The 115,343-nt window shown below is 46.3% G+C and carries 112 protein-coding genes and 2 pseudogenes (1 of these 114 running past the window's edge); 61 read left to right on the top strand and 53 right to left on the bottom strand.

The features are described from left to right. Positions 1-33 precede the first annotated feature (33 nt). The 17 genes from G8759_RS15190 (at position 34) to G8759_RS15110 (ending at position 21,872) form a co-directional block, all read left to right on the top strand. Complete coding sequence (locus G8759_RS15190; RefSeq protein ID WP_167209338.1) at positions 34-621, top strand: NAD(P)H-dependent oxidoreductase; 588 nt, start codon at positions 34-36, stop codon at positions 619-621. Positions 622-681: 60 nt separating this feature from the next. Further along, the gene (locus G8759_RS15185) at positions 682-906 is read left to right on the top strand and encodes a 2TM domain-containing protein (RefSeq protein ID WP_167209337.1); all 225 of its coding nucleotides are present in this window, start codon (positions 682-684) and stop codon (positions 904-906) included. Between the two features lie 11 nt (positions 907-917). Beyond that, positions 918-1,487 (top strand): cupin domain-containing protein, encoded by a 570-nt coding sequence (locus tag G8759_RS15180; protein WP_167209335.1) that lies wholly within the window; start codon positions 918-920, stop codon positions 1,485-1,487. A gap of 18 nt (positions 1,488-1,505) precedes the next feature. Next, entirely contained in the window at positions 1,506-2,075 is a 570-nt protein-coding gene (locus tag G8759_RS15175) for a carboxymuconolactone decarboxylase family protein (RefSeq protein ID WP_167209333.1), read from the top strand. A gap of 341 nt (positions 2,076-2,416) precedes the next feature. After that, on the top strand, positions 2,417-3,244 hold the full coding sequence (locus G8759_RS15170; RefSeq protein ID WP_167209330.1) for an alpha/beta fold hydrolase: 828 nt from the start codon (positions 2,417-2,419) through the stop codon (positions 3,242-3,244). 65 nt (positions 3,245-3,309) lie between these two features. Then, positions 3,310-4,734 (top strand): antibiotic biosynthesis monooxygenase, encoded by a 1,425-nt coding sequence (locus tag G8759_RS15165; RefSeq protein ID WP_167209328.1) that lies wholly within the window; start codon positions 3,310-3,312, stop codon positions 4,732-4,734. A gap of 55 nt (positions 4,735-4,789) precedes the next feature. Continuing rightward, positions 4,790-5,617 carry a DJ-1/PfpI/YhbO family deglycase/protease gene (locus tag G8759_RS15160; protein WP_167209326.1) on the top strand — a complete coding sequence of 276 codons (828 nt, stop codon included), beginning with the start codon at positions 4,790-4,792 and terminating at the stop codon, positions 5,615-5,617. Positions 5,618-5,681: 64 nt separating this feature from the next. Continuing rightward, a complete protein-coding gene (locus tag G8759_RS15155; protein WP_197933138.1) occupies positions 5,682-6,827 on the top strand; it encodes an alkene reductase in 1,146 nt (381 codons plus the stop codon). Next, positions 6,824-7,009, top strand: a complete 186-nt coding sequence (locus tag G8759_RS15150) for a hypothetical protein (protein ID WP_167209324.1) — start codon at positions 6,824-6,826, stop codon at positions 7,007-7,009. Before G8759_RS15155 ends, G8759_RS15150 begins: the two co-directional genes overlap by 4 nt. A gap of 34 nt (positions 7,010-7,043) precedes the next feature. Beyond that, positions 7,044-7,433 (top strand): TlpA family protein disulfide reductase, encoded by a 390-nt coding sequence (locus G8759_RS15145; RefSeq protein WP_167209322.1) that lies wholly within the window; start codon positions 7,044-7,046, stop codon positions 7,431-7,433. Between the two features lie 237 nt (positions 7,434-7,670). Next, positions 7,671-8,309 (top strand): NAD(P)H-binding protein, encoded by a 639-nt coding sequence (locus G8759_RS15140; protein WP_167209320.1) that lies wholly within the window; start codon positions 7,671-7,673, stop codon positions 8,307-8,309. Between the two features lie 194 nt (positions 8,310-8,503). Beyond that, complete coding sequence (locus tag G8759_RS15135; RefSeq protein ID WP_167209318.1) at positions 8,504-10,801, top strand: histidine kinase dimerization/phosphoacceptor domain -containing protein; 2,298 nt, start codon at positions 8,504-8,506, stop codon at positions 10,799-10,801. Between the two features lie 711 nt (positions 10,802-11,512). Continuing rightward, a complete protein-coding gene (locus G8759_RS15130) occupies positions 11,513-13,234 on the top strand; it encodes a purple acid phosphatase family protein (RefSeq protein WP_232074263.1) in 1,722 nt (573 codons plus the stop codon). Between the two features lie 264 nt (positions 13,235-13,498). Continuing rightward, positions 13,499-14,515: a bestrophin family protein gene (locus tag G8759_RS15125; RefSeq protein ID WP_167209316.1), complete on the top strand. Its 1,017-nt coding sequence runs from the start codon at positions 13,499-13,501 to the stop codon at positions 14,513-14,515. 614 nt (positions 14,516-15,129) lie between these two features. Next, positions 15,130-18,174, top strand: a complete 3,045-nt coding sequence (locus G8759_RS15120) for a SusC/RagA family TonB-linked outer membrane protein (RefSeq protein ID WP_167209314.1) — start codon at positions 15,130-15,132, stop codon at positions 18,172-18,174. A 12-nt stretch (positions 18,175-18,186) separates the two neighbouring features. Continuing rightward, positions 18,187-19,536 (top strand): RagB/SusD family nutrient uptake outer membrane protein, encoded by a 1,350-nt coding sequence (locus G8759_RS15115; RefSeq protein WP_167209312.1) that lies wholly within the window; start codon positions 18,187-18,189, stop codon positions 19,534-19,536. Positions 19,537-19,664: 128 nt separating this feature from the next. Beyond that, positions 19,665-21,872 carry a tetratricopeptide repeat-containing sensor histidine kinase gene (locus G8759_RS15110; protein ID WP_167209310.1) on the top strand — a complete coding sequence of 736 codons (2,208 nt, stop codon included), beginning with the start codon at positions 19,665-19,667 and terminating at the stop codon, positions 21,870-21,872. Between the two features lie 169 nt (positions 21,873-22,041). Here the strand turns inward: G8759_RS15110 and G8759_RS15105 are convergent, their stop codons facing one another. The 21 genes from G8759_RS15105 to G8759_RS15005 all read right to left on the bottom strand — a co-directional run bounded on the left by G8759_RS15105 (position 22,042) and on the right by G8759_RS15005 (position 38,961). Further along, the gene (locus G8759_RS15105) at positions 22,042-22,485 is read right to left on the bottom strand and encodes a DMT family transporter (protein ID WP_167209308.1); all 444 of its coding nucleotides are present in this window, start codon (positions 22,483-22,485) and stop codon (positions 22,042-22,044) included. Continuing rightward, positions 22,485-23,327, bottom strand: coding sequence for an SDR family oxidoreductase (locus G8759_RS15100; RefSeq protein WP_167209306.1), 843 nt, complete (start codon positions 23,325-23,327; stop codon positions 22,485-22,487). The genes G8759_RS15105 and G8759_RS15100 overlap by 1 nt, the downstream gene beginning before the upstream one ends. Positions 23,328-23,464: 137 nt before the next feature. Further along, positions 23,465-24,481 carry a hypothetical protein gene (locus G8759_RS15095; RefSeq protein WP_167209303.1) on the bottom strand — a complete coding sequence of 339 codons (1,017 nt, stop codon included), beginning with the start codon at positions 24,479-24,481 and terminating at the stop codon, positions 23,465-23,467. Positions 24,482-24,718: 237 nt separating this feature from the next. Further along, positions 24,719-25,168, bottom strand: coding sequence for a Crp/Fnr family transcriptional regulator (locus G8759_RS15090; RefSeq protein ID WP_167209301.1), 450 nt, complete (start codon positions 25,166-25,168; stop codon positions 24,719-24,721). 77 nt (positions 25,169-25,245) lie between these two features. After that, positions 25,246-25,773, bottom strand: a complete 528-nt coding sequence (locus G8759_RS15085; RefSeq protein ID WP_167209299.1) for a hypothetical protein — start codon at positions 25,771-25,773, stop codon at positions 25,246-25,248. Between the two features lie 20 nt (positions 25,774-25,793). Further along, positions 25,794-26,654, bottom strand: a complete 861-nt coding sequence (locus tag G8759_RS15080) for an enoyl-CoA hydratase/isomerase family protein (RefSeq protein ID WP_167209297.1) — start codon at positions 26,652-26,654, stop codon at positions 25,794-25,796. Continuing rightward, on the bottom strand, positions 26,651-27,322 hold the full coding sequence (locus G8759_RS15075) for an isochorismatase family cysteine hydrolase (RefSeq protein WP_167209295.1): 672 nt from the start codon (positions 27,320-27,322) through the stop codon (positions 26,651-26,653). The genes G8759_RS15080 and G8759_RS15075 overlap by 4 nt, the downstream gene beginning before the upstream one ends. Before the next feature lie 179 nt (positions 27,323-27,501). After that, positions 27,502-28,827, bottom strand: a complete 1,326-nt coding sequence (locus G8759_RS15070) for an epoxide hydrolase family protein (protein ID WP_167209293.1) — start codon at positions 28,825-28,827, stop codon at positions 27,502-27,504. Positions 28,828-28,965: 138 nt separating this feature from the next. Next, positions 28,966-29,709: a hypothetical protein gene (locus G8759_RS15065; RefSeq protein WP_167209291.1), complete on the bottom strand. Its 744-nt coding sequence runs from the start codon at positions 29,707-29,709 to the stop codon at positions 28,966-28,968. A 147-nt stretch (positions 29,710-29,856) separates the two neighbouring features. Beyond that, positions 29,857-29,994: a hypothetical protein gene (locus tag G8759_RS15060; protein ID WP_167209289.1), complete on the bottom strand. Its 138-nt coding sequence runs from the start codon at positions 29,992-29,994 to the stop codon at positions 29,857-29,859. A gap of 59 nt (positions 29,995-30,053) precedes the next feature. Further along, positions 30,054-30,332 (bottom strand): DsbA family protein, encoded by a 279-nt coding sequence (locus tag G8759_RS15055; RefSeq protein ID WP_167209287.1) that lies wholly within the window; start codon positions 30,330-30,332, stop codon positions 30,054-30,056. A gap of 56 nt (positions 30,333-30,388) precedes the next feature. After that, complete coding sequence (locus G8759_RS15050) at positions 30,389-30,862, bottom strand: nuclear transport factor 2 family protein (RefSeq protein ID WP_167209284.1); 474 nt, start codon at positions 30,860-30,862, stop codon at positions 30,389-30,391. Positions 30,863-30,907: 45 nt separating this feature from the next. Next, positions 30,908-31,882, bottom strand: a complete 975-nt coding sequence (locus G8759_RS15045; protein WP_167209282.1) for an adenylate/guanylate cyclase domain-containing protein — start codon at positions 31,880-31,882, stop codon at positions 30,908-30,910. A 180-nt stretch (positions 31,883-32,062) separates the two neighbouring features. Next, a complete protein-coding gene (locus tag G8759_RS15040) occupies positions 32,063-33,211 on the bottom strand; it encodes a hypothetical protein (protein WP_167209280.1) in 1,149 nt (382 codons plus the stop codon). 226 nt (positions 33,212-33,437) lie between these two features. After that, complete coding sequence (locus tag G8759_RS15035) at positions 33,438-33,818, bottom strand: nuclear transport factor 2 family protein (RefSeq protein ID WP_167209278.1); 381 nt, start codon at positions 33,816-33,818, stop codon at positions 33,438-33,440. A gap of 71 nt (positions 33,819-33,889) precedes the next feature. Beyond that, positions 33,890-34,624, bottom strand: coding sequence for an SDR family NAD(P)-dependent oxidoreductase (locus tag G8759_RS15030; protein ID WP_167209276.1), 735 nt, complete (start codon positions 34,622-34,624; stop codon positions 33,890-33,892). Between the two features lie 12 nt (positions 34,625-34,636). Beyond that, on the bottom strand, positions 34,637-34,855 hold the full coding sequence (locus tag G8759_RS15025) for a tautomerase family protein (RefSeq protein ID WP_167209274.1): 219 nt from the start codon (positions 34,853-34,855) through the stop codon (positions 34,637-34,639). Between the two features lie 11 nt (positions 34,856-34,866). Next, complete coding sequence (locus G8759_RS15020) at positions 34,867-35,418, bottom strand: YceI family protein (RefSeq protein WP_167209272.1); 552 nt, start codon at positions 35,416-35,418, stop codon at positions 34,867-34,869. Positions 35,419-35,687: 269 nt separating this feature from the next. Next, complete coding sequence (locus G8759_RS15015) at positions 35,688-36,815, bottom strand: redoxin domain-containing protein (protein WP_167209270.1); 1,128 nt, start codon at positions 36,813-36,815, stop codon at positions 35,688-35,690. Between the two features lie 34 nt (positions 36,816-36,849). Continuing rightward, entirely contained in the window at positions 36,850-37,602 is a 753-nt protein-coding gene (locus G8759_RS15010) for an alpha/beta hydrolase (protein WP_167209267.1), read from the bottom strand. A gap of 66 nt (positions 37,603-37,668) precedes the next feature. Next, positions 37,669-38,961: an epoxide hydrolase family protein gene (locus G8759_RS15005; RefSeq protein WP_167209265.1), complete on the bottom strand. Its 1,293-nt coding sequence runs from the start codon at positions 38,959-38,961 to the stop codon at positions 37,669-37,671. 783 nt (positions 38,962-39,744) lie between these two features. On the opposite strand from G8759_RS15005, the gene G8759_RS15000 reads away from it, so the two are divergent. From G8759_RS15000 to G8759_RS14990, 3 genes are all read left to right on the top strand, one after another. Further along, positions 39,745-40,320 carry an RNA polymerase sigma factor gene (locus tag G8759_RS15000; protein ID WP_167209263.1) on the top strand — a complete coding sequence of 192 codons (576 nt, stop codon included), beginning with the start codon at positions 39,745-39,747 and terminating at the stop codon, positions 40,318-40,320. 118 nt (positions 40,321-40,438) lie between these two features. Continuing rightward, positions 40,439-42,028 carry a Na+/H+ antiporter gene (locus G8759_RS14995; protein WP_167209262.1) on the top strand — a complete coding sequence of 530 codons (1,590 nt, stop codon included), beginning with the start codon at positions 40,439-40,441 and terminating at the stop codon, positions 42,026-42,028. Between the two features lie 190 nt (positions 42,029-42,218). Continuing rightward, a complete protein-coding gene (locus tag G8759_RS14990; protein ID WP_167209260.1) occupies positions 42,219-44,204 on the top strand; it encodes a sigma 54-interacting transcriptional regulator in 1,986 nt (661 codons plus the stop codon). A gap of 314 nt (positions 44,205-44,518) precedes the next feature. Here G8759_RS14990 and G8759_RS14985 read toward each other — a convergent pair whose 3' ends face one another. The 4 genes from G8759_RS14985 to G8759_RS14970 form a co-directional block, all read right to left on the bottom strand. Further along, positions 44,519-45,103 (bottom strand): DUF4136 domain-containing protein, encoded by a 585-nt coding sequence (locus G8759_RS14985; RefSeq protein ID WP_167209258.1) that lies wholly within the window; start codon positions 45,101-45,103, stop codon positions 44,519-44,521. Positions 45,104-45,340: 237 nt separating this feature from the next. Then, positions 45,341-45,850, bottom strand: coding sequence for an RNA polymerase sigma factor (locus tag G8759_RS14980; RefSeq protein ID WP_167209256.1), 510 nt, complete (start codon positions 45,848-45,850; stop codon positions 45,341-45,343). 140 nt (positions 45,851-45,990) lie between these two features. Beyond that, positions 45,991-46,599 (bottom strand): porin family protein, encoded by a 609-nt coding sequence (locus G8759_RS14975; protein ID WP_167209254.1) that lies wholly within the window; start codon positions 46,597-46,599, stop codon positions 45,991-45,993. An 897-nt stretch (positions 46,600-47,496) separates the two neighbouring features. Further along, complete coding sequence (locus G8759_RS14970) at positions 47,497-50,055, bottom strand: tetratricopeptide repeat-containing sensor histidine kinase (RefSeq protein WP_167209252.1); 2,559 nt, start codon at positions 50,053-50,055, stop codon at positions 47,497-47,499. 909 nt (positions 50,056-50,964) lie between these two features. On the opposite strand from G8759_RS14970, the gene G8759_RS14965 reads away from it, so the two are divergent. The 16 genes from G8759_RS14965 (at position 50,965) to G8759_RS14895 (ending at position 72,922) form a co-directional block, all read left to right on the top strand. Next, positions 50,965-52,035 (top strand): alpha/beta fold hydrolase, encoded by a 1,071-nt coding sequence (locus G8759_RS14965; RefSeq protein WP_232074262.1) that lies wholly within the window; start codon positions 50,965-50,967, stop codon positions 52,033-52,035. A gap of 316 nt (positions 52,036-52,351) precedes the next feature. Beyond that, the gene (locus G8759_RS14960) at positions 52,352-52,819 is read left to right on the top strand and encodes a YybH family protein (protein WP_167209250.1); all 468 of its coding nucleotides are present in this window, start codon (positions 52,352-52,354) and stop codon (positions 52,817-52,819) included. Positions 52,820-53,013: 194 nt separating this feature from the next. Then, positions 53,014-53,139, top strand: coding sequence for a hypothetical protein (locus G8759_RS36180; protein ID WP_262890666.1), 126 nt, complete (start codon positions 53,014-53,016; stop codon positions 53,137-53,139). 1,106 nt (positions 53,140-54,245) lie between these two features. Next, complete coding sequence (locus G8759_RS14955) at positions 54,246-54,917, top strand: YceI family protein (protein ID WP_167209248.1); 672 nt, start codon at positions 54,246-54,248, stop codon at positions 54,915-54,917. A 167-nt stretch (positions 54,918-55,084) separates the two neighbouring features. Then, positions 55,085-55,972: a dienelactone hydrolase family protein gene (locus tag G8759_RS14950; protein WP_167209246.1), complete on the top strand. Its 888-nt coding sequence runs from the start codon at positions 55,085-55,087 to the stop codon at positions 55,970-55,972. A gap of 463 nt (positions 55,973-56,435) precedes the next feature. After that, positions 56,436-57,062 (top strand): hypothetical protein, encoded by a 627-nt coding sequence (locus G8759_RS14945; RefSeq protein ID WP_167209244.1) that lies wholly within the window; start codon positions 56,436-56,438, stop codon positions 57,060-57,062. Further along, on the top strand, positions 57,059-57,361 hold the full coding sequence (locus G8759_RS14940; RefSeq protein WP_167209242.1) for a winged helix-turn-helix domain-containing protein: 303 nt from the start codon (positions 57,059-57,061) through the stop codon (positions 57,359-57,361). The genes G8759_RS14945 and G8759_RS14940 overlap by 4 nt, the downstream gene beginning before the upstream one ends. Positions 57,362-57,625: 264 nt before the next feature. Then, a complete protein-coding gene (locus tag G8759_RS14935) occupies positions 57,626-57,964 on the top strand; it encodes a potassium transporter KefB (RefSeq protein ID WP_167209240.1) in 339 nt (112 codons plus the stop codon). Positions 57,965-58,017: 53 nt separating this feature from the next. Beyond that, the gene (locus G8759_RS14930) at positions 58,018-59,262 is read left to right on the top strand and encodes a hypothetical protein (protein ID WP_167218992.1); all 1,245 of its coding nucleotides are present in this window, start codon (positions 58,018-58,020) and stop codon (positions 59,260-59,262) included. Then, positions 59,259-60,728 carry a serine hydrolase domain-containing protein gene (locus tag G8759_RS14925; protein WP_167209238.1) on the top strand — a complete coding sequence of 490 codons (1,470 nt, stop codon included), beginning with the start codon at positions 59,259-59,261 and terminating at the stop codon, positions 60,726-60,728. Before G8759_RS14930 ends, G8759_RS14925 begins: the two co-directional genes overlap by 4 nt. A gap of 6 nt (positions 60,729-60,734) precedes the next feature. Then, on the top strand, positions 60,735-61,289 hold the full coding sequence (locus G8759_RS14920) for a hypothetical protein (RefSeq protein WP_167209236.1): 555 nt from the start codon (positions 60,735-60,737) through the stop codon (positions 61,287-61,289). A gap of 61 nt (positions 61,290-61,350) precedes the next feature. After that, positions 61,351-62,328 (top strand): ABC transporter ATP-binding protein, encoded by a 978-nt coding sequence (locus G8759_RS14915; RefSeq protein WP_167209234.1) that lies wholly within the window; start codon positions 61,351-61,353, stop codon positions 62,326-62,328. A 1-nt stretch (position 62,329) separates the two neighbouring features. Continuing rightward, complete coding sequence (locus tag G8759_RS14910; RefSeq protein WP_167209232.1) at positions 62,330-65,926, top strand: ABC transporter permease/M1 family aminopeptidase; 3,597 nt, start codon at positions 62,330-62,332, stop codon at positions 65,924-65,926. A gap of 404 nt (positions 65,927-66,330) precedes the next feature. Next, a complete protein-coding gene (locus tag G8759_RS14905) occupies positions 66,331-67,689 on the top strand; it encodes a hypothetical protein (protein ID WP_167209230.1) in 1,359 nt (452 codons plus the stop codon). Between the two features lie 574 nt (positions 67,690-68,263). Next, positions 68,264-71,323, top strand: coding sequence for a SusC/RagA family TonB-linked outer membrane protein (locus G8759_RS14900; RefSeq protein ID WP_197933137.1), 3,060 nt, complete (start codon positions 68,264-68,266; stop codon positions 71,321-71,323). Positions 71,324-71,332: 9 nt separating this feature from the next. Then, positions 71,333-72,922, top strand: a complete 1,590-nt coding sequence (locus G8759_RS14895) for a RagB/SusD family nutrient uptake outer membrane protein (RefSeq protein ID WP_197933136.1) — start codon at positions 71,333-71,335, stop codon at positions 72,920-72,922. A 337-nt stretch (positions 72,923-73,259) separates the two neighbouring features. Here G8759_RS14895 and G8759_RS14890 read toward each other — a convergent pair whose 3' ends face one another. Beyond that, a complete protein-coding gene (locus tag G8759_RS14890; protein WP_167209228.1) occupies positions 73,260-73,865 on the bottom strand; it encodes a TetR/AcrR family transcriptional regulator in 606 nt (201 codons plus the stop codon). A gap of 56 nt (positions 73,866-73,921) precedes the next feature. On the opposite strand from G8759_RS14890, the gene G8759_RS14885 reads away from it, so the two are divergent. The 7 genes from G8759_RS14885 (at position 73,922) to G8759_RS14855 (ending at position 79,217) form a co-directional block, all read left to right on the top strand. Continuing rightward, positions 73,922-74,473 carry a cupin domain-containing protein gene (locus G8759_RS14885; RefSeq protein WP_167209226.1) on the top strand — a complete coding sequence of 184 codons (552 nt, stop codon included), beginning with the start codon at positions 73,922-73,924 and terminating at the stop codon, positions 74,471-74,473. 184 nt (positions 74,474-74,657) lie between these two features. Further along, positions 74,658-75,041, top strand: a complete 384-nt coding sequence (locus G8759_RS14880; RefSeq protein WP_167209224.1) for a hypothetical protein — start codon at positions 74,658-74,660, stop codon at positions 75,039-75,041. 107 nt (positions 75,042-75,148) lie between these two features. Then, positions 75,149-76,372: a di-heme oxidoredictase family protein gene (locus G8759_RS14875; RefSeq protein ID WP_167209222.1), complete on the top strand. Its 1,224-nt coding sequence runs from the start codon at positions 75,149-75,151 to the stop codon at positions 76,370-76,372. Between the two features lie 21 nt (positions 76,373-76,393). Continuing rightward, complete coding sequence (locus G8759_RS14870) at positions 76,394-76,858, top strand: QcrA and Rieske domain-containing protein (RefSeq protein ID WP_167209220.1); 465 nt, start codon at positions 76,394-76,396, stop codon at positions 76,856-76,858. 2 nt (positions 76,859-76,860) lie between these two features. Next, a complete protein-coding gene (locus tag G8759_RS14865) occupies positions 76,861-78,111 on the top strand; it encodes a hypothetical protein (protein ID WP_232074261.1) in 1,251 nt (416 codons plus the stop codon). A 45-nt stretch (positions 78,112-78,156) separates the two neighbouring features. Further along, positions 78,157-78,816, top strand: coding sequence for a hypothetical protein (locus G8759_RS14860; protein WP_167209218.1), 660 nt, complete (start codon positions 78,157-78,159; stop codon positions 78,814-78,816). A 38-nt stretch (positions 78,817-78,854) separates the two neighbouring features. Continuing rightward, positions 78,855-79,217: a hypothetical protein gene (locus tag G8759_RS14855; RefSeq protein ID WP_167209216.1), complete on the top strand. Its 363-nt coding sequence runs from the start codon at positions 78,855-78,857 to the stop codon at positions 79,215-79,217. A gap of 191 nt (positions 79,218-79,408) precedes the next feature. On the opposite strand, the gene G8759_RS14850 is transcribed toward G8759_RS14855, so the two are convergent. The 5 genes from G8759_RS14850 to G8759_RS14830 all read right to left on the bottom strand — a co-directional run bounded on the left by G8759_RS14850 (position 79,409) and on the right by G8759_RS14830 (position 82,787). Continuing rightward, the gene (locus tag G8759_RS14850; protein ID WP_167209213.1) at positions 79,409-79,912 is read right to left on the bottom strand and encodes an SRPBCC family protein; all 504 of its coding nucleotides are present in this window, start codon (positions 79,910-79,912) and stop codon (positions 79,409-79,411) included. Continuing rightward, complete coding sequence (locus G8759_RS14845; RefSeq protein ID WP_167218984.1) at positions 79,909-80,229, bottom strand: ArsR/SmtB family transcription factor; 321 nt, start codon at positions 80,227-80,229, stop codon at positions 79,909-79,911. Before G8759_RS14845 ends, G8759_RS14850 begins: the two co-directional genes overlap by 4 nt. A 457-nt stretch (positions 80,230-80,686) precedes the next feature. Continuing rightward, entirely contained in the window at positions 80,687-81,049 is a 363-nt protein-coding gene (locus G8759_RS14840; RefSeq protein WP_167209211.1) for a hypothetical protein, read from the bottom strand. 96 nt (positions 81,050-81,145) lie between these two features. Continuing rightward, positions 81,146-81,286, bottom strand: coding sequence for a helix-turn-helix transcriptional regulator (locus G8759_RS36410; RefSeq protein ID WP_167209209.1), 141 nt, complete (start codon positions 81,284-81,286; stop codon positions 81,146-81,148). Positions 81,287-81,881: 595 nt separating this feature from the next. Beyond that, positions 81,882-82,787: a LysR family transcriptional regulator gene (locus G8759_RS14830; RefSeq protein ID WP_167209207.1), complete on the bottom strand. Its 906-nt coding sequence runs from the start codon at positions 82,785-82,787 to the stop codon at positions 81,882-81,884. A gap of 102 nt (positions 82,788-82,889) precedes the next feature. On the opposite strand from G8759_RS14830, the gene G8759_RS14825 reads away from it, so the two are divergent. The 3 genes from G8759_RS14825 (at position 82,890) to G8759_RS14815 (ending at position 85,192) form a co-directional block, all read left to right on the top strand. Beyond that, positions 82,890-83,312 (top strand): hypothetical protein, encoded by a 423-nt coding sequence (locus tag G8759_RS14825; RefSeq protein WP_167209205.1) that lies wholly within the window; start codon positions 82,890-82,892, stop codon positions 83,310-83,312. Between the two features lie 21 nt (positions 83,313-83,333). Further along, entirely contained in the window at positions 83,334-84,377 is a 1,044-nt protein-coding gene (locus tag G8759_RS14820; RefSeq protein WP_167209203.1) for an EamA family transporter, read from the top strand. A 233-nt stretch (positions 84,378-84,610) separates the two neighbouring features. Further along, on the top strand, positions 84,611-85,192 hold the full coding sequence (locus G8759_RS14815; RefSeq protein WP_167209201.1) for a hypothetical protein: 582 nt from the start codon (positions 84,611-84,613) through the stop codon (positions 85,190-85,192). Positions 85,193-85,308: 116 nt separating this feature from the next. Here the strand turns inward: G8759_RS14815 and G8759_RS14810 are convergent, their stop codons facing one another. From G8759_RS14810 to G8759_RS14770, 9 genes are all read right to left on the bottom strand, one after another. Next, positions 85,309-85,479, bottom strand: coding sequence for an IS1 family transposase (locus G8759_RS14810; protein WP_394353327.1), 171 nt, complete (start codon positions 85,477-85,479; stop codon positions 85,309-85,311). Positions 85,480-85,681: 202 nt separating this feature from the next. Continuing rightward, a complete protein-coding gene (locus G8759_RS14805) occupies positions 85,682-85,954 on the bottom strand; it encodes an integrase core domain-containing protein (RefSeq protein WP_232073991.1) in 273 nt (90 codons plus the stop codon). Beyond that, complete coding sequence (locus tag G8759_RS36405) at positions 85,869-86,219, bottom strand: DDE-type integrase/transposase/recombinase (RefSeq protein WP_394353269.1); 351 nt, start codon at positions 86,217-86,219, stop codon at positions 85,869-85,871. Before G8759_RS36405 ends, G8759_RS14805 begins: the two co-directional genes overlap by 86 nt. Continuing rightward, positions 86,152-86,619, bottom strand: a complete 468-nt coding sequence (locus tag G8759_RS14795; protein WP_167209195.1) for an IS3 family transposase — start codon at positions 86,617-86,619, stop codon at positions 86,152-86,154. The genes G8759_RS36405 and G8759_RS14795 overlap by 68 nt, the downstream gene beginning before the upstream one ends. A 51-nt stretch (positions 86,620-86,670) precedes the next feature. After that, positions 86,671-86,922, bottom strand: coding sequence for a transposase (locus G8759_RS35905; RefSeq protein ID WP_232074308.1), 252 nt, complete (start codon positions 86,920-86,922; stop codon positions 86,671-86,673). A 230-nt stretch (positions 86,923-87,152) separates the two neighbouring features. Next, complete coding sequence (locus G8759_RS14785; protein WP_167209193.1) at positions 87,153-87,500, bottom strand: hypothetical protein; 348 nt, start codon at positions 87,498-87,500, stop codon at positions 87,153-87,155. A 249-nt stretch (positions 87,501-87,749) separates the two neighbouring features. Next, complete coding sequence (locus tag G8759_RS14780; protein WP_167209191.1) at positions 87,750-89,264, bottom strand: WG repeat-containing protein; 1,515 nt, start codon at positions 89,262-89,264, stop codon at positions 87,750-87,752. A gap of 942 nt (positions 89,265-90,206) precedes the next feature. Further along, positions 90,207-91,730, bottom strand: a complete 1,524-nt coding sequence (locus tag G8759_RS14775; RefSeq protein ID WP_167209189.1) for a sensor histidine kinase — start codon at positions 91,728-91,730, stop codon at positions 90,207-90,209. A 347-nt stretch (positions 91,731-92,077) separates the two neighbouring features. Then, positions 92,078-92,542 carry a DUF5990 family protein gene (locus G8759_RS14770; RefSeq protein WP_232074260.1) on the bottom strand — a complete coding sequence of 155 codons (465 nt, stop codon included), beginning with the start codon at positions 92,540-92,542 and terminating at the stop codon, positions 92,078-92,080. Positions 92,543-93,070: 528 nt separating this feature from the next. Here G8759_RS14770 and G8759_RS14765 point away from each other — a divergent pair. The 6 genes from G8759_RS14765 to G8759_RS14740 all read left to right on the top strand — a co-directional run bounded on the left by G8759_RS14765 (position 93,071) and on the right by G8759_RS14740 (position 100,320). Beyond that, positions 93,071-93,886, top strand: a complete 816-nt coding sequence (locus G8759_RS14765; protein ID WP_167209187.1) for an alpha/beta fold hydrolase — start codon at positions 93,071-93,073, stop codon at positions 93,884-93,886. Between the two features lie 241 nt (positions 93,887-94,127). Beyond that, positions 94,128-94,880, top strand: coding sequence for a DUF1835 domain-containing protein (locus G8759_RS14760; RefSeq protein ID WP_167209185.1), 753 nt, complete (start codon positions 94,128-94,130; stop codon positions 94,878-94,880). A 525-nt stretch (positions 94,881-95,405) separates the two neighbouring features. Then, positions 95,406-95,972 carry a hypothetical protein gene (locus tag G8759_RS14755; RefSeq protein ID WP_167209183.1) on the top strand — a complete coding sequence of 189 codons (567 nt, stop codon included), beginning with the start codon at positions 95,406-95,408 and terminating at the stop codon, positions 95,970-95,972. Positions 95,973-97,503: 1,531 nt separating this feature from the next. Beyond that, a complete protein-coding gene (locus G8759_RS14750) occupies positions 97,504-98,322 on the top strand; it encodes a DUF5694 domain-containing protein (protein WP_167209181.1) in 819 nt (272 codons plus the stop codon). Positions 98,323-99,040: 718 nt separating this feature from the next. Further along, complete coding sequence (locus tag G8759_RS14745; protein ID WP_167209179.1) at positions 99,041-99,685, top strand: hypothetical protein; 645 nt, start codon at positions 99,041-99,043, stop codon at positions 99,683-99,685. A gap of 425 nt (positions 99,686-100,110) precedes the next feature. Further along, positions 100,111-100,320, top strand: coding sequence for a hypothetical protein (locus G8759_RS14740; RefSeq protein WP_167209177.1), 210 nt, complete (start codon positions 100,111-100,113; stop codon positions 100,318-100,320). Positions 100,321-100,478: 158 nt separating this feature from the next. Here G8759_RS14740 and G8759_RS14735 read toward each other — a convergent pair whose 3' ends face one another. From G8759_RS14735 to G8759_RS14725, 3 genes are all read right to left on the bottom strand, one after another. Beyond that, positions 100,479-100,709, bottom strand: coding sequence for a hypothetical protein (locus tag G8759_RS14735; protein ID WP_167209175.1), 231 nt, complete (start codon positions 100,707-100,709; stop codon positions 100,479-100,481). A gap of 85 nt (positions 100,710-100,794) precedes the next feature. Then, entirely contained in the window at positions 100,795-102,084 is a 1,290-nt protein-coding gene (locus G8759_RS14730) for a Y-family DNA polymerase (RefSeq protein WP_167209173.1), read from the bottom strand. Beyond that, a complete protein-coding gene (locus G8759_RS14725; protein ID WP_167209171.1) occupies positions 102,041-102,562 on the bottom strand; it encodes a LexA family protein in 522 nt (173 codons plus the stop codon). Before G8759_RS14725 ends, G8759_RS14730 begins: the two co-directional genes overlap by 44 nt. A gap of 177 nt (positions 102,563-102,739) precedes the next feature. Here G8759_RS14725 and G8759_RS14720 point away from each other — a divergent pair, with 177 nt between their 5' ends. The 3 genes from G8759_RS14720 (at position 102,740) to G8759_RS14710 (ending at position 104,303) form a co-directional block, all read left to right on the top strand. Continuing rightward, the gene (locus G8759_RS14720; RefSeq protein ID WP_167204109.1) at positions 102,740-102,955 is read left to right on the top strand and encodes a hypothetical protein; all 216 of its coding nucleotides are present in this window, start codon (positions 102,740-102,742) and stop codon (positions 102,953-102,955) included. Positions 102,956-103,684: 729 nt separating this feature from the next. Next, a complete protein-coding gene (locus tag G8759_RS14715; protein ID WP_167209169.1) occupies positions 103,685-103,972 on the top strand; it encodes a hypothetical protein in 288 nt (95 codons plus the stop codon). Then, positions 103,926-104,303, top strand: a complete 378-nt coding sequence (locus G8759_RS14710) for a hypothetical protein (RefSeq protein ID WP_167209167.1) — start codon at positions 103,926-103,928, stop codon at positions 104,301-104,303. The genes G8759_RS14715 and G8759_RS14710 overlap by 47 nt, the downstream gene beginning before the upstream one ends. Before the next feature lie 767 nt (positions 104,304-105,070). On the opposite strand, the gene G8759_RS14705 is transcribed toward G8759_RS14710, so the two are convergent. Then, entirely contained in the window at positions 105,071-105,550 is a 480-nt protein-coding gene (locus G8759_RS14705) for a hypothetical protein (RefSeq protein ID WP_167209165.1), read from the bottom strand. Positions 105,551-105,922: 372 nt separating this feature from the next. On the opposite strand from G8759_RS14705, the gene G8759_RS14700 reads away from it, so the two are divergent. Further along, positions 105,923-106,606: a hypothetical protein gene (locus G8759_RS14700; protein ID WP_167209163.1), complete on the top strand. Its 684-nt coding sequence runs from the start codon at positions 105,923-105,925 to the stop codon at positions 106,604-106,606. A gap of 590 nt (positions 106,607-107,196) precedes the next feature. On the opposite strand, the gene G8759_RS14695 is transcribed toward G8759_RS14700, so the two are convergent. Beyond that, on the bottom strand, positions 107,197-107,370 hold the full coding sequence (locus G8759_RS14695; RefSeq protein WP_167209162.1) for a hypothetical protein: 174 nt from the start codon (positions 107,368-107,370) through the stop codon (positions 107,197-107,199). Positions 107,371-107,450: 80 nt separating this feature from the next. After that, complete coding sequence (locus G8759_RS14690) at positions 107,451-107,609, bottom strand: hypothetical protein (protein ID WP_167209160.1); 159 nt, start codon at positions 107,607-107,609, stop codon at positions 107,451-107,453. A 272-nt stretch (positions 107,610-107,881) separates the two neighbouring features. Here G8759_RS14690 and G8759_RS14685 point away from each other — a divergent pair, with 272 nt between their 5' ends. After that, positions 107,882-108,424, top strand: coding sequence for an RNA polymerase sigma factor (locus G8759_RS14685; RefSeq protein WP_167209158.1), 543 nt, complete (start codon positions 107,882-107,884; stop codon positions 108,422-108,424). A 59-nt stretch (positions 108,425-108,483) separates the two neighbouring features. Here the strand turns inward: G8759_RS14685 and G8759_RS14680 are convergent, their stop codons facing one another. After that, positions 108,484-108,735, bottom strand: a complete 252-nt coding sequence (locus G8759_RS14680) for a helix-turn-helix domain-containing protein (RefSeq protein ID WP_167209155.1) — start codon at positions 108,733-108,735, stop codon at positions 108,484-108,486. Between the two features lie 4 nt (positions 108,736-108,739). Then, entirely contained in the window at positions 108,740-109,411 is a 672-nt protein-coding gene (locus G8759_RS14675; protein ID WP_167209153.1) for a DUF2975 domain-containing protein, read from the bottom strand. 422 nt (positions 109,412-109,833) lie between these two features. On the opposite strand from G8759_RS14675, the gene G8759_RS14670 reads away from it, so the two are divergent. After that, positions 109,834-110,841: an IS110 family RNA-guided transposase gene (locus G8759_RS14670; RefSeq protein WP_167209047.1), complete on the top strand. Its 1,008-nt coding sequence runs from the start codon at positions 109,834-109,836 to the stop codon at positions 110,839-110,841. Here G8759_RS14670 and G8759_RS14665 read toward each other — a convergent pair. Further along, a pseudogene (locus G8759_RS14665) lies at positions 110,827-111,015 on the bottom strand (IS3 family transposase); the annotation flags it as partial. The gene G8759_RS14670 and the pseudogene G8759_RS14665 sit on opposite strands and share 15 nt — an antisense overlap. A 261-nt stretch (positions 111,016-111,276) precedes the next feature. Between G8759_RS14665 and G8759_RS35900 the strand changes: the two are divergent. Next, entirely contained in the window at positions 111,277-111,978 is a 702-nt protein-coding gene (locus tag G8759_RS35900) for an IS110 family transposase (RefSeq protein ID WP_232074259.1), read from the top strand. Continuing rightward, positions 111,920-112,303, top strand: a complete 384-nt coding sequence (locus G8759_RS35895) for an IS110 family transposase (protein ID WP_232074258.1) — start codon at positions 111,920-111,922, stop codon at positions 112,301-112,303. The genes G8759_RS35900 and G8759_RS35895 overlap by 59 nt, the downstream gene beginning before the upstream one ends. Positions 112,304-112,323: 20 nt before the next feature. On the opposite strand, the pseudogene G8759_RS14655 reads toward G8759_RS35895, so the two are convergent. Both G8759_RS14655 and G8759_RS14650 read right to left on the bottom strand, forming a co-directional pair. Further along, a pseudogene (locus G8759_RS14655) lies at positions 112,324-112,446 on the bottom strand (transposase); the annotation flags it as partial. 46 nt (positions 112,447-112,492) lie between these two features. Then, positions 112,493-113,524 (bottom strand): IS110 family RNA-guided transposase, encoded by a 1,032-nt coding sequence (locus tag G8759_RS14650; RefSeq protein WP_167209149.1) that lies wholly within the window; start codon positions 113,522-113,524, stop codon positions 112,493-112,495. A gap of 456 nt (positions 113,525-113,980) precedes the next feature. Here G8759_RS14650 and G8759_RS14645 point away from each other — a divergent pair, with 456 nt between their 5' ends. Further along, complete coding sequence (locus G8759_RS14645) at positions 113,981-114,430, top strand: chloride channel protein (RefSeq protein WP_167209147.1); 450 nt, start codon at positions 113,981-113,983, stop codon at positions 114,428-114,430. Positions 114,431-114,509: 79 nt separating this feature from the next. Here G8759_RS14645 and G8759_RS14640 read toward each other — a convergent pair whose 3' ends face one another. Together G8759_RS14640 and G8759_RS14635 are read right to left on the bottom strand one after the other, a co-directional pair. Further along, positions 114,510-114,944 carry an ester cyclase gene (locus G8759_RS14640; RefSeq protein ID WP_167209145.1) on the bottom strand — a complete coding sequence of 145 codons (435 nt, stop codon included), beginning with the start codon at positions 114,942-114,944 and terminating at the stop codon, positions 114,510-114,512. Between the two features lie 77 nt (positions 114,945-115,021). Continuing rightward, positions 115,022-115,343 carry the 3' portion of a Crp/Fnr family transcriptional regulator gene (locus G8759_RS14635; RefSeq protein ID WP_167209143.1) on the bottom strand. Its footprint extends 242 nt past the window's final position, so only the last 322 of its 564 coding nucleotides appear in the window; its start codon lies off the right edge, out of view; its stop codon occupies positions 115,022-115,024.

The following is a 115,343-nucleotide window of genomic DNA, read 5'->3' as shown; positions in this document are numbered from 1 at the left end:
AACTTTGCAGCATCAAAATAACTATGAACGACAATGGCAAGGAACATCGTACTTATCCTGGGACATCCATCGGAAAACTCCTTTTGCAAAGCACTGCTGGAGGCCTACCAAAACGGGGCGGAACGTGCTGGAGCCAACTGCCGGATCATTATAATATCCAAGTTAAATTTTGACGTAAACCTTACGGACGGATATAGAACCGGAGAAGCTAAGCAGCTTGAAGACGATTTGCTTACAGCGCAGCAACTGATCAAATGGGCCGATCACGTCGTAATGGCTTACCCGAACTGGTGGGGTTTTATGCCGGCCGTTACGAAAGGTTTTATTGACCGAATTTTCCTGCCCGGCTTCGCCTTTAAACATCATTCCGGTAAACTATTTCCAGAGAAGCTATTGCGCGGAAAGAGCATACGACTTCTGGTCACGATGGATACGCCCAAATGGTGGTTTTACCTGATATATCGGGCATCGCAATACCAGATTCTAAAAGACATCGTGTTCGGATATGTGGGCTTTGATCCCATTCGGTTTTCTACGTTTGGATTCATGCGGAAATCGACCGAAAAGCAGCGGACTAATTGGCTAAGCCAGGTAGAAAAATTAGGCCAGCAGTTCAAATAATTCCAGTAAGGCTGGCTACCCCGCCTACAGATGTAGCAACACTCAATCAATACAACTACCATGACTCATCAAGCTAAATGGGGCACAGTTGCCCCTGTCAACCCAAAAAAGGGTTTCAGGATTCACTTGCTTGTTTTTCTACTGGCAACGCCAGCTATCTGGCTCATCTGGTATCTCACCGACAGCACTTACCCATGGCCTATATGGTCTACCCTCGCCTGGGCAATTGGTGTATTGTTCCATTACCTCGGTGTATTTGTCTTCAAAAAATCAATAAACAGATAAAAGGCAGAATTATGAATCAGCAATCAAAACCATTCCGGCGCATCGTGACTGGCCATGATACGGATGGGAAAGCAATCATTGTGTCTGACGCACCGCCTGTCCGTTCGCAACTGGTGGGCGGCCCCGGTGGCCCTACCTTCTTTGAAGTATGGCATACACTGGAAACCCCGGCCTTAATTCACTATCAGCCCGATGAGACGGATGAGCGTGGTTTAGTACTGCCTCCGCCGACGAATGGCACCCGCATACGGGTAATTGAATTTCCGCCGGAAGGGGAAGAAATTCGAAAGCTTACCGGAGCCGATGCAGCCGCCAAATTCAAGTCGATGGGCGACGAGAAGGCTTTCACCTCGCAGGAGGGCGCCCCTCACCCCCTGATGCACCGAACCCAAACTGTCGATTATGGAATCGTACTGGAGGGTGAGATAACCCTGATTCTGGACCGGGCAGAGACGATCATTCAGCCGGGAGACATTGTTATCCAAAGTGGGACAAACCATGCCTGGGCTAATAGGTCAGACAAGATATGCCGCATGGCCTTTGTGCTGATCGACGGCCAGTTTACCAACGACATTCGTTAACAATTAACAATTCAGATCATGCGTCTTCAACCCTTACCCCCCGATATACTTAGCCCTGAGCTTCGGTATGTACACGATGAAATTGCCAATCTGATTGGCAACAGTCAGAGCCAGGTAACCATGCTCGATGCTCAAGGGGCATTACTGGGGCCTTTTCCGCCTATGTTGCATTACCCGCAGTTTGGCGTACCGGCCCTGAGCTTTATCCGAACCCTGGATCAGCACGCAACGCTTGACAAAACTTTGCGTGAAGTCGCTATCCTAACCGTAGGAAGTGTCTTTGGGGCCCGCTTCATTCTCTATGCTCATGAGATCATGGCCGAAGCTTTTGGCCTGTCTGCCAACATTGTCGCATCCCTGGCTGCCGGCGTCTGTTCCACTGGTTTAAACGAGCAGGAAACCATTGCGTATATAGTATCCCGTTCGCTGGTTTCGGGTCATATTGTTTCCGAATCAACCTACAAGCAGGCCGTACATCTGCTTGGACAGGATGGGGTAGCAGAGCTCTTCTTTCTTGTCGGCAGCTATAGTCTGATCGCCATGGTCCTGAATGGATTCGATATGCCCGCACCGGAAACGAATCAATGAGCCGCCCCCTAAAGCATTTCAGTCAAGTAAGCATAGTATTGCTCAATTCATAAGCACGGGTTAATCATGAAAGAGCATCCTTTCAAATTCTTTTAACGACTACTACCCGTTTCTGTCAGAAAATAATCCGCTGGTGTTTTTTGACACAAATGTGTCAGGTAGACCTTCCGATTAGCGGCCACCTTTGCATTGTCAGATCAACACAAACAGGTTGAATGAATTGACAAAAAACAATGATAAGCCGGCCACCATAGGCAATTGTCAACACACTGCCTAAACCGAGTTTACCATGAATTTTAAGTAAAAATCAAAGACAACCAATTAAAATAAAATCAAAGAAAATGAAAACTACAGTTTCGTTGCTGTTATCAACAGCTGTTGCCCTTTCGGCATTAGCTTCATGCGCTAAAAAGGATGAAGTCCCTGCCGCCACTTCACAGACTTATGTGCTGGTTCACGGCGCATGGCAAGCTCCCTATGTATGGAATGCCGTCCGTTCCGACCTGATTAAGAAAGGAAACCAGGTCGTTGTAGTCGAGTTGCCCGGCCATGGTACTGACACGACCCCGTTGCATACCTTAACATTGGATGTATACCGAGATAAGGTTATTGAGGCAATGTCGAAAGTGAATGGCAATGTTATTCTTGTTGGACACAGCATGGGTGGAATGGTGATCACCAATGTGGCCGAGAAAGTGCCCGCCAAAATCAGCAAGCTGGTTTACATCGGTGCGTTTCTTCCGGCGTCCGGGCAATCGCTCGAAGAGTTATCCATGCTTGACCCTGGTTCTAAATTAGGTCCCTCGTTGTTGCTTTCAGCCGATCGGCTGGCACTTGATGTGAAAAAAGATAACCTGACCAATCTCTTTATAAACGATGGCACACAAGCGGATAAAGATCTGGTACTTAGTAACTATCGTCCTGAACCCTCCATCCCCTTTAGTAATAAGGTTACGCTAACAAAGGAGAACTTCGGTGCCGTAGAAAAGGTATATATCAAGACCCTTCAGGACATCGTGATTTCTCCAGGCTTTCAGGATCGAATGATTGCTGGAGCAGGCATCAAAACCGTATACACGGTCAACACGAGCCACTCTCCCTTTCTGGCTCAGCCGCAGGCAGTCTCCGAACTGTTGTTTAAGATTGGACAAGAACTGACGATTAAGTAAAACTGTAAGTATGACCAACCACAAGATTGGTTGGTCATACTTACGATAAATCAACATTTGACGTCATGGCAACGCAACTATCGGTCATATCGAGAAGCATCGTGACCGTCTTTACCGCATCACTCTTACTATGTACACTGAGCGTAAAGGGCGAACACGTACTTAAAATGAAGAAGAAAGTTTTGTTCGTGGTAACAAGTCACGATCAAAAAGGGAATACGGGAGAACCTACCGGGTTCTATCTATCGGAAGTTTCGCACCCGTGGAATGAATTAGTAAAAGCTGGGTACGAAATTGATTTTGTAAGTCCTAAAGGTGGAAAAGCACCCATCACCGGGTTTGACCTGAACGATCCTGTCAATCGAAAATTTTGGGAAGATAATACTTATCGATACAAGATTGAACACACGCTGAAGCCTTCCGATGTTGGCACCAATGACTACGTTGCTATTCATTATGCGGGTGGATTAGGTTGCATGTGGGATTTTGCCGACAATATCGAATTGGCTTCGATTGCTGCCCGTATTTATGAAACAGGTGGCGTTGTGAGTGCGGTATGTCATGGACCGGCCGGGTTGTTGCCGATCAAATTGTCCAACGGCAACTACCTGATTGATGGCAAAAAAATCAATGCCTTCACCAATGAGGAAGAGGAAGCTATAAAAATGGAAAAGGTAGTTCCGTTTTTACTGGAATCGACCCTGATTAAGCGAGGTGTCATTTTTGAAAAATCAGGCGTGGCGCAAGTACACGTAGTAACGGATCAACGGGTAGTAACCGGGCAAAATCCTCAATCTGCGAAAGCGGTTGGAGAAGCAGTTGTAGATCTGTTAAGAGCTGAGGAAACCGTGGCAGTCATGACCCGATACGAGGTAAAAAAGAGCCACCGGAAATTGTTTCGTAAAGTGATTCGCAGGTATGTGAAACGGGCGAGGGCAAATGAATCAAATATCATGGCAGAGGCCTATCGGGAACAGGAAAATTCATCCGTATTGTGGGTTATGGAAAGATGGAGCAGCAAAAGCGGCTTAAACCTGATGAGGGCCGGTGCCAGGTACAAACTAATCCAATTCCTTTCAGAAAAAAAGCTGACTCAGCCTGCAAAAGAAATCGTCATCCAAGACCTGGAGCCTGTCTCGAAAAATGACTGGCGACGGAGTCCAGAAAAGCAGGATAAGCCAATCACGATTATGCTGTTTGTGGATAGCAAACCGGGAACAGAAGCTGCTTTCAAAGCCGTGTACCATACGGCCATGCCGCAATTCCGTGGAGAGCCGGGAGTCATCAATTACCAGCTTTCACAGGTGGCAGATGCTCAATCGCAGTTCGTTACCTATGAAAAATTCAGAAATGAAGCGGCCTTTCAGTACCATCTGAATTTTCCTCCAATTCAGCCTGTAATCGATTATTTGACTACCAGCATCAAAAAACAACCGTTTCAAACCGGCCTTCACCGACTTATCGAGTTTGCACCGGTGAAACGGAACTAACAATTCACCCGATCGTGAATCGTCAACTTTATAAACACCATAAAACAACACAAAAATGAGAATTATCAATCAAATCATCCTGGCTGGTATGGTAAGTATACTTACGGTCGTTCATGCAGCAGCCCAGCTTTACGTTAAACCGGCCAACACCAACGATCATGAGCTTTCGGTATTGAACCAATTGTCTTCCCGGTCAGCAGTGGTCAATATGCCGGTGTCGCAGCTATTGAATGCCCCTGGCAATGAGGCACTCCGGGCATTCTTTTTTACGCCCATCCGGGATACCGCCGTATTGAAAGGTAAACGGATCGCCGTGATTGCAGCCGACGGTTTTGAAGAAATAGAATTATTAGGTCCGGTGTGGTATTTCAAAAAACTAGGTGCCAGTATAGACATTGTTGCGCCGAAATACAATCCTGGGCCGGAGCGATATGGGTTGGTTTACCCGGAAATTGCTAAAACTCATATCATGTCCATCCAGTATTTGCAACCCGTAGGTTGGGTGAAATTCGACCGCACCGCCGATCAGGTGAAGGTGAGTGATTACGATGCCGTTTTCATTCCCGGTGGTGCCTGGAACCCTGATAACCTGCGTAATGATAAAGATGTAATCAAATTTATTAAGGACTTCAACAAATCCGGGAAACTGATTGCTGCTATTTGCCATGCACCTGTTGTGTTGGCGTCTGCCGATATTCTCAAAGGCAAAAAGCTAACCGGATACTGGAATATTCAGGTTGATCTGAAGAATGCCGGAGGTACTGTCCTGGAAGAACCGGTTGTAACGGACGGAAATCTGATCACCAGCCGTCACCCGATTGATGTAGCCGATTTTTCAAGAGCCGTGGAAAACTGGCTGGTGAAAAATAATCTGCGGAATTAACGCTAAAAATAGAGTACCCCAGATGAGGGTAATCAATTGAAGAAAGATTTTCACAAGTATAACGATGATGAAGAACCTATTTGAACCAGCAAACGTAGGTTTGCTGGAACTCAAAAATCGCATTGCCATGGCCCCCATGACAAGAGCCAGGAATGCGGACGGAATTCCAAACGATCAAAATGCACTATATTATGCACAACGGTCAGGTGCAGGATTGATTATAACCGAAGGAACGGCCATTTCTGATACGGCAAAAGGTGTACTGTACATACCGGGCCTGTACACATCAGCGCAGGTAGAAGGTTGGAAAAAGGTCACAAAGGCAGTACACGAACGAGGCAGTAAGCTATTTGCGCAACTCTGGCATGTTGGCCGGGTGTCCCACACGTCTAACCAACCCGGCGGCATTGCGCCGGTTGGCCCCTCCGGCATCCAGGCTGCCAATACATGGGCATGGGGGTATGATGTGGAAGGTAAAGAGAGTTTCGTGCCCGCTTCCAAACCAAGGGCACTTAGTCCCACCGAGGTAAAACACGTGATAAACGACTTTGCCAATGCCGCTAAAAATGCCCTTGCAGCCGGGTTCGACGGCGTAGAGCTGCATGGTGCCAACGGCTATCTGATCGAACAATTTTTAAATCCATTTGTCAACAACCGCTCCGATGAATATGGCGGGAGTATCGAGAATCGCTGTCGGTTTTTACTGGAGATTACTGATGCCTGTATTGAAGCCGTTGGCCGCGAAAAAGTCGGGGTAAGGCTTACTCCATATGGTGGTCTGGGAGATCTGCCGCATTACGACGAAATTGAAGGCACGTATCACTACCTGGCCGGAGAATTAGCCAAACGAAGGGTTGTTTACATACACCTCATGGATCAACAGTCGAAAGGTAGTCATGCCTTGCCGGAAGGGTTTATTGAACGGTTCCGTTCATGGTACGATGGGGTGATCATTCTGGCTGGCAGCATGAACCGGGAAAAAGCTGAACGGCTGATCAACGCCGGAACGATCGATATTGCCGCGTTTGGCGAGCCTTTTATTGCCAATCCTGACTTAGTCGAGCGACTACAAAACAACTGGGAACTAACCCCTCCTAACCGTGACCTGCACTATGGATTAAGCCTGCATGGCTACACCGATTGGTCGGCGTATAAAAATCAGCGTCTATCCAGGGAAGTATTCAAGTTCAATGAAGTTCTGGTATCATGAACGATCAGACAAGCGTATATACTGATTTTAAACAGATCTATCCGCTCTCCATCAAATTTTGGATTGTCATCCTGTTAATTTACCTACCCTATAATCAGGTGATGGCGCAGGTATCCCCGTCAGGTAAACCAGTCAGCTATCCTCTTCCCGGTGGAAAGGTGCTTCCACCGGGAAGAGGATAGCTGACTGGAGATAGCCTGGGGGAGAGAATGAATAATGTTCCGGCATAGTGTCGAGGACGATGCGAATGGAATCATTTATCTGGTGCAGTTGACAGACGAGATGAAGCAACAACTTGAAACACAGAATGAGCAACGCAGGCAGGCGTTTGAGTCTATGCGAAATAAACCAGCGCCTGATTTTAGACTAACCGATTTGCATGGAAACCGCTTGTCATTACGAGCGCTTCGTGGTAAACTAGTTGTGCTCAATTTCTGGTTCACGTCCTGCGCCCCCTGCATCCAGGAAAAGCCGGAGCTGAACAAGCTGAAGAGGGCGTACCATCCCAATGATGTGGTTTTTCTGGCTCTGACATTTAACAATGGCGATCAGGTCCGCACTTTTCTGAAAACTCACCTTCGATTATACCCTACTACCAGGTTCTAACGAAGTTGACCAGAACTATCCTATTAGCTCATGGCCCACCAGTGTGGTGATTGACCGGGATGGTCGTATAAAATTCATCACGCAATCGAGCCCGAAGATCCGGGAAGAATTAGGGGTCGCTATTGACGTTTTACTGTAGGGAAAGCTACCGGCATTCTTCGATTGAAACGGTGAGCAACCAACCGATTCCATTGATTTATTATTATTGCATACCGTTCGGCTAAAATTGAAGAAAACATGAAAGCGCTGGTTATTGGAGCGACTGGAGCGACTGGAAAAGACCTTGTGACAGCCCTGGTACAGGATCCATATTATACGGAAGTGGTGACGTTTGTGCGTCGTCGCACCGGAATAACTCATCCCAGGGTGTTCGAAATCGTAACTGACTTTAACAAGTTGGAAGAGGTTTCTGAATTCATCAAAGGTGATGTTTTGTTTTCCTGTCTGGGAACTACCCTGAAAGCGGCAGGCTCCAAGGAAAATCAATGGTGTATTGACTATGAAATTCCTGCAAAATTCGCTGAAATAGCCAAAAGCAATGGGATTTCCAGCGTCGTTTTGCTGTCTGCCTATGGTGCTTCTGTTACGAGCAATGTATTCTATTCTAAACTAAAGGGCCAGTTGGAAGAGAACATTGGCCGTCATGCCTTTGAGCAGTACATCATTTTCAGGCCTGGGCTTTTACTACGGAAGGATACAGACCGCTTGGGAGAACGTATAAGTGCAGGGGTCTTAAAAATCCTGAATGAGATGACCTTGCTTAAGAAATTTCAGCCCTTGCCCACGTCGACGCTTGCAGCAAAACTGGCAAAGGCACCCAGAATTCTCCCGGCGGGAACGCACAAGGTCGAGTTAGACAAAATCTTTAGGTTTTGAAGCGGTTCATTAAACTTCCATATTTCCATTGAAACTGAATCGTTTTTTGTCATGGTACGGACCTTGCGAATAAATAAAAATCAGAATACCAATTGACTTTAGAGACTTAATTGGCTTATTTTTAAGGTAATACAACTTTCTATAAAGCAGTCCTGATTAGAATTGCTTTACTGAGTGTAAATCCTCTTAAGCCAATGAAACGATCGCTCATATTTCTAATTATTACAGGACTTTTGCTGTTTAATTACGCTCATGCCCAATCAGAAGAGGAGATTAAGCGGTTAAAGAATATAAAGCGGTTAAAGGAGCAACTCCCGTTTATTCCACCTGACACCAATCGGGCCAACCTGTTGCTGGAGCTGGCTAAAAGCTACATCGAAAATCCAGGCAAACAGGTGGTGAGCGACCTGGACACCGGAATCAGGCTGATTCGGCAAGGGTACACTATTAGTCGGCATCTTCACTATCTAAAGGGGCAAGGTAATGCGTACTTTATTGGCGCTCAGGCACACCGAAAGAAGGGAGATACAAAGCTTGGCCGAGCGTTTGGCCAAACGGCGGTAAACATTTTTGCCCGTATCCCGGCTGTTTACGATCAGGCACGCGCTTACATGGAAATATCCAGAACCTATTCCATTAGCCCGGAGGATTTACCGTTTCGGATTCAGAATCATGAAAAAGCCCTACTCATTTTTCGGCAGCTAGGCAAGAAAGAGCTTGAAGCAGCAACCTTAAAAGAATTAGGTGAATTCCACGAATTACTTAATCTCAGGACAAAGGCGTTAGCCTATCTCAAACTGTCATTGGCAATCTACCAGTCCATTGGCTATAAAGATATAGAATGGGTTTATTGCTTGCTTGGACAGGTTAGTTCAAAATTAGGTGATTTCAAAAGTGGAGTCTATTATGGATTATTAGCGCTAAAAACGGCTGAAAGCCTAAAAGATACCACCATGCAGTTGTGCACGATCTATAACCAGTTGGGCATTACGTATTACATGGCGAAAGATTCGAAAGCAGCCGCCAACTGTTTTAAAAATGCACTACGAATAGCCCAGCAATACAATGACATTGCCACCATTAAGCTACTTACGGCAAACCTGACCTCTACCAGCCATGATTATGTTCAAAATATACGTTTATTAAAATCACTGGAAAAGCCCTCTTCTCCACTTGATATAGAGTTACAATTTTTAATCTATACTCGATTGGCCAATAACTACCACAAGCTACGCCAATTTAAATTGGCTCAAATGTATTGTTATCGATTTGAAAAATTAAGACAGGAATTAAGGAACGACGATAAACTGAGATATGCTAACCACTATTTCATCATTGTATTGTTTTATATTGACACGCAGCAATACCGTAAAGCCTACCCGTTGCTGGTTGATTTAACCGAAGCAGGTAAACGTAATCATTTTAAGTCATTTCAACTTAAACTGCATCAAACCTGGTTTAAGTTTGATTCTGCGAGGAGTAATTATCGTTCCGCTATTGCCCATTATCAGCGATACACTCTACTAAGCGATTCGATGCTTAATGAAACAAAAAATAATGAAATAACCAGGTTACAAGTTGAATTTGAAACCAGTCAAAAGGAACAGCAACTACAGCTCAAGGAGAAAAACATTCAATTACTCACCAACCGAAACCTGGTACAACAAGCCACATTAGAACGCAATGCCCTTCAGCGTAACAGCATAATGTGTGGAGCAATTATGTTACTACTATTGCTAGGCTTGACCTACAACCGCTACCGACTCAAGCAACGCTCTAACCAGCAACTGGAAGCCAAGCAGTTCCTCATCGATCAGAAAAATCAGGCGCTTCAATGGGTAGTGGACGAAAAGGATGACCTGCTGGAAGAAAAAGAGCAATTACTCGAAGAGCGGGAGTGGATGCTAAAAGAGATCCATCACCGGGTCAAGAATAATCTGCAGGTCATCTCCAGTATGCTCCATTCCCAGGTGGAATTTCTCCACGATCCTACCGCCCTGGCCACACTCCGCGAGAGCCAGAACCGGGTACAGGTAATGGCCCTGATCCACCAGAAACTCTACCAATCCGACAATCTGGCCAGGATCGGGATGCGGGATTACATTCACCAGATTGTCGATTATCTCCTCGAATCCTTTGACCGTAAACCAACAGTGAGGTCAGTCTGCGACATTGCCGATGTGGCTTTTGATGTGTCGCTGGCCACGCCCCTGGGCCTGATTATCAACGAAGCTGTGACCAACTCGTTAAAGTATGCGTTTCCCAAAAACGGCAAAGGCATGGTTGCCGTGTCTTTGGTGGCTCTTGACCATCAGAGATTCCGGTTGACGATGTGCGATGACGGGATGGGCTTGCCAGCCGACTTTGACATCGAGTGCAGCAACACCTTGGGCTTGACGATGATCCGGGGCTTGAGCCGACAGATTGGGGGAGTATTGACCATAAGTCAGACAAAGGGGGTTGACATTAATCTGGACTTGACCCTACCCTGATAACGCTCCGATATTTTCGGAATGATACCGTTCTATTATTTTTGGTTCTCTTTCTACGGCTTGGGATTAATACTGAGTCCTTTAGCGAGTATATGTAAGCTTTCCTGGCTACGCTGGATTGCGGACCTATCAACAACTTCTTCTGCTCCTGAAAAAGAAGTAAAATCAGGTGCAGATTTACAGCACCTTTGAGCGAACGAAGTAAACGTTCTGCCATCGGATTTCCTTCGCTCCGGCGACCTCTTTGGAATCTTCCGACTTAATCATACTGATCGTGGCATTGGTCCGAGGTAAGCGTTGTACATATTTCGTCCCAGATATGCCGTGATTTTCCTCAAATTTGGAAGTCTGGACTCGTTCGGTGCGATAGGTCTCGACCACTTTCCATTTTAAGATTCGAGTGGTCTATTTCCTACACCCTCCTAAGTATTCAAGTTAGGTTTTCATACTGGTTTAGCAGCTACTAATTCCAGTAATAGATAGTCAATTTTTAACCAAAATTGACTATCTATTACTGGAAAAGGCACCATCCTTTTCATCATATGGCCTGTGCGACCGGAGTACTCTCGCTTCGTAACTCGATGATACCAGGCCGGAGCTTTGCACCATCGAGTTACGAAAAATTAATAAGCCGCCCATAGCCTTTGCTTGGCGACTGGGCGTACTAGTAAGGAACGATAAATTTCTGAGTCTCTTCAACTAGCTGTCTATATGAAAATTTCTGGCTCTTTTCTTTTCCTGCTACTCCTCCTAACCTTAACAGGTTCGACTACGCATGGCCGACAAGCCAAGTCTGGTATCAAAGCAGTGATGGATGGCGTTGTCACCCGTTTGTATAAAACCTACCAACCCCAACAACTCGATACCATTCAACAGAATTTTGTACTGTCCGTACTGACCAATCAGGAGAAAAAGATATTGGCAACCCAATACTGGACGTTTCGAGCAAATGTTCCAGTTGTCGTTTCGCTGATGCGTGATCAGGCACAGAAAGTCCTTCCGTTCTGGCTCAAAGATAGTGGATTTAGTAAGACAGACCTGGTTGTCAAAAATGAAGAATACACGTATGAAGTATGGCAAAAGACGTTTGATGCGGGTGTGGTATCGCTAGGAATTAATGGCTTTGATAAACATCGTCCCGTCTATTTCATTAGTGTCAAGCCGCGGCACATCGGTGATGCTTTACACATTACGCCAATTTACCCGGCTCATCAAACCTTTACCAAGTTTCAGCCGGGTGCTTATACCTACCACGACTGGAGCGATTTAACACTCAACGAAGTACCCGAATCCTTACGGGGTCAGACCTTGTTTCAGACGATCCGGGGCAGAGCCCGGGAAGCCCACTTAGTCGGTGCTTTCCGCCGAACCAAATTTCCGGCAACTATCCATCCCGATCAGCTCCTGCTCACCTGGAGTGGGAACCCCGCCACCACTCAGGACATTCAATGGCGAACAGCAGCATCCGTACCGGATGGAGTTGTCAAATACTGGCTGAAGGGCAGCGCAGACACGTTGGTTAAAGCGGCCGTTTGTTATACAATGGAAGATCGGCTGCTGGAAAATGATCGATACGTACATCGGTTTACAGCCCAGTTAACGGGACTAAAACCCGGCCAAACTTATGACTATAAGGTAGGTTCAACCAAAAGCCGTTGGTCTTCCGTGGCCTCCTTCCAAACGCAATCCAACACCAGCGAAGGTTTTTCGTTTATCTGGTTCGGCGACACGCACAAATCGCCCGTTTGGGGGACGCTTGCCCAACAAACACTTACCCGGCATCCTAACATCGCTTTTTACTCGATAGCCGGCGATTTAGTCAGTACAGGGTTGCATCGCGATGAATGGGACGAATTATGGCAGTATTCGGGAACTATTTTCCAGAGCAAACCACTCTTGCCTATTCCTGGTAACCATGACAGTCAGGATGGTCTTGGTGCCTGGATGTATCAGCAAATGTTCAGTTTACCCCACAATGGACCCAGGCACGCTGAGGTGCCTGATGAACGAACCTATGCCTTTACCTATAAAAATGCCTTGTTTCTCTTCATCGATGCGACTGCCCCAATTGACGCACAAACCAGGTGGATTGGGCAGCAACTCGCTCGATCGAAAGCCGACTGGAAGTTTATGTTTTTCCATTTTCCGCCTTACACGTTTGAAGAAGATTACACCGATATTCGGAAAGCCTGGGGACCACTGATCGATCGATACCACGTGGATATGGTCATGAGTGGTCACGTGCATTATTATATGCGCTCCAAGCCCACCTATAACGGAAAAAGTGTGGCCAGTTCTGCCCAGGGCACGATTTATACCATCTCCATCGGCATACCCAGCGAGCATTCGATTTGGCCTGATGAAGCCTGTGCTGCCCTCCGTTACAAAAGCGGTCCCTTTTATCAACTAATAGACATTCAGGAAAAAAACTGATGTATACGGTTTATGATAAAGACGGACAAATAAAAGACGAATTGGTCCTGACGAAATAAGCAAAGAGCGGCTCTGCTTAACTGGGATGGTTTTTAGACGGAAGGCTTTATGGTCGAAGCAATCTTTACTGTGCCCATTTCCCATTTGATTGTCAGGTTAGCAACATCTAACTTGTCATATCCGATTGAACGCACCCTGCGGGTGGCTTCACAATTGGGTTACAAACCAGCTTAATTTTTCCTCAATAACTGACTAGTCAGCAAAATGTACATAAAACACTACTTTAATTTTAATATCATCTACTTTATCAGCTGGAGGCTGGTACTCTGGTCGCTCTTTACGGGCCTTATTGCCCTGATCTCGTACGAATATCTGGATTGGAAATGGGTAGCCGTTCCCTGGTTGCCTGTTTCGCTCATTGGTACTGCAGTTGCATTTTATGTAGGATTTAAGAACAATCAGTCTTATGATCGCAGTTGGGAAGCCCGGAAAATATGGGGTGGCATCACCAATAGTAGCCGCTCTTTTGGGGCATCCTGTCGAGCTTTCATTACGCTGGAGCATGCTTCGGAAACGATTACCCAAAACGAAGTGAACGACGAAGTGAAGACGTTGATTTACCGTCATTTAGCCTGGCTCTTTGCCTTAAAACACGCCATGCGACAACGTACCGTTTGGGAGCATCAGCAGATAGATAGTATTCGGCAGCGTAACTATTTCAGTAAACGCATTAATTTTTTCTCCTTTGATGAGGAAGCAGCCAGTTGTCTCAGCAGTGAGGAGATGACCTGGATAACTACCAAACAAAACAAGGCGACCCAACTGCTTGATCGGCAATCTCAGCATTTGACGACCCTTAAACAGCGGGGCTTACTGACTGATTTTCGGCACATTGCACTACAGAATATTATCAACGAACTCTATACCGAACAAGGCCGAAGTGAACGGATAAAAAACTCACCTTTACCCCGTCAATACGCTACTTCAAGCGCCATCTTTATTCTGATTTTCACATTTCTGCTCCCATTTGGGATGCTGAAGGAGTTTGAAGCGAATGGCCCGGACCTGATCTGGTTACTGCTCCCTTTTAACCTGGTGGTCTCGTGGGTGTTTTCATTAATGGAATACACGGGTGATTATAGTGAAAATCCTTTTGAAGGACTGATAAACGACGTACCGATACAAAGCATAGTCCGTACAATAGAAATTGATCTGAAAGATATGCTGGGCGAATCGGATCTGCCAGAACGAATTAAACCAGTAGAAAATGTATTGTTTTAAAAAGGAACTGAGTGCTAACTGGTTACAGAATCTACAATAAGTCTGTACACACCTCGGCTTCTTAACCCTATGTAAAGAGCGATACACCCGTCACAATGCGTAGCATTCGAACATCAGTCAGTGAACCATAATTGAACTGGCAAATGAGAATTACAGGACCGGTCAAGACCTTATCGAGGAGTACAATCTACTATTCTAAAAAGAACATATGTCGCAATAAATCCTCATAATGAATAACTTACGATTTGGTCAACTCAAAAAAATGCCTTACTTTTCAAACTCTATCCTTGTGCAATTCATACCGCTGAATTCCTTAGAATATGGTTAATATTATGAATTATAAGTAAAAAAGTACTTTGCTTTTTGAGATTTCAGAAAACTTTATTCGACTATGAAAGACTTTCTCCTTTCTCAAAAAGGCATTTTCACCCAGAAGGTACATAATTCCATCCGCCCTAATACTATTGGTCTATCAACGATCTGCAATCGCATTATCGCTGATACTGTGTACTGCTTCATCCAGTCCAAGCCTAAACAATTCAACAGTACCACTTATTGGAGTTCCCTAGGTTGTTGCAGAAACAACTTTTACATCTACCTAACTCGGTCGTACTATGAGGCTTACGTTTACTATTCATCTATTTATCTCTCTGTTATCCGTCAAACTACTGGCTCAGGATCAGCTAATTAAAGGGAATGTTTTGACTCAGGAAGATAACCAGCCTCTGGCCGGAGTCAACGTTGTTCTGAAGGGTTCAGGTAAAGGTGTCGTAACCGATGCCAATGGGCATTTTTCGCTGACTGCAAGCCCAGGCTATGATACGCTACTGGTAACTATGCTCGGTAGACGACCTAGTGCAGTTGCCGTCGGAAATCGTACTACGATGACCATATACATGGTCTTGGCTACCACGTTTCTGGACGAAGCGATTGTCATCGGCTATGGCAGTCAGGCCAGGCGTGAACTCACGGGGTCTTTCTCTTCCATAACATCCCAACAGTTTAGTGACATTCCCATGCTTAGCCCCGACCAGGCACTTCAGGGAAGAGCGGCAGGGGTACTGGTTACGCAGAGCTCGGGAACACCCGCTACCAGTCTCAAAGTGCGAATCCGGGGCACTAACTCACTCAACGCCAATGCAGAGCCGCTCTACGTAGTAGATGGTATGCCCGTCAATACAGGTGACTTTTCAGGTTTCTATCTGGGTGGGCAGTCGCTGAACGCCCTGAGTGACCTGAACCCCGCAGACATTGCCTCGATTCAAATCCTGAAAGATGCTGCGGCTGCGGCTATCTACGGTTCACGCGCATCCAATGGCGTGGTGCTGATTACAACCAAACGAGGCAAAAGTGGACCTGCCACTTTAGACATCAAGGCCTATGAAGGGGTTCAAAAAGTACCAAAGCTGCTGGATATGCTTACAGGGCCTGAGCAGGAAGTTTTATTGAATGAACAACGAACCAACGTGGGTCTCCCACCCATTTATCCTGATCCGGCCAGTGCCACCACGACCAACTGGCAACGGGAGGTGTTCCGCACAGCCCCCATCCGGGAGTATACCCTGTCGGCCTCAGGAGGGAATCAGCAGACCCGTTTTTTTCTGTCGGGTACGTACTTTCGCCAGCAGGGAATTGTCCTGGGCTCCGACTACCGACGTGGGAGCGTTCGTCTGAATCTGGATCACCAGTTCAGCCCTAAACTACAGTTCGGCACCAGCCTGACGCTGAGCCGTGCCCTGAACAACCGCATCAACGGGGATAATTTTATCAATGGGGTACTCGGCTCTGCGCTTTTTTTGGGTAGTCATGTTCCGGTCCGCAATACAAATGGCTCTTACGCACTGGACCCGTTCGGGTCGGTGGCTAATCCGGTTGCCGAAGGAACCGAAACCCAATTCGATTCCCGCACGAATCGGGTAGTAGGAACGGCATTTGCGGAGTATCGTTTCAGCCCGGCTCTCCAGTGGCGGACGAATATAGGGGTTGACAACCTGGTGCTAAAAGAAGATGTATTCTATCCCACCACCACTTTGAATGGCTCACGGGCTAACGGGTCCGGGCGGTCAGATTACCGACAGAATTTCAACTGGTTACTGGAAAGCACATTGACCTATTCAATCGTCATACGCCAGCGTCATAGCCTTACAGCTCTGGTTGGAGCGGGTTGGCAGACTTCTGCTTTTGAAACACTGACGGCTTCGGCGACAAATTTTCCGGGCAATTCGATCACCCGCCTGACAGCCGGTTCGGTGAAAACGGGGGCTTCCTCAGATGGTGCCACCTGGGCACTTACTTCTTTTTTCTCCCGGTTGCAATACGCCTTTCGGGAGAAGCTGCTGATCTCGGCCACTCTGCGGGCAGATGGCTCTTCGCGCTTTAATCAAGACCGGCAATACGGTGTTTTTCCGGTCGGTTCAATTGGCTGGGTCCTCTATGACGGAAAAGGGCAACCGAACGCCCTGCTTAGCTTTTTGAAAGTAAGGGCCAGTTATGGCCTGACGGGTAATGCCAACATGGGGACCCTTACGAATCAAGCGCCTGCTTTGGGACTATTTGGCGTTGGCCGTAGTTACCTGCAACAAACCAGCCTGGTGCCACTGCAACTGGCCAATCCGACCCTGAGCTGGGAGAAGACTCGTGAGCTGAATCTGGGAGTAGACTTAGCCCTGATTGCCAATCGGCTGAGTCTGTCGGCCAATTACTTTATCCGTCGAACCAACGATCTGTTACAGGCTCGTCAGTTGCCCTTAACATCCGGCTTTTCTCAAATCAACGAAAACATTGGGTCCTTACAAAACCGGGGTGTGGAGCTGGAGGTCAGCTTCGTCAATCGGCCACAAAGCCAGTGGCAGTGGCAGACCAGTTTCAACCTCTCCTCTATTAGCAATACCGTTACGAAGCTTTACGGAGGGACACCTTTCTCGGTGGGCTATGCCAACTGGGTGCAGGAGGGCCAACCCGTCGGGGCTTTTTATGGCTCTCAGGTAGCCCGTATTTTTCAGACGCAGGCAGAAATTGATGCATTGAACCAGGCAAGCCAGGCCATATACGGATCTACTGCCTTCTACCAGTCAGCGAATACCCGGCCGGGTGATATTCAGTTTAAAGACCTCAACGGCGACGGCCGCATTACGTCGGCGGATCAAACTGTTCTTGGGTCCGCTCAACCGTCTTTTTTTGGTGGACTGGCCAACAAACTGACCTATCGAGGACTTGACATTTCTCTGTTTTTTCAGTTTACCTACGGTAATGACATCTATAACTACACTCGTTCGGTGGGTGAAAGTATGGGCAGTCAGTATGGGCAATGGACCAGTGTCCGCGACCGCTGGACTCCCGAACGACCCAGCACGAGTATGCCCCGAGCCGCTCAGGGCAATCCCAACAATAACACCCGCATTTCGGATCGATTCATTGAGGACGGTTCGTTTTTGCGGATCAAGAATCTCTCCGTTGGTTACACATTACGCATGAGTCAACTCAGGAAAGCCAGGCTTCGCTTGTATGGCACCGCACAGAATTTACTCACCTTTACCCGCTACACCGGCTATGATCCCGAGGTGAATACCCTGACTGACCAAAGTCTGGTAGCAGGCAGCGACTTTTTTGTCATACCGCAAGCCCGTACGTTACTGGTAGGCATTCAACTGGGCTTTTAATCAAAAAACCGTATGAGAACTCATTTGATAATCCGATACATAGCATTGCTGAGCGTCTGGGTTGCTTTAGGCGCTTGTAAAACATTCCTGGATCAGCCACCGCAGTCGGCCGTATCGACTGAGGAAGCCATCGCTGATCCGGCTGGAGCCCGGGCGGCCATGATGGGCCTATATGCCAGTCTGGCCTCGGGTTACGGTCAAACCTATACGGTTTATCCCGACTTGCTGGCCGACAATCTGGCCCACAACGGTAGCTTAAGTGACCTGAATGAATTCAAAAACCACGCTATCTTAGCTGCTAACGGTTCAATTGGTAGTTTATGGCAGTCCTTCTATCAGGGTATTAATCAGGCCAATAACCTCCTGGATCAAGTTCCCTTAATCGCAGATCCTGCTTTCACGGACCAGAAACAGCTAATCGCCGAGGCTAAGTTTGCCCGAGCACTCCTGTATTTTCAACTGGTTCGCTACTGGGGTGACGTTCCATTGATAACCTCACCCACCCGAACGGCCGATAATCTGCTGGTTAGCCGTACGCCCGCAGATCAAGTATACGCCCGCATCCAGACCGACCTGAGCGAGGCCACGCCTGACCTGCCCCAGGTGGCAGTGGGCCGGGCGACTCAGGCATCCGCCCAGACGCTGAGTGCACGCGTAGCGCTACAACGGCAGGATTACGCTACGGCAGCCACCTTGAGTGGAGCCATCATCCAGCGAAAACTGTTTTCGCTGGTAACTGACTACCGGCTGTTGTTTGCGACCAGGAACACGGCAGAATCCATTTGGGAACTTCAGTACAACTCGACCAGCACGAATGGATTAGCCTTTTGGTTTTTTTCGACAGCCCTGGGTGGCCGCAATGAAGTAGGACCACGAGGGGTCGGTTCTAGCCTGGAAGCGGCTTACGAACCGGGTGACCGACGAAAAGAAGCGTCCATTTCGCCGGGTGGTATTTTGCTGGATGGCAAGGTGATACCCACCGGTATTGGCATTAAGTACTTCCGCATCAGTACCCAGGATGATGATGTGCTGGTGATACGCTACGCTGAGGTGCTGTTGATCCGGGCCGAAGCATTGGCGCAATTGGGAGAATTGGCGGAAAGCTTAGCGCTGGTTAACCAAATACGGCAACGAGCCGGACTTGGGACATTGACAATTCAGAATCAAAATGAATTACTCCGCACTATCGAGCAGGAACGGCGAGTGGAACTAGCCATGGAGGGCCACCGCTGGTTTGACCTGATTCGAACCGGCCGGGCTCAGCAGGTACTGGGCATTCTAGACCCTAATAAATTACGGCTACCTATTCCTCAGCAGGATCTGCGGTTGAACCCGAACTTAACGCAGAACGAAAGTTATTGATCAGGCAAATTCAAGGCTGTAAATCAGTAATTTACCTAAAACTTTAATCTGAATGCCCCGTTTCAAATTGCGGATGTGCTATGAGCCGTTACCGTATTCTCCTAATTGCCCTGCTTGTAACTATTACTTTGAACACCAACCAGGCCTGGTCTCAAACCCAGAATCGAATTGACAGTCTGAAACGGCTACTGGCACATACGCCACCTGACACGAATCGAACCAGGATATTGCTGCAAATCGGTCAGCAATACTACGATAACTATAACGTGGTCCGAAAAAGTAGAAGTAGCTCTAATATAGGTGACGTACATAATCTCCTGGATAGCGCCATTGGCTATGCCAGACAGGTTGTGAACCTAAGTTCAGGGACCAAACAACTATCTCAGCAAGCACAGGCCCTCTATCTCTTAGCGAAGTGTTTTAGTTTCGGAGAAAGCTATGACTCGACCCGGACTTTCGATTACTACCAGCAGGCGCTAAAGGCCTATCAGCAACTCGGTGATAAACCCAATGCGGCTAAAGTACTGGAAAATTGGGCTGACCTTGTTCGCTTACGAGTTGGGGCGAAAAAGGCCATGCCCTTATTTATGGAGGAGTTAGCCATTCAGCAATCCTACCGGGATACGGCAATATACTATACCTTGGAGCGAATAGGAGTACTTCATCATATGATGGGCAACTACCAACCAGCCTTACAAGCCTATTTACAAAGCTTACGGCTAGCAGAACAAAGCAAAAATATAGGTTATCAAATCGATATTAATGGGCGCTTAGCAGATATCTATGAGCTATTAGGCGACTACGAAAGAGCTATAACTATTTCCCATAAACGACTTCGCTTAATTCGTTCTCAACGGGGTATTGAGTCTATTAACTATCTAGCAGGACAATACAATATATTGATGATTCTATACCAAAAGTACCATAAGCCCTATCTGGCCCGTCAACAGGCATTGACCATTATCGAGTTGACCCGCCAGGATCCCCATCAGAAAAGTCTTCCCTTAACCACCTACCTGGCCGAGAGCTATGTTGTTTTAGGCCGCTATGAGCTGGCCGAACCCTTGTTTAAACACTTGTTGCCCCTCTATGAAAAACCGAAAAACTTAAGTGGGTTAACCGACATATACAAGCATCTAGGCGAGCTATACTGGCTCACCAAACGCTATGAGCAGGCCCAATACTACTATCAGAAAGCCCTGGCTGCCAGTCAGCAGGGTCGTTTTCCAGATAAGACGGTCAGCCTTCTTCGAGCCCTCTTCAAAATCGATTCAGCCCAGGGACACCTGCGCTCCGCCCTGCTTCATTTCCAGCTGGCGACCGCCATCAACGACTCCCTCTTCAACCAAACCAAAAACCGCCAGTTCGAAGAACTCCGAACCCAATACGAGACTGAACAGAAAGACAAAGACATCCGCCTGCAAAAACAACAGATTCAGGTCCTCTCCCAACAACAGCAACTCCAGAACCAGCAACTCCTGCAGGACCGGCTGGTGCGTAACTCGGTGGGACTGGGGGCCCTTATGCTCCTGTTGCTGCTGGGCCTCACCTTCAACCGCTACCGACTCAAGCAGCGCAGCAACCAGCAGTTGCAGCACCAGCATGAGCTGCTCCTCGCTCAACAGGAGCAGCTTCAAACCCAGCAAACCGAAATCCACCACAAGAACCAGCACTTGCAGCGGCTACTCGACGAGAAAGAACGGCTGCTCAAGGAGATCCACCACCGGGTCAAAAACAACCTTCAGGTGGTGATGAGTCTGTTAAACTCCCAGGCCAGTTATCTCTCGGATAGGGCGGCTCTGTCGGCCATCCAGCAGAGCCAGCACCGCTTGCAGGCGATGGCTCTGATCCACCAGAAGCTCTACCAGACCGAAGGCATCGCCCGCATCCCGATGGCTGACTATATTGAGGAGGTGGTGGCCTACCTGCGGGAGTCGTATGAGCTGCCCCAGCCCATTGGCTTTGATATGCAGGTAGAGCCCATCGAGTTGGACGTCACCCAGGCGGTGCCCTTAGGGTTGATCATCAACGAGGCCATCACTAATGCTCTCAAGTATGCCTTTCCCAAGGGGCGATCTGGAACGATCAGTGTAGTTTTTCATTGGCTCAGGCCCACCACATTTGAACTCAGGATTGCCGATGATGGGATAGGTTTACCGCCTGATTATGATCCTGCTGCTAGCCGATCATTGGGCATGACTTTGATTGAGGGCTTCAGCCAGCAATTGGGTGGTGAGTTATCGATCAGGAGTCAGGCGGGGTTAACCATAGTATTAACTTTTTCAGAGCATCAGCTGACTGCGTTGGGTTCTCCTACTGATTACAGCTACCAATAAGTGGCTTTTGCTGCGAACCCGATTAAGATGATTACTGATGTAAAAGCAGATTGAGTACGGCCATCTTGGCACTGTCAATTGGTAGCGATATCACCTGGTCTAGCCAATAAAATTCCAATTCGAAGTTGAAACCAGTCTAGCAAAAGTCCTGAAATTAACTTAAGACAACTCATTTCTTTAATAACCAAACACCAATTGCAATAAGAAGAAGGCCACCCGCTCGAGGCCAATTGAGCGGGAACGAATCGTTGCCAAAAAGACCAACGTGATCAATCAATACGGCCATGAGTAATTGGCCAAAAACAATTAAGCTGATGGTTAATCCAACACCTAAACGAGGCAATAACAACGGGGTCAATAGCAAGTAAATGGCTAAAATAGAACCACCCATAAACGAATACCAGGGTGCTTTGACAACTTGCGCAGGCCAGATAAATTCCCTGGTTAAAAGTACTTTTAGCCCGATCGTCAGGACTAACCCAATGCCAAAGATGATGGGAGCCGAGTTAGACAAGCCACCGGTGAAACGATTCAATACGGCAGTATAAACAGGTATAAGCGGAATCAGCATACCCACGGCAATACCCAAGACGATAAAAACCAGTAAATTCATCAGGATTGGAAATCGACAGCAAATGACAGGTCTTTCCATACGGTTAGCTCAGCAGACAAGTCGCTGATTTTTTCGCTGGCCCGATTAAACGCATCGACACCCATAAACAGGTGTAGGGGCGGCTTCGGATGCTCAGCGAGTTCGATAAATAGCGCAGCGGCTTTTTCGGGATCTCCGGCTTGTTGACCATTTATGGCCAGGTAACGATCCTGCGTGTTTCTAATAGTTTTGTAGTCACCTAACGTACTTTCGGCAAGCACAAGTGACTCTTTGGTCAGAAAGCCCGTGCGAAAGCCAGAGGGTTCGGCAACAGTCACATTAATTCCAAATTCCCTCACGTCAGCGGCCAGTACTTCTGAAAAAGCGATTACTGCGGCTTTGGTTGCGGAATAGATCGACCAGCCAGGAGCGCCTGCAAAACCGGCGACGGAAGCAATATTGATGACATAGCCGGATCGCTGATGACGCATCAGTGGCAACACGGCTTTCGTCACTTGTATCGTTGCCAGTATATTAATGGTAAATATGTTTCGAACATCCTGTTCGTTACTATCCTCAACGGATCCACTCATGCCGTACCCTGCATTATTGACAACTACATCGATCCGGCCAAAAATAGCTGTGGTTTGTTGGATCGACTGCTGGATCGAGTCTGCATTCGTCAGATCAACGGCCAATGGCAGAAAATGAGCTTCATCCTGTATGCCAACAGCTTGTAGCAAGCCAGTAAGGGTGCGAGAAGTTGCAGCTACTTTGTAGCCATTTGTCAATAATTTTTTCACCAGAGTCAATCCTAATCCCTGCGACGCTCCGGTTACATACCAAACTTTTGTCGTGTTCATATTCGTTTCGGTTTTTGCGATGGGTTCTTCGTGTAATTGGATAATTTTGACGAATCGCTATTTAATCATAGCGATGCCAAGACGCCATGAACAATCTATCGGATAGAAAGCGTCTAATAAGGCAGGATAATGATTGATTAATGGTAATGGGGCAGCGTCTCTGATTTCTGGAGATCGTCAATCCACCGGTTTATATAGCCTATTAGGTCTTTTTTATCTGGGCTGGCTCTTCGTTCACCATAACTGCCAAAAACGATAAGACCAAGTGCCAGGCAGCGCGGCATGTCAAGTTGATGTAGCAGGCCAATGCTGAACCCTTTAATGAAATGCAGCCGGGCATCGGTTGCCATTTCTATTGTGGGTGCAACCTGTTTACGGGCAAGGGCAAATTGCTCTAGTTTGGTAAGTAGAACTGCTTTATTTGCCGAATAGATCAGCAACCGGGCGATGTTCATCGCCTGAAAAATTGAAACGTATTTTCGTTTCAAGTCGCGATAACTCTGAACCGTAACTGGGGTCTCCCAGTGAACGCCGTTGAGTACCATCCAAAGTTTGATGGCTTCCCCTTCATCTAAAGCAAAAGTGACCTGGCCGTAATAAGAAAAATCACTGATGATATCCAGGATCTCATCGACCTGAAACGAACGCTTTTTCTGAGGATCACCCAGATAAAAAATAAATTCCAGATCCTGCTTTCCAATCGGTTTAATGACATCAGTCAGCAGGCCTGTCCAGAGATCAGATGCTGCGGCCAGTTTCGACCAATCAGTAAACGCAATTATCCGGCAATTTTGAAATAGCGACTGTAGTTCCTGAATCAAATCACTACTCTTCATGTATTGCCACTGGTATTGTTTACTTGCTGATTTGGGGATGTCAACGCTAATCGTAGCCAGTGGAACAAGGTCATGCCGGGAATTTAAGATCATGCTGCGTATTCCCAGCAATTGTAAGATCTTCGGTAAAACACCCTCATGGATACCCTGTGTCTTCACCTTTCTAGTCGTTAGCGACGGTTCTGGTTGGTTATTCTGGCTATTCGTTTGAGAACGACTTAAGTAGACATCGGGCGAAATAGCAAAGGTTTGTAGTTGTGCCCGTAAGCTCGTTAGAACGGGCTCTGCATTTATAATGTCTGAATCGAGTGCTTCCATGATCCAATTAGTTTGTGGTTTGAATGAGCAACAGACGCGCAGACTTCAGAAACAATCGTTATTGGATGATTTCATGTTGAGGTTGCAGTTCAGCGGCTGGCTCAAATTCCCCAACATTTGCCTGAGTTCAATCTCAACCTGTAAACAAATTTGTAAAATGGTTCAAGGCTGGTGATTATTTCAAAAGGACACCAAGTATTTTCTCCGGTCAGTTACAGGATGTTATTCATCCAAAACTTACATCAACTTTATGATCGAAAGCAATTGCTTTTGGGCTGTCACATAACCCATATTGGTACGCCATCGGAAGAAATGCTCAATTGCGTGTATTTCCTGGCAAAGTTTCTCCCGATCTTCTGCTTTCAGACAAAGTAGCTCCGAATCCGTGATACAATCCAGACTGACTGTTGCTTTGACACCTGTGTATAAAGCGTTGTAATCAGAAGCCCACCAGCAAGGTTTGGCGATCTGAAGTATAAACATCTTTAGATCGTCATTGATGTAAAAGGTTTTTAAACAACCCCGAACGACAAAGAACTCACAGTCTATATTGTCACCTGCCGCAAAAATGGTTTGCCCTTTTTTGAAAACTTGCGGCTTGAAATGCGAAAAGATGAAATCGAACTGCTCGTCTGAAACGGAAGTGGTTTTAGCGATGTGCTGCTTAAGCGTTTCTTTTGGGTCCATGGCAGCGCCAGCTTAAGGAAAACAAGTGATACACTTTCTCAGGAAGCGCGGGTATTCATAATCGCCTAAAGATTACATTATGCCCTTAATGCAGCTCGCTCGATGCTCGCAGCAAACAATGGGGTTTCCTTAAAATTATGGTAAGTGGAAGCCGGTTGCCGCTGAGCTTTAAACACATCAAAAGGTATACCCTGACGTTCCAGGCTCAGAAGCATATCATCCGTGGCAAAAGAGACCACTCGATTCGTAAACTCGCATTGGGTATCACTGATTGATTTGACACTGAGCTCCCAGCGAACGTAGATATTTATACGTCCCGTCGGGGCAAAAACATCGGAGAATGATGTCAGCACAAGGTGATTGGGCTCGGATACTTCTTCCTGGTAATGCTGCACCATAGGACTTCCACCAATTACCTCCACATTGATCGTCATCCGTCGTCCCTCAGGCCCAGTCGTTTTACCTACAGAAACATGCGCGGGTGAGCAGTCCTGGTATTCCTTCTCGGATAAGTTGAAGGCCCATTCGGGTATATTGACTTTCTCAATCGGGGCATTGATGATAGCACTAAAGCTAGAATCAACCAGTTGTTCGGCGATTTTCATTTGATGGCTTTTTTTATAGTTTATGATTTCTGACTAACCTCCTCGCTGATGCGGCTTAAATAGAGGCCAAGATTACGTTCAAAATCGCCGTCCTGTTGTATGCCCCACCCCTGCAATTTTTGAGAAATCGACTTTCGTTCAGGACGCAGATTGGCCTCGATGAATGCAGCACGTGAAGCATTCATGTGCTCCATAAATACTTTTGGCGCACGCTGGTTGATCATCGTTTTCGCCATGCCCGTGATCACCGGGTCAAAATGACTGATGCGAAGGGCTAATTGGTGGACAAAGTTATCGAGTTGATCATCCGGAATCAGGCGGTTGATCAGTCCGTAGCGTTCGGCAGTAGCCGCTTCCAGGTCTTCCGCGCCAATGATGATCTCCAGAGCCCTCGCCCTGCCAGTCAGCAGGGGGAGAAACTCCATGCTACCACCCCCAGGAATGGTACTGACGCCCACTTCAAATTGGCCAAAAATTGACTTTTCACTGGCAAAGCGCATGTCGCAGGCAGCGGCAAATTCGATGCCCACACCGCGAGTGCGACCCCGGATTGAAGCAATACTAATGACGGGCGACTCATAGAGTGCCAACGCTACGTCGAACCAGGGCAATAAGCCTGAGGGTGTTTTACGAGTCAGTATCTCCCCTCCTTTCTTGATATCGAAGTGCGCGATAAAATAATCCGGAACGGCACTGTCGAATACAAGTACACGTAGTTCCGGCGCCATTTTCATCCGGCGTATAATTTCCTCCAGGCCGGTCAGCAGCTCCGGACCGAACAGATTGAGTGGAGGAGCGTCAATGGTTACCTGCCAGTAGCCGGAATGATGCTGGGTAAGCCGGAGTGGCGTTCCTGCCAGCTGTTCTGATGAGACATTCATTGGCTAACGGGTAAGGATTTTTTGTGAAGTATAGCCTGTAGTTCATCCGTGGTCAGTATGGCGTGCGCAAACGTGGGCCCATTTATCTCATGAGCTGCCTGCATGTTCTGCCAGGTATTTGCGGCTGTAGCGTCTTTTACTAACGTAACATGGTAGCCCAATTCCATGCCGAAGCGACCGGTCGACTCAACGCAGGTGTTGGCAATCATTCCAATCAGGATGATACGGTCGATGGAATGCTGCTTCAACTGCTGGTCAAGATCAGTATTGGCAAACCCACTTTGTGCCCAGTGCTCCTTGATAATGATGTCACCCGGTTGCGGCTGAAAGTCAGCATGAAACTGGCCACCCCAGCTGCCTTTTGCAAAAACCTGTTGTTCTCCTGTTCTGAGCTGCTGGGCAGTGGGGTATTTCCAGTTTAGATAATCGCCTGGCTCAGCACGATGATGGGGAACAAAGAACACCTGGATTTGCAGTTGGCGGGCTATGTTGATTACTCTGGCCAGATTATCCAACAAGTGGACTTCTTGGATGACTTCTTTCGATCGGGCATAGGCTTTGCCTTCAGGATGTAAGAAATCATTATAGGGATCAATCAGCAGGATTCCAGTCCGGGAAGGCTCATAAGTGCCATATCGGTCAAAACCCCGTTCGGTTTGTTTATCCATTTTGTTACTTTTTTAACAAACTGATAGTCAGCTTGTAAAGAACCTTTCCATATAAGTAGCCAAGGCTCTTTTCAGGTCGTCAATGACACTTACTTTACAATGGGCCCGACATTACTATCGCCCTGAAAAGTCTGACCCGACATACTCAGGCATTTTAGTAATGCTGGCCGGGAAAAGTATTAGCGACCAGTGGGTGCCTTTGCCGTACCATTACTGGCCGTTTGGCGCAGAGACTGGAAGGCTGCGCGCAGTTCAGTCGAGTAGAATTCCGGTTGCTCCCAGGCCGCAAAATGACCGCCTTTAGGGAGCCGATTGTAATGAATCAGGTTTGAAAATGCTTTCTCTGCCCAACTCCGCGGAGCTGCATAAATCTCATCAGGAAAGACGCTTACGGCAACTGGTATAGTCACTTTTTTGGGAGCGAAAAATGGAAGCTTACTTTCCCAATACAGGCGAGCCGAAGAAACCGCTGTGCCTGTCAACCAGTAGAGGGTAATGTTGTCGATAATGTCATCCCGTGTGAGTCCCTCGGTTTTACCATCAAAGACACGGGCAATGAGCGCGTGACTGCTCGCATCGTGATCGAGCATCCAGGCGGCAAGACCAACCGGTGAGTCCTCGATGCCATATAATGTCTGTGGGCGGTTTCCCATCTCCTGAGCGTAAGCCACACCATGCTTATAGAAAAAATCGAGTTGATCGTAAGCATGTTTCTCGTCGGCAGAGAGGCCCGATGGTGGCGGAGTGCCGAATTGGAGTGCGGTTGCAACGTCGTCGGGTACGGTGGCAGGCATATTGGTGTGAATGCCGATCAATTCAGGAGCTCCCAGCAAAGCCATTTGTTCCGAGACGGCATCCCCCCAATCGCCCCCCTGCGCCACGAATCGCGTATAACCCAGACGCTTCATGAGCACAATCCAGGCGCGTGCTATTCGGATAGGATCCCAGCCAGTGGCGGTGGGTTTCCCGGAAAAACCATGGCCCGGCAGTGACGGAATCACGACATCGAACGCATCTTCGGCCTTCCCGCCATGTGCCGTTGGATTTGTCAGCGGCTCAATGACCTTCATTTGTTCAATGATCGAGCCCGGCCAACCATGGGTGATGATCACGGGCAGAGCATTTGGATGCTTCGAACGAACGTGAATGAAATGAATATCCAGCCCGTCGATGTTGGTGATGAATTGCGGCAGGGCATTCAATCTGGCTTCGACCTTTCGCCAATCGTAATCCGTTGCCCAATAGTGGGCAAGCTTTTGAACGGTCTCTAGTTGCACACCCTGCGATTGATCGGAAACTGTTTCTTTTCCGGGCCATTTAGTGGCCAGAATCCGGCGTTTCAGATTAGCGAGTTCTTTCGCAGGAACATGGATCCGGAACGGACGTATTGACTCATTGGATCCGGATTGGATCGTACTTTCTGTTTGTGCGGAACTCGTTGTTCCATGCAGGACTATGGCTCCAGCCATTAAAGTGCTTGCGATGATTCGTTCAGTCGTTTTCATTTTTTGAGGTAATTATTTTCGGCCCTTGAGATGCAAAGTGCTGCCCGTGGTCACCAGGCCTTTCGAAATAAATTTCACCAGGTAGGTATAGTCATAAATGCCTTTATAAAACAAAAATGGTGGTCAATTATAAGGTAATCATTGAGGAACTATTGGTCTCAAACTAACCAGGATTCGACTGTAGTATAAATCGGTTCGTCCTTCATAGCCCGAATCAGTGCCAACCACCAACCATAAGTCTCCGTTTTTATCGGTTTGAGCCATCAGATTTTTTCCGTTACTGAACCGACGAACCAACCGATAGCGGTCGTCAGTATTATCATTGCTGGCATCCCCGATTAAGATGACATCTTTCCCACCGGTTGCCTGGTCGCCCTTGTCCAGATTTAGATAGTAGCCCTGATTCTTTTCTACTTTAACTGGTTCCACCGCTGATGCGCCTACTTTAAGATGCAGGGCCAGGCCAGGCGAGCCACCAATTCCAACCGATTGGGCAGGATACTTTGAGGCCAATTCCAACTCGTACACGATCTGGTAATTGGTAGTCGGCCGCAGACCACTAAGCTTTCGCTTCAGGAACATGAAGAGATCGTCACTGGCATTCGTGCTACCCACCAGAAATGCTTTTCGGCTTGTATCCAGCGGCATTGGTAACGAACGTATTCCCGACACAAAGTGAATGCTATCCGCTTCGTTAAGCTGGTAGTCAGAGTAATCAGCTTTCCAGCTATCCGCCCCTTTGGCAAAATCCGTTACGACCAGGATCGTACTGTCATACATGTCGGCATTTTGATCCCTACAACCGCCGAGCCCTAGTAAGGTTGATAGTGTAATCAGATGGACAGCTTTCCAGCCGCATCGAATCTTTAGTGGAGCAGTCATTATTTGAACTGGTTTGTGATCATGTCGTTATCCTGAACTCGTTGACACGATTTGATTGACATTATTCTTTAGCTAACGATTTTACTTAAGCCCAAAACCGCAAACCGGTTATGAACGCATACAAAGGTGGTTTCGGCTGAGGTGCGACTAGATGAAGGACACCATCAGGGCGACGGTTAACTTACCGTGAAACCGTTGTCCGGCCATAATCAGGGTCGGTGCCGTGCTAACGCCCAGCTCGTAACCGACTTGCCAATCAGTTAGAACAGCCTGTCGGGTTTGCATGCCAAGCAATTCCTGAAAGTACTGCGACTCATTTAGATCCAACTGGCGAATTTGCCGTGCTAGGGTGGCCAGGTTAATGAACGTGCCAGTGCATGATATATCGACCAGAACTGGTGCTGGCTGGCGGCTGCTTCAAGTGCGCAGGCTCCCAGTATGGACTGGGTGCTTTCCAGGTGGGGAAAGTAGCGGTAGCGAAGGCATACATCTCCTTTCATTCCGTCGGCGACTGCGTTTAGTTCTTGGCGGGTCAGCCTACTCTGGGGATGAGTTGGGTCACCATACTCAATCAGTTCCAACGGTCCTTGAGCAGAGTCTGCTCGGGTTAAAGCGATTTTCATAGCAACTAGCGACAGAAAAGACGAATCAACTGGAAAGGCAATCGGTTAAGTGGAGGTTAGTTAGCCGAGAGAAAAAATTGAATGGAGGCTATCTCAATAAGTTGATTACCAGCATCCAAGTGACTTGATATGGCACCCATGTACATGCGAACCGACGTAATCTGATCATTCTCTATTCGATAAAAATGGGTAAATGGAGCTGTTTGCCAGAGGCCATCGATTTCTTTTTGAAACTGGTATTCCCCGACAATAATGCCACCTATCTCTGAGCTAATCACACTCTCGATGGCTTCCGTCCAGGTCGCATACCTGGCGTCTAATTGCTGCGTGTACCATTTGTAGAAATCATAGCCTTTGTAAGATCCTTGAAGAATGTGCCCCTCTCCCAGTTGCCAGATGCATTGGGGATGCAGGTATTCGATCGATTGATGGAGAACCCAGGTATTCAGCAGACGGGCATTGAGGTCCGTCACGCCTGGGCGAACCGGTGATCCCGACAGTAGTTGATAAATAGTGTTCAATAGTTTCATGATCGTTTACGTTTAAAAACTCAGGAATAATCAAGGGATAATACCTCAACTGACATAGGCGTGGGCCAACGGTTTTTTTGATAATTCGTACGCTTGCCCAAGCAAATAGACAGGAACAGGTTTGGAAATACCTCGTACCTGAATGGTAATGGGATCAACCACCCTTGTTGACCTAGGCAATAAATCCATGACATCAGCTGACACGATATAGTCGTTATTTACCTCTTTGGTTGCGTTTTGCAACCGAGAGGCTACGTTGACAGCATGACCCATGACAACTATATGCTTTTGCTCACCCAGGTAGATGGTTCCGCTTATAACCGTGCCCTGATGAACGCCAATACCAATGGAGATGCTTAGATCAAAATACTTTTGAAAATACTGATCGTTAAGTCGGTTAAGTTCAGACTGAAGGGCGTAGCCCGCCTGTACGGCCGCTGAAGCACTGGCGGTCAGCGTCTGCTCCAGGCCAAAAACGATGTATAAACTATCGCCAGCGCTTTCAATGATCTTGCCCCCGAAGCTCTGCAAGATGAACTGAAAAGCAGTGAACAGTTTGCGAACAAGGTGAATCACATCGAAAGCCAGATGGGTCTCAACCAGGTGGGTGAAATTACGGATGTCCAGAAAAAGCAACACCAGTTCTTTTTCCATGCCCATATCCTGGCTTTTACCCACCGCTAACGGGCTCAGATACAAGTCTATATCAGTTTGGTCGCGCAAAATTGGAGTGACTTTAGCCCCATCGCCAACTAGGCGGGCCTGGCAGGCCAATCGAATATCTGGGGGCAAATGCATTTGACCAGCTAATTGTCGCTCTGCTGCCGTTGGCGTACTGAGTACATCGGCACCCGCATGAACCAGTAGCCGACAGGTCGAACATCGTGCATTTCCCTGACATGAATGTAACATCGGAATACCGGTCGTTAAGGCAGCCTCCAGCAGCGTTTGATTTGCCCTAACCAATATGCTTTTCTGTTGGGCGAATTCAACCCGAAAACTCTTTGGTGTGGTCGACATGACGAAAACGAGTTGAATAGTGAACTGAACGTCGCCAACTGATGACGCTTTCAGATAGTTCGTGGCTTAACTATGGTTTCGGATTTATTACCGATTGTGAATGCATATTTTGGAACTTCTCCCTATTAAATCTAGGTCGTCCGGCTACCAAAACTTTTGTCGCTTACTAACGAGTTTGCCTTATTTGCGTACATCTTCATCATACCGGGTGAAACCTACGGCAATACCCAATCGGACAAAGGCGTAGCGGTTATTGAAATAAATGTTATACGGATCTTCGCCGTAGTAACCAACGGTAGCAAACAGGCCCGTTTCACGACCAAATGGCGGAATATAATACACACTGAGTTCGGTGTTCAGTCGTCTGTGGACACTGGCAAGTCCAACGTTGTCTAATCGATTAACCGCGTAAGACGCCTTCACAATAATTCGAATCCATTCAGCCGTAAGCGATGATTTATGAAGGGCTGTAACGACTGATGAACTTCGCCGGAACCGGCGATAGAGGGCATGGCCTTGTAGCCGTGTAAATCCGTAATGACCGGATAAGCCTTCCGAATGATTAAAAAAGGGAGCATGCCAGCGAGCACCCAGTCCATAGTAGGTTCCGAAGTGGTTGCGGTGATAAGTACCCCAATGGTAATCTCCCTGGAGGTAATTCGTCGCGAAATCCCCGGTTTCCGTATTGTAACTGCCATCCGAATTGAACACATCGCCACTCTGCCCATTGGAATGGTGGTAAAACTGTCCTTCCAGGTACTTAAAGTGCACCGTATTCGACGTCATCCGGTAAAAAGCTCTCGCTCCGATCCGGTAACTGGGCGTTCCCACCGGCGATGATGCCCCATCCCGAATCCGAACTGTGAATCGGGGCGTAATAGCTATCGCCAATCGGGAATTGCGGCTGGCCAGCAGAAAAAAATTAGCGACCAACTCACTGTTAAGCATATACTTAATCGGCGCACCCAGCTCCCCTTTGGGCGATAGATAAGACATATCGGTGTGGTTGCGATAGAGTTCAATGTACCGATGATTCTGTACCTGAACCGAATCGGGACGGCCACTTTGTATAGGCTGCGCCAGACCAGGCAGACGTAAACCAAGGAGGTATAGGTTGTCCCCTAAAAGGTTAACAATGCCTTCTCTACCTGACTGCATAACTTGTGGACGCAGTCCACTTAATATACCGTTACCTTCCTTTTCACCCACGTCGCCAACAAGAAAGTCCGAACGTTTTTGTTCGAGCCGATTGAGGCCAGAAAGACTATCTGACTGACCAACGCCTAGTCGTGCCTCCAGTAAAAAGAAAACGAAAAGCCAGCTTTTCATATCGAACGGATACTACTATACGTAAGTAACTTGTGCTATTTTATGCCGTATTCCTAAGAAAAAAATACAGGACGTTGCCCATGACTCGAACTAGGGCATTTGTCTGACCGACGATAGCCTCCCACCTGATAGCTCCTGCAAAATCGGATGCGGTTTCCCACTCACTTCGGCTGCTTTGGTCTATTTCCGGATGGCTTTAGTAGGTAGATGATTGCTGATCATCTACCTACTGTTCGACGTGGGTAAGCATTTTATTGACAATCACCCATTGCCCATCCAGCTGATGAAAAGCCAGAAAGTCATAATAATTGAACTCATACATAGTCACTCGTACTTTGGCTACGGCGATTGAATTAATGACATCAATCTCAATAATCTCCGTTTCATAGGGCTGCCCGGAATCTTTGGGGCTGGTTCGGTGGGCAACTCCATCAAGGTACTCAGCCAGAGTTTTGGCATAAGGTTTCCCATTTATGTCGCCAAGGACAAATGAACCTGGATAAAATACTTTATTCAGTAATTCTACATTACCCTCAAAAATCCCCTGGAAATAATACCTTTTCAGCGCTTGTTCGATCGCCCCTCTTTCGTCCTCATTCGTTTTCATCTGTATGTCTATTTATACTTTAGCGCCCGGAGAAGTTCCGGGCCCTAAAGCGGATACAAACCTGTTTTCGGTCAGTTTAGACGATGACCAGCGGCCATACCACCGTCCACATTGATGATGGCACCGGTGACAAACTTATTTTTGGCAACCGCATACACCATATGCGCTACTTCTTCCGTTTCACCGATCCGGTTCAGCAGATGCAGGCCAGCTCCATTATCTGAGTCTTCACCATGCATTGGTGTACGAATCTGACCGGGGGCAATTGTATTGATGCGAATATTATCTCTGCCAAATTCAGCGGCCAACTGTACCGTCAGCGCATGAATAGCGCCTTTGCTTGAAATAGGCGCCGTGGATGGAGCACCATCTAAAGCATGCTCGACCAGCGGTGTACCAATGTTAATTACCACCCCCTCATGCTGTTTCAGCATTTGCGGAATGACTGCCTGCGTCGTGAAAAACGTACCTTTAAAATTGGTAGTCAAAAAGCGGTCTAAATAGGGCTCGTCTACCTCCAGGAAAGGCTTTGTTTCGTAAATGCCGGCATTATTGATCAGAATGTCAGCAGAGCCAAATCGCTCGACAGCCGTTTTAACCAGTAGCTCGCCTGTTGCTTTGTCGCTAACGTTTCCGACTACCCAGGCAAGATTAGGACCTCCACCCAGCTCGCGAAACGTCTCTTCCAATTTTGACGCTGTTGCCGAGTTGATCACTACGTTGTCGCCTTTTTCGAGAAAGTAGCGGGCAACTTCTTTACCGATACCGGATGATGCACCGGTAACAATTACAGTTTGCGTTCTCATGTCCGAACCTGGTTAATGCCTGTCGGCAGTAATTCCCTGCTCTCTTAAAACTGATGTTTGTTCACCTGCATACCCCCAATCGTCCAGATTAACTTCCTGGATAACCACGTGCGTCAGATGGGGGTCTTTATTGAGCACAGTGGTAATCAGATCCGTTACCCCTTTAATCAGTTCCTGTTTCTGTTTGCGGGTAACACCTTCGCGAGTCACTTCAATTTTTACGTATGGCATGGCCGGACTAATTAAGCGTGAGCTAGTTGGGTGATCGCTTCGGCAGTTAATCTGATGTTCAGATCAAAATTGTTATAGATCAGGTTATCACCCAGATTTTGGAAGAACCTGGAGGAGCGGAACTTTATGCCATACTTCGTCCGGTCTATGGTGATTTTACCAGTAGCCGTAGCCGAATTACCCGAACGATTCACCTGGGCATCAAAACTGGTAGGATGCGTAATCCCTTTAATTGTCAGCTTGCCCTCAACGTGATAGGACCCGTTTTCGCGGGGTTCAGCCTGGCTGATTTCAAAGATGGCTTCTGGGTACTGTTCTGAACTGAAAAAGTCATCGGAAGCCAGGTGGCCGGCAAATTGCGCATTCGTAGCAGGATCGGTAACATCGAGGATTTTGATAGACCGGGTGTCAATGACAAATCTCCCGCCGGTAAGCTCGTCATCACGAAAAAGTAATGTTCCTTCTTTGATCGCAATCGTGCCATTATGCGCACCGGTTACTTTACGGCCGACCCAGTCAATCGTACTTTGGGCGCCATTGATATTGAACTGTTGAATATCCATTTGTTTTATAGTTTAAAAGAACAATGCAAAGTTGTTTCGCGCAATCGGGTGGATTACGTGATCTACATCACTTTCAGAAGAAAGCTGATTAATTGTGACTTACATCACATTTCAGGCGTGATAAAGGCGACTTAGCCTTTCGTAGGATACGCATAAACAGGCCGCTATTAAATTTCCGGGAACAAGATTATGTACTTGTGGATACTGTTTCAGCAATGCCTCTTATCCATGTTGATTGAGGAAAGCAATCGATTAGAGGAGGCAAAGAATCAGCCAAATGTGAATGCAAAAGCATCCACACCCGAGTCCAAAAATTCGATCTCGAATTGACGGTCAGCGATGGGTTTTGGCTGCCGGATCAATTGATACAGCCGCTGTTCAGTAACCATGCCGTACCCTTGATCATCAACGTCAACACCATGCGCAGCAACGGGTGGCACTCCATCAATGCGTACACGAAATCGCACCGGCTTATCTGATGCCGAAGGCCCCATGACGAGGTAAAGATCGCGGGCGTGAAAACGAATCGTGATTCTCCCCTGGGCCTTGTTGAGCGTAATCGCCTGTTTTTCAACCGTCCAATCACCCGAAAGTGCCCACTGATTAAGCTTCAGCTTTTTGGGTAATTCATAAACGCGTCGCTTATCCAGAATGGCACCACCGGGAGATGCAAAATTCTCCGTTCGTTCATAACCAAGGTAGTTCTCCGGTGACTTTAAGCTACTCCAATCAGCAGCCACTTCAGCCCCGCTTGCTTCGATGGCCACCAACTCCTGTTGAGTACCACCCGCTCCGACTTCCTTTAGCAACTGCTGAATGATGCGTTCTGCCCGTTCATAGTCACCCTCTCCGAATTGGTGATCCCGGATTTGCCCCTGTCCATCAATGAAGTAGAGAGCTGGCCAATACCGGTTCTCGAACGCATTCCAGATCGTATAGCCATTGTCTACCGCAATCGGATAATCAACCCGCATGTCTTTGGCGGCCCTCCTCACATTCTCAATGTTTTTCTCAAAAGCGAACTCTGGTGTGTGTACGCCAATCACCACCAAACCCTGAACTTTATATTTAGTAGCCCATGCTCTGACATAGGGAAGGGTCCGTAACCAATTGATGCAAGTGTAGGTCCAGAAGTCAATCAGGACAACTTTCCCTCGTATGTCGTCAGCTGTCAGAGGTGTTGAGTTAAGCCAGGTAGTTGCGTTCCGAATCGATACTAATGCTCGTTCGATAGGTAACTGAACCGCTCTGGGTGTCAGTGATTGCCCACTGACATTCGACATACCAAACTGAGTGGCTGCCAGGGTCATAGCTGCCGTGCCTAAAAAACGACGGCGATCATAGTTGAGATTGTTAAACATATTCGGTTTCTCCGTTTGAAATCTAATCTGTCCCATGGATAATAGCAGGTTAGATGCTGTGTACTATGATTTATTTCAGCAGGGAATGCTTAGCCGCCGTTTCTATGATTGCAGCAACGGCTTTGGGTTGTGCAATAAAGATTACGTGGCTTCCTTTGATCTCCGAAACGGTACCACCTGTTCGTTTGCCCATAAACCGTTCCAGATCGGGTGGTATAGAATGATCTTCAGTGGCAACAATGTGCCAGGTTGGCTTCGTTTTCCAGGCGACATTCTTGAATACATGCGCAAAGGCAGATACGGCTACTGGAACCTGAGAAGCATACATGTATTCAGCTTCTTCATTTGGCAGATCAGCGCAAAAACCAGAGTGGAATTTCGCCTGATCATACCAGACATACCCATCTACCGGAGGCAGTATTCCGGACTTAGGATCAACAGGATAAGAACTGAGTAATTGTCCGAGGGACTCTCCTTCATCGGGGGAAAATGCGGCAATATAGACCAGACCGACTACATTTGGCGAATTCCCGGCCAGCGTAATGATCGCTCCGCCATACGAATGCCCAACCAGAATGACAGGCCCTTTCTGTCGATCCAATACCCTTTTGGTTGCGGCCAGATCATCTTCCACCCCCGTATTCGGATTACCAACAATACTCACCTTATAACCATGAGATTTTAAAATAGTATACAGCTTTTGGTAGCCTGATCCGTCGGCAAAGGCCCCGTGAACCAGCACAATGTTTTTTACCTGTGCCTGCGTCCTACTGCTCAGAATGGATGTGATCGTCAAGAAAAGCCAAAATAATATCCTGTTCATGATTTATAAATTTTGCGATTCGTTTTCGCGTCCGACATCAGGTAGCGTAATCGTCTGCTTCATGTACTAATTCGTTACGCCACGCAGTGATTTAAAGGCAGCCCGGAGTTCAGCCGAAAAGAGCTCCGGTTGTTCCCAGGCGGCAAAATGACCACCTTTATCGACCTCATTGAAATAGATGAGTTTGTGGTAACTACGCTCGGCCCAGCTTCGTGGTGCCTGGTAGATTTCGCCGGGAAAGACCGTTATAGCAGCAGGAATCGAAATATCCACGGCGTTGAAGTTGTTGGCGTTATTTTCCCAGTAAAGCTGGGCGGAAGAGACAGCGGTATTGGTCAGCCAGTAAAGTGTAATATCATCGAGCATCTCATCTTTTGTAAATGCTTTATCAGCATCTCCACCGCTGTACGTCCATTCATTGAACTTGTCATAGAAAAAGGCTGCGAGACCTGCCGGTGAATCCGTTAGCCCATAGCCCAGGGTCTGCGGTCGGGTCACCATCATGGCAGCATACCCACTGCCTTTTGTGTATAAATAAGCAAGAGACTTGAAGGCGGCTTTTTCTTTGTCGGACAGTCCGGCTGGGGCCGGATCACCATTGTTGAGGGCTTTTGCTACGTCTGCTGGCACGGTCGCTGGCATATTAACGTGGATACCCAGCAATCCTTCTGGCTTCTGATGCGCCATCTTATCGGCAACCACCGACCCCCAATCACCACCCTGAGACACATAGTGTTTATAGCCAAGTCGTTTCATCAGTATAGCCCAGGCTTTTGCAATGCGATCAGCATCCCAGTCAGTATCCTTCGGTTTTTCCGAAAATCCATAACCAGGCATGGAGGGCAGAACCAAATCAAATGCCTCTTCTGCATGACCGCCGTACGCGGTGGGGTCGGTGAGCGGACCGATAACTTTAAGTAGCTCAAATATGGAACCTGGCCAGCCATGAGTCATAATGAGCGGAAGCGCGTTGGGATGTTTAGAGCGAACGTGCACAAACTGAATGTCGAGTCCGTCAATTGTAGTAACAAATTGTGGCAGTGCATTTAATTTCTTTTCTGCCTTACGCCAGTTATAGCCGGTTCCCCAGTAATGAACAAGTGCCTGAATCTTATCCAGCTTTACACCCTGAGATTGATCCTTGACCGTTTCCCGCCCTGGCCATCGAGTGGCTAACACGCGTCGGCGGAGTTCAGCCAGCTCAGCTTCGGGTACGTTTATGTGAAAGGGCCGGACCGCATCGGAGACCACCGGGTCTTTGACTGATTGTCTGATCTGGGCATTGCCTGGGGCATCCTGAACCGCAAGGCCGAAGCCGCCCGCTGCGGCTAAAAGAGGAGCAAACAATACTTTTTTCATGTAGAGGGATTTTAAACTGGTTTGATGCCCCTATAGATGCAGGCTCATTGGCTTGGTCACACTGTAGTCGTTAAAAAATAATTGGCCCACAAGGGCACAGTAAGCGACCACATTGAAGCTTTTGTCGACTGACCATACAAAAGCAAATGGACTGATTTACGCCCAAGTCTGGCTTCGATGAGAACTATCAGCCACCACCTCCAATCTCATGGAGTCATCGAAACCTACATACTCCATGAAATTGGAGTTTATGGACTCTTGCTTCAATAATTGATAAGCTAATTCCTCCAGAAAAGCCGTATCTGAGCGTATAAAGAGCGTTTCTACCTCAAGCTGGCAGCGAATTCGGGATTTGGCACACTTTTCGACTACCCCCAATTGAACCATGAACAAGAGTCGGCAAAGGGCGAATCGAAGCACAAACCAGAACTACGGGTGTTTTGATCAGCCAGCTTGACGGAGCCCTGTTCCCAGGTCGTCGTTCATGGGAACGATACTGAACACGCTCTGATCCAGATTAGCTGGTTCATATAAACTCTGAGAAGAATACAGTTAGCTGTCTGTTCGAAGAAAAACAGGGCACTTGCAAGAGCGCCACAATCAGATCCCTGTTCAAACCACTTCAAGCGTCTGGTAAACAGATGGACTTTTAAGAATACGCACCAGCAAATAAAGCGGCAACTGACTGAAAGCCCCATTTCAGGGTAGCGGTATCGTTGTGGCCAGTCTGAAGCCTTTACCGCCTGGATTAAAAATTCCTTATCAATGTAACCAATTACTACTATGAAAATTGACCAGCTTACTTTAATTACCGGTGATGATTACTGGGTTCAGCAGCATCGTATGGGTAACCAATTGGGAATGAGCATACTGTATCAACGATACTACCCAAAAGTATACAATAAATGTCTTTCCCTTTGCCAGGATTCGGACCTCGCCTTTGATCTCGCACAGGATATTTTATTAAAGGCATTTGACCACCTGCATTCCTTCAGGGAGCTATCATCCTTTTCTACCTGGCTCTACACGATTACCTACAATCATTATCGGGAGTTTTTTCGGAATTCAAAGCGTCTGCCAATCTCCCAACTCAATGAAAATCATGAGGGGAGTGCAGGTGATTTCGCGATGACATTTGAGGAAAGTACAAGTCAGCAAGACCCGGCAGAAAGCAGGATGCTGGCGCTGCTTAGTAGTATTTCAGAAACGGATAGAACCATGTTATATCTTAAATATCGCGATGGTCAATCCATTGAACACATCCAGGCTCGGTTTATGCTTTCGGCCAGTGCCGTTAAAATGCGGCTAAAAAGGGCCAGAACAAAGCTTAATAAACTCTATGCGAAGCAACCATATTGAGTCGGGTTTATTAGCTGATTCACCAACTATGTCTTGTTTCTGAATCAGAACGGGAGTCTGATCTTTATTGCGCATCCTCACCTATCTTTCTAATTATCAACATGTTGACATTTGCGCCATGTTAGAAAATCATTTGCTCCTTGTGTTGACCCTGTTATTCGTGGTTTCCATGTTGGCGCTTATCAGTGAAAAACTTAATGTCCCCTACCCGATCGTATTAGTTCTTGCCGGGCTCATTATCAGTTTCATTCCAGGCGTACCGTTGGTAAGTATGAGGCCTGATGTTATTTTTTTCATCTTTCTCCCTCCATTACTCTACTCAGCTGCCTGGAACACTGCCTGGAGTGAGTTTTGGCATTTACGTCGATCCATTGGCACCTTAGCCGTTGGCCTTGTCATTTTTACAGCCACAGGTATCGCGTTTGTTTCTTATTGGTTGATTCCCAATTTTTCGCTGGCAGCCGGGTTTCTATTAGGGAGTATTATTTCACCACCTGATGCTATTGCGGCTACATCCGTTTTACAGAAATTGAAGATACCCCGACGTGTGACCACCATTTTGGATGGGGAAAGTTTACTAAACGATGCCACCAGTTTAATCGTCTTCCGTTTTGCACTGATTTGCATCCTCACGGGTAAGTTTATTTTTTGGGATGCGACAGTAGGATTTTTCACTGTGGTTATCATGGGTGTTGTCATTGGACTCGCCATTGGCCATCTGGTATATTTAATCCATAAAAATTTACCGACAACAGCCGGCACAGACACCGCACTCACATTGATTACACCCTATTTAATGTATCTGACGGCGGAGCATTTTCATTTTTCCGGTGTATTGGCGGTAGTAAGCGGTGGGTTGCTAGTATCCTATCGATCTGCCGACATTTTCGCCTATAACTCTCGCTTGCAGTCGTTAACGGTTTGGTCAGTTCTGGTCTTTCTCCTGAACGGAATCGTCTTCATTTTGATAGGATTACAATTACCACAAATAATTAAAGGTATAGAGCGTTATTCCTTCCCGCACATCATTTTTTATGCGGTTATCATAAGCCTGGTAACCATTATCATTCGCTTGTTCTGGGTCTTTACAGTGAACTATCTAATCCGTTTGCTTAAACCCAGTCGAGAAAATAATGAGGCCCGATTTAACTGGAAAGCGGACTTTGTTGTCGGGTGGAGTGGCATGCGTGGCGTCGTATCGCTGGCCTCTGCTTTAGCTATTCCATTAACCCTCTCAACGGGTATTGAATTTCCGTACAGGAGCTTAATATTGTTTATTACCTTCACGGTTATACTAGCCACGTTGATTCTTCAAGGTCTTACACTGCCTTTTTTATTACGCTGGTTAAAAGTGGAGACCCATGAGAATGACGTTCAGCAGGAAAATACGATTCGCTATAAGTTAGCAATTGCGGTAATTGAATATTTAGAACGCAACTGCCCAACCGAGATCACTGAAATACCTGTTTTTACGAGAGTAAAAAACAGGTATGAGCGGATGGCAGAAATAGCGAATAAAAGCCTGGTTGCCGATGATGACTTATCACCATCCTTTATGAAAACCTACCGGGATATGTTGCTCGAAATAATTCGGGTCAGGCGTGCTGTCCTAAAGAAAATGCACCGGGATAATATATTTGCGGACCATTTAATCCGGGCGAAAGAACGCGAATTGGATCTGGAAGAGGCTAGAACCCGAAAAACGTAGAACGGTTGAGGAGTAGTGAAATTGGTCCCAACAGCATGATCAACCAGTGATTTGAGGAGTCATAACATACCTGGCATCTGGAAATAGTCAGGTGGTCAGTTGAGCCTGCGTAGCCGTCTGGAATTAAATATCCAGTTCGTATTGAGCGAAAAACAACCAAGTCCTGCCCATAACAATTTCTAAATCAACTATGCCGCTTAATGCCATAAACGTCAACCAAGAATCTCCACAAACCATTCTGCTCGTAGAAGATGAATTCGCGGTAGCCAATGATTTGCAGATAATCCTGAAAAAAGCGGGCTACCGGGTCAGTGGCATTGCCTTTACAGTGGAAAAAGCCCTGGAGATCATTCATCAGCAACGACCCGATCTGGTTTTGCTGGACATCCACCTCAAGGGGGCGCAAACGGGTATTGATCTGGCCTGGCAGCTGAGTAAAGAGGCTATCCCATTCGTGTATTTGTCGGCCAATACCAATACCAGCATTCTTGAGCAAGCTAAAATGACCAAACCTTACGGTTTTTTGGTGAAGCCTTTCCGTGAAAAAGATGTGCTGGTAGCGCTGGAAATTGCCCATTACCGTCACGCTCATAGCATCGAACTACAGGTACGACAGGAACAGGCATTACAAATTAAATTAACAGATGCGCTTTCGGAAAGGAGTAACTGGGAACAACGGTTACTAACCGTTGCACGGCTTTTTCAGCCCTATATTCCATTCGATTACATGGTTTTGGGGCCGGAAAGAGAACCGACCCAGAATGCCTTCCGCTCCTATAGCTTCTTCAGGATCGGCCTCGATGACTATCAAACCATTGGGACGAATACTTTTCTGCAAATGACCAGCCTGTCAATGGAAAAGTACCAACAGATTCTCTCTCAGGTTCCTTACGATGGAGAGGCTCTTTATAACGGAGCTGATTTTGTCGCGATATGTCGGCAAAATCCCTTAAAAGCACTCATTGCCAAAACGTTCCGACTAGAGTCAAATTTGACGATTCCTTTAAAAACGGCGCAAAATGGCACCTTCTATGTTTCCTTTTTTAGCCGACAGCCAGACACCTATCAGCCAAATCACCTGGCTTTACTTCTACGAATGCAGCCGTCGCTCACACTGACGGTTGATCGGTTACTGGCTTTTGATAAGATCGAGCAGCTCAGTGAACAACTGCGCCAGGAAAATACCTATTTGCTGGAGGAGGTAAAAACTGGAGCTAATTTTGAGGAAATCATCGGAACCAGCCCCTCTTTGCTGGCTGTGTTCAACAGCATTGAGCAAGTGGCCCCAACCGATTATACTGTCCTGATTCAGGGTGAGACCGGTACGGGTAAAGAACTGATCGCGCGCGCTGTTCACAATCGATCAACCCGTAAGACCAAAGCCTTAATCAAGCTCAACTGCGCGGCCCTGCCAACCAATCTCATCGAGTCGGAGTTATTCGGCCATGAAAAAGGGGCATTTACAGGTGCTGTCGATAAGCGGGTTGGCAAGTTTGAACTGGCTCATGGTGGTACTATTTTCCTGGATGAGATTGGCGAGCTACCCCTGGAGCTGCAACCAAAATTACTGCGTGTGTTGCAGGAAAAGGAGATTGAACGTGTTGGGGGAAAAGGGTCTATTTATTGCGATGTACGGGTGATTGCGGCAACCAACCGTGATTTGCATCAAGAGGTAATCGCTGGCCGATTCCGTCAGGATCTGTTTTACCGCCTGAACGTATTTCCCATTAATCTGCCTCCCCTACGGGATCGGCGGGAAGACCTGATTCCACTGGCTAATTTCTTTTTGGCGAAGATCGCCAAGAAACTGGGCAAAAGGCTGACAGGACTTTCGAAAACTTCGTTAGAACAACTTCAGAATTATCATTGGCCCGGCAATATCCGGGAGTTAGAGCATCTGCTGGAACGGGCTGCTATTATGAGCACTACGCCCGAGATCTTTTTACGTGAATCATTGACAACTCACTCCATATCTACTCCTCTGGCTAGTCAGTCAACAACCTTTGTCAAACCATTTGATCAGGCCGAACGGGACAATGTTCTGGCCGCGTTGAAACAAGCGAATTATCGGATTCGAGGAAAAGGCGGTGCTGCTGAACTGCTGAACATTAAACCAACAACGCTCGAAGCCAAGATGATACGAATGGATATCAAGCGGAGTAAGTCGGCCGATTAACTGCCAGAAATTCAACAATAGTTTAGCGATCAATGTCCGGGACTTTCGCCTGGAGGTGTGCCATGGTTGACGGTGACGTTTATACTAACCACGGTCCACCAAGCCTTGACACACCTACCAGGCGAAGGTCCTGATGCCAGATCAGTCACATATGTAACGCTTACAAGCTTACAGGTTTATGATCGGCCTACCGAATAAGGGAATGCCTTTATTACAATCAGTGGCATAAATACGGGCAGTATCGACCAGTCTGTTGGCTGTTATCGTTGAGCGTTACAAATACAAGGCAATAGATTCAATTGTCCTTGAGATAGCTAGCCTTTCCGTTGGGGGAATTGTTCAATGATCCGTTGTACGTCCCGTTGTAACTGATCGCTGATCCGCGCCGGGTCTACAATGGCACTTTGAACAGAACCCCGCCAGATCAACTGTTTGGTTTCAGCATCAACCATATCAATCACCACAGTACCAGCTTCATATTTTTCCTGGGAGTACATGGGGCCCCAGGTGTTCCAGCTCCACCAGGATGGGCGCCAGTTCCGATATCCCCAGCGGCCCCAGCCATAATAAGGCCCATATACGGGAGTCGGTGAAGGGTTGCTGGTGACTAAACGCGTTTTATCTTCAACAAAGAAGTGATAACCGACCAGCAAATCGGGCATGTTTTTCGTTGAATCCAGTCCCCGCTGGCTTAACACCATATTAACGGTCTGCTCTACACGTTGCGTGGCGAGTTGGTTGTAATACAGCGGATTTTGTCCCGCGTTTACATCTGAATCCATCCAGCCGTAAGTTTTATAGTGATTAAAATCAATTGTTTGGGTTTTATCCACAGTTACGCGCGGGCTACAGCCAATCAGCGCGATGACCAAACTGATAGAGATATAAAGATTTTTCATGATAAGTATTGGTTTTGATGGAGAAAGTCATGACAGCACTAATCCGCTTCTGGACAGGATGTCATGCACTCAGTTAAGGCCTGAGTGAGAAGCAAAAATCGAGTAAGAAGGCCCACTGTTGTCGTTGATAGTCATACGTTTAGCCTGTTAATCAATCCAGGCTTACCATGCAATCCGGGTCAATTTTTAATTCAGCAGAATATATAATGTTTACATCACTCGATGACATAAAGTGAATTAGCGGCTTATTCGACGCTGCAACTCCTTCCGGGCAATGAAGATTCGGCTTTTTACGGTTCCTACTGGAATTGCTAACTTACGAGCTATTTCAAAATACTTATAGCCAGCTAAATGCAGTAGAAAAGCCTCCTGATGCATCGCCATCAATTGGGTAACCGCTGTCCAGATGTCCTCCTGTAAGGTCTCGCTAATTGCCCCGTTTGCTATAGAATTGAGGGATGAATTGGCCAAATCACAGGAATGGGCCGAAACGATTACCCGTCGTTCGCGTTTTTTCTGCTGACAACACGTGATAAACGTGTTGCGCATGATTGTGAATAACCAGGCTTTCAGATTAGAATCGGGCCTGAATTTGTGCCAATACCTGTATGCTCTCAGCAGCGTGTCCTGCACCAGATCGTTGGCGTCCTCCGGGTCTTTTGTAAACTGAATGGCGAGTTGACGTAATGGGCTCATGAACTGGGTAATCTGCTGGGTAAATTCGGTGTGTTGATCGGTAGTATTCATGTCATTTTTGTTATGTCGTATAAAATTTGGTAAGGAAGCAAGGCAAACAGAATCGTGGGAATCGAAGCCAATTACAGGTTTATGTCTTTCCACAGACAGTGGGCTTACGAGGATGTCATTTACATCCATACGTTGAATTATCAGCGACTACGAATCGGGATGGCGTAGCCTGCCGTAAATGAAATGACCCGGTTATGCGACTCTGCCGAACTAATATTGGAAAGGCCCAAACCATACCGACCTTCGATTTGTAGCGCTCCGATACCCAACTGCTGGCTAAGCCCCAAACCGAATTGCAAGCCCCAGTCCGATCGGTTCGTTTCACCGGGTCCATCGCCAAATTCAACTTTTACGTCTTTTCCATCGGTTCCCCGATTCTTCCCTCCAATGGCGAAACCGTAGGAAGGACCAATACCTAAATAACCACGGGTCTGCTTACTGCCTAAGCTCAACCGGCCCATTACAGGAATCTCAATGTAATTCACTGTGAATCGATCGTTTTTGGCACGCTGATACCCCTTCTGAGAAAACAGTACTTCAGGTTGAAGGGAAAAGACATTAAACGGCGAGCCAATCAATACGCCAATCCCTCCCACAAATACACCGCGTGTTCGGGTATCGTTGTTGTTAGCCTGGTCGAATGCAATACGGGCCAAGTTCAGTCCCGCTTTGGGAACCAGTGCTACCTGTGCTAATGTGGTGCTCAACATTCCAATGAGTACCAATGCTGTGCATACAAATTTGTTCATCGTTATTTGTTGTTTATTGTTGAAAGCAAGGATGGTATAGACGAACGAGTACCATTCGCAAGCACCACCGTCTGGGAAAGAATTGATTTACTTGTCCAGCCCCTCTGCCGTTGAATCGATGGAGCGTTGGTTAGTGGAGTTTTTAATACAGCTGCGATACTATAAGCAGGCACTTTATGCCCATTCCGATGAGGATGTTGAAGTAAGCGTACGATAAATACCTGAACGTGCGATACTGAGTAATCGGCGTGTCTGATGAAACTCTGCCGATATATTATTTAACAGTACCTGTTTATCCTTTAGCCAGAGTTGCATGATCTGGTTCTAACCATTGTTCGGACTAATTCCTTGCAGGTCTTGATTACCTGAAATGCACACGTATAAGTATGGACATAGTGGCCGCCGGGCATGCGCTCGTTGAAGAGCCTGAAAACATACTTATTGGTTGCTTTATTTACGTTTGAGTGCCTTGGCTTTCTGTTGAAAGCATGCTCTTTCGGATAAATGACAAGTAAAGTCGATTCCATAATATGGGCAGCGTTGGTATGAACGAATCCTTGCAACAGCAAGGCTTAAATCATATACCAATTGGCATACCATAAATAAAAAGCTAACTATTATTTTTAAAAGCTATTGAAAATCAATATCTTATACAAAGTTAATAGTTTACAAATAATTGTTCATCCTCCAAAATCTCCAAAATCAGTGAAGAATTTGGGTAAAAAATTTTCACTGATTTTGGAGATTTAAAGCCTGCGTTATGATGTCAAGGCATAACGCCGACACAGGTGTACAGTTTGTGCTCACTGCTTAGACGAACGGCTTGGATCATTGCCACCATCAACGATCTTTGTAAGACAACTAATGATATTACATATTATAGGAAGCTAACTGTCATTAAACCATCTTTGAAGTAGTGGCTACACTGGAAGCAGTACTGGTCAGTTGTTCGTCCTGAAACTGTAAGCTGATCGATAAGCCAGCGTTATTACGAATCGTTAACTCCCCTCCCAGTTGCTGGCTAAAGCCTTCAATGAGGGTCATGCCCAAAGAGTGACTATGAGCAGGATCATAATCTGCCGGTAAGCCAACTCCATCATCCGTTATCCTAAGCTCATACTCAGTGGGCCTTAGCCGATGAAAGGCCAGACTGATCGTTCCGGGACGACCATCGGGAAAGGCATATTTGAGAGAGTTGGTAATGGCTTCGTTGATGATCAGGCCTAAGGGCACCGCCTGGGTGACGTCTAGTTCAATTGCCTCTACATTCACCTCAAAGCCAATGGGTTGGGGCAGCTCATAGGACTCCCGCAGGTAGGCCACCACCTCCTCAATATAGTCAGCCATCGGAATACAGGCCACGCCCTGGGCCTGGTAAAGCTTCTGGTGGATCAGAGCCATCGACTGCAAGCGGTGCTGGCTCTGCTGGATGGCCGACAGAGCCGAATCATCCGAGAGATAACTGGCCTGGGAGTTCAACAGACTCATCACCACCTGAAGGTTGTTTTTGACCCGATGGTGAATCTCCTTCAGCAGTCGTTCCTTATCCTCAAGCAGTTGCTGCAACTCCTGATTCTTGTGATTGATCTGCTCTTGTTTGGTCTCCAGGAGCTGGTTGCTACGTTGTTTGAGTCGGTAGCGGTTGACACTCAGTCCCAACAGGGCCATCAACAGGGCTGTGCCTGCCAGTAGTCCATTACGCTGAACTTGCTGGGTCTGGCCTTGCTGAGTCAATAAAGCGATGTTTTTGGCTTTCAGCCGCAAGTCCTGTTCTTTCTTTTGGGTTTCGTAGCGGATACCCAACTCGGCAATCTGCTGGCTCTTGGTCTGGTTAAAGACAGAGTCATTGATGGCCTTGTAACGCTGGTAGTGCCGAAGCGCCAACGCAGTGTGGCCAAAGGCGGAGTCGACCTTAAAGCGCAACCAAACAATTTCCTGTCTGTTAGGCAAGGGGTATTTATAATCAGGAACATTGGCCACCTTTTTCAGGTAAAGGCGGGCCTTGGTAAACTGACCAGTGTTCACATAAAATTGACTCACTTGTAAACGGGCCAGATTTTGGCTTACCCCTTCCGGCCCATTCTCCGACCACTGAAGAGCCTGCAAATAGTAGGTTTCAGCAAGCCGATATTGCTTCAGGGCAGTATAACAATCGCCAAAGCTGCGTAATAGGTTTGGTTTTTCAAAAAAGACAGGATAGAGGGGTGGATCTTGTGAAACAACGGATTTGAGCTGGGTTAGAGCTGGTTGCACCTTACCTTGCTTAAGTAAGCAGGCAACCAGTCGTCTAACCATTCCTCCGTAGATGGCAACCTCTCCTTTTTGGTGGCTAAGGGCCAGCGACTGCTGGTAGTAATCGATGCTCTTGTCAAACTGATTCCAGTTATAGTACACATTGCCGATCATAAAATAGAGATAATCCAGATCATTGGGCAACCTATGGGCTTCAGCTTCTTCGATGATTTTCAGGTAGTACCGTAAGGCCTGGTCCAAATTATTTTTTTGTAAATGGATATCGGTTAGTAGAAAGTACGGGCTTGAGAAATCAATGAGATGCGTTCGATGAATGAAATCGCTTTCTCTCATTAAGTTTATATAGGTCTCATAGATCGGCTTGGGTCCAATCGCCTTATAGATGGCTAGTGCCTGATCGGCCTCCTTCTGGGCTTGTTTCAGGTTTACCAATAATTGGTAATTATAGCCAATTACCAGTAATAGGGCTGCCTGTTTTGGCTTATCCCCAAGTTGTCGGGCCAGCCTCAAAGCCCGGTTGGCAAACCCTATCCGCTCTTCCTTATGACCTCTTTGCGAAGCAGTGACCCATTTTAAAAGTGCCCAAAGTTCGCCCGCCTTGTCACCTGCATCCCGACGAGCCTGAATTACTGGCAGGAAGTAGGTCATGCCGGTGGGCCAGTCACCATTCAGTAAGTAGCTTAATCCCATCAACAACTGACTTTCCTGCTGCCAGTGCTGGCTGTGGATGCGCTGACTCAGGGTATCGGCTCGCTCAAAGTAGACACGGGCTGTGCTCCAGTCGGCCTCCCGGCTCATGGTGGAGCGAAGCCAGCTTTTGCCCAACTCCAGCAGCAGCCTGATCTGGATGGTTTCACTCACGCCCTTGAGCATCTTCTCGACCAGTTCAGTCCTTCGCTGGCGGATAAAAACACTACCCTGCACCAAAACTGCATCGTCTACTCCTCTGGTGAAGCCCATTCGACGGGATAGAGTCAGGGCTTGCTGAGCCATGGTCAGCGCCGAGTCCAGGCTGGGTTTAACATGCAGGGTTTTATGTAAATAAAAGTCACCCAGCCGCAGCCTGGTTTGAACCTGCTGGGTATCAGCTCGACTCTCATTCAGCGTCGATCGTAAACGGTTGGCTTCGGCGATGGCCATGGGTTGTGCCCTGAGTTTGGGAGCCTGGCTTAGCAGCAGGTAAAGTAAGAAGACAAACCGCATGGCATGAAGAGAGAAGTAATCGGTTGACGAATCACAAGGGCCAACAGTCACTGGTTGTCCCTACATAAGAGAAGGTATATATATTAACAAATGTAAAGTTAAGTAATTCTTAACCACAACATTACGAAGATGGCATCAAAAAAAGTCCTGCCAGTCCCCTCTAGACCCCAAATTGAACCGATACCGATACTCACCAACTGGCCAATAGGCTTCCTCGCGGGTTATTATTGCTTAAAGAAGAATAAATTTTTGGTTATGTACGTAGGTGATTATGTAGTCTCTAATTCACAAGTGTTAAGTGTAGTCATATCCAAACCACTGTAGTGTCGGGAAGCCTATTCATCTTGTAACGTATGTGTATGTACGTTAGCAATTTTAACTGTCAATAAAGTTCTTCAACTGTTTGCGTAAGCAAGGGTTGTAATCGTTGCAGGAGTGAACGATAAGCCCGTTGATAGGCATCTGGCTGATGACTTTAAAAACTCGCTATTCTGAGTCGTTTGGATGGACATAATTAGCTAAACCTGCAATTGAAAGTTCCTTGTATAAAGTATTCTGGCGGGATTGATGACATATTACTGTAACGTCTCTCTACTCACTCGTTCTTTCTCCAGAAGCGTTGGAAGGACAATAGTGAAGAGAAGTAGAAATTTATTTTTTACAATTCAGTGACCAATCCCAGACTCCTGCATCACAAGGGCCCAAAAAAATTGGCAACAATAAATTAAAATAAAAGGGTCTAGCCAGGTTTTAATGGGGTTTGGCCGGTCAATGATAAGCCTGCAACGGCCTGGAAATTTTGTTAACGAAATCCTGGATCTAGTCAGAGTGGTGGACTTAATGACAATAGAGTTAGGCCCGATCTGAGCCGTTATCGGCCAACAGCAAGTCAATTCTAAAAATATAATCATGAAAAACGATATGAACGAAATACTCAACTATGATCGTCGTCGCTTTTTGGGCGCAGCGGCTATAAGCATCGCGTCAGCCCAGCTCGGCTTTGTCGGTACTGTAAAGGCACAGGCTAACGGCCTAAATCCAACCCCTAGTACTCCAATAAAAATTCAGTCTAACTCAACAATTGGCCTATTGAAGCAGATTAATGCCGGTGTACTTAGTATTGGTTACGCGGAAACAGGCCCTGCCAATGGGCCTGTTGTAATGCTACTACACGGCTGGCCCTACGACATTCACAGCTTTGCTGATGTTGCTCCTTTGTTGGCCACAGCGGGTTACAGGGTGATTATGCCGCATCTACGGGGCCATGGCACTACACACTTTCTTTCAACCAGTACGTTCCGGAATGGGCAGCAGTCAGTGATTGCTCTCGACATTATTGCTTTGCTGGATGCGCTTAAGATCCAGAAGGCCATCGTCGCCGGTTTCGATTGGGGAGCCAGGACAGCCAACATCATCGCGGCACTCTGGCCGGAACGTTGCAAAGCCATGGTGTCGGTAAGTGGTTATTTAATCGGCAGCCAGCAGGCAAACAAAGCACCGCTGCCACCCAAAGCGGAGTTCTCCTGGTGGTACCAATTCTACTTTGCCACCGAGCGCGGCCGGATGGGCTACGAGGCAAATCGGCGCGATTTTGCGAGACTTATCTGGCAATTGGCCTCACCACAGTGGCACTTTACCGAGGCTGTCTTTGAGCAATCTGCCGCTACATTTGACAATCCGGATCATGTGGCTATCGTGATTCATAATTACCGTTGGCGATTGGGTGTGGCTGAAGGCGAGACCCAGTATGATGACTTCGAAAAACGACTGGCTACGGCCCCAATCATTACAGTACCCACCGTAACCCTCGAAGGTGACGCCAATGGGGCGCCACATCCGGACCCATCCGTCTACGCGTCCAAATTCAAAGGCCGATATGTACACCATACCATTACCGGAGGCATTGGTCACAACCTGCCCCAGGAGGCACCAAAGGCCTTTGCCGATGCTATCGTTGAGGCCGACAGCTACGTTAATTGACGCCCGTTTTCGTTGGTAGACAAGTTGCTTCAGCGAAATTTGTTACTTACAATAAACCTTAAAATCATACATATCTTAGTTTTTGAATTAAGCAATAGTGTCGTCCTGATCATTAATTTCAGGATAGATCTAAAAGTAGAGGGGTCAAGGTTCGACCACCTAATTCATCACAGCCTGCCCGTTACCAGCTGTATATATATTTTTTATTTAGGAGTCGATCCATCCATCGACAGTCAGGCTATTTCAGAATAGACTACACTGTTTCGTCCGATTATTTAATATAAGCGAAAATCGAAAACCTCAAGCCAACATCAATATGAAGTCTGAGCAAACACCAATTACAGGTAAGGAGAAAAAAGAAAGCTTAGCGCCTGACTTGCAGGCGCTCTCGGCTTTTTACGCGGCTTTTAACGAGCGCGATTTAAGGAAGATGGAGCAAAACTGGGTGCAATCAGACGAAGCAGTCATGGACAATCCCGTAGGTGGGATTATGCGGGGTTGGACGAACATAAAAGCGGTGTATGAAAGGATTTTTGGTGGTATATCACGAGTCGAGGTCGAATTTTATGATTATACAGTGTATAGAACAAGCGAGGTATTTTTTGTCGTCGGCAGAGAGCGTGGTACGTTGAAAAAAGAGGGTTTGACGCTCGAATTACAAATTCGCACAACACGAGTATTTCAACTAATTAAAAACAACTGGAAGCAGATTCATCATCACGGCTCGATGGATGATTCCGTGATGCTGGAAAAATACCAGCAAGCGCTAAAAGGCGGCTGTTAATTCCTCTATGAAGGAATATATACAATAGTAACTAAAATCAAAATCAAGTAATTTTCGAGAGATATTACTGGTTATATTCAAATAAATATGCATAGCCTGGCATTCCTTTGTTTTAGTGATGCTGGATTTTATGCGGCATTTTCCTGAAATGACATTTATGTTTATTCGTGTACCATCTCCTCTCTTCCTTACTCGTGCCTTGTCAAACACAGCCTAAACCTGTCATGCGTCAAATGGTGGCCTCCGTTCTGCTCGGTCAGCTTAACATTGATCAGGCCGCTGAGCGGTACAAAGTCAATCGACTAATCGTACTGCGCTAGATCAGAAAAATCGAAGAGTAAGTTATAGTTAATAAACAAGCGGCCACGGATGATTCTGTCTACCACACTGTCGAAACAGAGCGTCAAGTCAGCGTTCTCCCCAACAGAATGAGGCCGAAGTCAATCAACCGCAGGCAAAGGAATTAGAAGATCGTGTAAAGACTCATCCAATTGCGTGTATCGGATATCACCTACTGGTTTACTCCGTTTGGATGCCAGTATATCGCGTTAGTGACTTGTCCTGAACTCTTGAAAGTGAGCCAATGAAATATAGGGTAAAACTAAACTTTCACAGGTTTACAAAGGGAAAAGAAACAGACATGATTCACCGAATCGCAACAGGGTAGCCTGTGCCATTGTGGCGATCCTTAAACAGCGGGATTGCGGCCTAACTGTCAAAACCAGATCACTGGCGAACATGGCATCCGTCAGGCCACATTTTATAATTGCCGAGACAAATAGGGCAGCATGCGGATTTCAGAAGTCAAGCGGCTCCAGGAACCGGGAGACAAAAACCACCGACTTAAAAAAGGGACTGCCTGAGTGGTGGTGAGGCCCACCGAGCGACGAGGATAGTCAGGTGACTACTTTATTCGAAACAGATCAGTCAACGCAAAGCCGCCAGGTCATCGTTGGGTTGGCCTAAGCCGTAATGCCCTTAGTGAGCCAGAACTTATTAAATGCTCACATTTTTACCAGTGTGCACCATGTACATCGGGTAGTAACTGAGTGGTTAGTGAATACAACAACGAAAGGCCACATCTGGTCTTTCAGTTCATGACCGTACTGGCGGCTAAATTTCCAGTCAAAATTGACGCACCAAATGGGATCAGGACACTTCAGACGATTGTTTCTACGAATCATAAACGACAACGTTTCCAGCTCTTTATTGAAAAATGAGTAGTTGTTTATTCTGTCTTACCAATCAGTGATTTCAAAAATGGTACCTACTACAATGTCATGTTATAAATTGCCGGATATTGTAAGCAATTATTGCCGTTTGTAGGCCCCAAACGATCATTAACCCCATGATTAACAGAATGCCTTTACTTTATCAAAAAAAGTACTACTTTGTCTGATAATTTTTATTCAACAAGGTACACAATATGCAAAACAACCTGTTTTTTAGTGCTGCTCTGGCAACACTGTTTCTGACCGGCGATCTGCTACCTGCCACTGGAGTACTTAAAACTCCTGAAAAATCCAACATTCGTTTGAGCCTTGCTAAAGCCACAACCTACTCAGTTGATCCGGCCCAAAGTACAATCAGCTGGAACGCAAAAAAAGTAACCGGAGAACATAATGGCATTGTTAAAATGGCCAAAGGTCAACTCAACCTTGAAGGGAATAAACTCATTGGGGGCACCTTCGTTGCCGATATGAGCACCCTGCGCGACGTCGACAAGGGCGAAACGAATCCATTTAATGAAAAACTGGTCAATCACCTGCGGTCGGATGACTTCTTTGCGGTAGAAAAATACCCTACCTCGACCTTCAAAATAATAAGCGCCAAACCGATCACCGGTGCCCGGCCCGGAGAGCCCAATTATACGATCGTTGGCGATCTGACCATGAAAGCAACGACTAAAACACAGACGTTTCCAGCCACAATAAACCTGTCTGGCGATGTAGTACAAGCCACCGCCAAGTTTGCTGTCAATCGCCTTGACTACGATATAAAGTACAGAGCCGCCATAATTGGAACGGCTGCCGATAAAATTATCGATGATACATTTTCGCTGGATCTTAAGATTGTGGCAACAAAAGCACCTCTCTAATCCAGAATTCTGGCAAATCCTGATTCATCAGATAAATTATAATTGACTGGTTATTATGCTGTTTTGTGCAAAGAAGGAAAGCCTCCCGATTCACGCAAAATAGATCGCTGCTTATCCCAACAGGCTGGAATTCGTTAACAGTAGAATAGACCCTTATAGCATTAATTATGAACGAAATCAAAAAAGAGGACATCAAACAGGAAGTGTTTGATCTTTATGATGACTATGCGCACAACCGGCTCGACCGGCGTGACTTTATGCAAAAACTGTCTACGTATGCAGTGGGCGGGATTACTGTAGCGTCGCTGATGAGTTTTCTCATGCCAGATTACCAGGGTGCTATCCAAATTAAAGCCGATGATCCGCGTTTAAAATCAGACTACATCAACTATCAGTCGACAAAAGGTGGCGGAACGATCAAAGCCCTGGTATCGATGCCTGTGGATGCGAAAAAGAAACTCGGCGGCATTGTTGTGGTTCATGAAAACAGGGGCCTGAATCCGCACATTGCCGATGTCGCCAGACGAGCGGCTCTGGCTGGCTTTATTTCGATCGCACCCGATGCATTAACTCCGTTAGGCGGCTATCCGGGTACTGACGATGAGGGCCGTGCGCTGCAAAGTAAACGGGACCGGAATGAAATGCTGGAAGATTTTATTGCTGGCTATGATTATCTAAAAAACCACAAAGATTGTAATGGCAAAGTGGGTGTTGTCGGTTTTTGTTTTGGCGGGTGGATTGCCAACATGATGGCTGTCCGCATTCCCGATTTATCAGCATCCGTGCCGTTCTATGGCGGCCAGCCAACGGGCGACGACGTTTCCAAAATAAAGGCTCCTCTCCTATTACATTATGGAGAACTGGATAAAGGGGTTAATGCGGGTTGGCCAGCTTATGAAGCGGCATTAAAACAGAATAATAAGGAATACACGGCTTACGTATACCCGAATGCCAATCACGGCTTTCACAACGATACAACCCCTCGTTATGACAAAGCTGCTGCCGAACTTGCCTGGAAACGTACAATTGACTTTTTCTCAGCGAAATTGACGTAAAGATTTGAGGGTAAACCTACACTGGGCAAATTTCAGCTAACCAGCAGTTGCTAAATCGGGCTACTACCTGCCATTCATAGCCTTAAAAGTTGAATCAAAGCATCTTTAAAAGTTATGAATGGCGGTAATCAAGTCGCTACAGTATTTTTTCTAGGCCTTTCGCTTCGAGCCGTGCCAGAGTTTAAAACCGTGGCACGGCTCGAAGCGAAAGGCCTATTTTCATCAATGCACGTTCTTTTCTGAACCCCTCACCTTCTTGAGTCGGACCCGTTGAAGTCAGCGTCTGATTAGCCCAACAAAGGCGTTAATCAGGCCATAAGCCGTGCCGAAGTGTAATGTTGCCAGAACTTATCCAAACCAGTGTTCCACCTGGTGACCCTAGCGAGATTTTTTATTAATAATGCTGCTACTACTTGTATATCTGCAACAGGCGCATTTACTTTGTAATTCAAAGTGCTTTTAAATGAAAGAAGACCAGGATTATATTCGGGATATAGCCCAGATACGCACCATCATGGAGCGCTCTTCCAAGTTTCTGTCGCTTGCCGGTTGGGCAGGCATCATGGCAGGCGTGTATGCATTGGTAGGAGCTTATATTGCCTATACCGTTTTTGATTTTAATCCTGATAAACTCGTTTATAGCACCATACAAACAGAAGGTTTAGTAGCTGGCCTGTCGAAAGTCGTTTTTTTAGCCATTACAGTATTAATTCTAGCCATCGGCACAGCGATTCTACTCTCATATAAAAAAGCAACTAAAAGAGGAGAAAAACTCTGGAATGCGCTTGTGAAGCGGCTTCTGATCAATATGGCCGTTCCACTGATTGCGGGTGGGCTTTTGATCCTCATATTAATCGCGAATGGATTAATTGGCCTGATGGCCCCAATTACCTTATTGTTTTATGGGTTGGCCTTATACAGTGCCAGCCAGTTTACCTATGAAGTATTGAGAAGCTTAGGACTTATTCAGATAGGATTAGGCTTACTGAGTGCCTACTTTGTTGAGTATGGATTGGTATGCTGGGCTCTAGGCTTTGGCGTAGCCCACATTGTATATGGCATTTATATGCATTACCGATACGAAAGGTGAAAATAACGATCAATGGTTTACATAAAGCATTTGAAAGCCGTATCAAGCTTGGTATTATGGCAGCCCTGGCTATTAATAATATGCTTGATTTCAATTCACTCAAGGAGTTTCTTGATGTGACCGACGGCAATCTGGCAAGCCATCTGAAAGCATTGGAGAAAGAAGAGTTTATTCGGGTAGAAAAATCATTTGTTGATAAAAAATCGAACACAAATTATGCCGCTACGGAGCTCGGTCGGAAAGCGTTTACCGATCACTTAAATGCCCTGGAAAAACTAATTAAGGGGGTTACAGAGTAACCAATACTACCTGAAAAATGTAAGTAGAAGCTTACTGATTACCAATAAAAAAAATAAGGAGAAGCTGCCTTACCAAACTAATTAGTATTCACTTATGCGCTCGACCTTATGAGGTATTTAAAAGCATACCTGACACACTGGAGGAACTTGCTATCAGTAACCCAAAAAGAACAATTCTATTTTTTCGTGCATACACTTTGCATTTCAAAGTGCTTAAATGAAACCTCTAAATCAACTTTTTATAACGCTTATAACTAAATGACCATGACACAGAGAACCAATTTAACAACACCGAGCATTCATCCAGATTCAGTTGAAAAACGGATGGTACAGGGCGCAGGAATCGCTTTAATCCTGATTGCACTTTTTCTGCTTCCCGTTAGAGAGCCTGATCCGGCCTGGGGAAAACTATGGATGATTAAACCGCTACTTATTGTCCCGGTGGCCGGTGCTATAGGTGGTATAATTTATCACCTTCTCGACCATCTACGTTACCAGGGAGGCTGGAAAAAAGCACTGGCTTATTTATTGAGCCTGATTGGATACATCATTGCAGTATGGATGGGCACTGTTCTGGGGTTAGCGGGTACGTTGTGGGATTGATCGAGCCAAATCAGAAAAGACAGTTTAGCTAAAACTTGAAAACGAATAAACGCGTGAAAGACGAAATAATCGCCCATCTAAACGACCCAGGGCAACTCGAAAAGTTGTACCGCTCCAACAAGGTGCCTTTTAAGCGAGCATTCAGTACACTCTATCCGGAGCTTAAAGGCAACACACTCGCCGATTTCTGGAATGAACGACTGAATTACGAAAGCGATGAGCTGGCCTGGGGCACAGGCCGTGAATTAGCCTTTGTGATCATAGCTTCACTAGTAGCCGGGCTTATTGCCAAGTTGCCGGCATTTCTAAATATAGAACAGGAGTTCTTCTATTCCAGGAATATCGGGTTTATCATTTTTCCAGTATTATCGGCCTACTTTGCCTGGAAAAATAATTTAGCAACCTCTAAAATTGCCTCTATTGCTGGCCTGACCCTCGTTGGTCTACTATTTATCAATTTCCTTCCTGATGTTAAAAAGAGCGATACCTTACTATTATCGTGCATTCATTTGCCTTTATTTCTTTGGTCGATACTAAGTTTTGCTTTTGTTGGTGAGACCAGAAATAATGATGAGAAGCGGCTTAGCTATTTACGGTATAATGGCGATCTGGTTGTCATGACAACGCTCATCCTGATAGCGGGAGGAATCATGACCGGGGTGACCATTGGACTTTTTGGGCTAATCGGGCTGAAAATTGAAAAGTTTTATTTCGAAAATGTTGTCGTTTTTGGCCTTCCGGCTGCACCCATTGTTGGCACTTACCTTACCCAGACCAATCCGCAGTTAGTCGGTAAAGTATCACCCGTACTGGCTAAACTATTCAGTCCGCTGGTCCTGGTAATGCTGGTCATTTATCTGATAGCTATCATTTATTCGGGTAAAGACCCGTATAACGACCGGGAGTTTTTGCTGATGTTCAATGGGTTATTGGTTGGTGTTATGGCCATCATTTTCTTTTCTGTTGCCGAAACATCCATGACAACGAAAAGTCGACCTGAAGTATGGGTTCTTTTTCTTCTATCGATTGTAACCGTGCTAGTTAATGGCATTGCCCTGTCAGCTATTTTGTTCCGGATTTCAACATGGGGAATAACGCCCAATAGAGCTGCGATTCTGGGTGGAAATATTTTAATCCTGCTAAATCTTCTGTTGGTGACCGTACAGCTGTTTAAGGTAATTTCGAAGAAGACTACCATAAACGAAGTCGGAAAGGCCATTGCTTCCTACCTGCCTATTTACTGCTTATGGACTGTTATCGTAACGTTTCTATTTCCGTACCTTTTTGGGTTTAAATGATCAGAGAATCTGACGCAATTCCTGTTACCAGTTTATTTTCAGGGCATAAATCAACGCTGCTAAAGATCAGCCCGATCCACCCTATTTTTTTATCAACGCACTTTGAAAATCAAAGCACTTTTAAAGGCATGAAAATCAAATTACTATCGGCTACCTTACTATTAGGGGCATTTTGGGCCACTGCCTACGCTCAAACATTGGACAAAGCTAAACTGGACCAGTTTTTTGACCGGCTCAGTGAAAAAAACAAGGCCATGGGGAGTCTCATCATCGCCAAAGACGGTAATGTGCTTTACGCCCGTTCCATCGGTTACAGCCAGATCAACGCCACGGAAAAGAAACCCTTGACCGCTGCGAACCGGTTCCGGATTGGTTCGATCACCAAAATGTTCACAGCTGCAATGATTTTACAGCTCGTCGAGGAAGGAAAACTTAAGCTGACCGACACGCTCGACAAGTTCTTTCCGCAGGTGCCAAACGCCAGGAAAATTACGATCGAGCAACTACTCTGGCATCGTAGCGGTATCCCCAACGTCAGGCGCGAGCAGAATGCTCAGGAAAACGTGAATACGATTCCAGTGACGAAAGATGAGATACTCGCCCTTATTGTCAAAACCACGCCCGATTTCGAACCGGACACCAGGCATTCCTACAGCAACTCCGGCTATCAGCTTTTAGGTCTTATTCTGGAAAAGGTAAGCGGCAAATCCTATGGGGAGGCCCTCACGGAAAGAATCACGGCAAAGATCGGGCTTGCGAATACGTACCTGGCGACCGGAGCCATCGATGTGAGCAAAGCCGAAGCGCTGACCTATATGAACTTCGGCAACGGGTGGAAACCGGTGCGTGAAACTCATCCCAGCATCCTCTTCAGCGCTGGCGCGATTATTTCGACGCCGAATGACCTGACTAAATTCATTCAGGCGCTGTTCGACGGGAAGATCGTGTCAACGGCGAGTCTGGATCAGATGAAAACGATCAGGGATGGTGAGGGGTCGGGTATGGAACCCTTCACGTTCGTCGGTAAGACCTTCTATGGGCACACGGGCGGGGCCGACAACTATGGAGCGTGGGTGGCTTACCAGCCGGGAGAAAAACTGGCGGTGGCTTACACGACGAACGCAAAGGTTTACCCGGTGGCCAATATCATGAACGGCATTATGGACATTTACTACAATAAACCATTTACGATTCCCACCTTAGAATCAATCGCGGTCAAACCGGAAGTGCTGGACAAATACGTTGGTGCTTATTCATTCCCTGGAGCTCCTGCTAAATTTATGATCACGCGTGACGGGGAAACGCTTTATGCGCAGCCGCCCGGACAATCGGCGGTCCCGCTCGAAGCAACGGCAGAGAATAAATTTCAAATCGAGGGGGTGTTGATCATCGAGTTCGACATGGCGAAAAACCAGATGATAATCAAACGGCGTGGTGGGGAGCGGGTTTTCACAAAAGAAAATTAATCAGACATGCAAAATAGAAGAAGATTGACGGCATGGGTTGCTGTCGTCGTACTTATACCCTTCGTATTGATGCTTCTTGCCGTTTGGCATTGGAGGCCAGGCGCTTTTGTTTTGGCCGTTGTCCTCCTGTTCGGTGGTGTCGGCCTCACGTATGAATTGGCAGTAAAGAAAAAAATGAGCAGTAAGGCATATCGATTCGCCGTCGGTCTGGCACTGGTGGCAGTGTTGATCCTCCTCTGGATGAATGTTGCCGTTGGTGGCATTCTTGGGGACGATCCCGCCAACATGATGTATTTCGGGGTGCTCCTCGTCGGATGCATGGGCGCCATCATCGCACGCGTAGAGCCACAGGGAATGGCACGCGCGTTGTTTGCAACGGCGTTTGCTATGGCGCTGGTCCCTGTGATTGCGTTGATTATCGGGACACCCGCTTTTGCCAACGGTGTGGTTGCTGTGTTTGGTCTTCATGCAAGCTTTGCCATGCTGTTTGTCGGATCGGCCTTGTTGTTTCGACGTGTGGCTCGCGAACACAAAAATCCCGATATGAGTCCTTTGGCCTAAGAGGTGGAGATCGATTTTGATAAGAGAAAAGTAACCATAAACAACACGCTTCAACTGAGTTATGGAATTACAAATTCAAAACGTTTCTAAAACCTATTCCACCGGCGGGTCCCGTTTTGGCCGCTCCCGCATCAGCGGACAGACCAATGCGGTGCAGGCATTGAAGAATGTAACCCTCACCATTCCAACTGGCATGTACGGACTGCTGGGCCCAAACGGTGCTGGCAAATCGACGCTCATGCGCATCCTGGCTACGTTGCAGGAGCCGGATACCGGCAGTATCCATCTGGGCGACATCAATGTGGTCAATCAGCCCGACCAGGTTCGTCAGACACTTGGTTATCTGCCGCAGGAATTTGGCGTCTATCCGAAGGTAAGCGCGGAGGAACTGCTGGATTACTTCGCCGTGCTCAAGGGTTTCTCAGAACGAAAATCACGCAGAGAGGTCGTAGAAGCGCTGCTCCACAAAACGAATCTTTGGGAGGTACGTAAGCAAAAGCTGGGTGGTTACTCGGGGGGTATGCGGCAGCGTTTTGGGGTGGCTATAGCCCTGTTAGGAAATCCAAAACTGCTGATCGTCGACGAACCGACAGCCGGATTGGACCCGGCAGAGCGGGTGCGCTTCCTCAATTTATTAAGTGAGTTGGGGGAGAACAGTGTGGTTATCCTCTCGACCCATATTGTGGAGGACGTCAGCGAGCTGTGCACACGAATGGCCATTATCAACAAGGGCGAGATTCTGTATGAGGCCGAACCGCTAAAGGCAATGGAAAGGCTGAACGGGCTAATCTGGCGAAAGATCATTCAGAAAAATGAACTGGCACAGATAGACCGTGAGCACAAGATTATCTCTACCAAACTGCTTGGCGGACGTACGGTCGTCCATGTGTACAGCGAAGAAACGCCCGCTGATTTTGAACTGGTGCAGCCTGACCTCGAGGATGTTTACTTCACAGCAATGGCAGACAATGCCATGGCGGGTAATGTCGATACATCTCAGAATCGCCTACGAGATGGCCAACAACCAAAGGAAGACTAATATGAAGTTCCGGGAGATTTTCCGATTCGAGTTCGCTTACCAGATTCGTCGCCCATGGCCCTGGCTTTCCCTGGTTGTGATGGTGCTATTTGCGTTTTTCTCAACGCGAGTAGCTATCCTACCTGTTACGCTTCCCCAGGATTTCATTCTCAACTCGCCGTTCATTATCACAGCCGTCTCGGTGTTCAGTTGCCAGATCTGGTTGCTCCTGGCACCGGCCGTAACCGGTGAGGCAGCCGCGCGGGATATACAAACCCGGATGCACCCGCTCACATACACGAGCCCGGCAAGCAAAGCTGACTATCTCGGTGGACGCTTTCTGGCAGCCTTCGCCCTGCATGCGCTAATTCTCCTCGGCGTGCAGGTGGGTAGTCTGCTCGCCGTGTATGGCCCCGGAGCGAATCCCGAGATCATCGGACCGTTTCGCCCGACTGCCTATCTGGCAGCATATGGCTTCATTGCATTGACGAACGCACTCATCGCTACGACGTTCCAGTTCTCGGCAGCACTCTTCACCGGCCGACCAATGGCGAGCTACTTTGGTAGTTTGATCCTGTTCTTCCTCTCCTACCCTGTAACGTTAACGTTGTATATGGCCGGGTTGCATGAGCGGGCTCTGATGGCTGACCCCATCGGCATCATGGCCATCATGAATGAGATGATGTCAAAATGGACCATCGTTGAGAAGAACATTCGCCTGTTCACCCTCGAAGGCATGATGCTTTGGAACAGGCTACTATGGCTCGGCATCTCCCTCGGAACACTTACTTTCCTTTACCTGCGCTTTCGATTGGCGCACCGCTCCACCACTAACTGGTGGAACTTATTCACGCGACGGTTTGCTACGAAAGTTTCGTCAACCGCTGATGCCGTGTCGACACAGCTGATAATTCGGGACCCGTCCGCTCGTCAGTCGTTCGGACTCAGAACACAGCTACGTCAGACAATTGCGGTAGCGCAGAGCTCATTCCGCATGATCCTGACGAGTCCTGCCGGGCTCTTTCTGCTGATTGTGTTCCCAATACTGCTGACGTTCGTGGTACTGGTCGAGATGGAACACTGGGGAGTGTCACTGCTTCCGCGGACGCCACATCTGCTGACGAAGCACCTCACCGGCGTTCTCACATCGCCAACGAACTACTGGGTTATTGTCCCGCTTTTCATTATCTATTTTGCAGGTGAGCTGGTATGGCGGGAACGCGACGCCGGACTGAGCGAGAACGTCGACGCAACGCCGGTGACGGAATGGGTACTTTTCCTCGGTAAGTTTATCGGCCTCGGACTAATCCTGGCTACACTGATGACGATCATCATCGTTGTCGGCCTCACGGTTCAGGTGATCAAAGGATACTACCATGTCGAGATCGTGCGCTACGTGCAGGTCTTATTAGGACTAAAACTCACGGACTATCTGTTATTCGCCGTTCTCGCGATCACGGTGCAGGCGGTGGTAAACCAGAAATACCTGGCACAGATGGTAGCACTTGTTGCGTATCTGCTGATGGTCTTCTCGTCGTTTCTTGGCATCGAACACCACCTGCTTGTCTATGCATCCGGTCCTGAGTGGTCGCTCACAGATATGCGCGGCTTTGGCTCATCGATCGGACCGTGGTTTTGGTTCAGACTGTATTGGGCCGCGTGGGCACTGCTATTGGCTGTCACGGCGAGGATGCTGTGGGTACGGGGTAAGGAGTCTGGTTTTGGAACGCGGCTGCAACTAGCGCGACTTCGGTTCACACGGGCGACGGCAGGTTTCGCAGTGATCGCGATGAGCCTCATTCTCCTCCTGGGCAGCTTCATCTTTTATAATACGAACGTGCTCAATGAGTACATCACTGATAATGAATTGGTGCAACGCCGGGTCGAATATGAGCGGCTGTATGGAAAGTACGAGGGCATTCCACAACCAACGCGCGTGTCCACGAATTTGCACATCGACATCTATCCCAACCGGAGAACAGCCACGATCATCGGCAGCTACTGCCTGGTTAACCGTGCTATTGTGCCGATCAACTCTGTGCATCTGGAGCCAGCTTTCTACGTCGATACGCGCGTGACGTTCGATCGCCCGGCCAGAGTGGTTGTGGCTGATGAGAAACTTGGCCACTTTATCTATGCATTGGACAAACCGCTTCAGCCCGGCGATTCGCTGAAGCTTAACATTGAGGTTAAGTTCGAGTCTCATGGTTTCCGCAACACGGGTCTGCGCAGTAACGGAGCAGGTCAGGGTATCCTAAGGAACGGCACCTACTTTACAGGCGATGCCCTGCCGGTCATCGGTTACCAGCCAATGCGCGAACTCTGGAGTGCAGACGACCGGCGCAAGAACGGTTTGCCACGGCAGGTTACACTGCCTACACCTGGTGACATCGATCCAAGTGTTTCGGCGGGCGCAGCGGCTACCTTTGAAGCAATCATCGGCACCGACGCCGATCAGGTCGCCGTTGCGCCGGGCGAGTTGCGTCGTACGTGGAGCAAAGCGGGGCGGCAATACTTCCAGTACGTTAGCGACGTTCCGATCAATGGACGCGATGTCTTCTTCTCGGCCAACTATGCGGTGTATCGCGAACGATGGAAACACGTCGACATCAAGGTCTATGTTCACCCCGGCCATACGGAGCACCTCAAGCGCCTGCTCCGTAGTGTACGTGCATCACTGGATTACTACTCGGCGCAGTTTGGCCCCTATCCAAATCACTTCCTGCAGGTTGTCGAACAACCCGGCAATTTCATGGGCATGGGTGTGGACGGGAGTGGCGTAATTACCGGAGGAGAGGGCTTCTTCCAACTGGATCCGCAAGGTGATGGTTTCGATGCGATCTTCGAGATTGTGGCTCACGAAATGGGGCATCAATGGTGGGGTATGCAACTCAAGCCCGCCATGGCCGAAGGAGGAGGTGTCATTTCCGAAAGCCTTGCCTGGTACTCCGCGATGCAACTTGTGAAGAAAGTGAAAGGGCGTGAAGCCCTACGGCGATTCATGAGCATCATGCGCCAGCCCGACCCTTGGCCGCCGATGCGTACGGGGCTTCCGCTGCTGCGCGCCATGGACCCCTGGGCCAACTACCGCAAAGGCCCGTACGCCATGTACGCCCTCAGTGAATATGTGGGCGATGGCCGTGTAAACGGGGCACTTCGCACGCTGGTGAAGAAGAAGGTTTCATCGCTGGCCACGACAATCGACATGTACCGGGAACTTCAGGCCGTCACGCCGGACTCGCTCAAACCTTTGCTACACGACCTGTTTGAAGTGAACACGATCTGGACGTTCGACACCAGGCAAGCAACGGCCAAACAAACGGCGGCAGGCACCTGGCAGGTAACCTTCGAGGTGGAGTCGCAAAAGGTCATTGCCGATAGTGCTGGTGTTGAAACCAAAATACCGGTGAATCAGTGGGTGGAAATCGGGATCTTCGCGGCCGCTGAGCACGGCGAAATTCTGGGCAAACCGATATATGTGCAGAAACACTTCATTCACTCCGGCAAGCAAATGATTACGGTGACAGTTCCACAAAAACCGGCGCGGGGTGGGATCGATCCCTATAACCTGCTCGACTGGGAGGAAGGTGACAATATTGAGGAGGTGAAGATTAACTAAGGACGGCAACGGCTAAAGGTACCTTTGCTATTCGATACCGGGCTCCATCTTCGGGTTGCCAGTACCAGTTGTGGCTCGTTAAACAATTGGATTTATATCTCGACTCATAACTTTTGGAGTTTCACTCAGATGCGTGCCACGGTTACTAATGCTGCTCCTGAAAACTGTTGCACGCATCTGAGTGAAACTCCAAAGCTAAATAAGACATGTCCTAATATCTAACTACTGACTGGTCATTGACAAAAATAGCCTGGAAGCATGTCCAGGCTATTTTTTTGCTACTTTGAAACCGGATGCAACCAAGTCATTGACCACTGTTCCGTAAATTTGAACGCCCATTCGTGATCGGATAGACGAACGGAACCCAGTGGTGCAATCCTCTCTGTAGTCTTAATCATAAATCAGTGACCCCAACATCAGCCCCAAAGGAGACTCTACTCCCCCAGCAAGAAGAAAAACTACGTGACTTAACAACCCAGAGCTGGAATCTCGAACTGGTTATTTCGGGAGCCGCTTTATTTGCTGTCCTGCAACTACCCGACTTACTTGATGAGGCTTTCGATTACTTTCGATTTAACCTAATGAGCCAGACAGCCGGTATGCAAGGGCTCTTTCCGTCGATGGCCTATAGCATGATCAAGGCAACATGCTATGTCTTATTCATGGCTTTTCTGACTAATTTCGTCATGCGTGCGTTTTGGGTTGGTCTGGTTGGCCTACTAGCTGTTTATCCCACAGGCATTCATTACGACCGAATCCCCTTTACGACCAAATATGCCCAGGATAAGATGGCGGCTAAACTAGGCCCCCTGGATGGCTACATTCTGCGGCTGGACCGACGATGTAATATTGTATTTGCAGTCGCCTTTCTATTCGTTTTTGTCCTGATCGTTGTTGCCTTTTCCTACCTACTGACCATACTGGTTTACTCCCTTGTACGACCAATTATTCCAACCCCCTATTGGCAAGGCATTAAACTAACCTCTTATGTGCTTTTTGTCTGCTATCTGCTGGCCAGTATTGTTCTGAGTTTACCAAAGGTCAGGGCCCACCCGGTCGGCGGTGATCTGAACTATCGATTTAGCACTCTGAGCAAGCTACTTTTTTGGGGGCTCTATACACCCTTTGTCTTTATTCTCAACACCTTTTATAGTCACCTGCCGTATCGGTCAATTATCCGAACAATAGGACTCATGATGGGCGCTTTCTTTGTGTTAATTGCTTTCGAATTTTTGGTGGACTTTTCACGGCTGGACCGACGAACCATGAGCTTAAACCAACGGCATCTGTACACGGCTCGAGTCGATAGTCAATATATTAACTCAAGTGCTTATGATAATCAACGAGCTGAGGGTCAGTACATCGAAGTGGCTGCTATTCAGGCGGATGTGATCAGGGATCCCTATATTCGGTTATATATAGCTTATCCAAAAGCCTTAGATACGCTCCTGACCAGACTGGCCCCTGCGCCTGCCTGGAGCGATACGCTGCCCAGAGCCGAAAAGCGCCGTCAATTTGCGGAGTGGAGCCACCAGCAGATTAATCAGTTGATGCGCATTGCTATCAATGATTCGTTGTACCGTAGTCCGGACCTGTTGTTCACCCAACGGGACTACCCTCAGCAACGCGGTTGGCAAACGGTATTACTGCCGACTAATCTAAAATTGGGCAAGAACACAATACAGATTCGCATCCAGGCCGACTCCACCACCAGGGGAGAGGAGATCATGACCATCCCTTTCTGGTACATCCCCGAGAAATAACAGAAAAAGTCATTCGCAAATCATTACAGGTGATGTTACCTTATTGCTATTCAGGGTATCATCTCTCGATTCACTTTAGTCAGTTCACCTTTTCAGGACTTTCGCTCAGAACCATGCCAAAGTTCTGAGCGAAAGTCCTACTTAGTTGAGGCTTAATTTTCTTTTGAAATAAAGAGTCGATCCAGCCTCTGCTTTTCTGGCATTATAGGTCTCTTCAATATCAATTTGTCCGCATAAACAAAACTAGCCTGTTCCTTAATCACCTTATTGAGTGATTTCTTGATTTTCAGTTCAAATTGTCTCGACCTTTCTTCCTTTTCTTTCTCATAAGCAATAGCTGCGTCCCGCGGCATTAGCCGAAACTTCTTGGCTCCGGATAGAGTCGGCCAAAAATATTTTTCTCCCTAAAAGAGGTCAGTCGCTTTTTTCCAGGCTCTTACTAAATAGAGGTAACTGACAATTTTATCTCCAAAAAGTGATGGAGATAAACCTAAAATCGTCCTGGTTTCGGCGGGATGAAAGCGTTGTCGGTTGCCCAGAATGCCATCTTCTATAATTTACCCTTAATCCTTTTATGAAAAAAAATCTCTCTAAAAAGTGGCATTATGCTTTATGCATGAGTTGCCTCCAGTTAGCCCTGTGTTCGTTCACAGCAAGTTACGGTTCACCTGGAAAACCAACGGATGTACTATTCATCAACCGGACTCATCTGATCCCGGACGAACAATCCACCGACCGGGCTATTTCCGGCACAGTCGCGGATGAGACGGGGGTTGGATTGCCGGGGGTATCGGTGCTGGTCAAAGGAACACAACGAGGCACCGTGACGGATAAAGACGGTGCTTATCGATTATCCGTTCCCGACGGAGTTGCGACCTTAACCTTCAGTTTTGTGGGGTACATCTCCCAGGACGTTACAGTTAGCAACCAAACAGTGGTGAATATTACGTTAAAGCCCGAAACCAAGTCGCTCGATGAGGTAGTCGTTGTGGGCTATGGAACCGCCCGGAAAAGAGATCTTACCGGTGCCATGACATCGGTTACCGCCAAAGATTTCAACAAAGGCAATTTTACATCTCCCGATCAATTAATTCAGGGTAAAGTTTCCGGCGTACAAATTCTCAATAACAGCGGTCAGCCGGGTGGTGCGGCAACGGTTAAAATTCGGGGAAATTCTGCCATTACAGGTAGTGGCCAACCCTTATACGTAGTCGATGGGGTACCACTGGATAACCGGTCGGCCCGGCCTGGGTTAAATGCCAATGGCCTGGGTAATACGCCCGGCGGTAACCCACTGAATTTTTTAAACCCGGCTGATATTGCCTCAATTGACGTATTAAAAGACGCATCGGCTACGGCCATTTACGGTTCCCGAGCAGCCTACGGGGTTGTCATTATCAATACCAAACGAGGGCAGGCTGGACAGGCGAAAATTGACGTGGGCCTCAATACGGGTGTGTCGACCATTTTCCGAAGAATAAATGTGCTCAACGCCGAGCAATACCGGGAAGCAATAAAATATTATGGCGTGAGCCCGTTAAATGACCGGGGTGGAAATGAAGACCCATTTGGCTCCATTTTAAGAAAAGGTCTGCAACAGAATTATACCATTGCTATTAGTGGTGGCAACGAGACGGGCAAATATCGTATATCGGCTGGCTATCTGAACCAGGAGGGCATCATCAATAAGACGGGCTTCAAAAAATACACGGCCAATTTTTCGGGTAACTTAAAATTTCTGGAGAGTAAAAAGCTGGGATTAGACATAAATGTTAATACCAGCCAATACGTCGAAGATATTGCGGCCATTACCAACGATGCTGGTTCGAACGGAAGCCTGATCGGGCACGCTTTACAGTGGAACCCGACCGATTCACTCCGCAAAGCCAACGGCAGCCTCAACATCAAAGCGGGTGCGGTGATCAATCCGCTGGCCATGTCTGAGCTGTACAATGACCAATCCAAGGTAACCACCGTTCTGGCCAGCATTTCCCCTTATTTCAAGTTTACGGACTGGCTGGAATATCGGATGCTGTATAGCATCAATTACAGCGCGGGTGGACGCCGGTCGTCTATTAATCAGGACATTAACATCTCTGCAACCCAGGGAAAGGGCTGGGCCAGCATTGGCACTAACGAGCTCAGCACCCAGCAATTTACGCACACCTTAAACTTCAATAAGGATATTCTGCCGGACTTTAATCTTAATGCGTTACTCGGTTTCGAGTACATGAGCTTTGCCAACAAGGGATCGGCCATGAGTGCCCTGGGGCCTGCGTCTGGATTTGGCAATTACGGTCTGGACTACACCGACTATATCCAGTATTCGAACACAACCGGTCGTACCGTCTCGTCATTTGTCGATCCTACCGCCGAACTTCAATCGTATTTTGGCCGGGCCATCGGTAATTACAAGGACCGATACCTGGTAACGGCTACACTCCGTGCCGATGGTTCCAGTAAATTTGGCTCGAACAATAAGTATGGGTATTTTCCTTCGTTTTCGGCCGCCTGGAACATTAGTAACGAGAAATTTTTTCACGTCAATAGCATCAATTCGCTAAAACTGCGGGGTGGCTGGGGAAAAACGGGTAATCAGGAGTTCCCTTCGGGTTCTTCGCAGGCCCGCTATTCGTTCACCGATAACGGCGGGTTAGGGCAGACCAATAACCCCAACCCGGACTTAAAATGGCAGTCTGACAAACAGTACAACTTCGGTTTCGACGTGTCATTGCTGAACAGCCGGATTACAGCCACGGTCGATTATTTTAATAAAACAACCACCGATCTGTTATTCCCTAGCCCGCCGATTCAGCCCGCTCCTCCCGGCTCAGTTATTCGGTGGATCAATCTGGATGGCCGTATCCAAAACAAAGGGCTGGAAGTGGCGATCGATGGGGCCATTGTCAAAAAGGATAACTTTAGCTGGGATTTAAGCGCCAATGCTACCTTTATTACCAATAGTGTGTCAGGCTTAACCGCCCCTATCCTGACGGGTGCATTGAATGGGCCGGGCCTTAGTGGCGTTTCGGTGGAAGTGATTCAGAATGGCTTACCCATTAACGCATTTTACACCCGCCGATACCTGGGCATGAATGAATCTACCGGCCTGGCTACGTACGAAGACGCTGGTAATACCTTTTTCTACGTGGGTAACCCCAATCCCAAAACCCTGTTAGGTCTCAACACGACGCTTCGGTATAAAAAGTTCTCGCTGATTGCCAACATGAACGGCGCTTTCGGGCAGGATATTTACAACAACACCAATAATGCCGTCATCAGTGTGGGGTTGATTAACGGGGGACGAAACATCGCCTTGTCGTTGTTTAGAGAACCAACCAAGGAGTCGATCGCCAACCCGGTAACGCCTTCTTCGCGCTATATCGAGAAAGGTGATTATCTGAAAATGACGAATGCTACCGTGTCGTACGCCATCGGTAATATAGCCCGGGTGATTCGGGGAGCCTCAGTTTATGTGACAGGTCAAAATCTGTTTGTGATCACCAAATACACAGGCTTTGATCCGGAGGTCAATGTCAATAAAGCCATCAACAGCGTGCCGTCGGTAGGTATCGATTATGCCGCTTATCCACCCGCTCGTACCATCACCTTTGGCGTCAACTTCTCTCTATAAACCCTTACAATGATGTCTTTACCATTCTTCAAAAATAATTTAATCCGTATTTGTACGTTCGGCCTGGTCATAAGCCTGGGAAGTTGTACAGACCTGGTCGAGAAGTTTCAGGGCGATTTGACCGCCAGTCAGATCAATCCGTCCACGTCGGGCAATACCGCTGCGTTGTTAACGGGCGTTTACAACTCGATCCGGGAACCCTTTCAAAACAATTCGCAGTTGAATGCGCTCTGCGAAATGACGACCGATGCCATGATGGGCCCTACCCGAGGTCCGGACTGGGACGATAATGGCACCTGGCGTCAATTGCACCAGCACCGCTGGGACGGCAACCACATCCGCATTATCAACACCTTCAACAACATGAGTGGTGGGATCTTTGCGGCAACCGATATGCTGCGCTTTAATCCAACCCCGCAACAATCGGCCGAAGCCCGGTTTTTACGGGCCTGGTGTATGTTCTGGCTACTGGACTTGTACGATCAGGTGCCTTACCGCGAGCCGGGAGAGAGTGTAGTGCAGGAATCCAAAGTGCGCAAAGGCATGGATGCGCTGAATTTCATTATCAGCGAAGTAACGACCATACAGGCTAATTTACCCGAAGGTCCGGCTGGTCTGGCGAATAAAGATGCCGCACGTGTATTCCTGATGAAATTGTATCTCAACAAAGGCGCCTATGCGAACCGGGCGGCTCCAACCTTTGCTGCCGAGGATATGAACAAGGTCATTAGCCTGGCCGATGAGATTATCAATAGCAATAAATATTCGTTCACCGCCAATTATTACGACAGCTTCGCCCCGAACAATACGACGATTGGTAAAGAAAACATCTGGACGCAGGAAAATGTGGGCGGGGTATCTCCGAACGCAAACTTGCGGAACCGGTGGGTAACCTTCTTACATCCGAATCAAAACCCTAATGGAAATAACGGCTGGGTAATCCCGCCAGACTACTACGATAAATACGAAGCAACCGACAAGCGGCTGGGTGCTGCGTATAAGAGTCCGGGGGGACTGGCTAATCCAGGCAATCGCATCAATACCGGTTTTCTGATCGGTCAGCAGTATAATTTAACAACGGACGCTCCCTTAAAAGATAGGCCCGGTAATCCCCTGATTTTTTCGAAAGAGGTAAAAATTATAGAAACGGGTGCTAATCTGGAACTGCCGGGGATACGCCCGATTAAGTATCCGATCGATTACGCCAACGATGGTAGTCGTCTGATCGATAATGATTATGTGTATTTCCGGCTTGCCGATGTGTTGTTGATGAAAGCAGAAGCCATTCTACGAGGTGGATCGCCAACGAGTGCAGGAACTTATGGCAACACGGCGGTTTCGTTGGTCAATGCGATTCGAACCCATCCCTCCAGGGGAGCCAGCGTTTTAGCAGCTGTGGACCTGAATGCGTTACTCGATGAACGAGGCCGGGAATTGTACATAGAGAACTGGAGACGGCAGGATTTGATCCGCTTCGGTAAGTTTCTGCAACCTTTTTACGAGAAGAATTACGCGAGCGATCCAAAGTATCTTTTGTTTCCGATTCCCATTCAGCAAATGGCAGTTAACTCGAACCTGACCCAAAATTCGGGTTATTGATGTAGGAAAGGAGCTGTCAGCAGACGTTGTTTACAGTTCACAAGACAGCGGGTCAAAAGCAGCAGTGTCTCATCCTGGTATAAGTTGTCTATTATAGAAGAAAATGGACAACTTATACCAGGATGAGACACTGCCATTTTACCACTTGTTGTTCTAAGTTGCAGATTTTCAAACATTTTATTGCTCATAACTACCTGATTGTGTGAACTTTCAGACAATCAGTACGCTTTAAGCCGTCCTAGTAGGGTAGATCTATCCGCTTCTTCATTTCCATATTCTCAACGCAATTCCAGAAAGGTACTCTGCCTGATGGGTGACTGGCAGGAGTCCCGACAGCTTATAAACCGGCCAAAAACCGGCCAGCATCCCTGCTGCCTTTCTCTGTCGCGTAAGGTAGGAATAGTTTAGCCAGCAACCTGACATAGTGTTTGATTTGTTCCCCCGGGCTCAGGTGGCTAAAAGACAGGCTGGCTTCGGAAAGCCAGAAACGGGCCGTCAGGGTACAGACCGATACCAGAAAATCAATGTCGGCTTCCGGAGTTAAATAATCCGATTCTTGCAATGCTGAGAGGCTGTTCACAATTGATAAGTACCGCTTTTTTTCAGTTTCCTTATAGGCTGCCGACAGCACCTTGTTTTGCTCCATCAGATGCACAATACTCAACAGCAGGCATCGATATTGAAGATGATTGGCAAACACTTTTCTAAATCTCTCCAGAAACGAAAACAAACTGAGGGGCTCCTCCCCCACAATCTGTTCGTTCAACCTGGATAGGTCTTGAGCAAGCCGGTTTACCAGATCATCTTTGGTCGGAAAATAATAGGTGAGGTTGCCGACCCTGATACCCAGGGCCGCTGCCAGCTCCCGTAGTCCAACGTACTCAATGCCCCGTTCATTGAACATTTCTAACGCTTTAACCACGATTTCTGATTCTTTATTCATGATTCACATTAGGACAATGTCCTAAATTTACTAAGTTTGATAAAACAAACAAAGAAATGGCAATTAACTATCCTCATACAATTCAAAACTGCCTGGGAGAAAAGCTCACGTTTCTCTCGGTCGAGAAACATCCCAACGGCGATAAAGTGCTGGTCGAAAATCAGGTGACACCCCAATCAGGGCCACCCATGCACACGCATTTTATGCAGGACGAAGAACTTACGGTCGTCTCAGGTACTTTGGCTTATCAGGTGCTGGGGCAGCAACCGTCCTATGCCTATGCCGGTGAAAGCGTGCTGTTCAAACGGGGTATACCTCACCGTTTCTGGAATGCCGGTACGGACAACCTGATCTGCACGGGCTGGATTCAACCGGCCAACAGCATTGTTTATTATCTGTCGGCGATCTATGCAGCTCAGAACAAATCAGGTAAGGCTCAACCCGAAGCGTTCGATGCCGCTTACCTATTGACCCGGTATGCCCATGAATACGATATGGCTGAGATTCCCCCGTTTGTCAAGAAAGTGATTATTCCGATTACTTATTGGCTGGGTCTGCTTCTGGGAAAGTATAAGCACTTTGCCGATGCGCCTGTGCCATTGAAATAGGATTGCTGTTTTATAGTGTCTTAACCCCCTGAATGGCTGGACGAAAATTGCCCAAACAGGTGGTAAACCAACTATTGATACGCCAATTTTCAATAACATTAAAAATACCTTAAATCACATTGAATTTTTTATATCTTTGGCAATGCCGTGATCCGTTGATTTCTAGCGATTTACGATTAGCCAAATGATTAACTGGTTGTACGTACGCCGAGAGCGAATAGCCCACATGCTGTTTGGCCTGTTTTTGGTCATCCAGTGTTGCGCTATTGTGTTTCGACATGCGCACCGGCTATCCAATGGTACAATCATCGTTCACAACCACCCTTACAATCCATTTTGTAAGGGACCTTTTCAACCCAACGATCACAGTTCAAATGAACTGTACTGGCTAGCGGCCACAGCGAACATACTGTATGACAATACGCCCGTATTTGAGTTCGCTTTTGTTGTTTCCCTCCCTCATGTAACGCTCACGTTCCAGCAGCCTTATCTGCATTCCGTTGCGTTAACTTTCTTCTGCTTCCTGCAAAGGGGACCGCCCTCTCTGGGCCATTTTCTTGCCTATTGATCTTAATGTCAATCCATTAAGCTAGCCTTGGTTTGCCAATCGGTAGACCTTTAGGTTATCTGTGCCATTCCTCTTTTGTGTCATTCCCTTTCACTCATTCTCCATGTATGAAGAAGACCTCTTTACTATACCTGGTCACGTCGGTGTTTACGTTCGGTATTGTGGCTTGTAATGCCCTGTTGCCGGAAGCTAAACTCGACCATGATCTGCTCGACGGGCCTATTGGTGAACTAACGCCCGAGCAAAATAGCCAATTCCTTCGGGGTGATCGCGCCTTTAACGATGAGATATTTACAACCGCAACAGGTCTGGGTCCCATATTTGTCGCGTCGTCCTGTGGGAGTTGCCATGCCGGAGACGGCAAAGGCCACCCCTTCACGACGTTGACACGCTTTGGGCAGGTGGATGAAACTGGTAACAAATTTATGGACCACGGAGGCCCCCAACTGCAAAACCGGGCGATTCCGGGCTTAACCGCAGAAGCCATTCCAGCCGGTGCTACCTCATCGCGTTTCATGCCCCCGGCCAATACAGGATTAGGGCTTCTGGGCGCTTTATCCGATGCGCAAATCCTGGCAAAAGCCGATCCCGATGACCGAAATGGTGATGGCATTTCAGGTGTTCCGAACTGGATCACTCCTCCTCATTTTTTTAAACCTCAGGGATTTCATGAAGCCCACGACGGCAAATATATCGGGCGATTCGGTAAAAAAGCGGCCGCTATCGACCTACTGCACCAAACCGTGAACGCCTATAAGCAGGATATGGGCATCACCTCGGAGTTCGACCCGGAAGACCCCATCAATTATGCCGTCTCCGGTCAGGCAGGCGATGGCGTTCCCGATCCGGAAGTAGCCAGCTCGACCGTAAATGCCGTGGTATTCTATCTACGCACCCTCAAAGTTCCTGTTCAACGGAATGCAACGGATGCTGATGTCGTAGCCGGAAAACAAGTATTCGTCAAGATCGGCTGTGGCGGCTGTCATACACCGGAATGGACAACCGCCCAATCCGATATAGCCGTCTTGTCTAAGCAAACCTTTGCCCCTTACACGGATCTGCTTTTGCACGACATGGGCAAAGGTCTGGATGATGGCTACACGGAAGGGACGGCCAAAACAGCGGAATGGCGGACACCTCCCCTTTGGGGCTTGGGTCTATCAAAAAATTCGCAAGGCGGTAGTGTCTTTCTACTTCACGATGGACGAGCTCATTCGGTTGATGAGGCCATTCGACTTCATGGCGGTGAAGCCACCAAGGCTAAGGATGCCTACACGCAGTTGACGTCTACGGACCGCGAGAAGCTTTTAGTATTTCTAGACTCCCTATAATCAATCTAACACCGAAATTTTATGTCTTCCAATACAACGATCAATCGCCAGGATTTCTTAAAGACCTGTGGAGCCGCCTGCCTCGGAGTAGTCAGCTTTTCAGCCCTGCTGACCAGTTGCAAAAGTGTGTATTATGCCCAAATGCCTGTTTTAAAAGGCAATGTGATCGAGGTCAGTCGAAAAGAGTTTGACGCCGTTTCCAAGAAAGGGGAAGTAAGTATCCGACCCTTTATTCTGGTCGAAATGAAAGGACAGTCCTTCCCTATTTATCTCTATCGCCGAAGCGACACGGATTATTCGGCTGTATTGATGAAATGCTCCCATCAGGGCAACGAACTCAATGCACACGATGGACATCTGACCTGCCCGGCGCACGGCAGTGAATACGATGCGAATGGCAAAGTAACCGAAGGTCCGGCCGAAAAGAATTTAACGGCTTACCGAGTCACAGCAGATCCTCAAACCATCACGATTCACATCGCCTGATCATGAAATACTGTTTACTTTTTTGCGGGGCCTTCGCAGCCCTGCCTGCTCTCGCTCAGGTCGATACCACGCAAAACGCGTCAATGAATGCCTTATTCGGACGCGACACCACCCTTCGCCCTCCCAATGCGCAACTTAAGCTGAATATGGATGCCACCTATGATCGTCCGTTCCTTACAACGGGTAAGATGCCGGTATCGGTCGGCGGCTATCTGGAGGCCAATACGCAATACATGCAAACGAATGGTGTTACGGAAGGCTTTTCGTTTCAGATGCGCCGGATGACAGTCTTCTTAGCAGCCACGATCAATCGGCGGATTAAATTTCTGTCGGAGATCGAGTTTGAGGATGGCACGAAAGAAATCAACATTGAATTTGCGGCCATGGATATTCAGTTTGATCAACTCTTCAATCTGCGCGGAGGCATCATCATGAATCCGATTGGTTCTTTTAACCAAAACCACGATGGACCAAAATGGGAGTTTATTGATCGCCCGCTATCTTCGACGCGCATTATTCCCTCCACCTGGAGTAATGTTGGGTTCGGACTGTATGGCAAAAAGTATAGCCGCGATTGGGTCTGGGCCTACGAAGCCTATCTCACTAATGGTTTCGATGACCAGATCATCGCCAATGATCAAAACCGAACGTTTCTACCCGCTACGAAAGCTAATCAGGATCGATTTGAAGAAAGCTTCAACGGAGTGCCCTTAATAACGCTCAAGACTGCCTTGAAACGGCGGAAGTTAGGCGAAATTGGCTTGTCCTGGATGGGCGGTGTGTATAACAAATTCCAGGATGACGGGCTTATTTTGGATGAGCGTCGTCGGGTTGATGTGTGGGCTGTCGATTTTAATACCACCTTACCGACACGCACCTTTATTACGGGTGAATTAGTGTGGGCTCATATCAATGTGCCGCCCTCCTATACCCAGCAGTTTGGACGAAAACAACAAGGCGGCTGGATCGACATTGTGCATCCTATCCGTCGCGGTCGGATGCTCGGCTGGAATACGGCTGCGCTGAATGTCGCCCTTCGGGTTGAACGGGTTGATTACAACGTGGATAAGTTCAACGAGACAGGAGAGAATATCTTCGATGAGCTCTGGTCGGTGGTGCCTGCGATCAGTTTTCGGCCTTCGCCGACGACCGTTATCAGGGCCAACTATCGGTATCAATGGGATACTGATCTGTTGGGAAACCCGCCAGCCCGTACAGCCGGATTTCAATTTGGTTTTTCAACCTATTTCTAACATCAATCACCCCAACGGCCACTAGCCGTTGGGGTTCCCTTCTCCATGAAGTATTTCGTCATTTTACTGGGCTGTCTGTTGATCAGTTTAACCGCCTGGACACAGGATACCACCCGAGTTAAAGCTTCTTCGGCTGATAGCCTGCTGACTGAACTGTTCGATAGTGCGTCAGGTACGCAACCTTTGCTGCCTGACCGCATGGTGTTTACACAACGGGCTTTCTGGGGTCAAAAAGGCCTGCTGCGGCTTACAGGTTTGGCGCCACTCAACGCAGAAAATCGCCAAAAAGAACTGAAAATCCGGCGAACCATGCTGGTCAGTCATCAGGTCATGGGATTTATCACGTTGGCGGGCTTTGTGGCGCAAGGAATTCTCGGCTCTCAGCTTTATAATGCTAAAGGGGCTGATTACACTAGGCTTCATGATACTCACGAAACGGTTGGTACGATTATCAATTACACGTACGGCACAACCGCTTTATTATCGCTTACTGCCCCGCCCCCCCTTATTGGTAAACGGGAACGGGGGCTGAATTCGATTAAAATTCACAAGTATCTGGCAATCCTTCATATTGCCGGAATGATTACGACGAACATCCTCGCTAGAAAAATCGGGCAAAACCCGGACCTTAAACCCTACCATCGGGCAGCTGCTTACACGACATTTGCCGCCTTCACAGCGGCAATGGTTGTCATGAAATTCTAAATCACCCAATCCCATGACCATTCCTAAACCTCATAATTATGAACTTATGCATCTCTGTCGCGCTGGCCCTGATTACCTGGCAACCAATACCACAATCTGTTCACCATCACTGGTGCGACAAGCCGACACACAAGCTGCGTTGGCTGAACCACAAGTTAAAGGAGATTGCAATCTTTCCCCATTCTAATAACGGTTGGGAGATGCATCAGGCTCGTTATTGGGGACAAGAAGTCTTTGTCTTACACTTGTTTCGGCATGGCGGCAAAAGCCGAGGCTTTTTACTCTATAATCATCATGGCGAATTAATTGTCACCTGGGAACGAGCTGACTCCGTCCAGCTGGCGGATATGATTAGCGACCGAATGCTCGCAGCCAGTCCTGGCCGATTGAAAAACCGATGATATAACTTTCCCAGAACACAGAAAAACAGATTCTATGGTCTGGGAAAGTCATTTTAAGGGCTATCTGAACGAAAAAGGCACAAAACCTTGGATCGATTCGAGCCGCAATGCCGTCTCAAACCAGTGCGGTGTGATTGAAATGGGTCGCTTCGATCATTGCACTACCAGAAATGCCCTGTCTTATGTTCGGTTTATTTTTTTAATGTAGCAAGTAACTCATCTAATCCTTCCATGGCCAGGGCTAGTCCTTCCTTAAAGCCCATTTGAAGTGTTGTCTCAAGTTGAGCCAAATCGTCATAGGAAATGTGGAGCTCTACAAGCGTTACCGGCCCTTTGTCTTCAAAGACAACTTCCCATTTTGATCGTGGTAGATCTTTATTGATGTTACCTGCTTCGTCGGCAAAGGCATCTAAGCCTGTGAATTTTTTCTGCACCTGAATGCTCTGATAATCTACCCATGCCCAATGTTCTTCACCTTCGGGTCCTACCATGGCGTAATGCCAATGGCCACCCTCTCTAAAGTCCATTGTTTTTGTTCTGGCTTTCCAGGGTTTAGGCGCCCACCATAGATCAAGAATATCGCTTTTTGTGTAAGCATCCCAAACCAAAGGTCGTTCTGCGGCAAATTCTCTTTTTACCAGGATTGTGTTATTTTCCTTATTTACAGAAAAATCAAACGTTAAGTTGGTATTCATTTTTGTTCGTTTTTAATTGTTAATAATACATTGTCAAGTTCGTTAAAGCGGCTTTCCCATAGCTTCTTAAACTGGTCAAGCCACTGATCAATTTCTTTCATTTTGGTTATTTCGAGCCGATAGTAAATTTCCCGTCCACTATGCTCTGGTATCACCAATTCGCATTCCGCCAGTAAGCGGAGATGCTTGGAAACGGCTTGCCGGGTTGTATCAAAGTGTTCTGCAATGGCATTGGGTGTCATTGGCTGGGAAGCAATGAGTACTATGATAGCCCGCCTTGTTGGGTCGGCAATTGCTTGAAATATATCCCGTCTCATTACTTCATTAATTATTTGCGCAACTAATTGGTTGCAAATATAAGCAACTAATTGGTTGCGCAAAAGTTTTTGTTTGTTTTTGTCATGGCGGAAGTCGATGTGTTAGAAGCTGAATGCCTGAGCAGGGAGGATTTAGCCAGCGGGAAGGAGACGCCCGGTCATAGTTATGTACAGTTGAGAGAATCAATTGGAGTGATGCGCCACTGCAACGCTGATGGTCGGTCATTGCCAGGCGATCATTGAATTACTACCCTGCGGCTTCCTGCCGGGATGTCCAAATCCTTCGCTTTCACTCTATCTGTCCACTTTCGGCAGACGATATACAGCTCAACGTTCAAACGGCTTCATAACCGGTAAAAGATCGAAGCCTAAAGGCTGTTGTATTAGATCATGCAGCTTCGTCCCTAAGGACTCAGGTGTGATGAAGGGTATGCAACTCACCTGCTCCAAACAGTTTTTATGGCAATACAACAAACTCGGCAGTAGCCGATATCTTGTCGTAGCCTTCTTCCAGAATGTATCGAAACTGCATGGGTCCTGGGTTGATACTGAGGACCACAAAATCGTATTCACAACCATTAACCGTTGTTAAGTATGTCCAGAAACCGGTGTATGACTGTTTGGAATTGGGATAAAAACACCCGATCCAATCGCCACTACCGGGTTTGTCACCAGGATACATATATCGAATTTTGACCGTTTGGACAACCCGTGCTGAATTTGGTACGATGGTTAATCCGTAGGTGGTACTGCGTAGGCAACCACCTACGTTGTTGGTGGGAGGTTGAACTGGATTAGTGACCACCTGGCCACTTGCCACATATTTGAGGAGATAATCCCCCCATTGCGTGGCTGAGGGATCGGAAGGGCTTGCCGCCGATACAGACGTGAATGTCCCGTAGCCCTTTTTAAGAAACTAAACATAGGGATTTAGGTCGACTGAATCAACGACCTGAACTCTATACCAAGCCCCCGTAACAGGCAAAGTATCTATCTCCAGATAATTGCTGGGCAACACGCCGAACTGTTCCCGAAAACACTTGGTAAAGTACGACAACGAGTTGAAGCCTACCCCGTAGGCAATTTCCGAAACGTTACCGGGCAGCCAGCTTCAAGCGCATCTGCCGAATGAAATCGCCCGAAGATAGACCCGTCAGACAGAGGAGTTTGCGCTAACTTGTTCTGAAATCGCAAAAAAAACGTATCTAAATTCAATTAAAAGAATTTGTACACATCTGAATACTAAATAGTTTCCTTCAGGTTAGTTGAGACTATATCCGTTCGCGAAACCCTCCGCATGGTTTTAAGGCTAGATAATATGCTAAAGCAGCCGAACATATCGTAAACGTGGACTTACACAGGTTGCCGATTTTCACTTAGACTTGCTAACCTATATCAAGCTAAGACATCCTGGAAGTTCCTGATTTTACTTTATCTCAATAACCGATAGGACGAGCCTAATCATTTTTGATAGATATAACGGCAAAAATTCATAACCAGAATTCCGCAATACAGAAGCTAACCTGTTTATTAAACGAATTGTAAAGAAAAGTCCGATTGTAGAATTATATATACTAAATGAATACGGACAAACTACCAATACAAAAAAAGGCTGGCCCACAGGAGATAAATACAAAACGTATAGTAAAGCCTCATACCGCACAAGCGTAGTTATCCAGTTCCTTCATGTAACAGGCTAGTTGCTTAACAAAAGCGCCAGTAAATGGTGGCTGTTGTTTGCCCTTTAAGGTAGCGGCATACCAGGTTCTAAGAATTCGTTCCTCCGTGATGGGTACTGTTGTCAATTGACCTGATTGTACGTAAGGCCGAACTACCCAGGTTGGCATGACGGCAACACCCATACCGGCTTTGACCATTTCCAATATCGCTTCGGTAAGAGTGATTTTGTACACTTTGGCGGGCCGACAGTTTTTGAAAATCATCATAAAATTTTCACTTTCCTCGTCCGGGATATTATACATGACATAATTCTGTCCGGCAAAATCAGCTAGCTCGACCCAGCAGCGACCAGCCCATGGATGGTCGGGGGCAATGATAGCCACAAACTCATCCTGAAAAAGTGGGGTATACACAAATTTAGGGTTGCCATTCCCTTCCGTGATGGCTACATCAATCGTATTGGTTATGAGGTGCTTATCGGCGTCCTTGGTTGCAGCTTCCAGCTCAATCTTAATATCTACTTTGGGGTAAATCATCTGGAACTCGCGCAAAAAACCAGCCAGCCAGTGATAGGAGGTGTAGCATTGGGTACAAAGTCGAATCTCCCCTGCTTCATTGTCGATCAGTGTTCGAACCTTAGCCCGCGTATCGGCTACTTCCTGAAGGATCTTCTCGGCTGCCTGTAAAACAATCATCCCAGCCTGCGAAAGACGCATCTGTTTTTTGTCGCGAATAAAAAGCTGCGTGTTGAAGTAGCCTTCAATCTCTCGTAGCTGATGGCTCAGGGCCGATTGTGTTAAAAACAGCTGCTCGGCGGCTCTCGTCAGGTTACCACTGCTGGCAACCTCTTTCACCATCTGAAGGTGTCGAATTTCCATGATGAATATTATTCATGATTTCAACAAAAATAATTCGCTTTACTAATATATCAAAAGGTATAACCTTTACAACCGTAAATCAACCACTAATGAACACACAAAATGAAAACACTAAAACGTCAATTCGCTCAGATGCTCGCTCTATCTTTGATCGTATTGAGCATTTCAGTCAAGGCCCAATCTACAGACAAGGAGCTTACTTCATGGGCAAAAGAGAAGTCATTTGAAATAGGCACGTACATGGGAGAAAATCGGACGGTAAATTTGATGCTAATGGTCCGTCAGACAAATGGTGTTACGATCAGGATCAAGAATGCAGACGACGAGATCCTTCATGAACTGTCTATGAAAAAATCACCTAGAGCCTATCACTATAAGCTGAACTTTGACGGGAGTCAATCTGGCTTATACAAACTGGAAATTACCGACGGTCGAAAAACCCTGATCCGCCGGATTGAGGTGGTCGATGTGCCGGCCACTGAAGCTCAGCGGTACATCACGTTCACCTCGCCATCTTCTTTGTAATACCTGAAAATTGACGGAATAATGAATCAGAAAAACCTAAAAGTCGCCAGTCCATTTCTGGTTGCTGTCGCCTTTGCGATCGTTTACATTGTCTGGGGCTCGACGTATTTCTTTATACAAATGGCCATTCAGGATATTCCACCTTTGCTCCTCGGAGTCATGCGTTTTCTGGCCGCCGGGACGATACTGCTTTTATGGTCATTTATAAAGGGCGAACGCATCTTCATAAAAAGCAGCCTTATTACGTCAGCTGTAGTGGGCATATTGCTTCTGGTGGTGGGTAACGGTGTCGTTATTTGGGCCGAACAAACCCTTCCCAGCGCGCTGGTGGCCATATTAGTCTCATCGGCACCGATCTGGTTTGTGCTACTCGACAAGCCCAACTGGAGTATTACTTTTAAAAGTAAATCGACGCTGGCTGGACTGACGGTTGGTTTTATTGGCGTACTCCTGTTATTTGGTGAGCAGGTAGGCAATATGCTGTCAGCAAACACGGATCGATCAAAAATCATTGGCATGTTGTCGTTACTTGTCGGAGCCATTGCCTGGTCGTCGGGGTCACTTTATTCAAAACACAACCCTTCTGAAGGTTCGCCAACCGTTAATGTAGCCTGGCAGATGGTCATCGCTGGTCTGGTATTTCTGCCCGCCAGTCTGCTGAATCACGAATTTGAGCGGGTAATTTGGTCTCAGATCACAGTGCAGGCGTGGCTGGCACTGGCTTATCTTGTTCTGTTTGGGTCAATTATTGCTTATAGCGCCTATGTGTGGTTACTACAGGTACGCTCGGCTACTCAGGTTAGTACCTATGCATACGTAAATCCAGTGATTGCTGTTATTTTAGGAATCATGTTTGCTCATGAAACCATCTCACTAGTCCAGATTATTGGTCTGGTCGTTATTTTAGGTAGTGTTTTATTAATTAACCTTTCCAAATACCGTACCGGGACAGCGGGCAACAACAAAGGAAAAAAAGGAGTATTTGATAAGCCCTCTACATTACAGCGAGATCAGGTTTGTGTGCCCGATGTGCTTATTCCTCCGGTAAAAATAATCGAAACCTAAGTCATGATTACTTTCCCGTAAAAAGCCGAGAGGGTTGCCCCTCCCGGCTTTTTTTATTCTTCATTTACAAGCCACTAAAAAAGTGTTATGACGACTGTTACTTTCCGTTGACTAGAAGGAATACAGTTGCGTAAGTCCGTTCGAAGCATCAACCTCTGATGGTCTTTACCCATTTAGAAATTGGCAAACATTTACTCACTATTCATTTCCACACGAAATCTGTATTGCTTATTATGGAAACGACCATCACCCCTTCTAAGCCCACGAATAAGATTATTTCTCAAATAGTCTTGAAATATATTTTAAACCTCTGTGTCTCTACATTATTGATCCCTGTTCTGAAAAAGCCATCTATTTTCTTTCTGATATTGATAGCTTCAATTCATTTTAGTTCGAATTCTTTTGCCCAACCTGCTCGTTCAGTAAGCCCTCTTGAATCATTTATACAAAATAAAGGGGTGAAAATACTTGCGCAATGTGCTCATCCATTTAATACGTATACTGAAGGCCAGTACTCTATTGATGGAAATAATATACGAGTTTGGGTTAGTTATAGTAATGGTACCACTGAAACCCTTCAACTACATTATAATCCGGATGACGATTATTTTGATGGGGTAAGATGTACAGCAGGTGACGAGTGTTCATATAGTTTCATGGCAATGAAAATGGTTATCTCTTCAATGCCAAAAGGGCAAAGGAGCTGCCTGGAAAGGTTTTTTCATACAACCTTCGATAATATGAGTGGTGAGCAAATAGCAGCGGCTGGACTAACTGACGAATTGTGGAAATGGAGAGGAAAATCGTGTAATTAATTTTTTGATATCCCCTTTTCAGTCTTCTACCTGATAAAATGAACGTACAGCCTTCCAAATAAAAAATTCTTACAAATCAATGACTTATAAGGCTTTATAACTAATCCGGCAGTAGCTTAATTGCGTTTATCGGCGAGGAAAAACTGATTGATAAATAGGCCGATTATCGTGTCATGAACCGCAACTAACTTAGAAAAGCATATGGCTGGGCGGGTTAATCGCTTTAAGCGTGTTCGAAGAGTGGGGTGCTTACGCTCAAGAGCCTGTAAGGAATCTTTACGAACTATACGCAGTCGTTAATCTAAGGAATCAAAGCCCACCAGAAGTCGGTTGTTCACCTGATTACCTTAATTTAGCCTTCTCTAATAAAGTCAGTAAGTGACAAAAAGTTTGGTGAGTAAGGCCGCACCGACGAACTGGCCCAAAAACAAAGGCAACAATCTCGCCTGTTACCGCATCTTCCACTCACCACAGTGTCTTAGCCCCCTATTAGTTGGACAGATTTTCTGAAAAGGCGGCCGCCGCTGCGGTTGTGTCATAAATCACCGTTGCCTCCTCCCATTTTTGCTGGGGTGTAATGAAGCCAATGGAACGGTGAAGCCGATGCTGATTGTAATGAAAAAAATAACGCGTCAACATTTCTTTCGCTTCATAATAGCTGGCAAATTCATTGCGATCAATGATGTCGTGCTCTAGAATGCTGTGAAAGGCCAGCGCCGGCTGCCCGGTCAATGTAGGAATTCTCCTCTGGGGTAGCCACATGAGTGAATTCCTGTTTAACCTCCGAGTTTTTCAAAAACTTACGCACCGAATGGGCAATGAATTGGCTACCATTATCATTGCGCAAAATGACGCCTTTTAACTCATAGCCCTGATTTACTCGTCGAAGCAGATTGATTAAGTCCATTTGACGAATGCTACCTTGGAAGACCCAGTCCAGAATTTTGCGGCTGTAAACATCAATGACGCTTAACAAATAGCGGCCCGCCGCAGCGGTAATTCCGTCGTTCACCCTGGACCCAGACATATTTGATATCCCAGCATAGGTATTCCAAGGGTTTGGTCGCTTCGATACGTTTGAATTTAACGAACTCGCGTTTACCCATCGTCGGATAGATCATCTTGCCTAAGAGTAAGTTATGCTCCTGCATGAGCCGATACACTTTTTTCTTATTGATGAAGTACTCCTTTTTCAACTCATAGGTAATGTATTCATAGCCAAGTGCATTGAATTCAATATCCAGTAAGTGTCGGATACTCGTGACTACCTGTTGATTATCAACCCACGATCCGTCCAGCTTCATGGTCAATTGGCTAGGCCGGGCTCCAGGTCTGCCGAATTGGGGTTGGTAATAATACACACTGCGAGGCAGGTCAAGCCACTGACATAGCAGGGTGCGATTGGCGCGGGCTTCAAACTGTTTCATGAGGGCTAGCTTCTCCTGGATTGAATAGCGGACGCCGCGCGGGCGTTTTTTTTAGCAGCTCGCTCTTGAGTGGTCCGCCACCGCGGTTCCAATTCTAAAGCCTGTTTTGCTACAATTCGCCGCATGGGCGGTCCCATTCAGACGTTCATTCTCCTCTTCGAGTGCTCGCAGTTGAGGGTCAACGCGTGGATAGGAATCTTTCAGGCCCTCTCTGCCTTTGCTTAAGTACTTCAATCGCCACTTGCGCAGCAATGAAGGGGATAAATTGTACTTGCGACAGGTCTCGGCATGGCCGTCACGAATTGCTTCTTGGACAATGGAATAGCGATCTTCGGGGCGGCCGCCGCGCGGGAGAAACTTCGCCTGATTTTGCTCATGATTTCTGAATGTAGTAGGACTAAACTGTTTTTACAATTTTGTCCAACCATTCAGGGGGCTAAGACACGGTTGACGACATACATCAGAGGCCGCTGAAGTTGATTGGGCCGTTTTAGAACGGCTGAGAGGAGATTTCTTAGCTGAATTGAACATTACTAAGGTGATTTAGATGAAACAACCGGGTCGCCGGTGCGATTACTGAATTGTCTCTTCTCCTTTTCACCGCCCGGCGGCCCGGCCCTTTTGTCCACTTTTACTTGACGACGTACACCCATCAATTCAAATTCCAGTAAATCGGCCTTGGCATAAAGCTCAATGAGGTTCCAGGCAAGAACATAACTGTTTGGATCAGGAGCTACTTCAATCATTTCCCAGACAGTTAACCGAAAGGCATAGTAGACCCCCGAGACATCCCCGGTGGGTTCTACGTCCTGCATACGGGCGTTGGCAAGGTAAACTCGACCCAGAGGGGAAGTAGATAGATTATTAGATCCACAGCTCATATCTACTAAACAAATAAAGCCCGAAATAAGTCGATCGTTCGGGCTTTACTTCTAAAATGATGAACTATAAATAGCCTCTTTTACCTCTTGTGTTAGACAAAAAAGCAATCGGTTGTCCGTACTAAATCAAAAATAAAAAGCCGGGAAGAGATCCTCCCGGCCTTTCTGTATAGCTAATCTGCCTGTGTTCTGATTATTTTTCAACTAGTCCAGTCAAGCTAATTGGCTCATTATATAGTCAGTCATGCATTATTCAACCCTAATTTCCCGGCCCTTTTTATCATAAATATATTTCCTGCCATTGTTATACCTACTAACTACGCCGTTTGAAAAATTTTCCCCGTTTTCAAATTTATAATCAATTATAACCTTTCCTGATTTGCTGATATAGCCATATTTTCCATTTAATTTAACGCAGGCTAACCCTTCGGAAAATCTGCCATAGACGCCCTCAAATTGAAACGGTGTGATCGGTTTTCCTTCTTTATTCAACAGAGCCCATTTGCCATTTCGCTGAACAAAGGGTGCCCCTTGATTATAGTCATAAGCCAGGTCATAAATAAACGGTACAATAACTTTTCCTGTTTTATCTACAAAACCATATTTGCCATTTAGCTTAGCTCTGACCGCTTCTTCGGAATAAAAATCATTTAAACTTTCGTAGATAGGTTGAATAACGAAGTTGCCTAACGTATCAATAGCACCATGTTTTTTATTAATTTCAACTGATGTGATCCCTGTTTCAAAAAAGGAACCCGTATCATCGTAGTTAAATGGAATAATTGTTTCCCCCTTTTTATTGATAAAACCATGTTTGCCATTTTTCTCAACACTGGCACGACCTAAGTAAAAGGATGGAAGAAAGGTCATACCATTCCGCTCCTGGTAATCATATTCGGCAGGAATAACTAACTCTCCTTTTGTATTAATAAAACCAACCTTACCATTTCTAATTACAGCAGCGAGTCCGTCACTAAAATCATCACCTTTTGTACACTCAACGAATAACCCAAGCTTTAATCTTGTATTCATGTATACATTCCCATTCTCATAATGTCCGAAATTCGCTAAGCCGTTACGAAAAAAATAGGGAATCGTTAACTTCGGTTTCATAATTTCTTCGCCTTTATCATTCAGATAGCCGTATAAGGCATCTTTCTCAGAACAGTATAAACTGTCCATCTGAAATATATCATCGTAGTTCAATGTCTTCAATGTTTGCCCTTTGCTATCAATGGTCATCCATTGTCCTCCCTTTTTAACAACAGCGACCCCATCAATAAATGTAAAAGCCTCTTCAAATTGTAAGGGCAGTAATTGGTTGCCTGCATCATCAATATAGCCGTATTTCCCATCCTGACAGACAACGGCTGAGCTGTCAACGATGTCACTTGCATAATCATACTTTGCTGGAATGATTATTTCCCCATCGGAGTCTTTATACCCGGCGAGGGCGGTAGTCAAGTCATAAAATACTTTAGGCCTATCATCTTCCGGCCTGGCTGATATTTTATCCGACAGGGTTTGGCTGATCTCCTTAACCAGAGGGGAAACAAATAAATACGTAAGCGTTAGGAGACCTATTGTCAGCAGAGTGAAAAAGGGGGATACGATAAAAATAAGTACTTTCCAGAGCTTGCGAATGGTTGTGTTTTTCCAAAGTACATAACTGTTCACCGGGAATAAAAGCAAGCCGGAGAGAACAGCTAACCAGACTTTGTTATACCATTTCTTGGGCTTTTGAGGGGTGGTGGTAGTTTCCATAAAGAGTACTACAGATTTTGGGCGGGAATGAAGAGTGAGTTAAAGATTTGCCAATTGCAACATTGGGCAAGGCCAGTAGACGTTGACGATTCCATCTGGCCTATACGGTTGTATTCCTTATAGACAATGGGAGGTAACAGTCGTCACACGATTTTTTTAATAGGCTTGTATATGAAAGATCAAAAGCCGGGAAGGGGGAGAGCGAGAACAGAACAGATGGTTTTGGATGGTATAATTTTTTACCTGGCAACAGGTAGTTGTTGTGTACAATAAATACCGCTGAGCTAATCGAGGTAACAGTTTAGGTAAAATTATTTTTGTCATTTAGGGCAATGTGTTCGGGTGGGCTTGACCTCTACTTCTCAAAGTATGCTGTAAGGCGGTATCTATCTCACATCTCAATACGTAAAAAACCTTTCCTTTTTCACCCTTTTTCAAATTTCTCAACGTGATCATCCTCTTTCCGAAGCAGGCAGATTTCTTGCCCAAGCCAAACAAACTGAAACGGGAGGGTATCGGTCTGTATATAAATCTCTACAACAGTTAACTGCTATACATTATAGGGAAAACGTATATATTCGCCTGTAAACCAAACTCTCGTCATGCATGTAATTGAAAGGGCTGTTGCCGGTAATGCACTAATCCGGTACATCCCGTTTCTTTCGTATTTTTACAACTAGCTGGTATTACTGCTTTTGGTAAAGTACTGCTCGCTGTCGGGAGTTGTAAACCAGCTGTTATTAAAATAAGGGTTGAATTAATTTATGTGGGTCACGACTTCACGTAGCAATTATTTCACTAATTCAGTGAGTCTAATCAATCGCCCCATTTTTAAGCATATGATTGAAGATTCTATCGTTTCAGGCGGGAGCAATTTGTGAGAGTAAGTAACTGCTAGTTACAGGTTCCTATTGAGTAATAAGTCTTTCGGGCGAAGCGTGACTAGTACACTATGGCAGGGAAGTAGAGGGCAAAGCTCGTGCCTTCTCCCTGACGACTAAACGCTGTAACACCACCATCATGATTATCCATCACCTTGCGAACAATAGCCAGGCCGATACCGGTACCCATATAGGGACTATTACGGCCATGCAAGCGATGGAAAGCGTCAAAAATCTTATCCCGGTAGGCTTCATCAAAACCGATGCCCTGATCGGCCACTGTAATTTGACAATAGGATTCAATGGGTTTGGTCAGTAAACGCAGACCCGTTGGGAGTTCCGCCCGAGTCTTTTTATCACAGCTCAGTTTAATATGGGGCGGTACTCCTGGCTTCGTGAATTTCAGCGCATTAGATAATAAATTCTGAAATACTTGCCGCAATTGAAACGAGTTGCCCATCAGGATACAAAGCTCACCCACCTCAATCTTCGCTCGAGTTTCCTGTACAGTAAATTCTAAGTCAGTCAGCACCTCATTCACTAAACTATCTAAATCGACGGGATGATGGGCCGTTGCCTCATCCTTTGAAAGGGAAGAGTAGTCCAGTAAATCTTTAATCAGCATCTGCATCCGTTTAGCCGCCGATTGCATCCGATTCACAAGATCGACACCATCACCCAGAGCCTGCGCGTATTGCTCGATCAACAATTGACTGAACGATGTGATCTTACGCAACGGCTCTTGCAAATCATGCGAGGCTATAGCCGCGAACTCGTTAAGGCTCTGATTGGAATCACGAAGTTTTCGCTCCAAACGTTTGCTTTCGGTGACATTGAAAAACGTAATAACGACTTTTTCAGGAGACTGTCGCACGGCAGAAACCTCAAACCAGCCATCCAAACCATTACCATCCTTGTAATGTTGGGTAGCCTGCTGAGGTATGCCCGTTTCAGCCACTTGGACGTATAGATCAAAAAAACCGTTCTCTACATTACCTGGAAACATTTCCAGCAGTTTCCGGCCTTCGATTTGTTCAGGCGGTATAGATAAACTGCGCTCAACGGCCTGATTGGCCTTATCCATCCTGAAATCAATAATCTGTCCATGCTCGTCACGAATGGCCGTTACCGCCAGAATACTACTAATAGAGCCATCCAATGTGGCTTGAAGCAGCTGCGCCTGTTGTAGTATTTCCTGTTGTGTCTGGTGTTTGGCCGTCACGTCGATGAAGTTGACCACAATACCATCATCAAATTTACTCAACGACATGTCGTACCAGAAAGAGCTACTTCGGTTTGGAAAATATTCTTCACCCCGAAATGGCTGACCCGTTTCAATGACCTGAATGAACCGCTCAAAGAGGGTTGACTGAGACAATTCTGGGTAGAGGGTCAATAGAGAATTGGCCCTCAGGTGCTCACCAGAAAATCCACTCCGATCCCTAAAAGTTGGGTTGACGAGTGTAATGCGAAAGTCGATTATTTGGCCTGTATTGTGATGGCGAACTGCATTAGCAGCATAAATATTGGTAAGCGAATTGGCTAATACGGCCTGGAGTAATTCTGGTGACTCGTTTGCATCCATGCGGGCACAAACTAAAATAATGATCAGTTGTTCAACATATGCTTTCCTACTTTTCTTCTTAAAGTACGAAAAATGATTACCCATAATGGAACCGGGGCTCGTAACCCCCCAAATTTTTACTAGAACTATTTTCGTACTTCCTAAAATAGTACGAAAAGTAGATAGTGTCGCATGAAATGCTCTATTTAAGGAGTAAATAGATGAAAATTACTTCGTCTCAGGCGGGAGCTTTTTGGGACAATGATTTTTACACTCAGTCTAAAACAATCAGTTGCATCCGTTAGCGGTTCTGTTCCCTGTCGTATAATTTTAACTGAATGATCGTAACAATAGTCATTGTGGCAGACCTACATGTAGGCGTTTAACTTATTAATTTTCCACCCGCCAAATGGTTTTACGGTGGCACAAGCTGGGCTTCCGTCTTTTCCGGACCCTGGTACCTGGGTTTCCAGCACTAAGTCCGAAGAGGTGATTACTTCTTCGATGGTATCCCAGGTAATTCCGCGGAGCGGCACTTTCAGTCGCCGTCCCCAGATAGATTCCGTCTGACCAGCGTAGGTACCTATATCGATATAAATAAATTTTTCCGGCGGAGAGCCCTGGACGAAAGGCCCGAAAAAACCTGGTTTTTCATCCTTCTGTCGGTCGCCTTTGACGGTGACGGAGCACTCAAATCGAATGTCCTGCGCAAGGGCCTGCTGAAGCTGTATCGTTTCATAGGGATGTCCACTGCCCTTTTGAAGCCCGAAATCTACCCCTTCCGTCGGCTTTTGCAGGACAATCCGAACGATAATATCTTGCTTGATAATCATTAATGTCTCTGGTTAAGTTCGATTTTTGTTTTTTTGCCTATTTTAAGATGGTTTCTAAGGGCGTCATAATGGTAAATGGTACAGTGTGTGAAAGTTGTTCTACTCATAGCTTCTTAAAACGCCCCATTATTGACGTATATGTATGACGGGTATCTATTCGACTCAGGTGGGAGGGTTTACTGAGAATTTGGATATATCCTATATTGTCAGGAAAGACCGTGATCATTCTACCCCGTATTTCTGGAGGTCTCAGCATAACAGGCATTAGGAAGAAACCCAGTCGTGACAATACAAAAAGTACGACAAAACACCCGAATATACGAGCGATAACGGTCCTGTAAAGCGGCAGTCATCTTCGCTGCAATGTCCATCTTTGTCGCGTTAGGCCCCTGAATTTGTCGTATTTACACGTTGCTGAGGTCTAAAACATGTTCCATATTTACATTGAATTCCTTGATAAAATTAAAGACGGTTATGAATACTTATAAAAAGCATAGTTACTAAATTGATACTACTAATTCAATCGTTATGTCCACAACACCCCAATCCAGCGCGCAACATAACAAGCCCTCCGACAGCGGCTATGCGCCTGTTAATGGCATTAAAGTCTATTATGAAGTTTATGGCGAAGGCATGCCTATCGTTCTGCTGCACGGTGCGTATTACACTATTGATTTGAATTGGGGGCGATTAATCCCTGAATTATCAAAAACACGAAAGGTAATTGCCATTGAAATGCAGGGCCATGGACACACACCGTTTTCGGACAGAAAATTATCCCGCACTACTTTAGCAAGTGATGTGGAAAGTGTAATGGATTATCTAAATATTGACAGTGCGGACATTGTAGGATATAGCTTTGGCGGCTCTGTAGCTTATCAATTTGCTATCCAAAGCCCTGAACGGCTGAGGAAATTGGTAATTATTTCTGCTGCTTATAAAAGCGGTGGTTGGTTGCCTGAAGTAACAAAAGGATTTGAAAACCTGAAGCCTGAACTTTTTGATAACACACCTTTGCAAGCCGCCTATGATGCAGTAGCACCCGATAAAACAAAATGGACAAAATTCCTGGAACAGATGATTGCCTCCGCTACGACGTCATACGATCTGGGAGATTCCAACATTGCAACGATTACGGCTCCCGTATTATTGATTTCGGGCGACAATGACGGGATGGATAAAATTGAGTTAATCAAAACGTATCAATTACTAGGAGGTGTAGCAACCAGTGATTTTGGTGTCACTCCAAAATCACAGTTGGCTATTATTCCCGGAGAAGGGCATGTTAGCCTCATGATGCAGACCCAAACGATATTGGGCTATTTAAATAGTTTTTTAAAGTAACGGTATTTGTACTGAGGTATGATAAACACCCTTGACGCTTAAGGCAATGATGTAGGATCAATTACAACACGACAGAAACAAGAACCGCTAACATGAGCTTTAACAAGCGGAGCTGACGAACCTATGCTGAAGGGACGAATTTCTTTTTAGATTTGAGCCCAAGGCCCGGCAGACGGAATAATATTTCCCCCTGCGCCAAGCCCTGAACCGTTAGCAGGAATGCAAAAAAAAACGTACAGTCATGGTATACAATATTTTAAATGGCGACTCCCTGGCTTATAGTTTTCCAGACGCAAAAATTGAAGGAAATAGTATTGTTGTTAGAGAAGGACTTATTGATGGAGACTTATCAGGGGACAACCTTCATGACTTTTGGCAATCAAGAGCCAAATACCTGGGGATAACAGAAACCGAATACAATAAATCTGTTGTAAATGAATTTGAAAAAATAATAAATGCGCCTGATAATTCAGAGTTTAATCTTTGGTTTGAGTATGACTTATTTTGTCAAGCAAACATGTGGTTTGTTGTTTCAATTATCAATAGTTTGCCAATAAAGAAAAATGTTTTTGCTGTTTATACCTCTTATTTAGGCAAAGCCAGTAAAGAATTTTGGAATGGCTTTGGTCCAGCAAATTCAGACGAACTTAAAGTTTGTTATGCAGGTAGAATTCCTTTTAGTGAAGCCGACATAAATTTCGGCCATGAGTTGTGGAAAGCTTACAAAAACGGCAAACTTGAAGAGTTGACAAATCTCTCAACACACCAATCGTTAGCTTTTCCGTATCTACAAGAAGTAGTAAAGGCACATGTTGACCGCTTTCCAGAAGATGGCACAAAAGGAAGACCCGAACTAGTTATTGAAGACATCACAAAAAATATTTCTACTGATTTTCATAAAGTGTTCAACGAATTTTGGAACCGCGAAAGCATTTATGGTTTTGGGGACACTCAATTAAAAAGTCTGTATGACAAAGTAATTCACTTTCGCTAACATGAGCATGGAGCTAAGGCGGCTGAACTAATTTAATCTCATCGTCCTGTTCGCTATTCTGCAGAAGTTCCGGCCAACGAATAACACCGAGCAATTGAAGGTAATATTAACTCTATAATTTTCTCAGTTTCGGTTCGAGCTGAACGATCAGAGACTATCGCCACAGCGCCAGACTTTAGTCGTTAGTCACAATTAAATGCCGACAACAAATGGTTGTGCTAGTCACTGCTTCAGTTGACATTGCCCCTTCCTAATTTACCGTTTATTAATAAGTCCAATAGGAGCGTTTTTGCGAGACCGTTGTATAGGCAACATATTTGTACAATATGCCCATCTGCTTAGGATCAAAAATCCACCGCAGTCAGTAAAAGTAACATTTACGTTTCGTTAACATTCTTTTACTGGTCATTAACAGACGATAGGATAGAAGCTTTTAGCTTTGTTGAAATCCTTGAAAATAAAAGAACGCCTTAAACGGATCTGATTTTCAGGAAATAGATTTATTTAATTAAACCTGTGATAAATATGAAAAAAATAATTTATGCGCTAATTATACCGCTGGTTGTGGTAAGCGGCCTAGTATTGGCAAATCGTGAAATTAAAAATGAAGCTTCTAAAAAGTCAACCTCAAAGCCACTCTCAGCCACTGAAAGGAAAGCTGCAAGAAAAAAATGGGAGGCTACCCCGGATGGTATAAAGTACAAAAAATGGGAAGTATCTCCCGAAGGTAAAAAAGTGAATGCCGGTGAAGCTAAAATAAGGAAGCATATAAATGCTTTTACCGATATGGAGGCTGTGGTAACCTCTCTTTCTCTTCCGCCAGGCTCACGATTAGGTTTCGGAGTGATGGTCAGAATTAATGGCGACGATTATATTCTTAGTTTTGGGCCGGAAAAGTCTGACAAGAATTTTTTGAACTTTAACAATGAATTTCAGCAATTGCATAGCCTGAAAGTTAACGACAAAATAATTATAAGAAGCCATAGTGTATCGCACGCGCCCAAGTATTCATATCCAATAGTATCGGGCGACTATGTAGAACGCGATAGTAAAATAATTTATAAACGTGCCCCTCGCAAAGGCGGTTGCTAAGTAAATTATGTAATAAATATATGCTTTATAGTTAACGGTTTTTTTTTACCTCCTGTGGACAAAACAAAACAGGAGGTAAAAAAAAATATCAAGCCCGAAACCAAAGACGTATCCATTTCCAGATGGATTGACACCAAATATGAGTAAACTGATTCTATCGGTAAGAGCCTGATCCTACAAAACAGCCTCCCAAAAGGTGCAACAAAATACACTGACCCTGATGGCGAGATATATTATTAAGCTGTATTTTTCACTCGAATAATCAATGAAACAGATAACCCTATTGAATTGACGATTGATTTTCCGTTCGATTCATTTGAGATTCAACCCAATTACTACGAAAAAAATTAACCTTACTTCCGTCACAATGACACGGATTAAGAGGATTTGTTTGGTTATGATCTGGCAGATTTAGACTCTTTTTTTGATAATAGTATTCATAAACATTCTTCGTTTAAAAGAACGATTAACCCAAAAGAATCGAGTGATTTCTATGTCATAAAACTAAATATCGGACCAAAATCGAGTTGCCAAGGTAAGTTCAATAAGAGCAGGATATAGCTTAAAGGAGCAGAATCTATTTTATACACTTAACGGTAAAGAAATTCTTTGTGGGAAAATTTATTTAAAAAATTTGAAGTTACAGAAATAAATATAAAGCCAGCGCACAATTAATGTATATAAGAAATAGCGAAGGTTCGTGGTAACTGTAATTGAAATAATGCAATCTCTAAAACTTTTTTGGGATTTTAGAAGCTACTGATTGAAGTATTTTGGTTGGATCTTTTTTCGGAGTGTATCGTTATAATGGAATGACCCTCACTTACTTTAGGCGCAAAGAGGGTCAGAAATAAGGTGTATAGCTGTTTCTCAAAACGCCCGAAAAAGAAGCAGATGCATTAATGTTCCTTCGTCTCAAGAAGGAGCGTTTTGAGAATGAGTTGCTTATGACGATGAATCAAGATTCTATCCCCTGTTTGATGAAGTCCTGATTCACCTACTTAATAGGATGACTACTACCGTCCGTCGTACGGCCAAATCGTAGTGCTTCAGTCCGTTTTGGGCAGTACGCAATCACCTACTGTTTACTTTTTTAATTGTGGGGATGATGTATTTAAGAAGCACTTCGAAGGGAAGCTTTCCACGCCAGTTGCCGTAATTGCTACCGGTGAAAACTGCCGTTAGGTTGTAGGCGGGAACCAACATCATGTATTGGCCGCCATTGCCTGAAGCAAACAAGACCAGAGGCATGAAGTTTCCTTCGTATCGTATAGGAGCGTTACCTGAGAATGTGCCTGTCGAAATACCAGGTTTATAGTTTACTGTTTTTTTCAACGCAATCCGCAGCATATGCCTGTTGTCCATTGATATTGACTCAGTATTTTAAGATACAACTAATAGGGCCAAATAAACGCTTGGTATGGCGATTTCAACGAGTGAGGGTGATTTTTTTGCTCAGCCCGACAGCTACGATATAATTTGGTGCCTTTTCCCAAATAATCTAAAGTAGCCAGTTACTCCTATCACTAGCATGTATCACTATATCCATCAGCTCCTAAGGGTAGCCCTCGTGGTGCTCTCCTTAACAACAACCGCAACAAATGCTCAGCAGAAGCCAGTCGAGATACTGTTGTTAGGAACCTTTCACTTCGACAATCCTGGACTCGATGTCGCTAAGTTTGAAAGTGCCAATATTCTTTCCCCTAAACGGCAGCAAGAAGTAAAAACCGTAGTCAATCAGCTCATTGCCTACAAACCCGATAAGGTTTTCATTGAGGCTGAACCGGCTCAGCAAGCCCAGTGGGATTCGCTCTTTAGTCTCTATCAACAAGGGAAATTCACCCTGAAAGCCAACGAAATCTACCAGTTAGCCTTTCCGGTGGCCAAAGCTTTGGGACACCCACACCTCTATGCAGCAGATTATAGAAATGCCGACTTCCCCTACGATAGCCTAATGAAGGTATTGGCCTCTTCCAATCAGCAGGCAATGCAACAAACCATTCAAACGACGATTGCTCAGGTCGAGCAATCGTTTAACGCAAATCTGTCAAAGCATACCCTTTCTGAGATGCTTACGATTGACAACACGCTGGAATCGCGAAGAGATATCCTCACCTTTTATCTTCAATGCATTGGCGCAGGCAAACTGAACAATCACGTCGGTGCCTATCTGACCAGCGAATGGTGGCGACGCAATATGGTCATCTATGCGAATATTCTAAAGCAGTTGACGGGTAACGAAAAACGCATTGTTGTCTTGTTTGGGTCGGCGCACACGGCTGTCCTCGAAGAGTTCATGAAGTACAATTCAGCCCTTCGGTTAACAGATGTAGGTGAGGTACTCCACTAGATGATGGTGTGGTCACCACGGGTGTATGCCTTTTGGTTTGTCCCATGCTAATATTCTAAGGTGCTCTTTCCTATTCTAGCTGGTTTTGAACACTTGGGATTGGAGGCAAGGAGATAATAAACGAGAAAACAGTACCTGTGTCTGTCAGAGAAGAAGAACGATTCACGAGCGATACGTTTGGCAAGGAGTACCGACGATATTCACCTTATAACCTGAAAAGAGAAGATATGGAATATGTTTAGGCCTTGGAATTGACTACAGGAAAGTTGTTTTAAGTTTTGACTACCAAGTGAGCTTGTTAAATGTCGCTGAAGCGAACGAACGAGAAATAGCTCCTCTTCCTGAAGATTATCGAAACCGAAATTTATCGCTGACAATCGGGTATAGTTTCTAAAACCAGGTGTAGACACTGGATAGACTGCCAACTTTTTCAAATAATTCCAAGGGCAATGTTCCTGTTACGGTGTAGCGGCCACGTTGTTGCAAAAGATAGTAATTGTTCAGTGAGTCGGTCCGCTGCTGGTATTGACTGGCTTAGGTTAGAAACCTCTTCCAGAATGCCATATAACAAGCATGGGTTTGCTTAATAGGACAAGCTATAAACGTTGAAATTAATGGAGTATAAAGCTAACTCATTGCGCTTAACTAAATTTAAGCCTGATTATATGTTAATAATAAATAGATCAGCTATCGACATCATTTAATTCGATTGTTACCCATGATTACTCAACTAGCCAGAAAATTTTTTTCCCATAGCTTAACGCTTAGTATAGCGATAGCCGCTCTGCTAAGTGGCTGCTCAAAACCTGAAGCGGTTGATCCTCCTGAAGCGACTCCAGCTCAGTATGAACTCAAGGACGTTCGTTATTTCTTCCAAACGGGGGATCGAGTAGATACAACGACTTTACAATTAAAGGGCCAGCGTGTGCAGAATCCAGGCACTATTCTTGCCACTCAGCAGGTTGAAGAGGGCTTTGGTGGGTTAGTTAAAACATCTCGGTTTATCTTTGATCCAACAACCCAGTTTCCCCAAGAACTTGATCTCAGTCAGTTTGAAGTAAGCGTACCTGAACATTGGTATGGCAATGCATTGTTCGATCGCTCCCTCGACACCTACTCCTTCAGCACTATCGAGCAACAAAAGCCTTATGGATTTGATCCCAAAGGCATCTTAACGGTTAAGATTCCACCCAAATCCAAAATTGACATTAGCCGTCAGATTAGTGCTTATCAACTCACTTGCTCCTTTGAAGGTATTTTAGAGAATACAACAACAGGTCAACGGCTCAGCTTGAGGGGTAAATGGAAGGGACTTTTGCAATATGCGAATCCAACCACAATCTTTAGGGAGTCTGCTTTGTAGAACTTTCTGGGTATGGTTTGACTGAACCAGCAGCCCTGTTCAACGACCCGCTCATATTGTTTTTGTCGAATAACCTAAAGTTAATGGCTACAGTCCGCTGTGTGGATGCAAAACTTCTGAAGACGATTGATACGCTTTTTTGCGCATTTTTTTTTGGAAACGAGCGGTTGAACACTAAAATCATAGCTATAGCGACTTTTGCAACCATACGATAGACCGTGTCCCATTCTCTATTTAGCAGCTTTGCAACCTTTATTCTAGCAATGGAGTCTCAATACAAACTGAAAAATATGAGGTATTGTCTGGTCCTGATTCTTATAAGCTTCGTTCTGGTAAGCTGCAAAAAAGAAGAGGTTGCTTCAGTAGTTTCGAGCTGCTATCCTGATCTAAAATTAAGTCGGTCTCACCAGGCAACAGAATCGTCTGTGCTTGTCAGAATATCGGGCGGATTATATACCGGCTATCAACTCATAGCCAGTAACGGCGTTGCCTGGAGTGCCTGTAGCCTGCCGGACGAGTTCAGGAAAGACAGCCTAAAAATTTATGTAAGTGGCTATTTCCTTACCTCCCCTGAATTAGATGTGAAAAATATAACGCCTTTGCCTTTTGAGGTCACAGGTGCCAGGTTAAGATAGCGGACATCCATTAACGTTTACTAAATAGCTGACCATTTCCTGGTTTGGGTAGTAACTGGGGGATGGAATTGCGAGTAAAATTTAATAAAGCAGGTAATTCAGAAGCAGCTTATCAATGGGCTAAGATCATGCACTATGCTAATCCGGACTTTTTATTTCTATTGAAGAGGTGTCTTCAATAGAGCTTTCCGTACTTTCTCAGCAGCGGCCAGATCGGTCAGGGTAATGTTGGTCTGATGACGAAGGGTTGGCGATGCCGTGAGAATCTCCGTAGCCATCTTGATCAGCAAAGCTGCAGTAGCCGGGCCGTTTACCTTACGACGGGGTACCCGAGCCGGTTTTTGCTCTCCTGAAATCGGGACAAATTGGTGCAACTTAATGGACTCCATACAGGCTTAAAGACAGTTGTTTACGTTCTATTTAGAGAACAAAAAACAACGACAATTCATTCATACAATGGAGACTTCGAACTACTTATTTTGCTTTCAATAGCTGGTTCCAGTCGGTTGTATATTGCCTGCTCAAACTACCCCTAACCATCGACCAGTCGGGGCTCTGTAGCTGAGAAGCCAGCCTGACTTTATCCCGGCCATGTTTGCGATTAATACGGTCAATGGTTTTGCCGATGTGCAGCGATTTCGCGGTTGGAAACTCGGCAAACAGATTCCCCTGGTGAATAGTATCGGGAATAATGTCATTTAGGATCACCCCCACTTTCTGATAATTATAGCCGAACTGAAACAAACTTTCCACCACTGGGATGGCATAGCGCAGAAAGTCTGGCAGGTGGTTAGTATAGTGCGGGAGCCTGACCGATCGGGAGGCTGAATACTGTTTGGCAGGCAGGCCATTGCCAGGTGTGATGCGGTTGGGGTTCGTATGAAGAAACACAGTGACATGCCGGGCCAGTGACTCCTGCTTTCTGAGCTTCTCACAGCAGCGGGCTAAGTAAGTAGTCAGCGCGTCAGTTATATTCTTCAAGTCCGGAATGAGTTTACCAAAGCTAACAGCGGTGCAGATGGTCTTTTTCGGGGGCGCATTTACTTCCAGCAACCGGCAAGGAAAACCCCGCAGCTCATACACCATCCGAAGGCCATTCACCGTCATGCGATCCCGCACCCAGTCCAGGTCTTCAATGCGTTGAAGTTGCCAGGCGGTTTCAATCCCGTTTTTCTTCAGCAAGCGGGCGTACTGCGAACCGATGCCCCACAGATCTTTGACCGGAAACTCCCGAAGGGCTTCTTCGGCGCTTTCTCCGTTAGTGATCACGCAGACACCGCCCAGCTCTGGCTTGGCCTTGGCTCGTTTGTTGGCCACTTTGGCCAGTGTCTTGGTTATCCCAAAACCAACGCAGACAGGAAGACGGAGCCACTGCCCGATCGTATCCCGTATCGCATAGCCCAGACCCTGATAGGACGGATAGATGCCGTCGAAGTGGGTATTAACCTGAATGAAGGCTTCATCGATGCTATAGGGTTCTACATCGTCGGCAAACTGCGCCAGAACGCTCATCATCCGGGCCGACATATCACCGATCAATTCGAAGTTGGAGGAGCAGATCTGCACGTTATGCTCATCGATTAATTCCCGAATCTGAAATAATGGCTGTCCCATTTTAATACCCAGTATTTTGGCTTCGTTACTACGCGCAATCACGCAGTGATCGTTGTTGCCAACAGCGACCACGGGTACACCATTGAGTCTGGGATTGAACGCTCGCTCACAGCTCACGTACATTGCGTTCACGTCGATAAGTCCGTACATGGTTGATGGCTGATTTAGTTTGTTCACTGTCCCATTTAGGAGGTTTGGAGACGATACGAATCACCACGCCCAGCACCGAAAACTGGTCAATATCCAGGTGGACGTAAATAGGTAGATAATCCGGATTGGAAGGAAACAGGGCAATCATGCGCTCAAAGCGAACGAAGCGTTTGGCGTAGCATTCCCCATTAACCCAGCAGACAATGATCTTGCCGGTTTCGACGGTATGTGAAGCATCGACCACCAGAATAGAGCCGGGCCGGATGTCATCAGCAATCATCGAATCACCGTCCACCTCCACAAAGTAAGATGCATCGGGGTGTTCGATGCAAAGTTGATCCAGCGAGAGTCGGGCGCGCAGATAGTTCTCAGCCGGATTGCCAAAGCCTGCCGATACGGGCGACTGGTAAAAGGGGATAGGAACCCGCTCGGCCGGATCAATGTGCCAGATATTGGCTGGCTTAATGGTGTCGATCATATCAGTTCGCAATGAAATTGCTGCTATGATATTATTTTATTATATATAATACAAATAGCGCATATAGATTTGTATCTTTGGGCATCGCCTTTGGTGGTTCAGGGGCGGTTTGCAACAAGTAATCGGAAAAGACCTGGCCTGGCTGGGTCTTTTTTATCCGGCTTATCGATTATATATATGACAACCAGCCAGAAACAATCCCGCTCTACCAAACACATCATTCGGGTAATGTTTGACGTCATGGACCCGGCTAAAACGTGTCTTCGAACTGATGAAGATCTATCCGTAGCAGCGCCTGACCCGGATGAAGCCATCGAGTACGTGTATACCGAAATGAAGCGCCAGTTTAAGCGCTCGGATATCCTGCTGGCACGGGTTCGGATTTGTGCCTAGCGGCTAGTGCAAAGGCTGTCGGTGCTGATTGGCTGTAAGTTGACCAGAGCTTTTACCCTCCGACGTGCCACGGGTTTTTGTTGGGCGTAGCGGGACAAGCCAACCCAACCCAGACGCATGCATGGCGCCAATCTGCCAAGTGCTAGTTTAGAACGCATCGGGGATTAATGGCAGCCTGTTTGTGGGTTCTGACTAAATAGGGGAATCGGGCAAGAAATTTGCTCAGGCTGAGCGCAAACAACTGTTAAGTCCTATTATCGAAATACAGCCAGGTATAGCTGCGATCGCCTTGCAGCCAGACTGGCTCACCTTGGTGTTGGGTAAGAATTTTAAGAGACGGCATCGGTGTGTTCTGGATAAAATAATAGTTAAATATATATAGTTTATCTAAAACATGCCAGATTGCCTTATACACTTTTCTCACCCTTTAATGCCAGCCGAAAGCAGGAACGGGTTCGCTGATAACCAACCAGATTCCTGCTCGCTACAAGGCTTATTGATGCATTTGCCAATTACCCACTTTCTTTACATTTATTACCTTAAATCAGCGGATAAAAGAGGTTTCATTTTCTCTCCTTCATTAGTTAGGATCGCCTTATCTGGTCATTATAATAAAGATTTGATCATATAGGGATAGTTATATTCAGAGAAATCTTTATTTTTTTGCATTTACCAGTAAACTTTTTGCCCGTTCGTGCGTATAAATTATGTAGATATATTTCAAGCACCATGATTAACAAACTCACGTCTGTTTTAGTATTTGCCTTACTAGTTTCCCTCGGCGGAAGTGGTGCGCATGTCTTCTCTGGAGGCTCAGTAACAAAGGGAAAATCTGAACAAAGCGGGACGCGCAACATTACCGGAGGTGAGGGTGTTCGGCCAGAAATGTATTTAATGGGTGGGCACGGTACCGGGAACTCCTTGAGCGGAGGCTTCGAAAGAGGCTTTGCCGATGGCGATCGTGTGGGTCATGGAATCGTTTGTGCCGGTTTTGAAAAGCATGGTGTTAAAAACTAAAAAACAAGACGTTATGAATAAAAAAACGACCACTACTATTGGCATTGTTTTTGGCGCTGCATCCCTTCTTGCTGTGGCAGTCTATGGGATAATTAAATACGTGAAAAACGGCTCAGGCGAGCTAGATGGCTCGAGATCAGTTGATATTCAGGGTTCTGGCCCTGTGGGTGTCAGCGGTGCTGGGCTTATCGGTATTCAAGGCGCTCGTCCAGTCGGATTTATAGGTAACGGCCTCGTTAAAAGTGATAGCCTTTATGGTGGCGGTGGTGCAGTTGGAAACGGCCTGGTAGGTGGTGGACTAATCGCACTTGGCAATCGAGTCTCCGGCTAACCAACATCTCAGCCAAACACATAGCCCCAACTCGGGGCTATTTTCATTTAGAAGCGTCCCACAACTAGATCTATAGGAACATCATAAGATACCAAATTGCTAGCAGGACATAGTGATGATCATTACGTAGGTTCTTGCTGCACGCTGGCAAAGTAGGAGAGTAGAGACGGTTAGTTTCAAAAGCTGAAGTATCTACCCATTTCTTCAAATCGGGATGATTTAGAGCATTAATTGTTACCTGCTCATCGACCACCAGGAACCTGATGCGATTATCTACTGGACCGAGTACTTGGTGTGAACTAGATCTGATAATCCCTCTTGGCATAGCCTCTCGTTATAATAAATGATATTGATTAGGCTTTCCGATATCACACCAAGTTGTTAAAAGGCTTCTAATCAGAGCTGTGAAAATATGGGGCCAAAAACACATTGGATGGTCATAAAAGCCCACTTCTGAGCAATCCCCGAGGCTATGGCTTTCACGAGCGATGCAGAGGACTGCCGATTCGAACCCATCGGAATTGTGCATCTGGTTTTTTGCACCCTCACTCTATGCCTGGTTAAGGTCAGTGGCTGTTGCAAAAGTCCGGCATGAGGCTGGACTGCCAAACAAATCATCTAGTTTTGGCTTTTGAATGATAAAAATAGCCTACTCACAGAGTTATGTGTTGCGATGATAGATTTTTGCAACAGCCACTCCGATTATGTAAAGAAATTATCTAAAGAAGCTAACTGAGTTTGAGCTGTTCAATAGTCTTTGATCAATGCTAATTGACTTTAATAAACTCAGCTGCTACACGACCTAATTTATAACCCGGAGGCAGAAATACATAGGAAGCCCAATTCGGTGAGGTAGTTGGTGGAACAGGTGGTGCAATAACCAGTTCGCTTCCCAACTGATTATTTGGCTGGGTTGTGTCTGTTTCCAATGTCAAATAGTAGCCTTGTGGCTTTGTCAGTACATAAACTTTGTTGTAGGTAGTATCTCTGGCAGGCGAATAAATGCCGTTGGCAGGTGCTTGCACTTTAACTCGTACTGAGTCAGGCGATATTCGTTCTATCTGAAACATTATCGTCTTCCCATTAATGGGATAGGACTTTACGTCGGGAATACGGACCAGGTTAGCCCTGTAAGTACCCGCTATTACTGTAGCTGCATCGAGGGCTAATACCGGCTGACTAGTTGGCGCATCGCGTTGGCAAGCTGTACATAGGGTAATTCCCAAAATGATAAGTTGCTTTTTCATCCCGTTAAGTGTTTAGATTATTGTTAAATCGTTTAATCTTAGGAATGTTCTACAATCTTTTATATAAGTGGTGACTTTTGCAAAAGCTGGTTAGCGCCTAAATGCTACCTTAAATTTGTTATTTGAGACTAGAAACGAGGGTAAATAGCCACACCTGCGTAACTATATAACAGGTAGTTGGCTTTTGCCGTAGCCAATCCACCTATAAAACAATTTTACCGAATGCAACCCACTGTAAAAAAAGAACTTCCCAAATACCTGATGACTATTGAAAAATACTAACCTTTGGAGATCAGCAAAGCCATTCCGTCGATTCGGGGTTGCATAGGTATCCTACAGAGTTTACCTTGCAAGTCCCAATCATACTCACTCATGATCCGCCTGGTTGTCGTTACCTCCGTTATTTGCCTATTGCTTCTAGAAGGTTTTTTTCTACCTGCCTATGGCTGGAATAATCCCACCCATATGGTGACAGGAGCCATCAGCTATCGGGAACTGCAAACCACGGCTCCTAAACCGCCAAGACAGTGGAATACGGGTTATTTTGGTTTGTATGGTAGCTTAAATAGGACCCAAACCAATCCAACCATTAGTGAAACAAATCTCTCAGGTTGGCAAGCAGGTGTCTACGGCCGTACAGGTGGAACGTTGTTCTGGCAACTGGGGGTAGAATATCGAAACATAACGACTCCGTATAGATCACTACCCAACTCACTCTCCACAAGTATACCGCCCGCTGGGCCGGATTATGACGAGATTAAGCAAAATCTACTCGTCTTTCCAACTTATCTGGGTCTTCGTTTTGGGAAAAAAGTTGGTATACACCTCCAGGTTGGTGCTGAGGTCACGACCTTAATCTCGGCGGATTATCCGCCCAATTCCCTCGGAGGTACTTCCCTGCGTCGCTCAACTTACAATGGTCTTGGCGGTGGTGGTATTCATGTTGGACCGGTCACGCTCGATGTTATTTATCATCAAGGTTTACAGACGATCTATACCGATGGATCAGCCACAAAAGGTCAACAGTTGTCAGTAAGCCTGGGCTGTCGATTGTAAAGGCTTGATGACATGAGATTATTGAGCATGAAGAAGCTACTACAACGGGAGTTCAAAGTAGCCTTTCATAAAGTATCGTATTGGCATAGCCTACCAAATCAAAGCGCCCGGCTCAGCCTGAGACCGGGTGTTTCATGTTACTATTGATAGCGAATAGTCATTTATTTCTTCTCGAGCAATTGCTCGACCAATCGTTCCAATTGGTCGATTTTCGTTTGTTGCCTTTGATTGACAGCTTGCTTGCATCTGTTTCTCTTGGGCCAACTGCTTCTCTAACTAAATATCTATACAGGGTCAGCCCCTCAACCTTCACCAGCAATTTGGCATCCATCTTAGCCGCATCAATGCCCTGCTTTACAACCTCAGCTGCTAAGGGAATACCCGGCAAGTGGTGATTGATCTGAATGTATTATCGACCACAGTTAGCGAACGCAGTTGGTAGCTCAACATAATTACCTTATCGGACCAGTCCGACACACTTCGAACCGAGTAACGCCCGGCTGAGGTTAGGACCAAATTACCAGTTGCATCGACGGTCAATAGCTTGTCGGTTGTTGCTAGTTGAATGGGGCTATTGGCTGTGAGTCTGCTCAGGCGAACACCCGATTCGTTATCCGCTCCGCTGTTGACTTCAAGTCGGGCAGTTGGGGCTGAGGTGCCAATACCGACACTGGCTTGAGTACCTCAGATGAGAGCATCGCTGATGGCCACGATAGCCCCTGTTCCAATTGCCGTAGCGTCGATGAGGTTTTGAGCGATGGCACAGGCACCTAGAAAAGTATTGCGTGAACAACTGTCATGGTTGCCGGTATTAAAGCCAATGTAGACGTTGTCGTCGGAGCCGCTATTGGCTGTCCCGCTCCATTACCGACGAACGTGTTATGGCTGCCTGTGGTATTGCCCTTGCCGGGGAGGTAGTACTAAAGAATGTATTGCCTTTACCCGTGGTCGTTTTGTAGCCGCCTGATAGCCGACAAAGGTATTCGAGTCTGCCACAGCGCATATGTTTAGGTAGTCAAAGGGCTAACCTACCATATAATAAATAAGCGTTCTGAAAAATCAGGTACTGCGGATTAAAAGTTAATTAATTTTTTTAATAATTGGCCCTGCTTTTGTGTCTTTTAGACACATAAAACAAAACTAACCGATAAGTAAGCTTTATTTTTCAGGCACTTAAAATCTAAAGCCATACCGACCTTAACGTAACTAAATCATGTAGTTCCGGTTATAATCCTAATTTTGTTACTGTTTTTGACCTAAAATCCCATTATTTGTATGCCTAATCTGTTTAAAGGCCAAAAGCCGAATCAAAAGAGACAACAGAATACATGGGTAAAAGACGACTTTGAAACGCTCTACAGGCAATATGCTGAGAAGGTCTTTCAGAAATGCCTCTCGATGACCAGAGATAGTGATGCCGCTCAGGATTTTACCCAGGAGATCTTTATGCGGGTTTTTAACAAATTAGATACATTCAAACAGAAATCGGCTCCGTCGACCTGGCTTTACTCGATAGCACATAATTACTGTCTGGATCAAATTCGGATCGGTAAACGGATGAGTCTGCAGGAACTTCCGGAAGGAATGGAATTAGCGGAAGAAGTAGTTGTTTCGGATGAAGTTCAATTACAGGCCCTCGACCAATTAATGGAAGACCTTCCTGCTCAGGAAGCCACCCTTCTGCGCCTTAAGTATGAACATGGACTGTCCATCAACCAGATTAGCCAGCAGCTTAATATAGCTGAAAGTGCCATCAAAATGCGTCTTAAGCGGTCCAGGGATAAATTAAATCGACTGATTAGCAGACTGAGTCATTAAGAAAAATCCGAGTAACGTTTAACACTGGAGTTGGTTTTTCATAGCCCCCTCTCTAAAACCTAATACGGATTGAGTTCAGTAGTCGTCGATACAGGTGAAGCATGGTCGTCAGCTGTATAATCCAGAATATCTCCTGGTTTACAATCAAGCGCCTGGCAAATTGCGTCCAGGGTACTGAAGCGGATCGCTCGGGCTTTGCCCGTTTTTAAAATGGATAGATTGGCCAGGGTTAAATCCACTTTCTGGGCTAATTCAGAAAGGGACATCTTTCGTCTGGCCAACATGACATCCAGATTGACAATAATTGCCATACAATTAGACCGTTAATTCGCTTTCAAGTTGAAACGCAATGCCTCGCCGGTAGATCTGGGCTAAAGCTAATAAGATTAATCCCAGTAACCAGGGGCCATCCAGGTTCATGTCAACACTGATGTGATCCTGATAATTTGATGGCAGTTGTTTTATAAAAGGCCTGGTCTGGAACACGAGAGCCAGTTTGAGGGCCACTTCTACCAGTGTTTGCCCAAGAAACAAAAATCCCATGGTCGTAATACGCCTGGCATTCGCAGCCTGAAAAGGAGATTGGGTTTGCACTGTGATAAAAATCTGTCGAAGTAACCCAAATGTCCAGACCGTTGTGATTAAGCCAACGAAGCCCAGTAGCATTACCAGGATGCCCGGTTTGGAAAGGAGTGGCACCTGTAACTGTCCCCGTTTTTGCTGTAGAAAAATAGGCGGTTGTCCTGATTCAGTTACTGTTTTGGTATCGTCGGAGCCCCAGGCTACTGGGACGGATACATAACCGGCAGGCTCTTTACCCAGGGTAACATACTTGGTCTGGAAGGTAAAATTTTTCAGTTGCGTTCCCTGCACCTTCAATAAGCAGGCCAGGATAAAAATGAGAAGAGCAACCACCAGAAAATAATAGAAGAAACTAACAAGTCCCTTTACCACTGGGAATACCCAGGATGCAGAATTCTTTTCCATGTGCCTGAATAGTTTGACCTGATAAATCATGCAAAAGAAACTATTATTTATTGAATATCAATATTTATTCACAGTTATTCAGTAATTATTTATTGATTAATTAATTGTCGAACCTTTGTTCAAACTTACACCTACAAAGCCCGTGACCCATTGGTCAAAGAGCAGATCACCGCAACGGCCTTTAGGTTTGTAGGCCAGTAAGATTCCAAGATTGGGTAGCTTACAGGAATGATAAACAGAGCGGGCTACCCTATCGCAGCGGCAAGGTTAGCGGCCTATGGTCCGATTTACGACCCGCCCTGTCTTCTTGCCCCCGACTCGAATAGAAATGTGGGACACCAGGCGGCATCGGCCGTCCGACCCTTAGTAAGGTATTGAGAATAGGGACAAGTCCATTGCTTCACCCTTAAATAACAGAGCTTATGCAATTTCACTATTTCATTGGTATTGACGTATCAAAGAACACGCTTGATTGGGCTATTTACACACCTACCGGCTTAGTCGGTCAATTTCAATCTGACAATTCACCGAAGGCAGTTTCCAAGGCCGTCAAACAGTTAGTGGCTTTACCTCAGTTTGCTTTAGCCACCAGTATTTGCTGTCTGGAACATACGGGTATTTACAATGCCCATGTGTTAGAAGTATTTTATCAGGAAGGCTTTCGTTTGTGGTTGGAAGCATCCATTCAGATTAAACAAGCTGGTGGTTTACAACGGGGTAAGTCAGATGCCATTGATGCAGTTCGCATTGCTGAGTACGCGTATCGGTTCCGAGATCGTTTACGCATCTGGCAACCGACTCGTTCTGTTTTAAAGCAATTAACTGAGTTGAGCCAACTTCGTCATCGTTTGCAATCAGTTATTAATCAACTAGCGGTTCCCTTGACGGAGCAAAAACGTTTCGGTGATCGGGCGCTTCCGCACCAATTAAAAGGGCACTGTGGTGACTCGCTCAAGGCACTAAAAAAGGATCTTGAGCAAGTGGAAGCTAGCCTTAAAAGTCTGATACAGAATGACGCTGAGTTGAAAACTCTTTTTAGCCTTCTTACATCCGTGCCTGGAGTGGGCACTATCGTTGCTACTGAGATAATCATTGCCACTGACGAATTCAAGACAATTACTGAACCGAAGAAGCTAGCTTGCCATGCCGGTGTAGCTCCTTTTGAACATCGTTCGGGAAGTAGTGTTCGGGGACGTACTCGAGTCAATCACCACGCTCGTAAATCATTGAAAACTTTATTACATCTGGCCTCTATGGCGGCGGTTAAAAGTAAGGGTGAATTGCAACTTTATTATCAGCGGAAAGTAGCCCAAGGCAAAAATCGAATGCTAATTTTAAACGCTGTCCGCAATAAGCTCATTCATCGGGTCTATGCTGTAGTCCGCCGAAATGAAAAATATGATAAAAATTATAAGCCAACCCTTGCTTGAACCATAGAAATCGGACCACCTTTTTTTTAATACCCGATTTTCCAGGCTTAGCTCGGCTACTAGCTGTTTGAGAGCTTCATTTTCGGACTTGATGGACTGTACTTCGGGAGCGGTAGCTTCTCGGGTGGTATCGCCCGCCAATCGCTTTTTGCCCGCTTCGAGGAACTCTTTACTGCTTCGGCCTTTAGATTTGAGCCGCTGTACGATTTCAAGAATGCCCTATCTTGGAATACTCTCAAAGTGAGAGCAAGCCAGTGCCCGTGGAGATACCCTACCGTCTTCGGCTGAGTTAGCGACTCATGGATCGATTCAGGACTCCACTGGGCAACTGAAGCACAGGACTCAAATAGAAATTCGGGTTAATGGCCCATGAGCAAGGTATTGAGTGTGCAACAGACTACTGGCTTGAGTACTAACATAAACTCATTCAAAAGTATGGAATCCTGTGCGCTTTTCATCGGTATCGATATTTCCAAAGCCTCCCTGGACTGGGCCGTTATCGTCGCTAACAAATTGTTGTTTCATTATCAGTCTTCCAACGACCAGAAAGGTATTGAAAGCTTCATCAAGTACTTAACCCTTCAATACCCACAGGCTAGTTTTAGTAATAGTCTGTATTGTATGGAGCACACGGGCATTTATAACAATCATCTGCTACGTTTCTTCCAGCACAAACAGGCCAATGTTTGGGTAGAACATCCTATCCACATTAAAGAGAGCTTAGGCATGATTCGGGGTAAAAATGACAAAGTAGATGCCCAGCGTATCGCGTTATATGCCTACAAAAATCGCGATGAAGTTCGTCTGTGGACGCCTAAACGAGAGGTCATTCAACAACTGGATCGGTTGACGGCCACTCGTAGCCGGTTGGTCAAAGTGCGCAAAATGCTTCAGTCTTCGCTGACTGATTCGGATGGCTTTATCGCTAAAAAAGACCACAACGCCGACAAGAAATCGTGTCAGAAAACGCTAAATGCCCTTACTCAAGACATCAAACAGGTCCAGGTGGAGATTACGGCCACGATTGAGAATGACGGCATCGGCCGACCACCCTTATTTAAAAGAACTGCATGGATATGTGCAATCGGTCAAGGGTATTGGCCCAGCCATCGCCACCGAACTGCTAATCATCACTAATGAATTTAAAGCCATCACTGACCCGAAGAAGTTGGCTTGTCACGCTGGGGTGGTACCTTTTGTCTATTCGTCGGGGCAATATCGGGGCAAAGCTAAAACCAGTAATAAAGCCAACAAGCCTTTGAAAGCCCTGCTGCACAATGGAGCCATGTCGGCCATCCAGCATTCTCAGGAGCTAAAAGCGTATTACGTGCGTAAAACAGCTGAAGGCAAAAATGAGATGCTAGTGATTAATAACATCTGCAATAAGCTGATTCATCGCGTTTATGCTTGCGTACAGCGTAGAGAAAAATATAAAGATTTTTATTCCCCATTAGTTGTTTGAATCATAGAAATCGGTCCGATCCACCGATAATAAATGTTGGTATTGAGTCCTTCTCGTCGACAAATCTCGGCGACTGACTGCTCGCCTTGTAGCCCTTCCAGCACAATGCGAATCTTTTCTTCAGCGGTGTATTGCCGTCGAGTCTGTCCCGCGAATTCTAAGCTAAAAACAAGTGTTTGCCATAGAATTTTAACAAGAAACGGCTTGCCGATACTCTACCTGATTTTTGATGTAAGGCGTACCTCGTTGGACGGCTGCGAATACGCGACTGATCAATTTATTGCGCACTCCATTTAGAGCGACTAACTTAGGTTTGCCCTCAAGGATCTTTCGGTTATAGTAGTCCGCAAACTCGTTAGGCGATTGGATAGCCGCATTCGCTCCATTACTCAGCAGCGCTTTCAATTTCATGTGCCCAATCTTACTCAGCTTGCTCCGTCCGCGCACACTACTACCCGACGAGTACGTAAAAGGAGCGGTACCCGCAAAGCAATCGGACCGCCGAGCGGCTAATTGGCGCCAGTTGGCAAAGCTTTTGAAACACTGCGTATGCACCAATAAATAAGCCGCCGTTTGCAAACCGATACCGGTTACTGACGTAGCTAGCTGATAAGTCCGATGCACCTCCTGGTCTTCAGCAATCACTGTTCGCAGTTGCTTATCTACTAACTGTATACTGGCCACTAATTGAGCAATATGTTTTTGGCTATCTCGGATGATGCTGTTACTGAACTCCTTATCAACGAAATTGGCTAATTCTTTGGCTGCTACCTCCAAAGCCACTTTATTTTTGACTAACCGCTGCCGGTAAGCCAGCAGATGCTGGATTTTGAGCAGTGTCTTGGAGGGTAGTTGAGATGGCTTGATTTCATCGCGGTATAAATAAGCGAATCGAGCCAACATGCGTGCATCAGCCTTGTCATTTTTCGCTCGCTGAATCCCCATCGATCGTTTCACATGAAGGGCCGATTGAAGCGAGTAGCTAAGTTTATGCCGAGTGAAAAAGCAACACAGAGGAAGGGCATATATACCGGTGTGCTCTAAACAGAAGAGTAGTTGGGTCTTGTCGCAATGTTGATATACCCATGCTAACAGTTTGCCAAAACCTGAAGGCCGATTCTCAAACTGTTGATGAAAAACGGGTTCATTAGCCGATACATAGATTGCCGCATCTATGGTTAGTTTGGAAACGTCGATGCCGATAAAGGAAGTAAATGCCATAGCTAAAGTTGGAAAGGGAAGAGAGTATACCACGATTGGAGTCGGCTAATACCTTTAGGAGGCCTTGATGCCTACAATTCTAATTGGCGCATATCCAACCAAACAGCTTCGGTACTACTTCGCGGGAAAGGTCATTAACCTGGCGGCGTCCTAAGTTCACCGAAGCTGTTGGTACGGTCGAGAAATATAGGATTTTAATCGAAGGACAAAGCTAAAGGCCGGCGTCCGGTTGAATGTCTTTGATAATAGATAGAGCCGGCTTGCGCTCTGAGGTAGTAGTTGAAGCAGAGTGGGCCGTTTTGGAACGGTTAGGCGGGGATTTTTTGGTTGAATTAGACATTACCAAGGTGATTTAAGTGAAACAATTTAGGAAATTGTCTCTCCTCATTTTCACCGCCCGGCGGCCCGGCTCTTTTGTCCACTTTCATTTGACGACGTACACTAGGACTTAATTTGATGGAAGGAAGTATAAAAGGGGCATCCGTATTGGAGTACGCATTCATCCTGAAAGCGCTGTTCACCATTATTACGCTGAGTATTAGCCGGAGCGGTAGTGTCATTACCCCGGTATTATATATCGGCGCTACGGCGGATAGTTTCTTTGGCCATACAGTTGGGGCGTATCCGGGTACATTTGCCACCATTGGTTTTGTGAGTCTGCTGGCGGATACCACTAATACCCCTATTGCGTCGAGTATTCTGGCTATTAAGTTGTTTGGCGCAGCGGTAGCCCCTTATGCCTCGGTGTCCTGTGTCATTGCGTTTCTGATGTTCGGGCATCGAAGTCTTTATTCTTCCCAAATCCTGAGCATCAGTAAGTCACGGGCGATTACGATTGAGACAGGCAAAGAAATTAGTGACGTACGAAATACGATTAAGAACGCTGACATTTGGTTCATTGACTGATTGAAGAAGTACTGGCGAACGGGGCAAAATCGGTAATCGGTTGAGAGTGCTTAAATTCGAAAGATTCCAATCAAATGCCCTATTCGGGGAGCTTGCATCCCTGATTAATCTGCTGCTTAAGCTGATTTTCTAAGGTTGTACCGTCAATCGCAGCCCAATGTTCAATAATTTTTCCATCCGCTACTCGATAAAACCGGTAGCCAGTCGTGCTAACCTCAGCACCTGTTGGTTCAATATCCCGCCAGGTTCCTACATGCGTCATTTGCATGGTAATCTTCAGGATTGTCTTACTGGCTTCTGTAACCTGGTCGTCAATGAATGTCTGATGCAGAAATGACTGGCTGGTTGCCTGAATCCAGTTGATCAGACCTGAACCGTTTGGGGATAGCATCGATGGGAGTGAATGGTCGACGTAAGCCGGATGCAGATACAAATCCAGTTTTTCGTATTGCTGTTGATTCCAGATGGCCTCGATAAAGTTTGCGACCAGTTGTTTGATTTGATGACTGTCCATTGCGTAGTTTTTTTTGTTTAGGCAAAAATAGCTGGACGGTTCACTGAAAATCTGTGACAAAAGTCAAAAAAGACTCCCTACTTCAGTTTCCGAATTCGGCTCAACGTTTCCCGTCGAATACCCAAAAAAGAGGCTAAATGGCCCAGGGAAACGCGTTGTACTAAAGCCGGTTGCTTTTTAAGCAGTTGATTATACCTTTCTTTGGCGGAATAAAGTGTAAACCAGGCCGCATAGTCTTCCTGCTCTTCCAGCAGGGTTTCTAATAGCCGTCGACCAAAAGATTCTAGTTGATGTGACTGCTCATACAACTGGAGTAAGTCGTTTTTAGGCATGCTAAACAGGGTTGAGGGTTCAAGTGCCTGAATACTAAGTTCGGAAGGTTGCGCTGAGCGTAGGCTT

Origin of the sequence: Spirosoma aureum (assembly GCF_011604685.1) — a bacterium.
Lineage (GTDB): Bacteria > Bacteroidota > Bacteroidia > Cytophagales > Spirosomataceae > Spirosoma > Spirosoma aureum.
This window is presented reverse-complemented; position numbering and strand designations above follow the sequence as displayed.

Bases quoted from the DNA above. Each gene is read 5' to 3' on its own strand.
- G8759_RS14735 (WP_167209175.1), bottom strand. From the start codon at position 100,709: ATGGAGTCCATTAAGTTGCACCAATTTGTCCCGATTTCAGGAGAGCAA.
- G8759_RS14825 (WP_167209205.1), top strand. From the start codon at position 82,890: ATGAAAACACTAAAACGTCAATTCGCTCAGATGCTCGCTCTATCTTTG.
- G8759_RS14935 (WP_167209240.1), top strand. From the start codon at position 57,626: ATGACACAGAGAACCAATTTAACAACACCGAGCATTCATCCAGATTCA.
- G8759_RS14805 (WP_232073991.1), bottom strand. From the start codon at position 85,954: ATGTGGCTACCCCAGAGGAGAATTCCTACATTGACCGGGCAGCCGGCG.
- G8759_RS14725 (WP_167209171.1), bottom strand. From the start codon at position 102,562: ATGATCGACACCATTAAGCCAGCCAATATCTGGCACATTGATCCGGCC.
- G8759_RS14690 (WP_167209160.1), bottom strand. From the start codon at position 107,609: ATGCGCTGTGGCAGACTCGAATACCTTTGTCGGCTATCAGGCGGCTAC.
- G8759_RS14900 (WP_197933137.1), top strand. From the start codon at position 68,264: ATGAAAAAAAATCTCTCTAAAAAGTGGCATTATGCTTTATGCATGAGT.
- G8759_RS15175 (WP_167209333.1), top strand. From the start codon at position 1,506: ATGCGTCTTCAACCCTTACCCCCCGATATACTTAGCCCTGAGCTTCGG.
- G8759_RS14925 (WP_167209238.1), top strand. From the start codon at position 59,259: ATGATCAGAGAATCTGACGCAATTCCTGTTACCAGTTTATTTTCAGGG.
- G8759_RS15130 (WP_232074263.1), top strand. From the start codon at position 11,513: ATGAAAATTTCTGGCTCTTTTCTTTTCCTGCTACTCCTCCTAACCTTA.
- G8759_RS15040 (WP_167209280.1), bottom strand. From the start codon at position 33,211: ATGAAAAGCTGGCTTTTCGTTTTCTTTTTACTGGAGGCACGACTAGGC.
- G8759_RS15070 (WP_167209293.1), bottom strand. From the start codon at position 28,827: ATGAAAACGACTGAACGAATCATCGCAAGCACTTTAATGGCTGGAGCC.
- G8759_RS14950 (WP_167209246.1), top strand. From the start codon at position 55,085: ATGAACGAAATCAAAAAAGAGGACATCAAACAGGAAGTGTTTGATCTT.
- G8759_RS14720 (WP_167204109.1), top strand. From the start codon at position 102,740: ATGACAACCAGCCAGAAACAATCCCGCTCTACCAAACACATCATTCGG.
- G8759_RS15090 (WP_167209301.1), bottom strand. From the start codon at position 25,168: ATGGACCCAAAAGAAACGCTTAAGCAGCACATCGCTAAAACCACTTCC.
- G8759_RS15050 (WP_167209284.1), bottom strand. From the start codon at position 30,862: ATGAAACTATTGAACACTATTTATCAACTACTGTCGGGATCACCGGTT.
- G8759_RS15020 (WP_167209272.1), bottom strand. From the start codon at position 35,418: ATGGATATTCAACAGTTCAATATCAATGGCGCCCAAAGTACGATTGAC.
- G8759_RS14860 (WP_167209218.1), top strand. From the start codon at position 78,157: ATGAAGTATTTCGTCATTTTACTGGGCTGTCTGTTGATCAGTTTAACC.
- G8759_RS14685 (WP_167209158.1), top strand. From the start codon at position 107,882: ATGCCTAATCTGTTTAAAGGCCAAAAGCCGAATCAAAAGAGACAACAG.
- G8759_RS14715 (WP_167209169.1), top strand. From the start codon at position 103,685: ATGATTAACAAACTCACGTCTGTTTTAGTATTTGCCTTACTAGTTTCC.
- G8759_RS36405 (WP_394353269.1), bottom strand. From the start codon at position 86,219: ATGTCTGGGTCCAGGGTGAACGACGGAATTACCGCTGCGGCGGGCCGC.
- G8759_RS14785 (WP_167209193.1), bottom strand. From the start codon at position 87,500: ATGAGCTGTGGATCTAATAATCTATCTACTTCCCCTCTGGGTCGAGTT.
- G8759_RS15105 (WP_167209308.1), bottom strand. From the start codon at position 22,485: ATGAATTTACTGGTTTTTATCGTCTTGGGTATTGCCGTGGGTATGCTG.
- G8759_RS14980 (WP_167209256.1), bottom strand. From the start codon at position 45,850: ATGAATACTACCGATCAACACACCGAATTTACCCAGCAGATTACCCAG.
- G8759_RS15035 (WP_167209278.1), bottom strand. From the start codon at position 33,818: ATGAAAACGAATGAGGACGAAAGAGGGGCGATCGAACAAGCGCTGAAA.
- G8759_RS14920 (WP_167209236.1), top strand. From the start codon at position 60,735: ATGCAAAATAGAAGAAGATTGACGGCATGGGTTGCTGTCGTCGTACTT.
- G8759_RS14670 (WP_167209047.1), top strand. From the start codon at position 109,834: ATGCAATTTCACTATTTCATTGGTATTGACGTATCAAAGAACACGCTT.
- G8759_RS14885 (WP_167209226.1), top strand. From the start codon at position 73,922: ATGGCAATTAACTATCCTCATACAATTCAAAACTGCCTGGGAGAAAAG.
- G8759_RS14850 (WP_167209213.1), bottom strand. From the start codon at position 79,912: ATGAATACCAACTTAACGTTTGATTTTTCTGTAAATAAGGAAAATAAC.
- G8759_RS15120 (WP_167209314.1), top strand. From the start codon at position 15,130: ATGAGGCTTACGTTTACTATTCATCTATTTATCTCTCTGTTATCCGTC.
- G8759_RS14675 (WP_167209153.1), bottom strand. From the start codon at position 109,411: ATGGAAAAGAATTCTGCATCCTGGGTATTCCCAGTGGTAAAGGGACTT.
- G8759_RS14830 (WP_167209207.1), bottom strand. From the start codon at position 82,787: ATGGAAATTCGACACCTTCAGATGGTGAAAGAGGTTGCCAGCAGTGGT.
- G8759_RS14990 (WP_167209260.1), top strand. From the start codon at position 42,219: ATGCCGCTTAATGCCATAAACGTCAACCAAGAATCTCCACAAACCATT.
- G8759_RS14705 (WP_167209165.1), bottom strand. From the start codon at position 105,550: ATGAAAAAGCAACTTATCATTTTGGGAATTACCCTATGTACAGCTTGC.
- G8759_RS14985 (WP_167209258.1), bottom strand. From the start codon at position 45,103: ATGAAAAATCTTTATATCTCTATCAGTTTGGTCATCGCGCTGATTGGC.
- G8759_RS14995 (WP_167209262.1), top strand. From the start codon at position 40,439: ATGTTAGAAAATCATTTGCTCCTTGTGTTGACCCTGTTATTCGTGGTT.
- G8759_RS15075 (WP_167209295.1), bottom strand. From the start codon at position 27,322: ATGGATAAACAAACCGAACGGGGTTTTGACCGATATGGCACTTATGAG.
- G8759_RS15165 (WP_167209328.1), top strand. From the start codon at position 3,310: ATGGCAACGCAACTATCGGTCATATCGAGAAGCATCGTGACCGTCTTT.
- G8759_RS35900 (WP_232074259.1), top strand. From the start codon at position 111,277: ATGGAATCCTGTGCGCTTTTCATCGGTATCGATATTTCCAAAGCCTCC.
- G8759_RS15045 (WP_167209282.1), bottom strand. From the start codon at position 31,882: ATGTCGACCACACCAAAGAGTTTTCGGGTTGAATTCGCCCAACAGAAA.
- G8759_RS15080 (WP_167209297.1), bottom strand. From the start codon at position 26,654: ATGAATGTCTCATCAGAACAGCTGGCAGGAACGCCACTCCGGCTTACC.
- G8759_RS15060 (WP_167209289.1), bottom strand. From the start codon at position 29,994: ATGCAAACCCGACAGGCTGTTCTAACTGATTGGCAAGTCGGTTACGAG.
- G8759_RS14640 (WP_167209145.1), bottom strand. From the start codon at position 114,944: ATGGACAGTCATCAAATCAAACAACTGGTCGCAAACTTTATCGAGGCC.
- G8759_RS14945 (WP_167209244.1), top strand. From the start codon at position 56,436: ATGAAAGAAGACCAGGATTATATTCGGGATATAGCCCAGATACGCACC.
- G8759_RS14875 (WP_167209222.1), top strand. From the start codon at position 75,149: ATGAAGAAGACCTCTTTACTATACCTGGTCACGTCGGTGTTTACGTTC.
- G8759_RS15145 (WP_167209322.1), top strand. From the start codon at position 7,044: ATGTTCCGGCATAGTGTCGAGGACGATGCGAATGGAATCATTTATCTG.
- G8759_RS14755 (WP_167209183.1), top strand. From the start codon at position 95,406: ATGAAAAAAATAATTTATGCGCTAATTATACCGCTGGTTGTGGTAAGC.
- G8759_RS14975 (WP_167209254.1), bottom strand. From the start codon at position 46,599: ATGAACAAATTTGTATGCACAGCATTGGTACTCATTGGAATGTTGAGC.
- G8759_RS15055 (WP_167209287.1), bottom strand. From the start codon at position 30,332: ATGAAAATCGCTTTAACCCGAGCAGACTCTGCTCAAGGACCGTTGGAA.
- G8759_RS14970 (WP_167209252.1), bottom strand. From the start codon at position 50,055: ATGCGGTTTGTCTTCTTACTTTACCTGCTGCTAAGCCAGGCTCCCAAA.
- G8759_RS15095 (WP_167209303.1), bottom strand. From the start codon at position 24,481: ATGGAAGCACTCGATTCAGACATTATAAATGCAGAGCCCGTTCTAACG.
- G8759_RS14880 (WP_167209224.1), top strand. From the start codon at position 74,658: ATGATTAACTGGTTGTACGTACGCCGAGAGCGAATAGCCCACATGCTG.
- G8759_RS14795 (WP_167209195.1), bottom strand. From the start codon at position 86,619: ATGAAACAGTTTGAAGCCCGCGCCAATCGCACCCTGCTATGTCAGTGG.
- G8759_RS15160 (WP_167209326.1), top strand. From the start codon at position 4,790: ATGAGAATTATCAATCAAATCATCCTGGCTGGTATGGTAAGTATACTT.
- G8759_RS14750 (WP_167209181.1), top strand. From the start codon at position 97,504: ATGTATCACTATATCCATCAGCTCCTAAGGGTAGCCCTCGTGGTGCTC.
- G8759_RS15185 (WP_167209337.1), top strand. From the start codon at position 682: ATGACTCATCAAGCTAAATGGGGCACAGTTGCCCCTGTCAACCCAAAA.
- G8759_RS14650 (WP_167209149.1), bottom strand. From the start codon at position 113,524: ATGGCATTTACTTCCTTTATCGGCATCGACGTTTCCAAACTAACCATA.
- G8759_RS14770 (WP_232074260.1), bottom strand. From the start codon at position 92,542: ATGATTATCAAGCAAGATATTATCGTTCGGATTGTCCTGCAAAAGCCG.
- G8759_RS15010 (WP_167209267.1), bottom strand. From the start codon at position 37,602: ATGAACAGGATATTATTTTGGCTTTTCTTGACGATCACATCCATTCTG.
- G8759_RS15115 (WP_167209312.1), top strand. From the start codon at position 18,187: ATGAGAACTCATTTGATAATCCGATACATAGCATTGCTGAGCGTCTGG.
- G8759_RS15085 (WP_167209299.1), bottom strand. From the start codon at position 25,773: ATGAAAATCGCCGAACAACTGGTTGATTCTAGCTTTAGTGCTATCATC.
- G8759_RS14680 (WP_167209155.1), bottom strand. From the start codon at position 108,735: ATGGCAATTATTGTCAATCTGGATGTCATGTTGGCCAGACGAAAGATG.
- G8759_RS14915 (WP_167209234.1), top strand. From the start codon at position 61,351: ATGGAATTACAAATTCAAAACGTTTCTAAAACCTATTCCACCGGCGGG.
- G8759_RS14890 (WP_167209228.1), bottom strand. From the start codon at position 73,865: ATGAATAAAGAATCAGAAATCGTGGTTAAAGCGTTAGAAATGTTCAAT.
- G8759_RS14870 (WP_167209220.1), top strand. From the start codon at position 76,394: ATGTCTTCCAATACAACGATCAATCGCCAGGATTTCTTAAAGACCTGT.
- G8759_RS15180 (WP_167209335.1), top strand. From the start codon at position 918: ATGAATCAGCAATCAAAACCATTCCGGCGCATCGTGACTGGCCATGAT.
- G8759_RS14845 (WP_167218984.1), bottom strand. From the start codon at position 80,229: ATGAGACGGGATATATTTCAAGCAATTGCCGACCCAACAAGGCGGGCT.
- G8759_RS15000 (WP_167209263.1), top strand. From the start codon at position 39,745: ATGAAAATTGACCAGCTTACTTTAATTACCGGTGATGATTACTGGGTT.
- G8759_RS14910 (WP_167209232.1), top strand. From the start codon at position 62,330: ATGAAGTTCCGGGAGATTTTCCGATTCGAGTTCGCTTACCAGATTCGT.
- G8759_RS14745 (WP_167209179.1), top strand. From the start codon at position 99,041: ATGATTACTCAACTAGCCAGAAAATTTTTTTCCCATAGCTTAACGCTT.
- G8759_RS14765 (WP_167209187.1), top strand. From the start codon at position 93,071: ATGTCCACAACACCCCAATCCAGCGCGCAACATAACAAGCCCTCCGAC.
- G8759_RS14865 (WP_232074261.1), top strand. From the start codon at position 76,861: ATGAAATACTGTTTACTTTTTTGCGGGGCCTTCGCAGCCCTGCCTGCT.
- G8759_RS14710 (WP_167209167.1), top strand. From the start codon at position 103,926: ATGGAATCGTTTGTGCCGGTTTTGAAAAGCATGGTGTTAAAAACTAAA.
- G8759_RS15155 (WP_197933138.1), top strand. From the start codon at position 5,682: ATGATGAAGAACCTATTTGAACCAGCAAACGTAGGTTTGCTGGAACTC.
- G8759_RS15135 (WP_167209318.1), top strand. From the start codon at position 8,504: ATGAAACGATCGCTCATATTTCTAATTATTACAGGACTTTTGCTGTTT.
- G8759_RS15140 (WP_167209320.1), top strand. From the start codon at position 7,671: ATGAAAGCGCTGGTTATTGGAGCGACTGGAGCGACTGGAAAAGACCTT.
- G8759_RS15030 (WP_167209276.1), bottom strand. From the start codon at position 34,624: ATGAGAACGCAAACTGTAATTGTTACCGGTGCATCATCCGGTATCGGT.
- G8759_RS15100 (WP_167209306.1), bottom strand. From the start codon at position 23,327: ATGAACACGACAAAAGTTTGGTATGTAACCGGAGCGTCGCAGGGATTA.
- G8759_RS15005 (WP_167209265.1), bottom strand. From the start codon at position 38,961: ATGAAAAAAGTATTGTTTGCTCCTCTTTTAGCCGCAGCGGGCGGCTTC.
- G8759_RS15025 (WP_167209274.1), bottom strand. From the start codon at position 34,855: ATGCCATACGTAAAAATTGAAGTGACTCGCGAAGGTGTTACCCGCAAA.
- G8759_RS14895 (WP_197933136.1), top strand. From the start codon at position 71,333: ATGATGTCTTTACCATTCTTCAAAAATAATTTAATCCGTATTTGTACG.
- G8759_RS14815 (WP_167209201.1), top strand. From the start codon at position 84,611: ATGGAAACGACCATCACCCCTTCTAAGCCCACGAATAAGATTATTTCT.
- G8759_RS15125 (WP_167209316.1), top strand. From the start codon at position 13,499: ATGTACATAAAACACTACTTTAATTTTAATATCATCTACTTTATCAGC.
- G8759_RS14855 (WP_167209216.1), top strand. From the start codon at position 78,855: ATGAACTTATGCATCTCTGTCGCGCTGGCCCTGATTACCTGGCAACCA.
- G8759_RS14820 (WP_167209203.1), top strand. From the start codon at position 83,334: ATGAATCAGAAAAACCTAAAAGTCGCCAGTCCATTTCTGGTTGCTGTC.
- G8759_RS15065 (WP_167209291.1), bottom strand. From the start codon at position 29,709: ATGACTGCTCCACTAAAGATTCGATGCGGCTGGAAAGCTGTCCATCTG.
- G8759_RS14775 (WP_167209189.1), bottom strand. From the start codon at position 91,730: ATGGATGCAAACGAGTCACCAGAATTACTCCAGGCCGTATTAGCCAAT.
- G8759_RS14955 (WP_167209248.1), top strand. From the start codon at position 54,246: ATGCAAAACAACCTGTTTTTTAGTGCTGCTCTGGCAACACTGTTTCTG.
- G8759_RS15190 (WP_167209338.1), top strand. From the start codon at position 34: ATGGCAAGGAACATCGTACTTATCCTGGGACATCCATCGGAAAACTCC.
- G8759_RS14730 (WP_167209173.1), bottom strand. From the start codon at position 102,084: ATGTACGGACTTATCGACGTGAACGCAATGTACGTGAGCTGTGAGCGA.
- G8759_RS15150 (WP_167209324.1), top strand. From the start codon at position 6,824: ATGAACGATCAGACAAGCGTATATACTGATTTTAAACAGATCTATCCG.
- G8759_RS15015 (WP_167209270.1), bottom strand. From the start codon at position 36,815: ATGGGACAGATTAGATTTCAAACGGAGAAACCGAATATGTTTAACAAT.
- G8759_RS14965 (WP_232074262.1), top strand. From the start codon at position 50,965: ATGAAAAACGATATGAACGAAATACTCAACTATGATCGTCGTCGCTTT.
- G8759_RS14780 (WP_167209191.1), bottom strand. From the start codon at position 89,264: ATGGAAACTACCACCACCCCTCAAAAGCCCAAGAAATGGTATAACAAA.
- G8759_RS14645 (WP_167209147.1), top strand. From the start codon at position 113,981: ATGGAAGGAAGTATAAAAGGGGCATCCGTATTGGAGTACGCATTCATC.
- G8759_RS14700 (WP_167209163.1), top strand. From the start codon at position 105,923: ATGATCCGCCTGGTTGTCGTTACCTCCGTTATTTGCCTATTGCTTCTA.
- G8759_RS15170 (WP_167209330.1), top strand. From the start codon at position 2,417: ATGAAAACTACAGTTTCGTTGCTGTTATCAACAGCTGTTGCCCTTTCG.
- G8759_RS14760 (WP_167209185.1), top strand. From the start codon at position 94,128: ATGGTATACAATATTTTAAATGGCGACTCCCTGGCTTATAGTTTTCCA.
- G8759_RS14960 (WP_167209250.1), top strand. From the start codon at position 52,352: ATGAAGTCTGAGCAAACACCAATTACAGGTAAGGAGAAAAAAGAAAGC.